Origin of the sequence: Sphaerisporangium corydalis (assembly GCF_025506355.1) — a bacterium.
GTDB classification, from domain to species: Bacteria; Actinomycetota; Actinomycetes; order Streptosporangiales; family Streptosporangiaceae; genus Sphaerisporangium; species Sphaerisporangium corydalis.
Window position 1 is genome coordinate 1 of the sequence record NZ_JANZYP010000018.1, and the last position, 115,343, is coordinate 115,343.

Annotated in this window: 100 protein-coding genes and 1 other RNA gene (1 of these 101 running past the window's edge); 43 read left to right on the forward strand and 58 right to left on the reverse strand. The window is 71.7% G+C overall.

What is annotated here, in order from left to right; translation table 11 throughout:
• Positions 1-229, reverse strand: a 229-nt coding sequence (locus tag NYZ98_RS15085; RefSeq protein WP_262843395.1) for a hypothetical protein, incomplete at its 3' end; no start/stop codon positions are given.
• 159 nt (positions 230-388) lie between these two features.
• Complete coding sequence (locus NYZ98_RS15090; RefSeq protein ID WP_262843396.1) at positions 389-1,612, reverse strand: helix-turn-helix domain-containing protein; 1,224 nt, start codon at positions 1,610-1,612, stop codon at positions 389-391.
• A gap of 232 nt (positions 1,613-1,844) precedes the next feature.
• Between NYZ98_RS15090 and NYZ98_RS15095 the strand changes: the two genes are divergently transcribed.
• Both NYZ98_RS15095 and NYZ98_RS15100 read left to right on the forward strand, forming a co-directional pair.
• Positions 1,845-2,054, forward strand: coding sequence for a hypothetical protein (locus tag NYZ98_RS15095; protein WP_262843397.1), 210 nt, complete (start codon positions 1,845-1,847; stop codon positions 2,052-2,054).
• A 341-nt stretch (positions 2,055-2,395) separates the two neighbouring features.
• Positions 2,396-3,559 (forward strand): pentapeptide repeat-containing protein, encoded by a 1,164-nt coding sequence (locus tag NYZ98_RS15100; protein ID WP_262843398.1) that lies wholly within the window; start codon positions 2,396-2,398, stop codon positions 3,557-3,559.
• A gap of 71 nt (positions 3,560-3,630) precedes the next feature.
• Here the strand turns inward: NYZ98_RS15100 and NYZ98_RS15105 are convergent, their stop codons facing one another.
• Both NYZ98_RS15105 and NYZ98_RS15110 read right to left on the reverse strand, forming a co-directional pair.
• Positions 3,631-4,896 (reverse strand): class I SAM-dependent RNA methyltransferase, encoded by a 1,266-nt coding sequence (locus tag NYZ98_RS15105; protein WP_262843399.1) that lies wholly within the window; start codon positions 4,894-4,896, stop codon positions 3,631-3,633.
• On the reverse strand, positions 4,893-6,821 hold the full coding sequence (locus NYZ98_RS15110; protein ID WP_456115251.1) for an APC family permease: 1,929 nt from the start codon (positions 6,819-6,821) through the stop codon (positions 4,893-4,895). Before NYZ98_RS15110 ends, NYZ98_RS15105 begins: the two co-directional genes overlap by 4 nt.
• A 225-nt stretch (positions 6,822-7,046) precedes the next feature.
• On the opposite strand from NYZ98_RS15110, the gene NYZ98_RS15115 reads away from it, so the two are divergent.
• Both NYZ98_RS15115 and NYZ98_RS15120 read left to right on the forward strand, forming a co-directional pair.
• On the forward strand, positions 7,047-7,715 hold the full coding sequence (locus tag NYZ98_RS15115) for a potassium channel family protein (RefSeq protein WP_262843401.1): 669 nt from the start codon (positions 7,047-7,049) through the stop codon (positions 7,713-7,715).
• Positions 7,715-8,374: a potassium channel family protein gene (locus NYZ98_RS15120; protein ID WP_262843402.1), complete on the forward strand. Its 660-nt coding sequence runs from the start codon at positions 7,715-7,717 to the stop codon at positions 8,372-8,374. The genes NYZ98_RS15115 and NYZ98_RS15120 overlap by 1 nt, the downstream gene beginning before the upstream one ends.
• 101 nt (positions 8,375-8,475) lie before the next feature.
• Here NYZ98_RS15120 and NYZ98_RS15125 read toward each other — a convergent pair whose 3' ends face one another.
• The 6 genes from NYZ98_RS15125 to valS all read right to left on the reverse strand — a co-directional run bounded on the left by NYZ98_RS15125 (position 8,476) and on the right by valS (position 14,884).
• A complete protein-coding gene (locus tag NYZ98_RS15125; protein ID WP_262843403.1) occupies positions 8,476-9,153 on the reverse strand; it encodes a DUF3159 domain-containing protein in 678 nt (225 codons plus the stop codon).
• 113 nt (positions 9,154-9,266) lie between these two features.
• On the reverse strand, positions 9,267-9,656 hold the full coding sequence (locus NYZ98_RS15130) for an OB-fold nucleic acid binding domain-containing protein (RefSeq protein WP_262843404.1): 390 nt from the start codon (positions 9,654-9,656) through the stop codon (positions 9,267-9,269).
• Positions 9,657-9,707: 51 nt separating this feature from the next.
• Positions 9,708-10,388: a DUF3710 domain-containing protein gene (locus NYZ98_RS15135; protein ID WP_262843405.1), complete on the reverse strand. Its 681-nt coding sequence runs from the start codon at positions 10,386-10,388 to the stop codon at positions 9,708-9,710.
• 13 nt (positions 10,389-10,401) lie between these two features.
• Positions 10,402-10,836 carry a dUTP diphosphatase gene (gene dut, locus NYZ98_RS15140; protein ID WP_262843406.1) on the reverse strand — a complete coding sequence of 145 codons (435 nt, stop codon included), beginning with the start codon at positions 10,834-10,836 and terminating at the stop codon, positions 10,402-10,404.
• Positions 10,837-11,027: 191 nt separating this feature from the next.
• Positions 11,028-12,191: an AI-2E family transporter gene (locus tag NYZ98_RS15145; RefSeq protein ID WP_262843407.1), complete on the reverse strand. Its 1,164-nt coding sequence runs from the start codon at positions 12,189-12,191 to the stop codon at positions 11,028-11,030.
• Between the two features lie 113 nt (positions 12,192-12,304).
• Positions 12,305-14,884, reverse strand: a complete 2,580-nt coding sequence (gene valS / locus NYZ98_RS15150) for a valine--tRNA ligase (RefSeq protein ID WP_262843408.1) — start codon at positions 14,882-14,884, stop codon at positions 12,305-12,307.
• A 79-nt stretch (positions 14,885-14,963) separates the two neighbouring features.
• On the opposite strand from valS, the gene NYZ98_RS15155 reads away from it, so the two are divergent.
• Positions 14,964-15,269 (forward strand): DUF4235 domain-containing protein, encoded by a 306-nt coding sequence (locus NYZ98_RS15155; protein WP_262843409.1) that lies wholly within the window; start codon positions 14,964-14,966, stop codon positions 15,267-15,269.
• A gap of 82 nt (positions 15,270-15,351) precedes the next feature.
• Here the strand turns inward: NYZ98_RS15155 and NYZ98_RS15160 are convergent, their stop codons facing one another.
• The 5 genes from NYZ98_RS15160 to NYZ98_RS15180 form a co-directional block, all read right to left on the reverse strand.
• The gene (locus NYZ98_RS15160) at positions 15,352-16,731 is read right to left on the reverse strand and encodes an alpha,alpha-trehalose-phosphate synthase (UDP-forming) (RefSeq protein WP_262843410.1); all 1,380 of its coding nucleotides are present in this window, start codon (positions 16,729-16,731) and stop codon (positions 15,352-15,354) included.
• A 275-nt stretch (positions 16,732-17,006) separates the two neighbouring features.
• Entirely contained in the window at positions 17,007-17,813 is an 807-nt protein-coding gene (locus NYZ98_RS15165) for a hypothetical protein (protein WP_262843411.1), read from the reverse strand.
• Positions 17,814-17,829: 16 nt separating this feature from the next.
• Positions 17,830-18,129: a DUF4193 domain-containing protein gene (locus NYZ98_RS15170; RefSeq protein WP_114029376.1), complete on the reverse strand. Its 300-nt coding sequence runs from the start codon at positions 18,127-18,129 to the stop codon at positions 17,830-17,832.
• Between the two features lie 275 nt (positions 18,130-18,404).
• A complete protein-coding gene (locus NYZ98_RS15175) occupies positions 18,405-19,934 on the reverse strand; it encodes a sensor histidine kinase (protein WP_262843412.1) in 1,530 nt (509 codons plus the stop codon).
• Entirely contained in the window at positions 19,931-20,584 is a 654-nt protein-coding gene (locus NYZ98_RS15180; protein WP_262843413.1) for a response regulator transcription factor, read from the reverse strand. Before NYZ98_RS15180 ends, NYZ98_RS15175 begins: the two co-directional genes overlap by 4 nt.
• A 326-nt stretch (positions 20,585-20,910) precedes the next feature.
• Here NYZ98_RS15180 and NYZ98_RS15185 point away from each other — a divergent pair, with 326 nt between their 5' ends.
• Entirely contained in the window at positions 20,911-21,078 is a 168-nt protein-coding gene (locus tag NYZ98_RS15185) for a hypothetical protein (protein WP_262843414.1), read from the forward strand.
• An 83-nt stretch (positions 21,079-21,161) separates the two neighbouring features.
• On the opposite strand, the gene NYZ98_RS15190 is transcribed toward NYZ98_RS15185, so the two are convergent.
• On the reverse strand, positions 21,162-21,977 hold the full coding sequence (locus tag NYZ98_RS15190) for an inositol monophosphatase family protein (protein ID WP_262843415.1): 816 nt from the start codon (positions 21,975-21,977) through the stop codon (positions 21,162-21,164).
• Positions 21,974-23,953 (reverse strand): S9 family peptidase, encoded by a 1,980-nt coding sequence (locus tag NYZ98_RS15195; RefSeq protein ID WP_262843416.1) that lies wholly within the window; start codon positions 23,951-23,953, stop codon positions 21,974-21,976. Before NYZ98_RS15195 ends, NYZ98_RS15190 begins: the two co-directional genes overlap by 4 nt.
• Positions 23,954-24,025: 72 nt before the next feature.
• Here NYZ98_RS15195 and NYZ98_RS15200 point away from each other — a divergent pair, with 72 nt between their 5' ends.
• The gene (locus tag NYZ98_RS15200; RefSeq protein ID WP_262843417.1) at positions 24,026-24,994 is read left to right on the forward strand and encodes a ferrochelatase; all 969 of its coding nucleotides are present in this window, start codon (positions 24,026-24,028) and stop codon (positions 24,992-24,994) included.
• A gap of 21 nt (positions 24,995-25,015) precedes the next feature.
• Here the strand turns inward: NYZ98_RS15200 and NYZ98_RS15205 are convergent, their stop codons facing one another.
• The gene (locus NYZ98_RS15205; RefSeq protein ID WP_262843418.1) at positions 25,016-26,254 is read right to left on the reverse strand and encodes a lytic transglycosylase domain-containing protein; all 1,239 of its coding nucleotides are present in this window, start codon (positions 26,252-26,254) and stop codon (positions 25,016-25,018) included.
• 135 nt (positions 26,255-26,389) lie between these two features.
• Here NYZ98_RS15205 and NYZ98_RS15210 point away from each other — a divergent pair, with 135 nt between their 5' ends.
• Both NYZ98_RS15210 and NYZ98_RS15215 read left to right on the forward strand, forming a co-directional pair.
• Positions 26,390-27,604 (forward strand): MFS transporter, encoded by a 1,215-nt coding sequence (locus NYZ98_RS15210; protein ID WP_262843419.1) that lies wholly within the window; start codon positions 26,390-26,392, stop codon positions 27,602-27,604.
• Between the two features lie 129 nt (positions 27,605-27,733).
• On the forward strand, positions 27,734-29,014 hold the full coding sequence (locus tag NYZ98_RS15215) for a D-arabinono-1,4-lactone oxidase (RefSeq protein ID WP_262843420.1): 1,281 nt from the start codon (positions 27,734-27,736) through the stop codon (positions 29,012-29,014).
• On the opposite strand, the gene NYZ98_RS15220 is transcribed toward NYZ98_RS15215, so the two are convergent.
• Positions 28,990-29,787, reverse strand: coding sequence for a hypothetical protein (locus NYZ98_RS15220; RefSeq protein ID WP_262843421.1), 798 nt, complete (start codon positions 29,785-29,787; stop codon positions 28,990-28,992). The two genes, NYZ98_RS15215 and NYZ98_RS15220, sit on opposite strands and share 25 nt — an antisense overlap.
• Before the next feature lie 587 nt (positions 29,788-30,374).
• Between NYZ98_RS15220 and sepH the strand changes: the two genes are divergently transcribed.
• Positions 30,375-33,230, forward strand: a complete 2,856-nt coding sequence (sepH, locus tag NYZ98_RS15225; protein WP_262843422.1) for a septation protein SepH — start codon at positions 30,375-30,377, stop codon at positions 33,228-33,230.
• Between the two features lie 108 nt (positions 33,231-33,338).
• Here the strand turns inward: sepH and NYZ98_RS15230 are convergent, their stop codons facing one another.
• Positions 33,339-34,811, reverse strand: a complete 1,473-nt coding sequence (locus tag NYZ98_RS15230) for a PH domain-containing protein (RefSeq protein WP_262843423.1) — start codon at positions 34,809-34,811, stop codon at positions 33,339-33,341.
• 191 nt (positions 34,812-35,002) lie between these two features.
• Positions 35,003-35,518 carry a PH domain-containing protein gene (locus NYZ98_RS15235; protein ID WP_262843424.1) on the reverse strand — a complete coding sequence of 172 codons (516 nt, stop codon included), beginning with the start codon at positions 35,516-35,518 and terminating at the stop codon, positions 35,003-35,005.
• 259 nt (positions 35,519-35,777) lie between these two features.
• Between NYZ98_RS15235 and NYZ98_RS15240 the strand changes: the two genes are divergently transcribed.
• The gene (locus NYZ98_RS15240; RefSeq protein ID WP_262843425.1) at positions 35,778-36,764 is read left to right on the forward strand and encodes an ATP-binding cassette domain-containing protein; all 987 of its coding nucleotides are present in this window, start codon (positions 35,778-35,780) and stop codon (positions 36,762-36,764) included.
• Complete coding sequence (locus NYZ98_RS15245; RefSeq protein WP_262843426.1) at positions 36,761-37,573, forward strand: ABC transporter permease; 813 nt, start codon at positions 36,761-36,763, stop codon at positions 37,571-37,573. Before NYZ98_RS15240 ends, NYZ98_RS15245 begins: the two co-directional genes overlap by 4 nt.
• Positions 37,574-37,601: 28 nt before the next feature.
• Here the strand turns inward: NYZ98_RS15245 and NYZ98_RS15250 are convergent, their stop codons facing one another.
• A complete protein-coding gene (locus NYZ98_RS15250) occupies positions 37,602-41,003 on the reverse strand; it encodes an ATP-binding protein (protein WP_262843427.1) in 3,402 nt (1,133 codons plus the stop codon).
• A gap of 93 nt (positions 41,004-41,096) precedes the next feature.
• Between NYZ98_RS15250 and NYZ98_RS15255 the strand changes: the two genes are divergently transcribed.
• The 4 genes from NYZ98_RS15255 to NYZ98_RS15270 all read left to right on the forward strand — a co-directional run bounded on the left by NYZ98_RS15255 (position 41,097) and on the right by NYZ98_RS15270 (position 47,355).
• Complete coding sequence (locus NYZ98_RS15255; protein WP_262843428.1) at positions 41,097-41,675, forward strand: YbhB/YbcL family Raf kinase inhibitor-like protein; 579 nt, start codon at positions 41,097-41,099, stop codon at positions 41,673-41,675.
• Between the two features lie 183 nt (positions 41,676-41,858).
• Positions 41,859-43,850, forward strand: coding sequence for a hypothetical protein (locus tag NYZ98_RS15260; RefSeq protein ID WP_262843429.1), 1,992 nt, complete (start codon positions 41,859-41,861; stop codon positions 43,848-43,850).
• Positions 43,851-43,982: 132 nt separating this feature from the next.
• The gene (locus NYZ98_RS15265) at positions 43,983-46,223 is read left to right on the forward strand and encodes a bifunctional SulP family inorganic anion transporter/carbonic anhydrase (protein ID WP_262843506.1); all 2,241 of its coding nucleotides are present in this window, start codon (positions 43,983-43,985) and stop codon (positions 46,221-46,223) included.
• 118 nt (positions 46,224-46,341) lie between these two features.
• Complete coding sequence (locus tag NYZ98_RS15270) at positions 46,342-47,355, forward strand: NAD-dependent epimerase/dehydratase family protein (protein WP_262843430.1); 1,014 nt, start codon at positions 46,342-46,344, stop codon at positions 47,353-47,355.
• A gap of 131 nt (positions 47,356-47,486) precedes the next feature.
• Here NYZ98_RS15270 and NYZ98_RS15275 read toward each other — a convergent pair whose 3' ends face one another.
• Positions 47,487-47,630 (reverse strand): hypothetical protein, encoded by a 144-nt coding sequence (locus NYZ98_RS15275; RefSeq protein ID WP_262843431.1) that lies wholly within the window; start codon positions 47,628-47,630, stop codon positions 47,487-47,489.
• Between the two features lie 64 nt (positions 47,631-47,694).
• Between NYZ98_RS15275 and pdxR the strand changes: the two genes are divergently transcribed.
• The gene (gene pdxR / locus NYZ98_RS15280; protein WP_262843432.1) at positions 47,695-49,101 is read left to right on the forward strand and encodes a MocR-like pyridoxine biosynthesis transcription factor PdxR; all 1,407 of its coding nucleotides are present in this window, start codon (positions 47,695-47,697) and stop codon (positions 49,099-49,101) included.
• A gap of 125 nt (positions 49,102-49,226) precedes the next feature.
• Complete coding sequence (locus NYZ98_RS15285) at positions 49,227-49,535, forward strand: cell division protein SepF (RefSeq protein ID WP_262843433.1); 309 nt, start codon at positions 49,227-49,229, stop codon at positions 49,533-49,535.
• Between the two features lie 24 nt (positions 49,536-49,559).
• On the opposite strand, the gene NYZ98_RS15290 is transcribed toward NYZ98_RS15285, so the two are convergent.
• Positions 49,560-50,132, reverse strand: a complete 573-nt coding sequence (locus tag NYZ98_RS15290; protein ID WP_262843434.1) for a hypothetical protein — start codon at positions 50,130-50,132, stop codon at positions 49,560-49,562.
• 196 nt (positions 50,133-50,328) lie between these two features.
• The gene (locus tag NYZ98_RS15295) at positions 50,329-50,832 is read right to left on the reverse strand and encodes a hypothetical protein (protein WP_262843435.1); all 504 of its coding nucleotides are present in this window, start codon (positions 50,830-50,832) and stop codon (positions 50,329-50,331) included.
• Between the two features lie 150 nt (positions 50,833-50,982).
• On the opposite strand from NYZ98_RS15295, the gene NYZ98_RS15300 reads away from it, so the two are divergent.
• Positions 50,983-51,396, forward strand: coding sequence for a CoA-binding protein (locus NYZ98_RS15300; RefSeq protein WP_262843436.1), 414 nt, complete (start codon positions 50,983-50,985; stop codon positions 51,394-51,396).
• A gap of 135 nt (positions 51,397-51,531) precedes the next feature.
• Here NYZ98_RS15300 and NYZ98_RS15305 read toward each other — a convergent pair whose 3' ends face one another.
• From NYZ98_RS15305 to NYZ98_RS15315, 3 genes are read right to left on the reverse strand one after another with little or no spacing between them, the layout of a single operon-like run.
• The gene (locus NYZ98_RS15305; RefSeq protein WP_316249568.1) at positions 51,532-52,137 is read right to left on the reverse strand and encodes a GNAT family N-acetyltransferase; all 606 of its coding nucleotides are present in this window, start codon (positions 52,135-52,137) and stop codon (positions 51,532-51,534) included.
• Between the two features lie 55 nt (positions 52,138-52,192).
• Positions 52,193-53,926, reverse strand: coding sequence for an ABC transporter ATP-binding protein (locus NYZ98_RS15310; RefSeq protein ID WP_262843437.1), 1,734 nt, complete (start codon positions 53,924-53,926; stop codon positions 52,193-52,195).
• Positions 53,923-55,443: an ABC transporter transmembrane domain-containing protein gene (locus tag NYZ98_RS15315; protein ID WP_262843438.1), complete on the reverse strand. Its 1,521-nt coding sequence runs from the start codon at positions 55,441-55,443 to the stop codon at positions 53,923-53,925. Before NYZ98_RS15315 ends, NYZ98_RS15310 begins: the two co-directional genes overlap by 4 nt.
• Positions 55,444-55,689: 246 nt before the next feature.
• Between NYZ98_RS15315 and NYZ98_RS15320 the strand changes: the two genes are divergently transcribed.
• Positions 55,690-56,301: a hypothetical protein gene (locus NYZ98_RS15320; RefSeq protein WP_262843439.1), complete on the forward strand. Its 612-nt coding sequence runs from the start codon at positions 55,690-55,692 to the stop codon at positions 56,299-56,301.
• 130 nt (positions 56,302-56,431) lie between these two features.
• Here NYZ98_RS15320 and rnpB read toward each other — a convergent pair.
• The 4 genes from rnpB to NYZ98_RS15340 form a co-directional block, all read right to left on the reverse strand.
• An RNA gene (gene rnpB, locus NYZ98_RS15325) (RNase P RNA component class A) lies at positions 56,432-56,827 on the reverse strand.
• A gap of 149 nt (positions 56,828-56,976) precedes the next feature.
• On the reverse strand, positions 56,977-58,215 hold the full coding sequence (locus NYZ98_RS15330) for a bifunctional RNase H/acid phosphatase (protein WP_262843440.1): 1,239 nt from the start codon (positions 58,213-58,215) through the stop codon (positions 56,977-56,979).
• Positions 58,212-58,952 carry a zinc ribbon domain-containing protein gene (locus NYZ98_RS15335; RefSeq protein ID WP_262843441.1) on the reverse strand — a complete coding sequence of 247 codons (741 nt, stop codon included), beginning with the start codon at positions 58,950-58,952 and terminating at the stop codon, positions 58,212-58,214. Before NYZ98_RS15335 ends, NYZ98_RS15330 begins: the two co-directional genes overlap by 4 nt.
• The gene (locus NYZ98_RS15340) at positions 58,953-59,792 is read right to left on the reverse strand and encodes a Nif3-like dinuclear metal center hexameric protein (protein ID WP_262843442.1); all 840 of its coding nucleotides are present in this window, start codon (positions 59,790-59,792) and stop codon (positions 58,953-58,955) included. It abuts the gene before it with no gap.
• A 60-nt stretch (positions 59,793-59,852) separates the two neighbouring features.
• On the opposite strand from NYZ98_RS15340, the gene NYZ98_RS15345 reads away from it, so the two are divergent.
• The 5 genes from NYZ98_RS15345 (at position 59,853) to menC (ending at position 65,744) form a co-directional block, all read left to right on the forward strand.
• Positions 59,853-61,295: a flavin-containing monooxygenase gene (locus NYZ98_RS15345; RefSeq protein ID WP_262843443.1), complete on the forward strand. Its 1,443-nt coding sequence runs from the start codon at positions 59,853-59,855 to the stop codon at positions 61,293-61,295.
• Between the two features lie 189 nt (positions 61,296-61,484).
• Positions 61,485-62,591, forward strand: coding sequence for a dipeptidase (locus NYZ98_RS15350; RefSeq protein ID WP_262843444.1), 1,107 nt, complete (start codon positions 61,485-61,487; stop codon positions 62,589-62,591).
• Entirely contained in the window at positions 62,588-63,694 is a 1,107-nt protein-coding gene (locus NYZ98_RS15355; RefSeq protein ID WP_262843445.1) for a M20/M25/M40 family metallo-hydrolase, read from the forward strand. The genes NYZ98_RS15350 and NYZ98_RS15355 overlap by 4 nt, the downstream gene beginning before the upstream one ends.
• Positions 63,691-64,629, forward strand: coding sequence for a GNAT family N-acetyltransferase (locus NYZ98_RS15360; protein ID WP_262843446.1), 939 nt, complete (start codon positions 63,691-63,693; stop codon positions 64,627-64,629). The genes NYZ98_RS15355 and NYZ98_RS15360 overlap by 4 nt, the downstream gene beginning before the upstream one ends.
• Positions 64,626-65,744 (forward strand): o-succinylbenzoate synthase, encoded by a 1,119-nt coding sequence (gene menC / locus NYZ98_RS15365; RefSeq protein ID WP_262843447.1) that lies wholly within the window; start codon positions 64,626-64,628, stop codon positions 65,742-65,744. Before NYZ98_RS15360 ends, menC begins: the two co-directional genes overlap by 4 nt.
• A gap of 12 nt (positions 65,745-65,756) precedes the next feature.
• Here menC and NYZ98_RS15370 read toward each other — a convergent pair whose 3' ends face one another.
• The 3 genes from NYZ98_RS15370 to NYZ98_RS15380 are packed head-to-tail and all read right to left on the reverse strand — an operon-like array spanning position 65,757 to position 69,595.
• A complete protein-coding gene (locus NYZ98_RS15370; protein ID WP_262843448.1) occupies positions 65,757-67,307 on the reverse strand; it encodes an AMP-binding protein in 1,551 nt (516 codons plus the stop codon).
• A 27-nt stretch (positions 67,308-67,334) separates the two neighbouring features.
• Entirely contained in the window at positions 67,335-68,414 is a 1,080-nt protein-coding gene (locus NYZ98_RS15375; RefSeq protein WP_262843449.1) for an acyl-CoA dehydrogenase family protein, read from the reverse strand.
• The gene (locus tag NYZ98_RS15380; RefSeq protein WP_262843450.1) at positions 68,411-69,595 is read right to left on the reverse strand and encodes an acyl-CoA dehydrogenase family protein; all 1,185 of its coding nucleotides are present in this window, start codon (positions 69,593-69,595) and stop codon (positions 68,411-68,413) included. The genes NYZ98_RS15375 and NYZ98_RS15380 overlap by 4 nt, the downstream gene beginning before the upstream one ends.
• Positions 69,596-69,775: 180 nt before the next feature.
• Here NYZ98_RS15380 and NYZ98_RS15385 point away from each other — a divergent pair, with 180 nt between their 5' ends.
• Positions 69,776-70,117, forward strand: coding sequence for a hypothetical protein (locus NYZ98_RS15385; RefSeq protein WP_262843451.1), 342 nt, complete (start codon positions 69,776-69,778; stop codon positions 70,115-70,117).
• A 46-nt stretch (positions 70,118-70,163) separates the two neighbouring features.
• On the opposite strand, the gene NYZ98_RS15390 is transcribed toward NYZ98_RS15385, so the two are convergent.
• Positions 70,164-70,811, reverse strand: coding sequence for an Lrp/AsnC family transcriptional regulator (locus NYZ98_RS15390; RefSeq protein ID WP_262843452.1), 648 nt, complete (start codon positions 70,809-70,811; stop codon positions 70,164-70,166).
• Positions 70,812-70,931: 120 nt separating this feature from the next.
• Between NYZ98_RS15390 and NYZ98_RS15395 the strand changes: the two genes are divergently transcribed.
• From NYZ98_RS15395 to NYZ98_RS15425, 7 genes are all read left to right on the forward strand, one after another.
• Complete coding sequence (locus tag NYZ98_RS15395) at positions 70,932-72,542, forward strand: ABC transporter substrate-binding protein (RefSeq protein WP_262843453.1); 1,611 nt, start codon at positions 70,932-70,934, stop codon at positions 72,540-72,542.
• A complete protein-coding gene (locus NYZ98_RS15400; RefSeq protein WP_262843454.1) occupies positions 72,517-73,635 on the forward strand; it encodes an ABC transporter permease in 1,119 nt (372 codons plus the stop codon). Before NYZ98_RS15395 ends, NYZ98_RS15400 begins: the two co-directional genes overlap by 26 nt.
• A 55-nt stretch (positions 73,636-73,690) precedes the next feature.
• Complete coding sequence (locus tag NYZ98_RS15405; RefSeq protein WP_262843455.1) at positions 73,691-74,542, forward strand: ABC transporter permease; 852 nt, start codon at positions 73,691-73,693, stop codon at positions 74,540-74,542.
• Positions 74,539-75,432 (forward strand): ABC transporter ATP-binding protein, encoded by an 894-nt coding sequence (locus tag NYZ98_RS15410; protein ID WP_262843456.1) that lies wholly within the window; start codon positions 74,539-74,541, stop codon positions 75,430-75,432. Before NYZ98_RS15405 ends, NYZ98_RS15410 begins: the two co-directional genes overlap by 4 nt.
• A complete protein-coding gene (locus tag NYZ98_RS15415) occupies positions 75,429-76,343 on the forward strand; it encodes an oligopeptide/dipeptide ABC transporter ATP-binding protein (protein ID WP_262843457.1) in 915 nt (304 codons plus the stop codon). The genes NYZ98_RS15410 and NYZ98_RS15415 overlap by 4 nt, the downstream gene beginning before the upstream one ends.
• A complete protein-coding gene (locus NYZ98_RS15420) occupies positions 76,340-77,359 on the forward strand; it encodes a M24 family metallopeptidase (protein WP_262843458.1) in 1,020 nt (339 codons plus the stop codon). The genes NYZ98_RS15415 and NYZ98_RS15420 overlap by 4 nt, the downstream gene beginning before the upstream one ends.
• 163 nt (positions 77,360-77,522) lie before the next feature.
• A complete protein-coding gene (locus NYZ98_RS15425) occupies positions 77,523-78,812 on the forward strand; it encodes a sensor histidine kinase (RefSeq protein ID WP_262843459.1) in 1,290 nt (429 codons plus the stop codon).
• On the opposite strand, the gene NYZ98_RS15430 is transcribed toward NYZ98_RS15425, so the two are convergent.
• From NYZ98_RS15430 to NYZ98_RS15480, 11 genes are all read right to left on the reverse strand, one after another.
• On the reverse strand, positions 78,724-81,501 hold the full coding sequence (locus NYZ98_RS15430) for an exo-rhamnogalacturonan lyase family protein (RefSeq protein ID WP_262843460.1): 2,778 nt from the start codon (positions 81,499-81,501) through the stop codon (positions 78,724-78,726). The two genes, NYZ98_RS15425 and NYZ98_RS15430, sit on opposite strands and share 89 nt — an antisense overlap.
• 110 nt (positions 81,502-81,611) lie before the next feature.
• Positions 81,612-82,157 carry a hypothetical protein gene (locus NYZ98_RS15435; RefSeq protein WP_262843461.1) on the reverse strand — a complete coding sequence of 182 codons (546 nt, stop codon included), beginning with the start codon at positions 82,155-82,157 and terminating at the stop codon, positions 81,612-81,614.
• Positions 82,154-82,981: a carbohydrate ABC transporter permease gene (locus tag NYZ98_RS15440; protein ID WP_262843462.1), complete on the reverse strand. Its 828-nt coding sequence runs from the start codon at positions 82,979-82,981 to the stop codon at positions 82,154-82,156. Before NYZ98_RS15440 ends, NYZ98_RS15435 begins: the two co-directional genes overlap by 4 nt.
• 28 nt (positions 82,982-83,009) lie before the next feature.
• Complete coding sequence (locus tag NYZ98_RS15445) at positions 83,010-83,963, reverse strand: carbohydrate ABC transporter permease (protein WP_262843463.1); 954 nt, start codon at positions 83,961-83,963, stop codon at positions 83,010-83,012.
• Between the two features lie 9 nt (positions 83,964-83,972).
• Positions 83,973-85,298, reverse strand: coding sequence for an ABC transporter substrate-binding protein (locus tag NYZ98_RS15450; RefSeq protein WP_262843464.1), 1,326 nt, complete (start codon positions 85,296-85,298; stop codon positions 83,973-83,975).
• Positions 85,299-85,585: 287 nt separating this feature from the next.
• The gene (locus tag NYZ98_RS15455) at positions 85,586-85,996 is read right to left on the reverse strand and encodes a type II toxin-antitoxin system VapC family toxin (protein ID WP_262843465.1); all 411 of its coding nucleotides are present in this window, start codon (positions 85,994-85,996) and stop codon (positions 85,586-85,588) included.
• 4 nt (positions 85,997-86,000) lie between these two features.
• On the reverse strand, positions 86,001-86,252 hold the full coding sequence (locus NYZ98_RS15460) for an AbrB/MazE/SpoVT family DNA-binding domain-containing protein (RefSeq protein ID WP_262843466.1): 252 nt from the start codon (positions 86,250-86,252) through the stop codon (positions 86,001-86,003).
• 174 nt (positions 86,253-86,426) lie between these two features.
• Positions 86,427-87,575 carry a CU044_5270 family protein gene (locus NYZ98_RS15465; protein WP_262843467.1) on the reverse strand — a complete coding sequence of 383 codons (1,149 nt, stop codon included), beginning with the start codon at positions 87,573-87,575 and terminating at the stop codon, positions 86,427-86,429.
• Positions 87,572-88,099: an RNA polymerase sigma factor gene (locus tag NYZ98_RS15470; RefSeq protein WP_262843468.1), complete on the reverse strand. Its 528-nt coding sequence runs from the start codon at positions 88,097-88,099 to the stop codon at positions 87,572-87,574. The genes NYZ98_RS15465 and NYZ98_RS15470 overlap by 4 nt, the downstream gene beginning before the upstream one ends.
• A 268-nt stretch (positions 88,100-88,367) precedes the next feature.
• Positions 88,368-88,574: a DUF397 domain-containing protein gene (locus NYZ98_RS15475; protein ID WP_262843469.1), complete on the reverse strand. Its 207-nt coding sequence runs from the start codon at positions 88,572-88,574 to the stop codon at positions 88,368-88,370.
• Positions 88,575-88,598: 24 nt separating this feature from the next.
• Complete coding sequence (locus NYZ98_RS15480; RefSeq protein ID WP_262843470.1) at positions 88,599-89,459, reverse strand: helix-turn-helix domain-containing protein; 861 nt, start codon at positions 89,457-89,459, stop codon at positions 88,599-88,601.
• Positions 89,460-89,850: 391 nt separating this feature from the next.
• Here NYZ98_RS15480 and NYZ98_RS15485 point away from each other — a divergent pair, with 391 nt between their 5' ends.
• Positions 89,851-90,378 (forward strand): ATP-binding protein, encoded by a 528-nt coding sequence (locus NYZ98_RS15485; RefSeq protein ID WP_262843471.1) that lies wholly within the window; start codon positions 89,851-89,853, stop codon positions 90,376-90,378.
• A gap of 67 nt (positions 90,379-90,445) precedes the next feature.
• Positions 90,446-91,705, forward strand: a complete 1,260-nt coding sequence (locus NYZ98_RS15490; protein ID WP_262843472.1) for an AAA family ATPase — start codon at positions 90,446-90,448, stop codon at positions 91,703-91,705.
• Positions 91,706-91,835: 130 nt separating this feature from the next.
• Here the strand turns inward: NYZ98_RS15490 and NYZ98_RS15495 are convergent, their stop codons facing one another.
• The 9 genes from NYZ98_RS15495 to NYZ98_RS15535 all read right to left on the reverse strand — a co-directional run bounded on the left by NYZ98_RS15495 (position 91,836) and on the right by NYZ98_RS15535 (position 102,869).
• On the reverse strand, positions 91,836-92,156 hold the full coding sequence (locus NYZ98_RS15495; protein WP_262843473.1) for a type II toxin-antitoxin system PemK/MazF family toxin: 321 nt from the start codon (positions 92,154-92,156) through the stop codon (positions 91,836-91,838).
• Positions 92,146-92,370 carry a hypothetical protein gene (locus NYZ98_RS15500; RefSeq protein ID WP_262843474.1) on the reverse strand — a complete coding sequence of 75 codons (225 nt, stop codon included), beginning with the start codon at positions 92,368-92,370 and terminating at the stop codon, positions 92,146-92,148. The genes NYZ98_RS15495 and NYZ98_RS15500 overlap by 11 nt, the downstream gene beginning before the upstream one ends.
• Positions 92,371-92,483: 113 nt before the next feature.
• A complete protein-coding gene (locus tag NYZ98_RS15505) occupies positions 92,484-93,218 on the reverse strand; it encodes a VOC family protein (protein WP_262843475.1) in 735 nt (244 codons plus the stop codon).
• Between the two features lie 296 nt (positions 93,219-93,514).
• Entirely contained in the window at positions 93,515-95,041 is a 1,527-nt protein-coding gene (locus NYZ98_RS15510; RefSeq protein ID WP_262843476.1) for a glycoside hydrolase family 43 protein, read from the reverse strand.
• Positions 95,042-95,129: 88 nt separating this feature from the next.
• Positions 95,130-98,183, reverse strand: coding sequence for an endo-1,4-beta-xylanase (locus NYZ98_RS15515; RefSeq protein ID WP_262843477.1), 3,054 nt, complete (start codon positions 98,181-98,183; stop codon positions 95,130-95,132).
• A gap of 49 nt (positions 98,184-98,232) precedes the next feature.
• A complete protein-coding gene (locus tag NYZ98_RS15520) occupies positions 98,233-99,606 on the reverse strand; it encodes a glycoside hydrolase family 5 protein (protein ID WP_262843478.1) in 1,374 nt (457 codons plus the stop codon).
• A 44-nt stretch (positions 99,607-99,650) separates the two neighbouring features.
• Entirely contained in the window at positions 99,651-100,532 is an 882-nt protein-coding gene (locus NYZ98_RS15525; RefSeq protein WP_262843479.1) for a carbohydrate ABC transporter permease, read from the reverse strand.
• Entirely contained in the window at positions 100,529-101,530 is a 1,002-nt protein-coding gene (locus NYZ98_RS15530) for a carbohydrate ABC transporter permease (protein WP_262843480.1), read from the reverse strand. The genes NYZ98_RS15525 and NYZ98_RS15530 overlap by 4 nt, the downstream gene beginning before the upstream one ends.
• Before the next feature lie 55 nt (positions 101,531-101,585).
• Positions 101,586-102,869 carry an extracellular solute-binding protein gene (locus NYZ98_RS15535; protein ID WP_262843481.1) on the reverse strand — a complete coding sequence of 428 codons (1,284 nt, stop codon included), beginning with the start codon at positions 102,867-102,869 and terminating at the stop codon, positions 101,586-101,588.
• Positions 102,870-103,104: 235 nt separating this feature from the next.
• Between NYZ98_RS15535 and NYZ98_RS15540 the strand changes: the two genes are divergently transcribed.
• The 5 genes from NYZ98_RS15540 (at position 103,105) to NYZ98_RS15560 (ending at position 108,347) form a co-directional block, all read left to right on the forward strand.
• On the forward strand, positions 103,105-104,121 hold the full coding sequence (locus NYZ98_RS15540; protein ID WP_262843482.1) for a LacI family DNA-binding transcriptional regulator: 1,017 nt from the start codon (positions 103,105-103,107) through the stop codon (positions 104,119-104,121).
• A gap of 137 nt (positions 104,122-104,258) precedes the next feature.
• Positions 104,259-105,722 (forward strand): glycoside hydrolase family 30 protein, encoded by a 1,464-nt coding sequence (locus tag NYZ98_RS15545; RefSeq protein ID WP_262843483.1) that lies wholly within the window; start codon positions 104,259-104,261, stop codon positions 105,720-105,722.
• On the forward strand, positions 105,719-106,759 hold the full coding sequence (locus tag NYZ98_RS15550; protein WP_262843484.1) for a Gfo/Idh/MocA family protein: 1,041 nt from the start codon (positions 105,719-105,721) through the stop codon (positions 106,757-106,759). The genes NYZ98_RS15545 and NYZ98_RS15550 overlap by 4 nt, the downstream gene beginning before the upstream one ends.
• Positions 106,756-107,676: a DUF6807 domain-containing protein gene (locus tag NYZ98_RS15555; RefSeq protein WP_262843485.1), complete on the forward strand. Its 921-nt coding sequence runs from the start codon at positions 106,756-106,758 to the stop codon at positions 107,674-107,676. The genes NYZ98_RS15550 and NYZ98_RS15555 overlap by 4 nt, the downstream gene beginning before the upstream one ends.
• Positions 107,673-108,347, forward strand: a complete 675-nt coding sequence (locus NYZ98_RS15560; protein WP_262843486.1) for a cupin domain-containing protein — start codon at positions 107,673-107,675, stop codon at positions 108,345-108,347. The genes NYZ98_RS15555 and NYZ98_RS15560 overlap by 4 nt, the downstream gene beginning before the upstream one ends.
• Positions 108,348-108,557: 210 nt before the next feature.
• On the opposite strand, the gene NYZ98_RS15565 is transcribed toward NYZ98_RS15560, so the two are convergent.
• Positions 108,558-109,844 carry an MFS transporter gene (locus NYZ98_RS15565; RefSeq protein WP_380706502.1) on the reverse strand — a complete coding sequence of 429 codons (1,287 nt, stop codon included), beginning with the start codon at positions 109,842-109,844 and terminating at the stop codon, positions 108,558-108,560.
• Between the two features lie 206 nt (positions 109,845-110,050).
• Here NYZ98_RS15565 and NYZ98_RS15570 point away from each other — a divergent pair, with 206 nt between their 5' ends.
• Entirely contained in the window at positions 110,051-110,590 is a 540-nt protein-coding gene (locus tag NYZ98_RS15570) for a copper resistance CopC family protein (RefSeq protein ID WP_262843487.1), read from the forward strand.
• A complete protein-coding gene (locus NYZ98_RS15575; RefSeq protein WP_262843488.1) occupies positions 110,587-111,663 on the forward strand; it encodes a copper resistance D family protein in 1,077 nt (358 codons plus the stop codon). The genes NYZ98_RS15570 and NYZ98_RS15575 overlap by 4 nt, the downstream gene beginning before the upstream one ends.
• Here the strand turns inward: NYZ98_RS15575 and NYZ98_RS15580 are convergent.
• Positions 111,660-112,811 (reverse strand): hypothetical protein, encoded by a 1,152-nt coding sequence (locus NYZ98_RS15580; RefSeq protein ID WP_262843489.1) that lies wholly within the window; start codon positions 112,809-112,811, stop codon positions 111,660-111,662. The genes NYZ98_RS15575 and NYZ98_RS15580 overlap by 4 nt on opposite strands.
• A gap of 120 nt (positions 112,812-112,931) precedes the next feature.
• On the opposite strand from NYZ98_RS15580, the gene NYZ98_RS15585 reads away from it, so the two are divergent.
• Positions 112,932-115,343: the 5' portion of an alpha/beta fold hydrolase gene (locus tag NYZ98_RS15585; protein WP_262843490.1), read on the forward strand. 210 nt of this gene lie beyond the right edge of the window; only the first 2,412 of its 2,622 coding nucleotides appear in the window; it begins with the start codon at positions 112,932-112,934; its stop codon lies beyond the right edge, outside the window.

A 115,343-nucleotide genomic window follows, 5' to 3' on the forward strand; every position in this document is an offset into this window, starting at 1 on the left:
CACGATCCCCCGCACCCCCACCCCCCAGCGCGGCGGCACTCTCCTGCTCGGCGATGACCCGGCACAGCGCGACCTGATCATCCCCATCGACCGTCCGAGCGGCTCCGGTCCTCTCGGCGGCCGGATCGAACCGCCGCTCCCGAGTCGCCCACCAACGGCCGGCGTCGCTGCGGAAGACCCGCCATCCTGCGGGGATCGTCGCTCCGGGCCATGTCTCGTCGGTCTGCATGGTGTGGGCCCTCCTGTCCGTCCCAGGACCCGAGGAAGCGGACACACCACCTCGCCAGGTCCTTATAAGTGACCTTCCGATCACGTCGAGTGATCAATGCGAGGACCGTAGAGCGGACAGCGAGGAGGGAGGGACACGGTTTCTGCCCCCTAGTTTCGGTCAGACCAGAAGGGTGATTTCGTTTGCGAGTTCCCGTGCGCGTGGCCGGAGGTTCGCCGGGCCGGTCTCTGCGAGTTCCAAGGTCATGCGCCGGGCGTAACCGTTGTACTTGATCGTCTCGGGTGCCGCGTCATGAGCGAGGCGCAGGGTCGCCAGCACGGCCTCGTGCTCACGTTGGAGGTGGTGGGCGCGGGCGATCTCGATGAGGTGCCGCCCCCGGCGGGGTCGTGAGGGGATGGGCGCCAGGAACGCGCGCTCCGCCTGCCGGGCCGACTCCCCTCCCGAGTGCAGCTCGACCGCGACCGTGACCGCATGGGCCCCCATGATGACCCGGGAGAACGACGTCCACGGCTGGTAGTGACCGGCCGGGAGTCGCTCGGCGACCCGCGCGGCCTCCTCCCAGTGTGCCCACGCCGTGCCGGTCTCCCCGAGACGTGCCGAAGTGAAGGCCAGCTCGAAGTACAACGCCCCTCGCATCGCCAGGAGGTCCACGCGATCGGTGTCCGCCTCGGACTCAATGGCCGCCAGCCCTTGCTCGTTGACCAGTCGCGCCGCGTCGAAGTCACCGGCGTCGCGGTGGGCCTGCCCGGCGAACCACACGGCGCAGGCGAGCGCGAGTGGGTCCTCGGACTCCTGGGCCGCGAGCAGCGCCCTTTCGGCCACCCGCCACAGCAGGTCGGACGCCGGCTGGTACGCCAGATACATCTGCGCCAGGCCGTACACCTCGGCCAGGAGTCCCATCGCGCGACGCCGTGGCGCGTCCCGCTGCATGGTGGCGGCGAGCTGGGCGTCACGGATGAGATCGGGCAGGATCGCGCCGAGCGTGGTCCTGTGGTCGGGCGACGCGTGCCGGGCCCGCCACGCGGCGTCCAGCCGCGCGCGCAGGTGGGCGAAGGGCTGGACGGTCCCCTGCGGCGGCAGCGGCATGGCGTTGATCGCCGTGCGTACGGCGTCGAGGGCGGGATGACCGGGACCGGTGAACATCCGCACCGGCATGGACCGGTCACCGGTCAGGTCGGCGAGATCGCGGATGCGCAGGGCCTCGGCGAGCTGGAGGAGAACGGGGAGCCGAGGATCCTGCTGCAGGCGTCCGGTCTCCACCGCCTTGATCCAAGAAACCGACTTCCCGACCTGCCCGGCCAGAACCTCCCTGGTCATCCCGGCGCGTTCGCGATGGAACCTCACCCGCTCGCCGAAACCCATGCCCGCGCCGCCCTCGCCCATAGGCCCTGCCCTCCCGAAGCGTCGACCCCCTCAGATTACGGCGTCGACCTCCACCCCTGTGAGGGTCCGAACCGCACTCCAGCCGCCGGCCGACACGGGCCGAAGGCCCCTGGAGACACAGCCCGAGCCGAAGGCGAGGACCTTAGAGTCGTGAGGAGGTGACCACGCCTGGTGGTCCAACTCATCTGTGGCTCACGCTCTCGCTCCGTCACGCCAGGTCTAGGCTGACCACATGCGTTATCTGGAGGATCGGGTCTCGACGGTCGAGTCCGGCATCGCCGAGATCAGAGACGACGTCAGTGCTGTCAGGGCCGGGCAGGCCGCGATGGAGCTGAAGCTCAACCGCGTCGTCGCGGACGTCGGCGACCTACGTGCGGGCCAGATCGAGATCCGTGACCTCCTCGCACGCGTAGTGGCACGCCTGGAAGGCACCGCCTCCTAGCGGCTCAGGACCCGGTGAGACGCCGCTGACGTGGCTCAGGAGCCGGTGGCGTAGCCGATCTGGTGGGCGATCTCCAGGTACGTACGCGAGGACTCGCCGCCGGCGACCCGATCCGGCACCCCTCCTCGCGGTGGTGCGACCGAAGCCGGCCACCGGATCCGCCGACGCTCGGGCGCGGCCGGCCGAAGGCCCCTGGAAACACAGCCCGAGCCGGAGGCGAGGACCATTGTCCGGTAACGCGTCACATGCCACGCCAGAGGGGATCCGCCGGCCAGGCGGGTCGCCATGTTGAGTAGGGGCTTACTCTCGCCAAGGTCGGCGATCGATCACACAATGCCCGCATGCCACTGTTCCGATTACCACGGCGGGTCCGGGCGACCGCTCCGCTCAGCCGAGCCGAGTTCGACGCGCTCCCGGCCGAGCGGCGCGCCGAGCTGCACAATACGGCGCGCGACAGCAGGCGCCAGTTCGTCGCGACGCTGCTCCAGATCGCCACCACGGTCGGAGTGCTGGCGAGCCTGCTGTTCACCGCGCAGGGTCTCTCCCAGACCGCGCAGTCCCTGGAGGCCGCCCGGGAGGAGCAGAGCATCGCCCGCGATGGGCTCGACGTGGCCCGGAAGGGTCAGATCACCGACCGGTTCGGTAAGGCCGTGGAGCAACTCGGCAACAGGGGCCTCGATGTGCGGCTCGGGGGCATCTACGCTCTCGAAAAGATGATCAAGGATTCGCCGGACTACCACCAGACGGCCATCGACGTCCTGGCCGCCTACGTCCGCGAGCACGCCCCTCGGCCGGACGTGAAGAAGCTGCCCGCACGGCCGGCCGCCGACATCCAGACGGCGATCACGGTCATCGGCCGGAACCGTCCGGCGAAACAGGCCCATGACTGGGAGACCGCCGAGGTCTGGCTCGACTTCGAGGCGGTCCGTATCGAAGGAGTCGATCTGGATGGTGCCGATCTTTCCGGCGCCGACCTGACCTCGGCCGACCTGCGCAACGCACAGATGCACCACACCCGCCTGGTCGGCGCCCAGTTGATCGACAGCGATCTGTCCGGGATCACCGCACCCGGCCTCCTGTTGACCCGCGCCGTCCTCCTCGACGCCGATCTGACCCGGGCCTGGTTGTTCAGGGCCGATCTGGCGGGCGCCAGTTGCCTTGACGCCGACTTCACCAGGGCCCACCTGGCCGAGGCCGACCTGACCGGCACCGAGCTGGGCGGGGCCAAGCTGACTCGCGCCGACCTGACCAAGGCCATCCTGGTGCGCGCCGATCTCTCGGTCGCCGACCTGACCGGCGCGGACCTGAGCAGCGCCGACCTGACCGATGCCAAGCTGTCCAGCGCCGATCTGACCGGTGCCAACCTGAAGGGCGCCGACCTGACCGGTGCAGACCTGGACGGCGCCGACCTGAAGGGCGCCGACCTGACCGATGCCACCGGACTCCCGTCCACCGACCGGCTCAAGGAGCTGGCCGGCTGGAACGCGAAGACGAAATGGCCCTGAGGCCGGCGATCGAGGTGAGCGTGTGTCACTCGTGCGTCATGGTCGTGGAAGCGCCTGCCCCCGGTCAGGGACTAGACCACCTCTTTGACCAGCAGGGCGATCGATTCCACGTGGTGGGTCATGGGGAAGGCGTCGAAAGCGCGGAGGTCGACGGTGGGGTAGCCGCGTTCGGCGAACCAGGACAGGTCGCGGGCCAGGGTGGCGGGGTCGCAGGAGACGTAGACGATGCGGGTGGCGTCCAGGCCGGCGATGCGGTTGACCACCTCGCGGCCGAGACCGGTGCGCGGCGGGTCGGCGACGACCACGTCGGCCCGTTCGACCCCGAGCCGGTCGAGGGCGTCCTCGACGCGGCCACGCTCGACGCGCGCCTGCGGCAGGTCGCGCAGGTTGTGGCGGGCGTCCTGGACGGCCCGCGCCTCGGACTCGATGCCGAGGACGGCGCCCTCAGGCCCGACGCCGTCGGCGAGCCCGGCCGCGAACAGGCCGACGCCGCAGTACAGGTCGAGCGCCCAGTCGCCGGGGCGTACGGCGGCGAACTCCAGCACCGCCTCCAGGAGGGTGGCGGGGGCCCCGGGGTGGACCTGCCAGAACCCGCTACCGGTGACCTGGAACTCCCGGTCGCCGACCCGTTCGTTGAGCGCCGCGCGGCCACGGACGGCACGCGCGTGGCCCCGGCCCTCGTCCACGAGCACGGCCGCCTCGGCCCCGAGGTCGGGCACCGCGACGGTGCGGTGGCTCTTGGGGGACACGACGACCGCCCGCTCCCCCGTGGACGTCGCGATGGCCTCCACGCTCGACCCGCCCCGCCAGTTGCCGCGCTCGACGCCGATGCGCTCGACCTCGGGGCCGGCGATCAGGCAGCCGTCGATCGGCTCGATCTCGTGGGAGCGGTGCCGCCGCAGCCCCGGCACGCCGTCGGGGGTCACGGCGAACTGGACGCGCGAGCGCCAGCCGAGCCCGTTCGGGGCGCCGGGGACCTCCTCGACGTCGACCTTGATCTCGATGCCGGCCAGCCGCTGGAGCTGCTCGGCGACGACCCCGGCCTTGAACCGGCGCTGGGCCGCCAAGCTGGCGTGCTGCCAGTCGCACCCGCCGCACCGGCCCGGCCCGGCGTACGGGCACGGCGGGGTGACGCGGTCGGGTGACGGGTCGAGGATCTCGATCGCGTCGGCCCGCAGGAACCGGGTGGTCTCCTCGGTCACCTCGGCGAGCACACGCTCGCCGGGCAGGGCGTGGCGGACGAAGACCACCCGGCCTTCGTGCCTGGCGACGCACCATCCGCCGTTGGCGACGCGTTCCACGTTCAGTTCTATCGGCACCTCGGTCCCCCCGCTCACGTTTTGACCTGGTCATCCTTACGTGGCACAGCGTACGGCCGGCGTACCGAGCCGGGGGCGAACGACTCCGGCCGGCCCCGGAGCCGGTCGGAGGAGGCCAGCTGCCAGGGCACGCTGGTCACCATCACGCCCGGCTGGAAGAGCAGCCGCCCCTTCAGCCGCAGCGCGCTCTGGTTGTGCAGCAGATGCTCCCACCAGTGGCCGACGACGTACTCGGGGATGAAGACGGTGACGACGTCGCGCGGCGAGCGCCGGCGCAGGCTCTTGACGTATTCGAGCACCGGCCGGGTGATCTCGCGGTAGGGCGAGTCGAGGATCTTGAGCGGGACGGGGATGCCCCGTTCCTCCCAGTCCCGCTGGAGCTGGCGGGCCTCGTCGGTGTCGACCCCGACGGAGATGGCCTCCAGCGTCGAGGGCCGGGTGGCCCTGGCGTACGCGAGGGCGCGCAAAGTGGGTTTGTGGATCTTGGAGAGCAGCACGATCGCGTGGTTCCTGGCGGGCAGCATCGACTCGTCGACCTGCGCGTCCTCCGGCACCACCAGCTCGGCGGCCACGTTGTCGTAGTGGCGCCTGATGCCGCGCATCATCACGAACAGGCCGGCCATCGCGGCGCAGGCGATCCACGCCCCGTGGGTGAACTTGGTGATCAGCACGACGATCAGCACCAGGCCGGTCACCGTGCCGCCGAAGGCGTTGATCACCCGCGAGCGCCCCATCTGCGCGCGCTTCTTGGCGTCGGTCTCGGTGCGGAGCAGCCGGTTCCAGTGCCGGACCATGCCCGTCTGGCTGATCGTGAACGACACGAACACGCCCACGATGTAGAGCTGCACCAGGCGGGTCGTCTCGGCGTGGAACGCGTAGATCAGCAGCCCGGCCATGGTCGCCAGGATGACGATGCCGTTGCTGAAGGCCAGCCGGTCGCCCCGGGTGTGGAGCTGGCGCGGCAGGTAGCGGTTCTGCGCCAGCACCGAGGCCAGCACGGGGAAGCCGTTGAAGGCGGTGTTGGCGGCGAGCACCAGGATCAGCGCCGTCATCGCGGTGATGAAATAGAACGCGGGGGTGAAGTTGCTGAAGACGGTGTGCGCGACCTGGGCGATCACCGGTTCGACGTTCGTGACGACATTGCCCTTGCTGTCGGCGAACGTGATGCCGGACGCCGCGTCGGCGAACTTGGCGCCGGTGACGTAAGCCAGGGCGGTGATCCCGGCGAACATCGTCGCGGCCAGCACGCCGAGCGCCAGCAGGGTGTTGGCGGCGTTCTTCCCCTTGGGCTTGCGGAAGGCCGGCACGCCGTTGCTGATGGCCTCCACGCCGGTCAGCGCGGCGCACCCGGAGGAGAACGCGCGCAGCAGCAGGAAGATCAGGGCGAAGCCGCCGAGCCCCGTGCTGTGCCCGATGATCGTCAGGTCGGCGGTGGATGCCTTCAGGTCGGCCCCCAGAGCGAGCCGTACGCCACCCCAGAGCATCAGGCCGAACACGCTGATCATGAAGGCGTAGGTGGGGACGGCGAACGCCACACCGGCCTCCCTGATGCCCCGCAGGTTCAGGACGGTCAGGAGCGCCACGATCGCGACGGCCGTGGCGACCTTGTGCTCGGCCACGAAGGGCACCGCGGCGCCGAGGTTCTCCACGCCCGAGGAGACCGACACGGCCACGGTCAGCACGTAGTCGACCATGAGCGCGCTGGCCACGACCAGGCCGTAGTTGGACCCGAGGTTCTCGGTGGCCACCTCGAAGTCGCCGCCGCCGCTGGTGTAGGCCCGGACGTTCTGCCGGTACGACGCGACGACGGTCAGAAGGATCACCACGACGGCGAGGGCGATCCAGGGAGTGAAGTGGTACGCCGCCAGGCCGGCGATGCCGAGGGTGATCAGGATCTCCTGCGGGGCGTACGCCACCGAGGAGAGCGCGTCACTGGCGAACACCGGAAGCGCGATGCGCTTTGGCAGCAACTGCTCATGTGCCTGCGCACTTCGGAGGGCGCGCCCCACGAGTAGTCGCTTGACCAGATCCGCAACCTTCACCACGAGTGACGATGCTAGCCCTCAGGCGATGCGCCCATCACATGGCGCCGCCAGAACGGGCCATACTTGGCCTCGTAGCTGTATAAGGTCCAGGAGTTGCCGCCTCAAAGCCAACGGCGGGGGAGCATGCATATCGTCATCATGGGATGCGGCCGGGTCGGTTCGACCCTTGCCCACATCCTCGAGGACAGCGGCCACTCGGTCGCGATCATCGACCGGGACCCGCAGGCGTTCCGGCGGCTGCGCGCGGGCTTCCGCGGGCGCCGGGTCACCGGCATCGGCTTCGACCGGGACGTCCTGGAGGAGGCCGGCATCGAGTCGGCCGCCGCGTACGTCGCGGTGAGCAGCGGCGACAACTCGAACATCATCTCCGCGCGCGTCGCGCGCGAGACCTTCGGGGTCGACAACGTCGTGGCCCGCATCTACGACTCCCGGCGCGCCGAGGTCTACCAGCGCCTCGGCATCCCCACCGTGGCGACGGTCAGGTGGACCGCCGACCAGATCCTGCGCCGCGTGCTCCCCGAGGGCGCCGAGCCGCTGTGGCGCGACCCGACGGGCGTGGTGACGCTCGCCGAGGTCGCCTACAACTCCGCCTGGATCGGCACCCGCACCAGCACCCTGGAGGACGCCGCCGGCGCCCGCGTGGCCTTCGTCAACCGCATGGGCGAGGCCGTGCTCCCCAAGCGGGACACGGTGCTCCAGGAGGGCGACATCCTCCACGTGATCGCCGCCGACACCGACATGGACCGGATCAACAAGGTGCTGTCCGCCGCACCCGAGGAGGAGTCCCACTGATGCGCGTCACGATCGCGGGCGCGGGGGCGGTGGGCCGGTCCATCGCCGCGGAGCTGCTGGAGAACGGCCACGAGGTCCTGCTCATCGACATCGACCCCAAGGCCATCAAGATCGACAGCGTGCCGCGGGCCGAGTGGCTCCTCGCGGACGCCTGCGAGATCTCCTCGCTGGACGAGGCCGGGCTGAACAACTGCCACGTGATGATCGCGGCGAGCGGTGACGACAAGGTCAACCTGGTGGTGTCGCTGCTGGCCAAGACCGAGTACGGCGTCCCGCGCGTGGTGGCCCGCATCAACCATCCGAAGAACGAGTGGCTGTTCAACGAGTCCTGGGGCGTCGACGTCGCGGTGTCGACGCCGCGCCTGCTCTCGGCCCTGGTCGAGGAGGCGGTCAGCGTCGGCGACCTGGTCCGGCTGATGACCTTCCGCCAGGGGCAGGCCAACCTGGTGGAGCTGACGCTGCCCGAGGACGCGCCGGTGGTCGGCCAGCGGGCCGGCTCGGTGCCGTGGCCGCAGGACTCGGCGCTGGTCGCGATCCTCCGCGAGGGCCGGGTGCTGGTCCCCTCCAACGACGATCCGCTGGAGGCGGGCGACGAGCTGCTGTTCGTGGCCAGCCAGGAGGTCGAGGAGGAGCTCGCGCAGCTCCTCGCCCCGCACTGAGGCGGGCGGACAGGTCCGGCGGGCGCCCGGCCCGCCGGACGTGACGTCAGGTCCCGTCAAGCCCGCCTCGGCCGCACAAGCCGCCTCAAACGGACGTCACGTCAGGTGGCCGCGGGCGGGGCCGGCGGGCCGATGGGGGTCCTCCCCCGGGCCAGGACCCAGACCATGGCGGCCAGCGCGGCCACCTGGGCCGGCCAGCCGAGCGCGACCTTCGCCACCCCGAGGGCGGCGACCTGGTCCGCGTAGTAGAGCGGCACCTGCACGACCACCCGCAGCAGGCACGGCAGGATCAGCAGCCACGTCAGCCGCGAGCACAGCCGGACGATGCCGGGGTCCTGCCGCCAGCCGGTCGGGTCGCCGGTCACCGAGCCGATGAGGAACCCGACCACCGGCCAGCGGACGATGACCGACAGCACCATCGCGGCGGCGTACCCCGCGTTGTACAGGATGCCGGGCAGGAAGACGTCCTTGGCCTCGCCGGTGCGGCTGGCGAAGAACGCGCCGATGCCGATGCCGATCAGGCTGTTGATCACGAACTGCGGCGTGGAGCGCTGCGCCAGCCGGACGACCAGGAGCAGCACCGACAGGCCGATGCTGATCATCAGCGACGGCTTGAGCTGCTCGGTGACGATCCAGGTGATGGTGAAGGCCACCGTGGGGACGGCGGCCTCGACGATGCCGCGCACCCCGCCGAGCGCCTTGGCGAGCTGGGCCCGGATGGCGCTCTCGACGGTGTCGTGAGCGACCGCCTCCTGCGTCGTGATGCCGGAGGCGCTCACAGGCGCACCTCCCGGGCGGTCGCCGGACGGCGGCGCGCCGCGCTCGCCCCCGGTCTCCTCGCGCCGACTCGCCGCTGCATGATCATTGGTCTCCTCGCCTGGCGGAACCGTGGTCACTGGCCGCTCGATGGGCGCAGCTCGTAGCGGGGGTTGAACATCACCTTACGGCCGTCCTGCACGCTGACGAGCCCTTCGGCGCGCACCACGCGGCCCGGTTCGATGCCGACGATCCTCCGGCGGCCGAGCCAGACCAGGTCGACGACGTCCGACCCGTCGTAGAGCTCGGCCTCCAGGGAGGGCACGCCGCCCCTGGGCCGGAGCGTCACCGTGCGGAGGGTGCCGGCCACGCAGAACCTCCTGCGCTGGCCGCACGAGGCGATGGGCGTCGCGCCGTAACGGTCGAGATCCTCCTGGAGCTCCGCGGCCTCCAGCTCGGCCTGGCTGGTCGTCAGCCGCCGGAAGAAGCCGCGCAGCCCGCGTTTGACGGGCTCTGCCGTACTCATCTCTCGTTCAACTCCTCGGGAGCCCCGGTGCGATCCTGACCGCAGCTTACGTCAGCGAACCTCGGTGATCTCAGGCCCGCGCTCGAACGGATTCAGGCCGGGCCTGCCCTCCTGGGCGGCCTGCTGCTCGACGGCCTGGCGCGCCTCGGCGGGCAGCCGCAGCTCGATGGGCTCCTTGGGCGCCATCGGCTGGTCCCCGCGCACCACGACGATGTCGCGGACGACCTCCTCCAGGGCCTTGGCGGCCTCGGGGTCGGCGATGGCGCGCCCGCTGATCACGGCCCGCAGGAACCAGCGGGGACCGTCCACGCCGAGGAACCTGGCGGGCTGGGCGGCGGCGTCCTGCTTGATCTCGGCGGCCAGCTCGGGGCCGAAGGGACCCTCCCGCTCCTCGCACTTCCCGCCGGCGGCGCTCAGCTCGCGGGCGAGCTCGGCGCGGACCTCGTCCCAGATGCCGCTCCGCTTGGGGGCGGCGAAGGCGTGGACCTGCAGGGCGCTCTCGTTGACCAGCACGACCGCGCCGACGATCTGGTCTCCGTTGACGTTGAGCTGGACCTCGAACCCGGGGCCGATGGGCAGCCGCAGGCCGCCGAGGTCGACCCTCTCGCTGTCGGGGTGGGGCTCGTCGGCGTCCCACGGTCCCGACTCGCGGTCGGTGACCGGCGCCTTACCGGCGGCCGGTGCCGACTCCTTCTCTTCCGCGTTACGGCGGCGTCGGAACACTGCGTTCACTCTCCTTCTGGACTTATCGACCGGTGGAGCCGAACCCGCCGGCGCCGCGCGCCGACCCGGGGAGCCGCTCCACCTCGTAGAAAGCTGCCTTCTCCACCCGCTGGACGACGAGCTGGGCGATGCGGTCACCGCGCCTGAGCCGCACCGCGTCCTTGGTGTCGGTGTTGAGCAACGTCACCCTGATCTCGCCTCGGTAGCCGGCGTCGACCGTGCCGGGCGCGTTGACGAGGGTGACGCCGTGCTCGGCGGCGAGCCCGGAGCGCGGGTGCACGAACGCCGCGAACCCGTCGGGCAGCGCGATCGCCACACCGGTGCCGACCACGGCACGCTCACCGGGCATCAGCTCGACGTCCTCGGCGGCGTGCAGGTCGGCTCCCGCGTCTCCCGGATGGGCGTACGACGGGAGGGGCAGGTCGGGGTCGAGTCGCTGGATCAGCACCTCGATCATGGATCACCTCGTAGTCATGGAGCCGCGCTCGGCCTGCGGTGTGACCCGGCGCGCCGGACCGCGCGCCGCGCACCCGGGCCGTCGCACCGGCGAGCGGCCTTCCGGGCGCGCCGTGGCGGCCCTCAGCCTCAAGGTACGCCCTCGGGCGTGCCGGGGCGGGACGGGTGTGCATGGAGTCACGAACGGAGACCTTACCCGCTGTGCTGCGGCGACATGTCCTCTCCGGCGTCAGGGACGCGGTCCGGGGGCGGCCCGGCCTCCGGCGGGGGCTCGTGGGGCGTCGCGGGAGGCAGTTCCGGCGGGTTCCTGCGGAGCTCGGGGAGGGCGCGGTAGACCACGGCGGCGATCGGCACCGCGATGGCCGCCCCGGCGATGCCGCCGACGATCCCGCCGATGGCCAGCACCAGGATGATCGCCAGCGGGTGGAACTTCACGGCCCTGCCGACGATCAGCGGCTGGAGCACGTGGTTCTCGAGCTGCTGCTCGACGAGCAGGATGCCGACGAACACCAGGGCGAACACCGCCCCCTTGGCGCCGAGCGTCACGAGCGCGGCGAGGCCGCCGGCGAAGAAGATGCCGACGATCGGGATGAAGCTCGCCAGGAAGATCAGCACGGCGAGCGGCGCCCACAGGGGCACGCCCATGCCGAACAGCACGATGCCGATGATCACGCCGTGGATGGCGGCCACGATGACGGTGCCGTGGATGTACTGCGACAGGGTGTGCCAGGCGGCCCGCCCCGCCCGGTCGACCCGGGGCGCCGCCGAGCCGAACCCGCGCAGGAACCACGACCAGATGCGGTCGCCGTCCTTGAGCAGGAAGAACGTGATGAACATCAGCAGGACGAGCGAGGCGAGCACCTCGACGAAGACCGCGGCGGTCGACAGCAGCGTGCTGGTGATGACGCTGCGCTGCGTGTTGATCTGCTTGGCGATCTCCGCCACCATGTCGGTGAGCTGGGCCTCCTTGAGGTGGAGGGGGCCGGTCAGCAGCCAGCCCTGCACGTCGCGGGCGGTCTTCTGGATCTGCTCGACCAGGCCGGGGAACTCGTCGTTGGCGCGGGTGCCGATGATGAAGCCGAGCCCGCCGATGATGGCGAACGCGAACAGGATGGTGATCCACGTCGCCCAGATGGGCCGCAGGCCCGCCCTGCGCAGCCGGTTGGTGAGCGGGAACAGCAGGGCGGTCAGCAGCAGCGCGATGGCCACCGGCAGGGCCACGAAGCTCAGGCGGATGATGATCTGGGCGGAGAAGTAGATCACCACGCCGATGACGATGAGGCGCCAGCTCCAGGCCGCCAGCGCCGACAGCACAGGTGGCACGTTCCGCTCGGCCGTCTCCCGTTCCGCGATCACGCTTCCAGACTGGCACGTCGGGCGGCCGGACGCGCGCAGGTTTCCTTCCGGTGCGGCCGTCCCCGGCGCCCCGCCGACCGGAATGTCCGGCCGGCGGGGGAAATGCCATGAGGCTAGGCGGGCGCCGCCCCGGCCAGGGTGACCTCGACCTGGAGCTCACCGCCGCCGGCCGACAGGACGAGCTCCCCGACCGTGCCGGCCGCGCGCAGGTCGTCCTGCCCGTGGCGCACGAGGTCCACCGAGGCGCCGGCGACGCTCAGCAGCGCCACCTCGGCCCGCATGGACAGCCTGGCCGTGGACTTGGCCCTGCGGACCTCGCGCAGCACCCCCGACACCGCCGCCAGGACCGCCGGGTCGCCCGTGCTCGCGGGCCCGCCGAACTCCGCGGCGACCGGCCAGGCGGCGCGGTGGACCGAGCCCTCGCGCCACCACGACCACACCTCCTCGGTCACGAACGGCAGGAACGGCGCGAACAGCCGCAGCATCACCCCGAGCGCGTGGCGCAGCGCCGCGCGTGCCGACCGCGCGCCCGCGTCCGACCCGTACGCGCGGGTCTTGACCAGCTCCAGGTAGTCGTCGCAGAACTCCCAGAAGAACCTCTCAGCGGCCTCCAGGGCCCGGGTGTAGTCGTAGGCCTCGAAGGCGGCCGTGGCCTCCTCCACGACGGCGGCCAGCCGCGCGAGCATGGAGGTGTCGAGCGCCTCGGTGATCTCGATGGCCCCGGCGTCGGCCTCGCCGTCCGCCTCGCCGAAGCCGAGGACGAACTTGGACGCGTTGAGGATCTTGATGGCGAGGCGGCGGCCGACCTTGATCTGGCCGGTGTCGAAGGTCGTGTCGGTGCCGGGACGCCCGCCGGCCGCCCAGTAGCGGACCGCGTCGGAGCCGTACTCCTGGAGCAGGGCCATGGGGGTCACCACGTTGCCCTTGGACTTGGACATCTTCTTGCGGTCGGGGTCCAGGATCCACCCCGAGATGGCGACGTGCCGCCACGGCGGCACCCCGTTCTCCAGGTGGGCGCGGACGACCGAGGAGAACAGCCAGGTGCGGATGATCTCGTGGGCCTGCGGGCGCAGGTCCATCGGGAAGACCCGCCCGAACAGGTCCGCGTCCCGCTCCCAGCCGCTGACGATCTGCGGGGTGAGCGAGGACGTCGCCCAGGTGTCCATGACGTCGGGGTCGGCGGCGAAGCCGAAGGGCCGGCCCCGCTGCTCCTCGGCGTACCCGGGGGGCACGTCGCTCGACGGGTCGACGGGCAGCGCCTCCTCGCGGGGCACGATGGGCGCGTCGTGGATCGGCTCGCCCTGGGCGTCGAGCGGGTACCACACCGGGATGGGCACGCCGAAGAACCGCTGGCGGGAGATCAGCCAGTCGCCCGCCAGGCCACGCACCCAGTTGTCGTAGCGGACCCGCATGTGCGCCGGGTACCAGCTCAGCTCGCCGCCGCGCTCCAGCAGCTCCTGCCGCAGGGCGGCGTCCCGCCCGCCGTTGCGCACGTACCACTGGCGGGTGGTGACGATCTCCAGCGGCCGGTCGCCCTTCTCGTAGAACTTGACCGGGCGGGAGACCTTCCGCGCCTCGCCCTCCAGCTCCCCGGACGCGCGGAGCATCTCGACGACGCGCTCGCGCGCGCTGTGGGCGGTCTTGCCGGCCAGCTCGGCGTACGGGCCCGCCGGGACGCCCTCCGGGGGGTCGGGCAGCAGGCGCCCGTCCCAGCCGATGACCGGCCGGGTCGGCAGGTCGAGCTCGCGCCACCAGATCACGTCGGTGACGTCGCCGAACGTGCAGATCATGGCGATGCCCGAGCCCTTGTCGCGTTCGGCGAGGCGGTGCGCCAGCACGGGGACCTCGACGCCGAAGATCGGCGTGCGGACGGTGCGGCCGAACAGAGGCTGGTAGCGCTCGTCGTCGGGGTGGGCGACCAGGGCCACGCAGGCCGGGATCAGCTCGGGCCGGGTGGTCTCGATGTGGACGCCCTCGGCGTGGCCGGTGCCGGGGACCCCGCCGAACCTGACGCGGTGGAACGCGCCGGGCCACTCGCGGTCCTCCAGCTCGGCCTGGGCGACCGCCGTGCGGAAGGTGACGTCCCACAGGGTCGGGCCCTCGGCGACGTACGCCTCCCCGCGCGCCAGGTTGCGCAGGAACCCGCGCTGGGAGGCGGCCCTGGAGGTGGTGTCGATGGTGGCGTAGGTGAGCGACCAGTCGACCGAGAGCCCGAGATGGCGCCACAGCTCCTCGAAGGCCTTCTCGTCCTGCTGGGTGAGCCGGTCGCACAGCTCGATGAAGTTACGCCGCGAGACGGGCACCTGGCGCTTGGGGTCGGGCTCGGCGGGCGGTTCGAACGCGGGGTCGTGGGGCAGGGAGGGGTCGCAGCGCACGCCGAAGTGGTTCTGCACGCGGCGCTCGGTCGGCAGGCCGTTGTCGTCCCAGCCCATGGGGTAGAAGACCTCACGCCCGCGCATGCGCTGGTAGCGGGCGATCGTGTCGGTGTGGGTGTAGGAGAAGACGTGGCCGACGTGCAGGGAACCGGAGACGGTCGGCGGGGGCGTGTCGATCGAGTAGATCTCGGCGCGCGTCTTCGACCGGTCGAAACGGTAGGTCCCCGCTACGTCCCAGCGGGGTACCCATACCTGCTCCAGGCCGTCGAGCGCGGGCCTGTCGGGAACGAGGGTGGGAGATGTCCGCTGTTCGGTCATGGCGCCCTATGGTATGGCGTCACGCCGCCTTCCAGTGCGAGGGACTAGGGTTCCTTGTAGATCGACGAGGAGAGAAGTCATGGCCAAATCGAAAGACGCAGAGAAGCCGGACATGGCCTGGCGGCTCATCGGCGCGGTGGTGGCGCTCGGGGTCGGCTACGGCGCGCGCAAGGCCATCGAGTTCGGCTGGCAGAAGACCACGGGCAAGAAGCCCCCGGCCGATCCCAACTCCCTGGAGACGGGCCTCGCCGAGGCGATCGGGTTCGCCGTCGTGCTGGGCGTCGGCATGGAGGTCGCCCGCATCGTGGCGACCCGCACAGCGCACAAGCGTTACCAGTCCTGGAAGACCATTTCCGGCAAGGTGGAGCGGGCCGTGAAGGACTAGACGGGACGTCCCTGTGCCGTGCCGGCCACACTTTCGTGACCGGCACCGGCGGGGAGCCGCAAAGGGCCAGGCGGGCCGGGCGTCAGCGTTCCAGGGCGGCGAGGAACTCCCCCGCCCACCTGTCCACGTCGTAGGTGGCCACGCGGCGGCGCATGGAGCGCATCCGGCGGGACAGCTCGTGCGGGGTGGCGCGCATCGCGGCGACCATCTGCCGCTTGAGCCCCTCCACGTCCCAGGGGTTGACCAGGTAGGCGTGCTTCAGCTCGTCGGCCGCCCCGGCGAACTCGCTGAGCACCAGCGCGCCCCGCAGGTCGTGCCGGCAGGCGACGTACTCCTTGGCGACCAGGTTCATGCCGTCGCGCAGCGGGGTCACCACCATCACGTCGGCCGCGCAGTACAGAGCGGCCAGCTCGTCGCGGTCGTAGGACTGGTGGAAGTAGTTGACCGGCGGGACGCCGAGCACCCCGTGGGTGCCATTGATCCGGCCGACCCGCAGCTCGATCTCGTCGCGCAGGGTGCGGTACTCCTGTACGCGCTCCCTGCTCGGGGTCGCGATCTGGACGAACACCGCCTCACCCGGGCTGATGGTCTTGTCCGCGAGCAGCTCGCCGAAGGCCTTCAGCCGCTGGCCGATGCCCTTGGTGTAGTCGAGCCGGTCCACCCCGAGCATGACGTGCTCGGGCTCGCCCAGCTCGGCGCGGATCTCCTTGGCCCTGGCCAGGATGTGCGGCTCGCGGACCAGGTTGTCCAGCTCGCCGAAGTCGACCGAGATGGGGAACGCCTCCGCGCGGACCGTACGGTCGCCGAAGGAGATCTCCTGGCGCTGGTTCTGCAGGCCGAGCTGGCGGCGGCACAGCCGGATGAAGTTGGAGGCCCCGCCGGGCCGCTGGAAGCCGACGAGGTCGGCGCCCAGCAGGCCCTCGAGGATCTCGCGCCGCCACGGGAGCTGCCAGAACAGCTCGGCCGGCGGAAAGGGGATGTGCAGGAAGAACCCGATCTTCAGGTCGGGGCGCAGCGCGCGGAGCATCGAGGGGACGAGCTGGAGCTGGTAGTCCTGCACCCAGACGACGGCGTTCTCGGCGGCGATGTCGGCCGCGGCGCGGGCGAACCGCTCGTTGACCGCGCGGTAGGCGTCCCACAGGACCCGGGAGTAGATCGGGGTGGCGACCACGTCGTGGTACAGCGGCCACAGCGTCGCGTTGGAGAAGCCCTCGTAGTAGAGCTCGACCTCGCTGGCCGAGAGCGGTACGGGGATGAGGTTCATGCCGTCGTGCTCGAATGGCTTGAGCTCCTCGCCGGGAGCGCCGTGCCAGCCCAGCCACGCGCCGTCGCGGCGCTGCATCACGGGCGCGATCGCCGTGACCAGCCCGCCGGGACTGCGCCGCCAGGACGCGGTGCCGTCCGCGCTGATGGTCCTGTCCACAGGCAACCGGTTCGCGACGATCAGGAATGAGCTGCGCACATGTCCTCCCTCGTGATCGGTTTAGCACCACCTTACGAAACCGGATGCGCCTCTCTGTAAGGGGCCTCCGATGACGGAGTGTGCACATTTCCGACTAGGCATCTCGTTAGCCCACCAAGACGGACAATTAACGCGCGCAGGCGATAAAGATCGAGTCCCGATGGCGAGGGGAGGTCGTGCGGCCGGCTCGCGGGAGGCAGGGCGTGCCGGCGGGAAAGATCGTGGAAGCCGGCTCGCGGGGGCAGGGCGGGCGGGAAGGTCGTGGGGGCCGGCTCTCAGCTCGCGGGAGGCAGGGCGCGCTGGCGGCGCAGGTCGTTGCGCACGGTCTGGGCGAGCCGCCTGGTCGCGGCCCTGTTGAGCGCTCCCCCGGCGACGGCGCCGGTCAGGAACGGCCCAAGGGTGGTCAGATGGCGGCCGAGCGTGCGCAGCAGGCGTTTGCGTAAGCCGGCCTTGGCCGCCGCCCCGAGGGCGAGCTGAACCGTGGCGGGCGACAGGGGGTCCACGCCTCGCTGCCTGGACCAGGCGACCGTGAAGGCCATGGCCCGCTGGCTCCCCGTGCCGGGCACCTGCACCCCGTACACCTCGTGCAGCTCGGCGATGAGCTTGACCTCGATCGCGGCGACCACGAGGGTCTCGGCGACGAGCTGGGCAGGCGCCGACAGCAGCAGCGGCGGCGCGGCGAACTCCGCGGCCGCCAGCGCCCCGCCGATCGCCCCGACCGCCATCGTCGCCTTGCTGGCGGTGCGCACGAGATCGTCGGCGAGCTGGTCGCCGGTCAGGCCGTAATGATGATCCTGGAGCGCCGCGAGATCCCGGATGGGAAGGCGCGGCGCTATGGACGCGAAGACGTCGGCGAGCCAGCGTCCCCGCCCGGCGCCGGACGCGCGCGCCCGTTTGCCGGCGGTGACCAGGGCGACGCTGAGGCGGCCGAGCAGCCTGCGCCGCTCGGCCCCGTCCATGTCACCGGTGTCGGAAAGCCTCCCGACGAGCTCGGCGACCTCGGCGTCGGCCTCGTTCTCCGTCCCGGGCAACTCAGGCCGCCCGGGCCGGTCCTGCGATGATCGATCCGTTCCAGGTGTCACGGACCCTCCCAGAGTCTCAGGCGGCGCATTCGCGGCAGATCTGCTGCCCGCCCTTGTCAGAGGCAAGCTGGCTGCGATGATGCACCAGGAAGCAGCGCGAGCACGTGAACTCGTCCGCCTGCCTGGGAATCACTCGGAGCGAGAGTTCCTCGTTCGACAGGTCCGCACCGGGCAGCTCGAGAGACTCGGCGAGATCGGTCTCGTCGATGTCGATGCTCCCGGAGGACTTGTCGGTCCGCCGTGCCTGGAGCTCCTGGAGGCTGTCCTCACTCAGGTCGTCGTCTGTCTTGCGCGGGCTGTCGTAATCGGTGGCCATTTGCGTATTCATCCCCCTCATCTATTGCTTGCGCGTCACGCGTCGCGCGTCTGTAACGTCTGGGCGGTCCATCTTGTGCCCGCTCCTCTCGGGGAATTCTGCAATCGGTACCCCGTGGGAACGGTCGACGAACCTCCTAACACGTGAGGGCCATGCCGCCTTCGCCGCCCGGTTAGCCAAATATGGCGAAAACCTAAGCATTGGCCACAGGACCCATCGTGTTCGACGGCACATCCAACCACATGTCTGGCGTGAACGAGACGCCCCCCGCCGTATCAGCCGGCCGGAAGTCGCACCGTCATCACGAGCCCCCCGCCTTCCCGTGGGACCGCCTTCACGATCCCCTGATGGGCACGGACCACCGCGCGCACGATGGACAACCCGAGCCCCGCTCCCCGTGCCGACTCGACGCGATCGGAGTTGAGCCGCCGGAACGGCTCGAACAGATCGTCCACCTCGTAGGCGGGCACATGCGGACCAGTGTTGGCCACCTGAACAACGGGAGTGCCGTCCACCATTCCCGTGCGCAGCCAGACCTCACCGGAGTCGGCCTGGTTGTGCTTGATCGCATTCTCCACCAGGTTGGCGACCAGTCGCTCCACCAGCACCGGATCGCCCATCGTGGGCGCCGGACGCAGGTCCGTATGGACCGCGACCTTGTTCTCCTCGGCGAACGACGCGTGCTGCTCCACGACGGTCTGCCCGACGTCCCGAAGATCGACGGGCTTGCGCACGGCCAGCTCGCGCTCGCTGCGGGCCAGCAACAGCAGGCCCTCGATGAGGTGCTCATTCCTGGCGTTGGTGCCGAGCAGCGTACGGCCCAGCACCCGCAGGTCCTCCGAGGCGTGGGGGTCGCCGAGGGCGACCTCCAGGACGGTGCGGTTGATCGCCAGCGGCGTGCGCAGCTCGTGGGAGGCGTTGTCCACGAACCTGCGCTGGGCGTCGAAGGCCCGGTTGAGCCTGGTGAGCATGGCGTCGAAGGTGTCGGCCAGCTCCTTGATCTCGTCGTCGGGGCCGGCCAGGTCGATGCGCTCGTGGGCCAGGGAGGTCTCCGACAGCCGCCGGGCCGTCGTGGTCATCTTCTGGATCGGGCGCAGCGCCCGGTCGGCGACGAAGTAGCCGAAGATCAGGGCCAGGATGCCCACCCCGCCGAGCGCCAGCAGCGACCGGGTCAGCAGGTGGGCGCGGGCGGCGGTGATGGTGTCGGCCCGGAAGCCCGCCCACTTGTCCTGGAGCACGGCCGCCAGGGTCGGCGAGTAGTCGTCCAGCGAGAACGGGAAGGAGGGCCAGGAGTCCCAGATGGCCTTCCCGACGAACGAGTAGATCACGAACAGCAGCAGGGCCCCCGCGGCGAAGAACAGGGCGCCGTAGGTCAGCGTGAGCCGCACGCGGATGCTCATCTGCCCGGAAAGCTGCCTGACCCGCTCGATCAGGTGGCGGGCCATGGGGTTGGGCGCCAGGGGCGGCGGCCCGTCCCACGCCGGCGGCCCGGCCGGCGGCGGTGGCGCCGCCTTGGCGCGGAACGCCTTGCGGGAGCTCTCGATGGTGAGCTGCTCGCTCTTCCACGACTGATCCGGCGCGGCGGAGCCCTTCGGACCGGCCGTGGCGCCCTTGGGACCGGCGGCGGCCTTCGGACTCACCGAGGCCGCTGATGTCGCTGAAGTGACCGAGATCACCGGCGGCGGCCCCTCCGCCGCGACCCGCGCGTCCTCGCCCTCGGCGTCCCCGGTGGGCGGTGGAACGATCATGGGCTGGGGCGAGGAGAAGGTCGGCCGCCCGGTCGCCCGGTCGCGTTCCTCACTCACAGCTTGTATCCCACTCCCGGCACGGTCTCGATCACCGCCGGCTCCCCTAGCTTCTTCCGGAGGGTCATCATGGTCACCCGCACCACGTTGGTGAACGGGTCGATGTTCTCGTCCCACGCCTTGTCCAGCAGGTCCTCCTGGCTGACCACGGCCCCTTCGGCCCGCATCAGCTCCTCAAGGACCGCGAACTCCTTCTTGGTCAGCGCGATCTCTCCGTCGTCCCTGGTCACCAGCCGCTTGCCCGGGTCGAGGCGGATCCCCGCCCGCTCCAGCACCGGCGGCAGGGCCGGGGCCGACCTGCGGCCAAGTGCCCGTACCCGCGCCACCAGCTCCATGAACGCGAAAGGCTTGGCGAGGTAGTCGTCGGCGCCCAGTTCCAGCCCCTCGACCTTGTCGTCCACCTCTCCCAACGCGGTCAGCATCAGGATCCGCGAGGCCGAGCGCCCGGCCACCAGCCGCCGGCACACCTCGTCACCGTGGATCTTCGGCAGGTCGCGGTCCAGCACGATCACGTCGTAGTCGATGTACCCGGTCCGTTCCAGCGCACCCGCGCCGTCGTAGGCCACGTCCACGGCCATCGCCTCGCGGCGCAGCCCTGTCGCGATCGCGTCCGCGAGGACCCGCTCGTCCTCCACCACAAGCACTCGCACGGCCCTGGCACCTCCCGTAGTCGCGTCCACACGCGATCGAACCCTGTCCCCCGCCCGGGACCGCGCCGGTCGCGCCGGCCCGGGGAGTACAGCTCGCAGGCTCATTCTTGCCACATTCGGCTTAAGCGCATGGTAAGCACTCGGCGGCAGTGCGGCGGCCCCGTGACGTAAAGCACACCGGGGACATCCGGCATTCCTGGTTTGAGAGCGACACGAGCGTGGGTAGACCCGCAAGCACCCACTCACACGACCGGGGAAGACTCTGTGCTCTCCCCAGGTTGTAGGTGGCACGACTGCTCCTTCGCCCCCTCGAGAAAGAAGGTGAGATGGGCGAGTTCACCACCACGATCGAACGTCGGCTCGACCAGGCCTACAAGGGTCTCCAGGAGGCGCGCACCAGCGGCGACGACTTCCTCGCCGACACTCTCACCGCGGAGATAGAGGACCTACGCCGGATCGCCGACGACAACGGCGTCTCCATCCAGCACTGCTGAGAACCGGCACCGCCGAGAACCGGCCACCCTGACCGACGACGAAGGGCCCGCCCTGTCCACCAGGGCGGGCCCTTCGCCGCACGCTAGGCGTCCCGCTCAGGGTCCAGGGGGGCCAGCAGGCCGCGCAGGTCCTCGAACAGGCCCGGCGCCGCGCACACGGTCATCGAGGCGGCGGGCGGCCCGCCGCGCAGGCCGCCGACCAGCGCACCGGCCTCGGTGGCGATCAGCCCGCCCGCGGAGAAGTCCCACTCCTCGGGACCGCGCTCGTAGTAGCCGTCCACCCGCCCGGCCGCGACCGAGCACAGGTCGGCGGCGCACGACCCGCCCCTGCGGATGTCGCGGACCTTCGGCAGGACGTGCGCGAGCACCTCCGCCTGGACGGCCCGGCGCCCGGCCTGGTACCCGAAGCCGGTGGCGATCAGGGCCTGCGACAGCGGGACCCCGGTGTTGCACCGCAGCCGCAGGGGCGGCAGCCCGTCCCTGAACAGCTCCGCGCCCGCGCCGCGCGCCGCCGCGAACAGCTCGCCTCGGGGCACCACGTTCACCACGCCGGCGACCACCTCGCCGTCGACCTCGACCGCGATGCTCACCGCCCAGTCCGGCAGGCCGTACATGAAGTTGACGGTCCCGTCGATGGGGTCGACGATCCAGCGGACGCGGCCCTGCTCGGTCTCGGTCCCGCCGGTGTGCCCGCCCTCCTCGCCGAGGATCGCGTCGCCGGGCCTGGCGGCCCTGACGCGGTCCCTGATCAGCTCCTCCGACGCCCGGTCCAGCGCCGTGACCACGTCGGTGCGGCTGGACTTGGTGTCCACCGCCTCCGGGCGGGCCGGGCGCTTGGCGAGCAGCATGTCCCCGGCCTCGCGGGCGATGGCGACCGCGAGGCCCAGGAAGTCGGTCATGCGATCGACTCCGGCCGCTTCCACTCCTCGCCGAGGACGTGCTGGGCCAGGAAGGCCAGGACGGTCTCGTACCAGGCGATCACGTTGCCCGGCTTGAGTATCCAGTGGTTCTCGTCGGGGAAGTACAGGAACTTCGACTCCACCGACGACCTGCGCAGGTCCCACCACAGCCGCAGCGCCTCGCCGATCGGCACGCGGTAGTCCTTGTCGCCGTGGATCACGAGCATCGGCGTGCCGACCTCGTCGAGCCAGTTGTGCGGCGACAGCTTGCGGTAGCGGTCGGCCCCGTGCGGGCCGAACTCCCGCTGCCAGTAGAGCGAGGAGTCGGTGGTCCCGGCGAACTGTTCGAGGTTCCACAGCGACGCGTGCGTGACGATCGCCCGGAACCTGTCGGTGTGCCCGGCGATCCAGTTGGCCATGTAGCCGCCGAACGAGCCGCCCATCATGCCGGTGCGCCCGGCGTCGATGTCCGCCCGCTCCACGCACGCGTCGGTGATCGCCATCAGGTCGGCGTGCGTACGCGGGCCCCAGTCGCCCCAGCCGCGCTGGATCATCGCCTGGCCGTAGCCGGTGGACAGGCACGGGTCCGGCATCAGGACGGCGTACCCGTGCTCGGCCATGATCCATGGGTTCCACCGCCACGACCAGTCGGTCCAGCTCGCGACGGGCCCGCCGTGCACCCACAGCAGCAGCGGCGCCGGGTTGCCCGCCGACGCGCCGGCGGGGAGCACGAGCCAGCCTCTGATCTCCACGCCGTCGTCGGCGACGGCGGAGACCTCCGTGAGCGTCCCGGGGACCTCCACCGAGGGGGCCGGCGACGGCAGTTCCACGACCTCGCCGCTCGCGAGGTCCACGCGCACCGGGGCCGCCGGGCCCGCGACCGAGCTGCGCAGCGCGTACAGGTAGCGGCCGTCGGGCGAGGGGCAGGGCTCGATGTAGGCGTCGTCGCCCGGCGTGAGGCGCACCGGGTCGCCGGTCAGGCCGACCCGGAAGATCGGCCGGCGCCCGCGATCGTCGGCGACGACGTACAGCGACGCGGAGTCGGCCGCCCACACGGTCGCCGAGGGGGCCAGCTCGGCCGTGCGCGCGGTGCCCTCGCCGGTGGTGAGGTCGATGACCCACAGCGCGAACTCGACGGCGCGTTCCTCGGTGGCGTGCCGCTCGCGCCAGCAGGCGACGTACCGCCCGTCGGGCGAGTAGGCGACCGGCTCGGAGAAGTCGTATCCGTCGGCGGTGGCGAGCACGCGCCGCTCGCCCGTCGCCACGTCGATCGCCACCAGGTCGCACCGCGCCTGGCCGCCGGGCAGCGGCACCCACCAGGTGGTGACGGCCGTGGACCCGTCCGGGCTCACCGCGAACGCCGCCTCCACCAGGGCGCCGCCCGGATCGGGGGTCAGGTCGCGCGGCTCGGCGGCGCCGGGCAGGGAGGCGGCGAACAGCCGCGTCCGGCCGGGGCCGAGATCGTGGTCCCAGAAACGGATCGGGTACCCCTCGTGGAGGATCGCGCTGGTCCCGGTGTCCTTCCTGGCCTTGCGCCGGTCGGCCTCGGTGCCCGCGTCCCCGTCGAGCACGTCGGCGGCGAAGACCACCGTGCCGTCCCCGACCTTCAGCGCGCCGATGCCGCCGGGCCGGTCGGCCAGCCTGCGGGCCTCCCCGCCCCTGGCGGGCAGCAGCCACAGCGCCGGGACCTCGTCCTCCGGCTGGTCCTTCACCGAGGGGTCGGGGCGGCGGGAGACGAACAGCAGGTCGCCGTCCGGGGTGAACTCGGCACCGGCCTCGCCCTTGGCCGAGCGGGTCAGCCGGTGCGGCTCGCCATCGGGGCCGGTGGGCACCTCCCAGATCGAGGTGCCGTACGACCTCTCGTCGGGGCCGAGCGACTGCACGACGGAGACCAGCCTTGATCCGTCAGGAGAGAGCCGCAGCGACACGAGGCGCGGCACGCCGACAAATTCACGGATGTCCTTGAAGAGGCTCACTCGCCGAACCTACCCCCACCGGCTCGCCCGCCCCTAGCCGTCACCCCTCCCCGGATGCGGTTGGATGGACGCATGGCCCGTTACGACGCGTTGCTGATCGTCTCGTTCGGCGGCCCCGAGAAGCCCGAGGACGTCATGCCGTTCCTGGAGAACGTCGTCCGTGGCAGAGGGGTGCCGCGCGACCGCCTGCTGGAGGTCGCGACCCACTACCAGGACGTGGGCGGGGTCAGCCCGATCAACCAGCAGTGCCGCGACCTGATCGCGGCGCTGCGGCCGGAGGTGGACCTTCCGATCTACTGGGGCAACCGCAACTGGCACCCCTTCCTGACCGACACGCTGCGCAAGATGGCCGCCGACGGCGTGACGCGGGCGGCGGCCTTCATCACCGCGGCCAACAGCTCCTATTCGAGCTGCCGCCAGTACCTCGACGACATCGCGCGGGCGCAGGCCGAGGTGCCGGGCTCGCCGGAGATCGTCCGGTTGCGCCACTTCTTCGACCACCCGGGTTTCGTCGCCGCCATGACCGACCACACCCGCGAAGCGGTCGCCCGGCTGCCCGAGGAGCACCGCGACGGCGCCCGGCTGGTGTTCACCGCCCACAGCATCCCGGTGTCCATGGCCGCCTCCTCCGGGCCGTCAGGCGGGGCCTACGAGGCCCAGCTCCGCGCCACGGCCGCGCTGGTGGCGGGCGACCGGCCGTGGGACCTGGTGTGGCAGAGCCGCAGCGGGCCGCCGCAGGTGCCGTGGCTGGAGCCCGACGTGTGCGACCACCTGCGTGCCCTGCACGCCTCCGGCACGCGCGCTGCGGTGCTGGTGCCCATCGGGTTCGTCTCCGACCACATGGAGGTCGTCTACGACCTGGACACCGAGGCCGCGGCGGTCGCCGCCGAGCTCGGCATGCCGCTCACGCGCGCGGCCACGGCGGGCGTCCATCCCCGGTTCGTGTCGATGGTCCGCGAGCTGCTGGAGGAGCCGGAGCCCGTGCTGTCCTGCGCGTCGGCCACCTGCTGCCCGGCGCCCCGGGGGCGCCCCGAGTCGTAGGCCTTCCTCAGGCGCAGGCCCTCAGGCGTAGGCGCGTGCGTAGGAGCCGGCGATGCCGAGCACCTTGTTCACGTAGTCCCACGAGTGGTTGTAGCGGAAGACCGCCGAGCGCAGCTTGTTCCCACCGGCCCCGGCGCCGTTGGCGCACAGGTAGCGCGCGGCGGCCGGCACCGCGTCGTACGGGCTCCAGATGTCGGCCTTGCCGTCCCCGTCGCCGTCCACCCCGTACGCCCGCCATGTCGCGGGCATGAACTGCATGGGACCGAGCGCGCCCGCCGAGGAGGGGCCGTTGTTGCGCCCGTGGCCGCTCTCCACCTGGCCGATCGCGGCGAGCACCGTCCACGACAGGCCGGGGCAGATCCGGGCGGACAGTTTGTACAGGTCGAGGTAGCCGGCGGGCCGCCCGACCGTGTACGTGCCGGACCTGGCGACGGCGGGCGGCGGGGTGACGGTCGGGCGGGCGAGCGGCGGCGTCACCGCGCGGTGCGCGCCGATGACCACGATCTGGACGCCCGAGCCGAGTAACCGCTTGATCGCTGGCCCGACGGAGGCCGCCTTGCCCGCCGGGGTGTGGACGAGGACGGCGACGCCGGGGACCAGCCCGAGGGTGCGGCCGACCTCCTTGGTGACCAGCCCGTCGACCCCGGGCAGGCCGAACGGCGCGGACGCGGCGACCCGGAGCCGGGATCCGGCCCCCGTCTCGTACTCGCCGCCGAGTTGGAGGCGGTAGCGGCCGGCGGTGCCCGACTCGGCGATGAACTCGCCGCGCGCCAGGGCGGCCCAGACCTCGGGCTGCTCGGCCATGGCCTTGGGGGCCCACGGGCGGTATTCCGCGGCGTCGACGGCGAGCAGGTTCAAGGTGGCGGCCGAGAAGCGGATCGCTCCCCCGTCGGCCACCGCGACGCCGGTCACGTTCCGCAGGGCGGCGATCCTGCGCAGGGCCGCCTGGCGGACCGTCTTGCGCGCGATCGCGATCAGCCGGGGCGGGGTGAGGGTGGCGGCGGCCGGGGATGGTGTGGAGGGGGACGTCGGCGAGGGCGGCGTGGAGGGGGACGGCCGTGCCGTCAGGGCCGGGAAGGGGGAGACCGGGGCCGAAAGGCCGGTGACGTCCGCCAAGGGGGTGCCGGCCGGGGCGGGCCGGTCGCCGCCGGTGCCCCGGACGACCAGGAAGGCCCCGGCGCCCGCCGCGCCGAGCACGATGAGGAGGGAGAGTCCCGCCACCAGGGCGCGCGCCGGCATCAGCCGAGGACGATGGGACACTTGACCCACGTTAGACCTACAAATCCTGATTCGTGTACGTTGCCGGAAAATCACTTGCCGCGTCCACGAATGGTGCGACAGGGTAAACACAGGATGATTCGACGCGCCCCGGGGGTGCGCGAAAGGGGCGAGATCGTGGTCGGTCCGTATCGAGGGCTCTTCAGCGCGCCCGGGACCAGAGGCTTCGTCATCGCCGGATTCATCGGCCGGATGCCGATGTCCATGCTGGGGATCGGGATCGTCCTGCTCATCTCGGCCCTCACCGGCTCGTACGCCACCGCGGGGGCCATCTCGGCGACGGTCGCCCTGGCCTTCGCCATCGCCGCGCCGCTGTCCGGGCGGCTGGTGGACAGGTTCGGCCAGGCAAGAATACTGGTTCCCTTCGTCCTTCTGCACGGTGCCGCGCTGGTCACGCTGATGCTCTGCGCCGCGTACGGGGCGCCGATCTGGACGCTTTTCGTCACCGGCGTGGTCGTCGGCGGGTCGGCCAACTCCCTCGGGTCGATGGTCCGGGCCCGCTGGTCGCACATCCTCGGCGGCTCGGCCCGGCTGCACACCGCGTTCTCCTTCGAGTCCGTCGCCGACGAGGTGATCTTCGTCGCCGGGCCCGCCCTGGTGACCGGGCTGACCACCCTGGTCAACCTGTACGCCGGGCTGATCCTCACGCTCGTGTGCACCGTCGCCGGGACCCTGGCCTTCGCGCTGCAGCGCGGGACCGAGCCGCCGTCCCGGCCCGGCCCCGCGCAGTCCGGCAGCCCGATCACCATCCCGGGCGTGGCGCTGCTGTCCTGCGTGTTCCTGGCCATGGGCGCGGTGTTCGGCTCGGTCGACCTGATCACCGTCGCGTTCGCCGAGGACAACGGCGCGAAGGCCGCCTCGGGCCTGCTGCTCGGGTCCTTCGCGGGCGGCAGCATGGTGTCCGGGCTCTGGTACGGCTTCCACGCGTGGACGATCTCGCTGCGCCACCGGTTCGTCCGCAGCCTCGCGGTGTTCGCCATCGGGCTGACCCCGATCCTGCTCATCGCGGACACGAAGATCATGGCCGTCGCCCTGTTCTTCGCCGGGCTGGCGATCTCGCCGACGATCATCACGGGGTACGCGCTCATCGAGCGGCTCGTCCCGGCGCACCTGCTGACCGAGGGCATGTCGTGGATCTCCACCGCCGTGGGGTTCGGCGTGGCGATCGGCGCGTGGGCGGGCGGGCGGCTGACCGACTCGTTCGGGGCGTCGAACGCCTATTCGTTCTCGTTCGTGGCGGCGCTGCTGGCGGTGGCGATCGGCGTCGGCGGCAACACCTGGCTGCGGACGCCCGAGATCGGCTCGTCCGAGGTCACCTCGACGGCGACCTGACCCGGCCGCGCTTGACCCGGGCCGCGGTGACCTTCGCGGCGGCCCGCTCCTCGCTCACCCTTGTCCCCGTACATGAGCTTCGCTCATATACCTGGTCATCCGGCCGCTTCGTGATTATCGTGCTCCACCATGAGCGCCGTCTTCCGGAACTGGGCGGGAAACCAGTCCATCACCCCCGCCGAGGTCCGCACCCCCGCCTCCGCCGGAGAGGTGGCCCAGGCCGTACGGGACGCCGCCGCGCGCGGGACGCGGGTCCGCATGGCCGGGACCGGGCACTCCTTCACCGGGGTCGCGCTCACCGACGGCATCATGCTGCGCCCGGATGCGCTGGTGGGCGTCCAGGACGCCGGCGAGGGACGGGTGCGCGTCGCGGCGGGCACCCCGTTGCGCCTGCTGAACAAGGAGCTGGACCGGCGCGGGCTGGCGCTCGCCAACATGGGCGACATCACCGACCAGACCGCGGCCGGCGCCATCCAGACCGGCACCCACGGCACCGGGCGCGAGGTCGGCGGGCTCGCCGACCAGGTCGCCGAGCTGGAGATGGTCCTCGCCGACGGCACGGTGACCACGGTGTCCGATGGCGACCTGTTCGACGCCGCCCGGGTCGGCCTCGGCGCCCTCGGGATCATCACCGCCGTGACCTTCCGGGTCGAGCCCGCGTTCCTGCTGCGCAACGTCAGGCGGCCGATGCCGCTGAGCGAGATCCTCACCTCCCTGGACGAGCTGACCGGGGAGAACGAGCATCTGGACTTCTTCTGGCTCCCGCACACCGACACCTGCCTGACCAAGCGGAACAACCGGGCGGCCGGGCCGGCCGAGCCGCCGGGCGCCTTCCGCCACTGGCTCGACAACGTCTTCATGGAGAACACCCTGTTCGGCGCCCTGTGCGCGACCGGCAGGGCCTTCCCCTCCGCCATCCCCACCCTGAACGGGATCTCCGCGAGCGCGCTCAGCTCGTCCACGTACTCGGACAAGGCGTACAAGGTCTTCACCAGCGTGCGCAACGTGCGTTTCCTGGAGATGGAGTACGCCGTCCCGCGCGAGCGCCTGGGCCAGGCGCTGCGCGAGACGCGCGACCTCGTCGATCTGCGGGACTGGCGGATCACCTTCCCGATCGAGGTGCGGGTCACCCCGCCGAGCGACGCGTGGCTGTCCACGGCCTACGGCAGGGACTCCGCCTACATCGCCTGCCACATGTACCGGCCCACCCCGAACCCGGACTACTTCGAGGGGGTCGAGGAGATCATGACCCGCCTGTCCGGACGCCCGCACTGGGGGAAGCTGCACACGCGCGACGCGGCGTACCTGTCGGGCGTCTACCCCCGGTTCGGGGACTTCGTGGCGCTGCGCGACCGGCTGGACCCGCGGCGCCTGTTCACCAACGACTACCTGGACGTCGTGCTGGGCTGACCGGTCGCGTCGCCCTGGGTGCCCGGGTCACCGCTCGGCGGCACGGTGGTGTCGCCCGTGCTCTCGGTCGACGGCTCGGACGAGGGGGCGGGCGGCTGCCCGGTCTCGGCCGGCGCCTGGGGCTCCTCCGAGGTTCCGGGCGAGGCCTTCGTGGAGGCGCCGGGGGATGCCTTGCCCTCCGAGCTCGACGGCGTCGGGGCCGGCGACTCGGTCTTCTCCTCCACCTGCCCGCCCCAGCTCGTCCCCGATCCGCCCTGGCCGTGCACGGTCGCGGCCAGCGGCCTGCCGCTGAACAGCTCGAACGCCAGGATCCCGCCCATGCTCAGCGCGAAGGTCACGACCGCGGCGACGACCAGGCGCACCCACAGCGGCGCCACGGCCACCCTGCTCAGCAGCGGCGTCTCGGCCGTGCCGAGGTCCTGCGGGGCGGTGTCCCCGGTGGGCGGCGGCAGGTCCGGCGGGCCGTGGTCACGGACCGTGGCGTGGGCGGCCGTCGCCAGCCCGTCCTCACCCGGGCGCGCGACGACCGCCTCCTGCGCCTCCTCGTCCAGGGCCCGCTGCTCCTGCTCGCCGAGGATCAGCCCGTGCGCCTCTTTCAGCCTGACGTGGGTGCGCTTGATGTAGTGCGTGTAGACCGCGTTGCCGACCGTGGTGGCGGCGCTCGCGACGGCGGCCCCCACGACCGTGCCGGTGACACCGAGGAACGACGCCGCCACGGCCGCGGTGACCGCCGCCAGCGCGCTGCCCGCGATCTGCGGAACGCTGAGGTCCAAGCCTTCCTTGCCGCCCATTTCCTGAGATCAGTCCCTTCTCGCAGTCGCGGTGGTACGGCACGTTCAAGGCGTCCCGCCCTCTCCGTACCACCGCTGTGGCAGGCGGATCGGGACGCCGCCGCCTCCCTCCTATCCGGGATGGGGTGACATGAACATCTTTTTCGGTTTCATCCGCCTAGACGCCCGCGGACGGAGACGTGAAGATCGTCTTTGGTGGCCGCCGGCCCTGCGTCCCAGGAGGGCGCTCCATACCTTTTCGATCACCTTTGGCGGACGCGTCCGTACAACGAGGACAAGAGCGGACAAAATCGCAGGTCAGCAGCGTTTCTCCGGCTTCTTCCCCGAAGTCGAAGGCGGCGGCGGGCGCGATTGGCGAGAATCCGTGCAGGACGCCTAACCCGTTTGCTGCATATCGAGCAGGCGGTAGATAGGGTGAAAGCCACATATATAACCGCCTCTCATCGCCTCCCGATCCTCTGCGGAAGGCGATGTTCGGACATGCCGGGTACGGTGCTGGCAGGCAACCGGCTCACGCGAGAGACTCAAGGGTCCGGGGGAAGATTGAGCACGACGACGAAGGGACTCGCATGCAGGAGCTCCGACTCGTCGCGGTGAGCGAGGACGGAACATACCTTGTGCTGGCTACGGCCGGCCGGGGTACACGGTTCACGCTTCCCGTCGACGAACGGCTCCGGGCGGCGGTCCGCGGCAACTTCTCCCGTCTCGGCCAGTACGAGATCGAAGTGGAGAGTCCGTTGCGCCCCAAGGAGATCCAGGCCCGCATTCGTGCGGGGGAAACCGCGGAGGAGATCGCCGCCACCGCGGGTATCCCTGTGGAGCGTGTCCGCTGGTTCGAGGGACCCGTCCTGCAAGAACGCGAGTACACCGCCCAGCAGGCGCAGCGGGTCGCCGTGCGCGTGCCCGGCGAGTCCACTCCGGGGCCGACCCTCGGCGAGCTGGTGACCGACCGGCTGAGCAGGCGCGGCGTCCCCGGCGACGAGATCGACTGGGACTCCTGCAAGCGTGACGACGGCCTCTGGCGCATCAAGCTGGGCTTCGTGTGGAACGGTCACACGCGCAACGCCGAATGGCTGTTCGACCCCCGGCGCCGCCACGTCACGCCCTACGACGACGAGGCGATGCGGCTCTCCGCGACCGAATACGTGGAACCCTCCGAGGACGCCACGGTGACCCCGTTCGTGCCGCGCCTCGCCGCCAAGCTCATCCCCGTCCCGGCGATGCCCAACGAGTCCTCGTCCCGCCACGACGCCGGCGAGCCCGGCTTCCGCCAGGACCAGGCGCCGTCCCGCACGTCCGAGTACCGCCAGGACTTCACCCCTTCCCGCCAGGACTTCTCCACCCCCCGCCAGGACTTCATCCCGTCCCGGCAGGAGCCCACCCGGCAGGACCCCTCCGCGTCGCGCGCGTCCGACTCCGGCACCTATCGACAGGACCCCGCGTCCGACTCCGGCGCCTATCGGCAGGACTCCGCGTCCGATTCCGGCGCCTATCGGCAGGAGCAGGGACGCGCCTCCGAGCCTGCCGCCTACGGCCAGGACCCGCCCGCCTCCCGCCCGCCCCAGCCCATCCCCTACCGGGACTCCAGCCGGCCGCGTACGTCCGAGCCCGCCGCCTACCGGCAGGACAACTCACGCATCTCCGACTCGGCCTACCTCCACGACCCCCGGCCCTCACGCACACCCGAACCCAGCGGCTACCACCAGGACCCGGCGGAACCCACGTACCACCAGGACTCCACCCCGTCCCGCCAGGACCCGGCCCCGTCCCGCCACCAGGACTTGGCGCCGTCCCACCACCAGGACTCGGCGCCGTCCCGCCCGGGAGGGTCCGCCCACCGCCAGGACCAGGCGGCGGCCGACCACTCCGACCGGTCCCGCTCCGACGGCCGTCCCGGCTACGGGCAGGACGAGGCGCGCTACCGCCCGGCCGACGCCGAGTACCGCGACGACGCCGCCTACCGCCAGGACCAGGCACCCGGCCGCGACGACTCCGCCTACGCGCAGGACCCGACGTCATCGCGCACGTCCGAGCCCGCCTACGGCCCGGACTCCGCGTCGCCGCGTCCGGGCGCACCAGCGGGCCGGGGCACGGCCGAGCGCGGCCTCCGGCCCACGTTCGAACCGGCGAAGGCCATGACCACCGAGGCCGCCTCCGCACAGGCGGCCGATTCGGCATCCGGTCAGACGCACACTTCCGGCCACAAGGCCGACGACTCCGCGCCCGGTCGCACGTCCGACGCCTCCGCACCGAACCGCACGGACGACACCTCCGCGCCGCACCGCACAGAGGCCACCGCCGCGCCGCGCCGCGCCGACGACACCTCGGCGCCGCACCACACGGACGAGCACTCCTCACCCGCTCTTACGGACGAGGGCGCCTTCTCCACCCACGCGGACGAGAACTCCGTCTCCGTGCATCCGGACGACGCCGCATCCGCGCGAGCGGACAAGACGGCCGCCGCCCAGACGGGCCAGGCCACATCGACCCGGCCAAGCGCGACCACGCACGCAACCACTGACGCTCCCGCACGATCCAGCTCGGGCGAGGTCGCGTCCGCGAACAGGGCCGCCTCAACCCAGGCAACGAAGACCACGCCCGCCCGCACGGACGGTCCCCCACCCACCCCGGCGGACCAGGCCACTCCCCCTCACACCGGCCAGGCCGCATCCACGCGCCCGGACCAGGCCACTTCAACCCGCACGGACCAGGCGGTCCCAGCTCACACGAACCAGACCTCGTCCGCTCACACGGACCAGGCCGCGTCGGCTCACACGGACCAGGCCTTGTCGGCTCATGCGGACCAGGCCGATTCGGTTCGCACGGATCGGGCCGATTCGGTTCGCACGGACCAGGCCGCGGAAACCCACACGGACCAGGCCGCGTCCGCGCGTCCTGACGAGTCGTCCGAGCGGGCCGAGCCGGAGAACCGTCCGGTACGACCCGCGCCCTCGCCCGCGCCTCAGGCCGCTCCGGCCGCCAAGGCGCCGGCGGCCAAGAGCGCCCCGGCCGCCGACTCCTCGCGAGGGGCCGATTCCCCGCGCGGGAAGTCCGCGCGCCCGGTACCGACCCCACCGGCCGCGCGTCCGGCGGCCGCCGCGTCCTCGGGCAAAAAGGCATCGGCCGCCGCCAAGAGGGCGGAAGAGGCCGAAGAGGCGTCAACGGCCGCCGGCGAGACCCCGGTGGCCGTGCCCGCGGCCCGTACGAGCGGCGAGAAGGCGGGACGCCCCGCCGCCTCGGCCGCCGAGCCGGCGAAGGCGGACCAGGAGCAGCCCGAGAAGGAGCCCAAGGCCGCCGAGCCCGCCCCTCCCGTCCCCGCGCCGGTACCCAAGCCGGCCCCTCGTCCCGCACGCAAGGGCCGGGGCCGCCGCGCCTCGGTCCCCACGTGGGACGAGATCATGTTCGGCGCCCGCCGCCAGGACTGACCACCACCCAGCAACTCTCCCCCCTCCACCCATCGGTGGTCACCAAACGGACGGCGGGATGTGGGTACGGCGAAAACGGCGCCATTTACGGCGGCGATGTGGCCGTGGTCAGGGGTGGTCGAGGAAAGGGGTGATCCATTCGGGGGTCACTTCGGCGGCGAAATGGACGCCCTGGGCCTCGCCCGTGTCGATCGCGGCGTAGCCCCCGCTCCCTGCGCCGACGCCCGCGATCACGGTGAGCACCCCTGAACGCCGCTGGAACCACGTCTGGCGGACGGTCCAGCCGACCACCGCCCGCCGTTCCACCACCGCCTGGGAACGGGGCAGCGACCCCGACCGGACCGACAGCCGCGCCCCGTCGTACGCGTGACCGAGGGAGCGGTACCGGTCGAGCCCCAGCGGCACGCCGAGTGCCGCCGCGCACAGCGCCAGCAGGCCGATCCAGCCCCACCCGAGCAGGAAGGCCACCGCGGCCACGGCGAGCCCCGGGGCGACGGCACGGAAGAGCCGCCGTTGCCGGGCCACGGGCGGATGGGGCCTGAGGGGGGCCTCGAAGGGCCCGATCGCCTCGGCCGCCACCTTCACGGCGAAGGCCCGTGGAACGACGGGCAGCAGCTGTCCCCTGGTCCGCGAGTCACCGAGGCCGGTGACGATCGCCCAGATCCGTACGACCTTCGCGCCGCGCTCCAGGATGCCCTGGGCGATCTCGTACCCCCGGATCCTGCGGTGTTCGAGCGAGACGCTGCGCCGTGTGACGAGCCCACGTTCGGCGACGAGGGAGGAGTCGCGACGGCGGAGGGTGAAGTCCCAGTTGAAGACGGCGTACATGACACCGCCCGCGACCGGCATGGCCAGCACGAGCACGAGCCCCGCGAGGACCAGCAGGACGGGCCGGTGCCACAGCCACTCCCCCACGCTGAAAGCGGCGCGCTCGCTGAGCCCGAACTCGCCGCCCCACTGGAAGGCCAGCCCGATCGCGCCTCCTACCAGGGCGAACGGCGTGAGCAGGAACGCCCCGGACAGCGGCCCGTACAGGAGCCACTGCCAGGGCACCCGCACGTAGACACGTTCCTCGGCGGCGACGGCGGGGGCCGTGTACGAGGTCCCCGCCGGGGTCGCGGCGTCCGCCGGTGCGGCGGCCTGGCCGCGCCGCAGCAGGATCTCCCGCAACCTCCCGGCTTCGGGCAGGGTGACGCCGTCCAGCTCCCCCTCCTGCTTGTCGCCTCCGCTCGCGCCCGTGTCGATGCGTACGACGGCGAGGCCGAAGAGGCGGTGGAGCGGTGGCGTCGTGACGTCCACGCCTCGGATCCGTTCGAGGGGGATCGTCCTGACCGAACGGCTGACCAGTGACCGGGTGAGCTCCAGCCGGTCGCCCGCGATCTGGTAGGTGAAGGTGGCCCACCGCACGGCGGCGTACCCGACGGACCCCACTATGGCGAGCGCCGCCCAGACGAAGGACGACGGCGAGAACCCGCCGACGAACAGCACTCCCACCAGGGGAAGCAGCAGGGAGGGCAGCATGCGCACCGGGTCGATCAGCAGCACGAGAGGGCTGAGCCGCGACGGCGGTACCCGTCCCACCCAGCCACCCCACGCCTCCGGCGCTTGCCCGGCATGGACGTCCGAGACCGGCGGAGCCCCCGGCCCGTACGGCCGGGGCGGCGAGAACGACACCGGCCGCCCGGATGGATCGTCCGAGGAGGGCTGATCCGGGGAGGGGGGCTTCGGCCCGTCGGGGGGTGTGGAGGGATCCGGGCGGTCGGCGGGGTCGGTCACGTCGCGTCGTCTCTGAGTTCGTGGGCGCGGTGGGCCAGATCCTCCGCGAGGCGGGCGGCGACGCCGACGTCCAGGCCCTTGATCGACGACGAGCCCGCGTACGACGCCGTGCGGATCTCCACGGTGGCGAGGCGCAGTATGCGCTCGAACCAGCCCTGTTCCTTGTCGACGGTCTGGATGCGGCTCACGGGGACGAAGACCCACTGGCGGCTGAACCACCCTGAGCGGGCGTAGACGACGTCCCCCGACAGCTCCCACCGATGGACGGCGTACCGCCACAGAGGCTCGATGACCACGAACGGGAGCTCCACCACGGCGAGCGCCACCGGCAGCCACCAGATGTGCTCGGACACCCACGACGGCAGCCACGACCAGCCGGAACCGTCGATCCAGGACGCGACCAGCACCGATCCGCCGACAAGCAGGGCGAAGCCGATCAGCGCCTCCAGCAGCCAGAGTGTGATCGCACGACGCGATACCCGGTGGGCGGGGTCACGCAGGGGAGCAGTCACGCCATCAGCCTAACGAGACCGGCGCCCACCGGCGGCACCCTGCCCATCCCCGCGCCCACAGCCACCCACCACACGAACCCCTTCCTCGCCTGATGTACGGGCCCTGTTCTTCCCCTGCTGTCAGCGGTTTGTCAGCGGCTGAGAGGCTTGCGCGGGGTCGGCTCAGGAAAATGTCAGTGCCGTAGAGCAGACTCTCCATCAGTCACTCGGACCGCGAGCCGAGCATGACCCCCAGCCCCACCACTGAGGAGTTGAAGCGATGCGATATGCGGTCCAGGCGGAAGGTCTGGTAAAGCACTACGGCGAGACACGTGCGCTGGACGGTGTGGATCTCGTCGTCCCCGAGGGGCGGCTGCTGGGAGTGCTCGGGCCGAACGGCGCGGGCAAGACGACCGCCGTGCGGATCCTGGCCACCCTGCTGCGGCCCGACGGGGGCCGGGCCACGGTGGGCGGCTTCGACGTCGCCAAGGACGCACACCGGGTGCGGTCGCTGATCGGCCTCACCGGGCAGTACGCCGCGGTCGACGAGACGCTGACCGGCGTTGAGAACCTCATGATGATCGGGCGGCTGCTGGGCCTTCCCCGTGTGGGAGCCAGGCAGCGGGCCGGTGAGCTGCTGGCCCGTTTCGATCTGACCGACGCCGGCGGCCGGGCCGCCAAGACCTACTCCGGTGGCATGCGCCGCCGGCTGGACCTCGCGGCGAGCCTGGTGGGACGGCCCCAGGTGCTGTTCCTCGACGAGCCCACCACGGGTCTGGACCCGCGCAGCCGCACCGACCTGTGGGACGTCGTGCGCGGCCTGATGGCCGACGGCGTCACGGTGCTGCTCACCACGCAGTACCTCCAGGAGGCCGATGAGCTGGCCGACGACATCGTGGTGTTCGACCACGGGCGGGTCATCGCCTCCGGCACCTCCGACGAGCTGAAGGCGACCACCGGCGCCCAGGTGCTCCAGGTCCGGCCGATGACCGCGGCCCATCTCGACCTCGTGGCCGACGTGATGACCGACGTCATCGGCACCCGGCCCGACCTGACCGGGGGCCAGGCCACGGTCAACATCAAGGACCTCACGATGGTCCCCGCGATCGTGCGGCGCCTCGACGACCTCGGGGTCGTCGCGGCCGAGCTGAGCCTGCGCAAGTCCAGCCTCGACGAGGTGTTCCTCGCCCTGACCGGTCATCGCGCCGAAGACGAGATCCCCGCCGATGAGGCCGAGCAGTCGCAGAAGGAGGAGGTGCCCGCATGACCACGCTCACGGAGTCCGCGCCGGCGATCAACATCCCGGTCCGCATCGGGCCGGCCACCGCCCTGCGCCACACCATGACGCTCGCCTGGCGCAGTCTGGTGCAGATCAAGCACAACCCGATGGAACTGCTCGACCTGTCGGTTCAGCCGATCATGTTCCTGGTGTTGTTCACCTACGTGTTCGGCGGGGCGATCGCCGGATCCACCGGTGACTACCTGCAGTTCTCGCTGCCGGGCCTGGTCGTGCAGAACATGCTGTTCGCCACGCTCACCACCGCGATCGGGCTGAGCACCGATATCACCAAGGGCGTGTTCGACCGGCTGCGCAGCCTGCCGATCGCCCGCTCCGCGCCGCTCGGGGGCCGCATCGTCGCCGACACGGTGAAGCAGGTGTGGGCCTTCGCCCTGTTCGTCGGTCTCGGCACCGTGCTCGGGTTCCGGGTCCACACCGGGGTCGCCGGGGTGGTCGGGGCGCTCGCGCTGCTGCTGGTGTTCGCGCTGGCCATGTCCTGGCTGTCGGTGCTCATCGGCCTGGTCGCCTCCGAGCCGGAGAAGGTGCAGATCATCGCCTTCTCGGTGATGATGCCGCTGACCTTCACCTCCAACGCCTTCGTCCCGACCAAGACGATGCCCGACTGGCTGCAGAAGTGGGTGGACGTCAACCCCGTCACCCACCTGGCCGACGCGGTCCGCGGCCTGCTCAGCGGGGGTCCGGTCGCCAGCCACGCGACGATCTCCCTGATCTGGGCCCTCGGCATCGCGCTGGTCTTCGCACCCCTGTCCCTGCGCGCCTTCCGCTCCCGCGGCTGACCTTCGCGGGGAGGGCGGCGCCGGTGTCCTAGGTGGGGGCCGGGGGGGTGTCCTCGGCCAGGAGGGCGAGGGGGAGGAGTTCGTGGCGGGGGAGGGAGCGGCCGTGCTCGAAGCTCCGGGCGTATTGTTCCGGGCCGAGCGCGGCCACGGTCGCGTCGGTGATGCGCACATGGTCGAACCCGACGACGTCGTCGATCCCCCGGATGTGGGCCGCCGCCCCCAGCAGCTCCGCCGCCTTCACGGCGTCGCCCTCACGGACGGTCAGGCCGGCGAGCGCGATGAGCATGAGCCCGAACGCGGCGCCGTCGTTGGTGTCCCACGCGAGGCTCAGCGCCTGGGTGTGCGCCTCGCGCGCCGCTCGCAGGTCGCCCTCCTGCTCGGCGAGCATCCCCACCGACGAGATCAGCAGGCCGCGGAACAGCCCCGGGGGGACCATCGGGTCCGACGCGAGGCGGATCGCCTCGTCGTAGTGACCTCTGGCGGCGGAGAACTTCCGCTCCTCCCGGGCGAAGTCGCCCAGCACGCTCAGCACCCCCGACTCGCCGAGCCGGTCCCCCGCCGCCCGGCAGATCTCCAGCGCCTGCGTCAGCACCGCGTCCGCGCCGGCGCGGTCTCCGGACGCGCTCATCGCCATGGCCAGGCGGGTGCGCATGTACGGCGTGTCCTCGGTGGTGCCGATCTGGTCGACCAGGGCCAGGGCCTCGTGGATGATCGAGATGGTGAGGGCGTTGTCCCCGCGGAGCGTGCTCAGTTCCGAGAGCGCCGCCATGGCCGTGCCGACGCCCCATCGGTCGCCCACGGATCGGAAGTGGCCGATGGCGGCGCCCACGTCCGCCTCGCCCTCGGCGAGCCGGCCGGCGCTGAAGTAGAAGTGCGCGCGCAGCAGGTGGGCGCTGGCGACCACCCACAGGTCGGGGTGGTCGAAGAGCTCGACCGCGAAGTGGTCCGGGTCGGTCACGCTGTCGAGGAAGAGCGCCAGCACCGGCTCGGCCAGCGAGACGATCGACGGCCAGGGCCGGGGGACGAACTCCCTGGCCAGGCGCACCGCCTTCTGCAACATGACGCGGGCCTCGCGCCACTGGTTGGTGCCGCCCGCCAGGAGGATGCCGCACACCGCGAGGGCGACCGCCGCGCGTTCCGGCTCGTCGTCCCCGATCAGGGCGACCACTTCGGCGGCCCGCTGCGCGCCCTCGGCCCGGCGGCCGGCCAGGAACCAGTACCACCCGAGCGCCCCGGCGAGCCGTGCCGCGATGTCCTGTTCCCGGGAGGCGATGGCCCAGCGCAGCGCGGCGGTCATGTTGTCGTGCTGGCCGGACAGGACCTCCAGCCATTCCACCTGGTCGGCGCGCCGCAGTTCCGGTTCGGCGGTCTCGGCGAGCGCCGTGAAGAACCGCGCGTGCGCGAGCCGTACGGGACGCTCCTCCCGCGACTCGGCCAGCCGTTCGGCGGCGTACGCCCTGATGGTCTCCAGCATCCGGTAACGCTCGTTCTCGCACACGACGAGGGACTTGTCGACGAGCCTGGCGAGCACGTCGAGCACATCCTCCTTCGGCAACCCCCCCTCAAGCCTTACCGGGGGCCGTCCGCCCTCCCCCGCCGACCCGGTACGGCCGCCCTCCTCCGCCGGCCCGGCGCCGCCGCCCTCCCCCGGCGGCCCAGCACTCATCGCCCCGGGCATCTCGGGCGACCCTGCCGGTTCCCGGTACGGGGGGTCGTCGGAGCAGATCGTCTCGACGGCTTCGAGGGTGGCGCCGCCCGCGAAGGCGGCGAGCCGGCGCGTGAGCACCCGCTCCCGGTCGTCCAGCAGGTCCCAGCTCCATTCGACCACCGCACGCAGCGTCTGGTGGCGCGGCAGCGCCGTACGGCTCCCGCCGGTCAGCAACCGGAACCGGTCGTCCAGCCGGTCGGCGATCTGCCCGGCGGACAGCGAGCGCAGCCGAGCGGCGGCCAGCTCGATCGCCAGGGGCATGCCGTCGAGCTCACGGCAGATGCGGGCCACCGCCTGGGCGTCCCCGTCCACGACATAGCCGGGGCGGACGGTGGCGGCGCGGTCGGCGAACAGGTCCTGGGCGTGCTCCTGGTCGAGCGGTTGCACCGGCCACAGCAGCTCACCGGTGAGACCGAGGGGTTCGCGGCTGGTCGCGAGGATGCGTACATCAGGGCATTCCGCCAGGATCCGGTCGACCAGCCGGGCGACGCCGTCGAGCAGGTGCTCGCAGTTGTCGAGGATGATCAGCTGCTGCCGGGACGCGAGCCCTTCCACGAGCCTGGCGGTCAGGTCGATGGCGTCGGTGGGCGGGACATCCGGGGTCCCGGCGCCCCCCGAACCGGGGGTCCGGGCGGTCACGCGCCGGGTGTCGCGCATGCCGAGCGCGGCGAGCACCGCCTGCGGCACGCCCTCGGGATCGCGGATCGGTGCCAGCTCCGCCAGCCAGACGCCGTCGGGCATCCGGTCGGCCAGCGCCTCGCCGGACTCGACGGCCAGCCTCGTCTTCCCCGCGCCGCCGGGGCCGAGCATCGTGACCAGGCGCTGGCTCGCCAGCAGCGTCCCCGCGCGCTCGACGTCCTTCTCCCGGCCGACGAAACTGGTGAACCGGGCGCGCAGGTTCCCCTTCTTCCGCTCCGGCCCCCCCACCACGGCCGCCCCTGACACTCCGCCGTCCCCGGCGTGCGGGGACGTGCCGCGGAGGAGGGAGAGGTGGAGGTCGGCGAGGACGGGTGAGGGGTCGGCGCCGAGAAGGTCGGCGAAGTCCGCACGCGCCGCCTGGTACGCGGCGAGCGCCTCCACCTGCCGCCCCGAACCGTACAGAGCACGCATGAGCTGCCCGCGCAGCCGTTCGCTGAGCGGGTGGGCGGCGATCAGCGGCCCGAGCTCGCCGACGACCTCGGCGTACCGCCCGAGCAGCAGGTCGGCGTCGATCCGGTCCTCGACGGCGGCCAGCCGGAGCCCGTCGAGCCGGGTGATCTCCGCGACGGCGGCGTCGAACGAGCCGAGATCGGCCAGCGCCGGTCCCCGCCACAGCGCCAGCGCCTCACGCAGCAGCCGCGCGGCCTCGTCCGCGTCCCCACGCGCCAGGGCCGTACGCCCATCGTCGGCGAGGCGGGCGAACCGGTGGGCGTCCACTTGATCCGGAGATATAACCAACCGGTAACCTGACGGCTCGGCGGCCACCAGACCGCGCCCCAGAGTGCCCCGGAGACGGGAGACCAGAGCCTGCAACGCGTTGCCGACACCGTTCGGCGGGCCGGCCTCCCAGACCCCCTCGACGAGGGTGCCGAACGGGACCGTGCGCCCCGGGTTGAGCAGCAGTAACGTGAGCAGAGCTCGTAGCCGCCGGCCTCCGACGTCGAGCCGCCTGCCGTCGTGGTGGACCTCCAGCGGGCCGAGCACGCCGAAGCTGACGCGCGTGTCCGACTTCGCCCCGTCCATGCCTTGATTGTGGCCGATACGGGGGCTTCCCGGCGCCGCCCATTCGGGCGATGGGGTCAGCGCACCCTCCAGATCCGCGTAGCATCAGCGGGCATGGGGCAGCCGAGAAAATCCGTGCGCGCTGGGCGCACGGGACTCAGCGGGCGTACGGCCGTGGTCGCGATGATCTTCGCGCTGGGGTCGGCGGGCTGCGGGATCGTGGGAGGCGGATCACCGGCCGACAGGCCGCTGGACGGGCTCAGCGTCTCCAGTCCCCGGTTCCGCGACGAGGCCCCTCTCCCGGCCGACTACACCTGCACGGGTAAGGTCGGGAACCCGCCGCTGCGGTGGTCGGGCGTGCCCCAGAAGGAGACCAAGTCGATCGCCCTCGTGGTCGACGCCAACAACGCGCAGGGAGCGGCGGAGGTGCACTGGGTGCTGTTCAACATCGACCCGCTCACCACCGAACTCGCCCAGAACAGCGTCCCGAGAGGCGCCCTGCAGGGCCTGACGTCGAGCGGCAAGGTGGGCTACACGCCCCCGTGCCGCCCTGATGACACCTATCGTTTCAGTGTCTACGCGCTCGACTCGAAGCTCACCCTCAAGCAAGGCGCCGTCCTGCGCCAGACGCTTGAGGACATCGCCCAGCACACCGTCGCCCGAGGACGTCTCTCGGCGGCTCACATCGAGTGACATGCTGAGCACTGGAGGTAGTTGTGGATACCAGATCTTCTCGTAGGGTGTGACAACGGTCATAGTGGTCGGACAGAATCAGATGCAATCCCGGAGCGCAGGTGGTCAACGGGGGCAGATCGCGTCGATGGCCGCGCGATCTCACCAGCGCCACTGGAAGGCCATGGCCATGAAGGTGGTGCAATGATCGCGGTCATTTTCGGCCTCGTAGCCGTGGTGCTCCTCGTCCTGGTGGTCGTGGCACTCGGCATGCGGTCGATGAACCGCCGGGAGAGCAACCTGCCTCCTGAGCGGCTGCGGAAGATGGCCGAGCAGGCGGACGACCCCAACGCCAAGCGTCCGGGACGTCCCGCCGAAGAAACGTTCTTCGAGAGCTTTCCCGAGGGCTTCGACGCCTTCCAGGAGCCCGAGCGGGCTGTCGCGCGCCTGCGTTCGGGCGCCAACAGGCCGGCGTCCCGTCCCGCGGGGCGGCCCGGCGGCCGTCCGGCCCCCCGTGGCAAACAGGCCGCCTCCTCGCGCGGCCGCCGCGGCGTCGACGAGTGGGGCGACGCCGACGACTACGACGACGACTACTGGAGCCGCGTCCGCGCCGACGACGGCGCCTTCGGGGGCACCATCGCGGCGCGCATGGGCGCGAGCCGCCCGGACGTGGCCTCACCGTCCGCCGCCGCGACCCCCAAGCCCACCCCTCCGAAGGAGCGGGAGGAGTTCGACGCGAACGCCACCACCGTGCAGGCGCCCCTTCCCGCCCGGCCGGCCGGCCTCGCCGACCTGGTGGAACCCGCCCGCAACACCGCCGCGTCCGACCGCACCGTCACCTTCCCCGCCCCCGTCCCGCAGGCGTCCGCCGCCGAGGTCCTCGGCGCGATCGGCGCCACGCAGGCGTCCGCGCGCACCCGCCGAGGCTCGCGGCCCGACCCCGCCGACCCGCTGGGCGTCGCCGACGCCGCACGCGCCAAGGCCGACGCCGCCGCGCGCGCCAAGCCCCGGCGCCGTCCCGACGCGGGCGGCGACCCCGGCCGCACCAACCCCGGACGCGGCGCCGACGCCCGCCGCACCGACGCCCGCCGCACCGCACCCGGCCGCGACGCCGGGCGCCCGGAGCCGGGACGCGCGCCGGGAAGGCCCGAACCGGTCCGCGCCGACTCCGGCCCCACGGGCCCGTTCGCGACCGGCCGCCCCGGCACCGGCCCGCACACCGCCACGGGTCCCTTCCCGGCCGACCCGCTGTCCGGCGGTCCCATGACCACCGGCCCCCTGCCCGGGGGCCCTCTCGCGGGCGGCGGCCTGTCCAGGGGCTCGTTCGCGGCCGATCCGCTGTCCAGCGGCCCGCTCTCCGGTGGCGCCGCCTCCCCCGGCCAGTCCCGTAACCCCGCCGGCGCCTCCCGCCCCGGTGGCCTGTCCGGCGGACCCCGGCCGCCGGAGGCCCCCCGCCCGTCGGGCGGCGGCGCGTTCGACGCGGGCCGTTCCTCGACCGGCTCCTACGAGACCCCCCGCGCGGGCGACCCCCGCGGCGGTTCCTTCCCGGCCGCCCCGACCTACGACCCGATCGGCTCCGGCGCGGCCAACGCGGCGACCGGCGAGTTCCCCTCCGCGGGGTCCTGGCCGTCCCAGCCGGCCTACCAGGCCACCGGCTCCTACGACATCCTCGACGGGCCGGCCGTCCCCGCGGCCTCCGCGTCCAACGAGACGTGGAAGTCGGCGGACTACCAGCTCCCCACCTACGAGCCCGGGTACGCCCCCCGCGAGGGCTACACCCCCGAACCGCCCTACACCCCGGCGCCGTCCGCGCCCTCCTACGAGGTGCGCCCGGGGTGGGCGACGATCGACGACTCCGACGGGGCGACCCCTCCGTCCGGCCGCGCGGTCTCCGCGTTCGAGCCGAACGGCGGGCGCGACCTGCCGCCCCCTCCGGGGAGCGACGACTCGCTGCCCGGGGCCGGCCAGGGCTTCGGCTACGAGGCCGACCGCTACTCCGCGTCCGGCCCCGCCTCGTCGTGGCCGCAGCCGAGGCAGAGCGCCGGCGGGAGCTGGCCGTCGTACGGCGAGCTGTACGGGAACAGCGCGAACGGCGGCCTCGGAGCCGACCAGTCCACCCAGTCGTCGCAGGCGTCGCCGTCGCGCGGCGGCCACCGCCGACCGGCGGAGACCGACTATCCCGACTACTACCGCTGATCGGACAGGCTTCCCCCGGCGTGGGTAAAACGCGGCGGCCAACTCCCCATCAGGACGGCCGCCGCGACATAGGGTCGCCTCATGACAGGGGACACGAAGAGTAGCCGGGACTGGACCCAGCGTATTGCCTTGGTGGCCCGTCACGACCTTCCAGCGTCCCTGGTCGTCTTCCTTGTGGCGATCCCCCTCTCGCTCGGCATCGCCGTGACCTGCGGAGCGCCGCTGATCGCGGGCCTGGTCGCCGCGGTCGTCGGCGGCCTGGTGGCCGGGGCGCTCGGCGGGTCGGCCGTCCAGGTCAGCGGCCCCGCGGCCGGTCTGGCCCTGGTGGTGGCCGAGCTGGTGCGCACCTACGGCTGGCGCGCAACGTGCATGATCACCCTGTTCGCCGGGGTGCTGCAGATCGTGCTCGGCAGGTTCAAGGTGGCGAGGACCGCGCTCGCCGTCTCCCCCGCGGTGGTGCACGGCATGCTCGCGGGCGTCGGCGTGGTGATCGCCCTGTCCCAGCTCCACGTGGTGCTCGGCGGGCAGCCGGAGCGGTCCGCCCTGGAGAACCTCATCCAGCTGCCCGACCAGATCGTGCACAACCACAGCCACGCGGTCGCGGTCGGCGTGCTGACCATCGGGATGCTGCTGCTGTGGCCGCGCCTGCCGCGCGTGAGCGTCGTCCCGGCCCCGCTCGCCGCGCTGACCGTCGCGGCGCTGACGGCGGGCGTCCTGAACTGGGACATCGCGCGGGCCGACCTGTCCAAGGGGTTCGACGAATGGGCCACTCCTGCCATGCCCGTCGGCGACTGGCACGGCATCGCGGGCGCCGTCCTGCTGGTCGCGCTGCTCGCCGGGGTCGAGTCGCTGCTGTGCTCGGTGGCGGCCGACCGGCTGCACGAGGGCCCGCGCGCCGACCTCGACCGCGAGCTGACCGGCCAGGGCGTGGCGAACCTGGTGTCGGGCGCCCTCGGCGGCCTCCCCGTGGCCGGTGTGATCGTCCGTACGACGACCAACGTCAAGGCCGGGGCGCGCAGCCGGTGGTCGGCGATCCTGCACGGCGTGTGGGTGCTGCTGTTCGCCGTCTGCTTCGGCTGGATGGTCACGCTCATCCCCCTTGAGGCGCTGGCCGCCCTGCTGGTCTTCATCGGCGTCCGGATGGTCAACCTCGGCACCGTGCGCGGCCTGCACGGGCACGGCGAGCTTCCGGTGTACGTCCTGACGATGGGCGCCGTCGTCGTGATCGGCCTGGCCGAGGGGGTGCTGATCGGTCTCGGGCTGGCCGCGCTGTCCGCCTTGCGCCGCCTCACGCGAGTGTCGGTCCAGGTACGCCTGGAGCCCGGGGACCGGTGGCACGTGCTGGTGACCGGTTCGCTCACCTTCGTCGGGGTGCCGAAGCTCACCGGCAACCTGCGGGCCATCCCCGAGGGCGCCACGGTCGACCTCGACCTCAACGTCGACTTCATGGACAACGCCGCCTTCGAGGCCCTGCACGGCTGGCGGCTGGAGCACGAACGGGCCGGCGGGACGATCGTCATCGACGAGATCCACGCCGAGTGGTACACCTCGGCCGCGAGCGGCACCCGGGTGTCGTCGGCCAAGACGCCGCCGCAGCTCCCCGAGCGCTGGTGGCTCCCCCGGGCGTACCGGCGGGGGAACCCGCTGTCCACCATCCCGATCCGCCACAAGGGCCGCTGGGTGCCCTCCCGGGCCGAGCCAGGCGACACCGCGGGCCCCACCCCCGGCACGCAGCCGGGGGGCGTACCCGACCTGCTGGCGGGCACGGCCGACTTCCAGCGGCGCACCGCCCCGCTGGTCCGGCCGTTCCTCACCCGCATGGCCCGCAGGCAGGAGACCTCCCACCTGTTCATCACCTGCGCCGACTCGCGGGTGGTGCCCAGCCTGATCACCGCGAGCGGGCCTGGCGACCTGTTCACGGTGCGCAACGTCGGCAACTTCGTGCCGAGGTACGGCGCGTCCCCCGCCGACGACTCGGTGCTCGCGGCCGTCGAGCACGCCATCAGCGTCCTCGGGGTGCGGACCATCACCGTCTGCGGCCACTCCCGGTGCGGGGCGATGGCGGCCGTGCTCAGCGCCGGGGAGAAGACCGCGGGCCTGCCCGGGCTGGGGCGGTGGCTGCGGCACGGCGACCACACGCTCGCGCGCTACATCCGTTCCGAGGACACCGGCGAGGACGAGGGCCCGTTCGACCGGCTGTGCCGGATCAACGTGATGCAGCAGCTCGACAACCTGCGCACGCACCCGCCGGTGGCCCGCCTGGAACGCGCGGGACGGTTGCAACTGGTGGGCATGTACTTCGACATCGGGGCGGCGCGCGTGCACGTCCTCAGCCGCGAGGGCTTCACACCGGTGGCGGGCGTCCGCTCGTAGCGCGCATGGTGGAGGACGCGCTCGTGAATGGGCGCCGACCGCCGGACGTCCGCTCGTAGCGGATTCGCTGACCGTGAAAGCCCGGGCCCGCCCCTGCCCACGGGTCGAGAGTGGGGCCATGAGAATTCTGGTGCTCGGTGGTTCGGTGTTCCTCGGCCGCGCCGTCGTGGAGGAGGCCCTGCGGCAGGGGCACGACGTCACGACGTTCAACCGGGGCAGGTCCGGGGAGGACCTGCCCGGGGTGACGGCCGTCCGCGGTGACCGCGAGGTCCCCGAGGACCTGGCGGCGCTCGCGGCGGGCGGCGAGTGGGACGCCGTCGTCGACCTGTGCGGTTTCACCCCCAAGGTGGTCGCCGCGTCCGCTCGCGCCCTGTCGGGGCGCGCCGCGACGTACGCGTACGTCTCGTCCATCTCGGCCGTCTCCACCTGGCCGGCCGAGCGCGTCGACGAGTCCGCGCCCCTGTGGGAGTGCTCCCCCGACGCGGGCCCGGAGGACGGCGACTACGGGGTGCTGAAGGCCGGCTGCGAGCGGGCCGTCGAGCGGTACTTCGACGGCGAGGCGCTGAACCTGCAGCCGGGGCTGATCCTCGGCCCGTGGGAGAACGTCGGCCGGCTGCCGTCGTGGCTGCGGCGCGTCTCGCGGGGCGGCCGGGTCCTGGCACCCGGCGACCCGGACCGGCCGATGCAGCTCATCGACGCCCGTGACATCGCGGCCTTCACCGTCGACCTGGCGGCCAAGGGGACCGGCGGCCGCTTCCTGCTCACCGGCCCCGCCGGGAACACCACCTTCGGCCGGTGGCTGGCCGACATGATCGAGGTCACCGGCGCCGACACCGAACTGGTGTGGGTGGAGGACCGGTTCCTGCTCGACCGCGACGTCGAGCCGTGGACCGAGCTGCCCCTGTGGGTGCCCTCCGCCCCCGACTCGGAGGGCACCTGGAACGTGTCGGTGGCGAAGGCCGAGGCCGCCGGCCTGCGGTGCCGCCCGGTCGCCGAGACCGTGCGCGACACCTGGGACTGGTACAAGGACCGCGATCACGATGCCCTGGCACGACGCCTGCCCAGCTGGGGGCGGCACGGCATCGCGCCGGACAAGGAGGCGGAGATCCTCGCCGCGTGGGACGCCCGCTGACGGCACCGCGACGCCCGTCACTACCGCCGGACCGGCCCGGCGGCGGAGATCCTCGCCGTTGGGACGCCCGCTGACGCGCCTTCCTGGGCACCCACCTCGCGGAGAAGGCCGGGTGTCACGGAGGCGCCCGGTCAGCGGGCCGCGCGTCTGCGTTCCGCGCGCCTGCGTTCGGGACCGGGCTCCTCGCGGGGGGCGTCGTGCCGGCTTTCCCTGACGGGTTCACCCAGGCCCAGGATGGCGTGGGTGAGCCCGATGGCGATGGCCAGATGTCTCATGTCGATCACTCCTTTTCGCCTCCGACGCTACCGATCGACTGGCATAGACCTATAGTCCACTTGTATGGCAGATGAGTGGTCCAGTTGTGGTCTCGACCTCCTCATGGCGATGGATCCCGGCAAGGGGGTGCGCGCCGGGCTGGAGCACGCCCTTCGTGAGGCCGTGCGGTCGGGGCAGTTGCCGCCCGGCACCCGCCTGCCCTCGACGCGGGTCCTGGCGGCCGACCTCGACGTGGCCAGGGGCTCGGTGAGCCAGGCGTACGACCAGCTCGTGGCCGAGGGCTACCTGATGGCGCGCCCGGGCTCGGGCACCACGGTGGCCCCCCGCCCCGAACGGCCGGCGGCGCCGTCGTCCGACCCGTGGGCGGGCGCCCCGGCCCCCTCGCTCGACCTGCGCCCCGGCCTGCCCGACCTGTCGTCGTTCCCCCGCGCGACCTGGCTGGGCGCGGTGCGGCGGGTCCTGCGGTCCGCGCCGCACACCGACCTCGGGTACGGGGACTGGCGCGGCCACATCCTGCTGAGGCGCGCCCTGGCGGAGTACCTCGGGCGGGCGCGCGGCGTCGTCACCACCCCCGAGCAGATCATGGTCTTCGCGGGCTACTCCCAGGCGCTGGCCATGCTCTGCGGCGCGCTGCGGAGGCTCGGCGGCACGACCGTCGCCTTCGAGGACCCCTCCCATCCGGGCTACCTGGCGAGCGCGCGCGACGCCGGGCTCGCCGTCGGCACCGTCCCGGTGGACGGCGACGGGCTGGACGTGAGCCGGGTGGACCCCGCCGCCGAGACCGTCGTGGTGACCCCCGCCCACCAGTACCCGCTCGGGGTCACGCTGAGCTCCCGCCGGCGCATCGACCTGGTGGGCTGGGCCTGCGACACCGGCGGCACGATCGTCGAGGACGACTACGACGGCGAGTTCCGCTACGACCGCCAGCCCGTCGGCGCGCTCCAGGGCCTGGCCCCCGGGCAGACCGTCTACGCGGGCACGGCGAGCAAGACGCTGGCGCCGGGCCTGCGCATCGCGTGGCTCGCGGGCCCCCCGAACCTCGTCGGCCCGGTCAGCGACACGCGGGCCTGCGAGGACCCGCACGTGTCGGTCCTTGAGCAGCTCGTCCTCGCCGACCTCATCGGCAGCGGGGAGTACGACCGGCACATCCGGCGGAGCCGGGGCCACTACCGCCGCCGCCGCGACAAGCTGGCCGCCGCCCTGGGCACGGTGCCCGGCATCCGCCTGCGCGGCGTCGCGGCCGGGATGCACGTGGTGGCAGAGCTGCCGCCCGGCCGGCACACCGAGGAGGAGGTCGTCGGGCACGTCGAGAGCAGGGGCGTCGCGGTGGAGGGGCTGTCGGGCTACCGGCACGCGGGCGCCGGCCCTCCCGGTCTCATCGTCGGGTACGGTACCCCTCTGGAGCACGCCTTCACGCCCGCGCTCACCACGTTCACCGCCGCGCTGGCGGACATATACGGACGTACCTGAGTAGCCCTGATGCCACTTTCGGACTAGTGCGCCAGAAGGGCGTTAGTCATGGTTACTGGCCCCCTTCGAGGGGTTTTGGACCGTACGCTCCCGACGGGTGATCTCTGGGTGTTAACGTCGGCGGCGTGGCAGACCCCGGGGGCACCAGACGTCCTGAAGAGCACGAGCACACGAGGACCCTGACGGGTCCTCCGCCGGACATGGCGCTGGTGAGGACGCTTCGCCCGCAGGGCTACGACGAGGTGCTCAACGTCGGGCACTTCTTCCGCAAGGGCCAGCCCGTGGTCATGGACCTCACCGGGCTGTCGGACGCGGACGCCAAGCCGCTCGTGGACTTCGCCGCCGGGCTCGTCTTCGGGCGCAGGGGCGGTATGGACCGCATCGCCCACAAGGTCTTCCTGCTCGTCCCGCAGGGTGTGGCCGCCGGCGCCTGACCCGCCCCGCGCGACCCGGCGAGTCTAGAGCGGCGGTGTGACGTCGACGAACGGGGTGCAGTTGGCGGGCCACGCGGTCGCGCCGGTCACCGTGCACCCCGTCTCCTTGACCACCCCGCCGTGCGTCCGCACGGTGACCTGCAGCACGTTCGGGGCGGTCGGCGACACCGACATGGCGACGTCGCTCACCTGCGCGGGGTAGTTCGAGACCGTCGAGATGTCGTGCCATGGCATGGCGCCCGCCGTCAGCGGGTCGCGGATCAGGGTCGTCCCGTTGGCCTGGACGACCGCGATGTACTTCTGGGGACCGAACAGGGTCACGGTCGGCAGGGCGATGGTCGAGCTGAGCCCGTCACCCAGGGCCCGGGGGCGTGGCGGTCCGGGCGGGCAGGTCTCACAGCATTTCCTCTTGCCGTACACCCTGTCGTCGTCGCAGGTCGGCTTGACGTGCGTGGTTGCGGGAAGGCGGCCGGCCCCGTGGGCCGCCTTATGCCCGGAGACATCCGGCCCCTCGACGCCGGCCCAGGCCATCACCGGGGACGTCAGCGCCACCACCCCGCCAGCGATCACCGCCAGCGCCCAAGCGCTTTTACCCATGACCGGGCATATTTCCCGAGAAATCACTCGATTTCCCCATATCGCTTGAATTCCCATGAAACGGCTTACCCAACACGGCCGGTACCGCGCCGTGACCAGGCAATACCCGCTCGACAAGGGGGTGACGCGGTATCAACGTAGGGATACCGAAAAGCGATCGACCCTGAATGACCTCATTCCCGGCACGGGTGGGATATCAACGCGCGCGGGTATGGATCGTGCTCCAATTCAGTTCCCAGGTCGCCCCGCCGTCCCAGGAGAACCGCTGCTCCCACCGGGCGCCGTCGGCGCCCAGGTCGTCCCAGTCCCATTTCACCCGGACGTCGTCACCGTTGATGACCTCGGCCCCGAAGAACTCCCCGTGCGCCCCGCTCCACCGGCCCTCCATGGGGTTGTCGTCGATCAGCCCCGGCTGCCGGGTGGAGATCCACCAGATCCGCCAGTTTCCGGTCCGCGGGTCGAACAGCCGCAGCGTCATGGCGTCGAGCGGCTCCCCGGACGGCGGCATCGCCGGCGCCACGAAGGGTTCGACGTTGCCCAGACCACCGAGGACCGGCTCGCAGTTCAGGCTCGACTCGAACTCCACCCAGGTCGTGCATTTCCGGTCGAGCACGTCGGCCAGCTTGCGATTGCGCGACTTCCAGCGCCCGTGGAAGAAGTCGAAATCATGTCGCCCATCGGCGTTCGCGTTCTCTGTCACGCCACGAACGCTAGGACCTCCCCACTGACACCTCATGTCAGCAGGATCAGTCCAATTCCCGCGTTACGCCCCGGCGTACCGGCCCCGAGGTTCGCCCGGGACGGTCGCGGGATCGGATGAACCAGAGTGGGCGCGGTGTTGTGGAATGGCATGGGAGATCGCTTCGCGGATCCGAACGTCATCACGCGACTGCTGGACGACTCGCGCACGTGGGCGTTCGTCGGGCTGACCGGCAACCCCGGGCGGACCGCCTACGACCAGGCCCGCCGGCTCCAGGGGCGCGGCAAGCGCATCGTGCCGGTGAACCCGGCGGCGTCCGAGGTCCTCGGTGAGCAGGGGTACGCGACCCTGGCCGAGGTCCCGGTCCCGGTGGACGTGGTGGGCGTCTACCGCAGGACGCGGGCGGCGGGGGCCGTGGTGGACGAGGCCGTCGCCGCCGGAGCGAGGGCCGTCTGGCTACCACTCGGCGTCGTCGACGAGGCCGCCGCCCAGCGGGCGCTGGACGCCGGCCTGGACGTGGTCATGAACCGCTGCCCCGCCATCGAATGGTCCCTACGTCACTGACCTACCTCACGCAGGCCCGGAACGGGCACCTCGCCGTCCAGCTTGGAGGTCCAGGGCAGGTGGTGGCCGGGCGGCAAGGCACCATACCTCATCGCGCTCAGCGGGGAGGCATGGGCTCAGTGGGCAGGCATGGGCTCAGTGGGCAGGCAGGGTGGGATGCGGGGATGCCGGGGAGACGCCGGCCATGTCGGCGGTGATGGCCCACCGCTCGTGGTCGCGCCAGGCGCCGTCGATGAACAGCAGGTCGGGCGAGAGCCCCTCCATGCGGAACCCGTACCGCTGGACGAGCTTGATGGAGTCCTTGTTCCCCGGCTGGATCTGCGCGTCCAGCCGGTGGAGCCGCAGCTCCTCGAAGGCGTACTTGATCAACAGTGCCATGGCCTCGGACATGTACCCCTGACCCACGGTGGGGGCGAAGGCCGCGTAGGCGATCGAGGCGTTCTGAAACCGCCCCCGGATGACGCTGTTGAGGTGCACCGCACCGGCGATGGCCCCGGTCTCCCGGACCCGGACCAGCAGGCATTCATCATCAGACCGGTCATACCGCCCGACGAGCGCCCGGAACCCCTCGACCGTGCCGGGCAGCGAGATCCACGGATGATGCAGATCAAGGCTCACCCGCACCAGCCCCAGATACTCCTCCTCATCACGCAAGGAGAGGGACCGCAAACTCACCCGCGAAGACCCCTCAGACGCACCACCAAAATCCACCCCAATCGCCGCCTGTCCACCTTCTTGCACCCCATCGTCCTGATTCACGCACGAAACTGTACCGCGAGCCCACGAGTCAGGATCATCAGGCGCTGGCACCACCCGAACCGTGCCACGACCTCCACAACGCCTCGTACACCCCGCCCGCCGCGACCAGCTCGTCATGGGATCCGACCTCCACCACCCGGCCGTTCTCCATGACCACCACCCGGTCGGCGTCGCGGGCCGTGTGCAGGCGGTGGGCGATCGCGATGACGGTCCGCCCCGCGAGGACGGCGGCGAGCGAGCGTTCGGCGCGCCTGGCCGTACGGGGGTCGAGCATGGCGGTGGCCTCGTCGAGGATGACGGTGTGCGGGTCGGCCAGGATGACCCTGGCCAGGGCCAGCTGCTGGACCCGGTCAGGACCGAGGGTGGCGCCGGACGACCGGGACCCCAGCTCGTCGTCGAGCGAGCCGATCCAGTCGGCGCCGACCGCCGCCAGCGCCTTGCCCAGGCGGTCGTCGCCGGCCGTCGGATCCGCCAGCAGCAGGTTGTCGCGGACGGTGCCGAGGAACAGGTGCTGTTCCTGGGTGACCAGGACGACGTGCTCGCGGAGCCGGGCGGGCGGAAGGTCGGCGACGGGCACCGAGCCGACGGTGACCGTGCCGAGGCGGGGGCGGTCGATGCCGGCCAGCAGCTTGCCCAGGGTGGACTTGCCGGCCCCCGAGGGTCCGACGACGGCCAGCCGCTCGCCGGGCCGTACGGTCAGATCGACGCCGGTCACCACGTCGTCGCCGCCTTCGTAGGCGAAGTGCACGCCGGACGCCTCGATGCGGTCGCCTCGCGGCGCCGCGTCGGCGGCCTCCTCCCGCGCCGGCGCCGCGAGACCCTCGATCCTGGCGAAGGAGGCACCGCTGCTCTGCAGTTGCTCCAGCCAGATCAGGATCGTCTCGATCGGCTGGCCAAGCCGGCGCAGGTACAGCACGCAGGTGACGACCGCGCCCAGCGTGACCTGGCCACGGTCCAGAAGCACCCCGCCGAGCAGCAGGACCAGCGCAGGCGGCAGTAGCGAGGAGACCTCCACCGAGGGCCAGAGCACGCTGCGCAGGAAGAGGGTCCGCAGCTGGGCGGCCCGGTTGCGCCCGACCACCCGTTCCGCCGCCCGCGTGCGCTTGGCCTGCAGGCCCAGGGCCTCGATGGTCCGGGCACCGGCGGCGTTGGCGGCAAGGTGCTCGGCCAGCTCCGAGCGGGCGGCGCCTTCCTCCAGGTAGGCGGGGCGGGCGCGGCGAAGGTACCAGCGGGAGGCGGCCACGATGCCGGCCGGCGCGAGCAGGCCGCAGGCGCCCAGGACCGGGTCGACCAGGAAGACGGCGACGATCAGGAAGAGCGCCTGCATGCTCGAGACGAGGATCGCGGGGGCGGCGTCGCGCAGGGTGCGGCCGACGACGGCCACGTCGATGGTCCCGCGGGCGGACAGGTCGCCGGTGCGGATGTGCTCGACCGTGGCGGCGGGCAGGGCCAGCACGCGGTCCAGGAGTTCGGCCCGGATGTGTTCCTGGACACGCTCGCTGAAGCGCGTGCCGATCTTCTCGGCGTACCTGGACAGGACCAGCTGGGCCAGCGCCGCGCCCACGGCGATCGCGGCGAGCAGGTCGACCGTGCCTCCGGCGCTGACGGAGTCGATGATGCGGCCCAGCAACCACGGGCTGACCAGCGCCGCGGCCGCCGCGAGGCCGTTGAGCAGCAGCGTCGCGATGAAGCCCGGCACGTCGCGCCTGACCAGGCGCAGGGCGGCCCGCCGTACCTGCCGGCGGCCGGCGACGGGCAGGTCGCGGTTCACGCGAGCACTGACCGGTAGGCGGGGGTGGACTCCATCAGCTCGCGGTGGGTGCCGGAGGCGGCCACCCGCCCGTCCTCGATGAACAGCACCTGGTCGGCCTGAGCCAGCAGCAGCGGCGAGGTGGCGGCCACGACCGTCGTACGGGAGGCGCGTGCCGTACGGAGCCGCCTCGCGAGCAGGGACTCGGTGTGCGCGTCCAGCGCGGAGGTGGGCTCCACGGCCAGCAGCACCTCGGGCTCCGCCAGCAGCGCCCGTGCCAGGCGCACGCGCTGACGCTGGCCGCCCGACAGGTTGCGGCCGCCGGGTTCGATCATCGAATCGAGCCCGTTGCGTAGCCCCGCGACCACGTCCTGCGCCGCGGCGGCGTACACGGCCCGGTGGACGGCCTCGTCGTCCGCCTCGCCACCGCCCTGGAGGACCTCGCGCAGCGTGCCCGCGAACAGGGCGGCGTCGTGGTCGGCGATCAGGGACGTGCCGTCGAACCCGCCCAGCCCTTCGAGCAGCGCCACGCTCTCCTCGGGCCGGGCGCTGACCAGCCCCACCAGGCTCCCCGGCGCGACCTCCGGCCCGGCGGGCCGGGGCCGCTCATCGGCGCGCAGCGCGAGGAAGCGGGTGACCTGGCGGGCGGCGACCAAGCCATGGCTGATCTGGAAGCTGCCCTCGATGAAGAACGAGACCGGCACCACCAGCACGGCGATGTACCCGTACACCCCGACCAGCTCGCCCACCGTGATCGCCCCCTCGGCGGCCAGCCGGGCGCCCAGCCAGGTGACGGCGGCCAGGAACAGGGCGGGCAGTCCGGCGCCCAGCGCGCCGATCCAGCTTGTCAGCGCCGCCACCCGGTAGCCCTGCTCGCGCAGGCTCGCCGAGTCGGCGCGGTACCGCTCGGCGTAGGTGCCCTTGCCGCCGAAGGCGTTGAGCACCCGCAGCCCCTCGATCAGGTCGACCAGGCGGGTGGTCAGCCTGCCCTGGCTCTCGCGGTAGCCGTTCTGCACCTTCATCAGCCGCCCGAGCAGCGGGCCGAGCAGGATCGCCAGCAGCGGCACACCCAGCAGCACCACCACGGCCAGCACCACGGAGACCCGCAGCAGCAGCGCCGCCACCACGCCGTAGCCGACCACCGCGCCCACGCCGGGGCCGGTCACCGTCAGCGAGGCGGCGATGGCGATGACGTCACCGATGCCGATCGTCACCACCTCACCCGCCGAGGCGCGCCGGTGCAGGTCGGCACCCAGCTTGTTGATCTGCTCGACCAGGGCACGCACAGTGCGGAAGTTGGCGTCCATCCGGATCTTGGTCATCGTCCGGTGCCGCACCATCGCCACCCAGGCATTGCCCAGACCCGCACCGAGCAGCGCCAGCACCCAGCCCGCCGCCAGATCGTCGTCGACCGCCCTGGACAACAGGTACGGCGGAAGCGTCAGGCCCACCATCCAAAGGGTCCCCATCGCCGCCCCCAACACGACCCGGCCCTTCTGCACCCAGGCCAGCCAGCACAGATACCGAACCGCCTCCATATCGATCACGCTAAAGCACGGCTTTACATCCCCTTTGCCCGCCCTGCAGCAACCGTTCGTATCGGCTGACCCAGGTGCTCGGTCCCACCTTGTAACGCTGCCCGGATGCGCTCGTGACGGCGACGTCATCATGGCCAACGATGACGAGCGCGCCTAGGGCTCCAACCTTCTCGATACTGCGGTCATCTGTGTCGCGGCGGGCGGCGTCCTACGCCGCGTAGGTCTCCCTCGTTTCTAGGAGCGTCAATGCGCATTCCCCGCCTCTTCGTACTGTCCACCGCGCTTCTGGGTGTCGTCCTGGTCGGCTCGCCCGCCTCGGCGGAGCGTGCGGTCACGACCTACTCCGGTGAAGGCGACACCGTACTCAGGGTGACGGCGACGGCCAAGCCCGGCATCGTCAAGATCAGGCACGGGGGCGAGGGGTACTTCTCGGTCTGGACGCTCAAGCCGAACGGCAAGGAAGACGACCTTCTCGCCTCGACGGGCGACCCGTACGCAGGGACGGTCGCGTACAACACGAGCAGCTCCAACCGGACCGCGGCTCTGAAGATCTCCGCAGAGGGAGCATGGAGCGTCCAGCTCCTCCCCCTGAGCAAGGCACGCTACTGGGCGATCACCAGCAAGGGACGCGGAGACGACGTACTCCGACTGACCAAGACCAGCACCGGTTTCCACACACTACGAATCCGGCACACCGGCGACGGCTACTTCTCGGTATGGACACTCACCTCGTCCGGCCGCACACACGACCTCCTCGTCTCCCACGCGGGCCCCTACAAGGGATCGGTCCCCCTGCCGTCAGGCACCCGATACGTGACCATCAAGGCGAACGGGGCCTGGTCCATGGTCCGCAAGTGACCTCGTAAAGTTTCGCGTCAACCGACCCGAGGAGAACCAGGTCGGATCATTGGACACGTCGTGATTTTGTGGACGGCCATACCTCTTGCGTGCCCTGGTCCTGCCGCAGGGCTTCCTCGGTAAATGAGAGCGGGCGAGTCGGCCTGTAGGCCGGGTTTTGTCCTTTGCTGGTGCAAAGGGGCGACCATCCATCTAGGACCGCCGTTGCCGGCGGCCTCAAGCGGTCTACCCGCGCGGCTCGGGCGGGCCACCCTCGAACGCCGCGCGCGGGGTCCTCCTGGGAGGGCCCCTTCTTGACCTTGCTCCGGGTGGGGTTTACCTAGCCGCCCACGTCACCGTGGGCGCTGGTGGTCTCTTACACCACCGTTTCACCCTTACCTCCCCCTATCGGGAAGGCGGTTTGTTTTCTGTGGCACTGTCCCGCAGGTCACCCCGGGTCGGCGTTACCGACCACCCCGCCCTGTGGAGCCCGGACCTTCCTCGGCGGGGCTTCGAGAAGCCCCGACGCGGTCGCCCGGCCGACTCGTCCGCTACCTCCGAGTTTAACGGATCACAACCCGCCTTCAATCCAGCGGCAAGCCCCACCAGGTCGGATAGGAGGCGTACGGCGGTGGCCCGAGTGCCTCCGCGGCCGCCGCCGTGCACCATGGCGATCTCATGGTGAGCTGCTTGGTGTCAGCGGAGGTGGGCGGTGTCGTTCAGGGTCCGGACGAGGGCGGGGCCGTCGGTGTAGTAGTCGACCGTGGAGAGGGACGCCACGTCGAGATGCATGCGGTAGAGCGCCTCCGGGGGTGCCAGGAGGGCGAAGCGCAGGAGCAGTTTGATCGGCGTCACGTGGGAGACGACGAGGACCGTCTTGCCCTGGTGGTCGAGCAGGAGCCGTTCCCTGGCCTCCTCCACCCGCGTAGCGGCCTGCTCGAAGCTCTCGCCGCCGGGCGGGGCCACCGACGGGTCGGCGAGCCAGGCGGTAAGCTCGGCGGGCCAGCGGCGCTGGATCTCGGTGAAGGTGTGTCCTTCCCAGTCACCGAAGTCGACCTCGCGCAGGCCCTCGTCCACGGCGGACTTGAGGCCGGCGCGCTCGGCTACGGCCCCGGCCGTCTGGCGGGCGCGCTGGAGGGGCGAGCTGACGATGACGTCGATCTCGTACGGCTTGCGTGACAGCCGCGCGGCCGCGGCCTCGGCCTGGGCGACGCCCTTGGGGGTGAGCGCGGGGTCACCGATGCCGGAGAACCGGCGGTCGACGGAGAACGGCGTCTCACCGTGGCGGAGCAGGAGCAACGAGGTGGCCGTCCGCGACGGCCCCATCCATCCACTGTCCGGCTTCGCGTCGGACCCGAGACCGGTACCGGCGGAGGCGGTCCGCCGCGTGGTGGACTCTTTGGCCGCAGACCCCTGAGAGGCGGTACCGGCGGAGGCGGTGTTCAGGTCGAAGAGGGTGTTGGCAGGCGTGGGTGGAAGGGTTGGGAGGGGTGGGGGGGTCAGGAGGGGGTTGGGGTGCCATTTGGTGCCTTTGGCGGCGGCGTCCATGGCCTCGTTGGCGAGGCGGTCGGCGTCGCGGTTGCGCTCGCGGGGGATCCACTTCCAGCTGACGTGGAGGCGCCGCGCGAGGCCGGCCGCTTCGAGTGCCAGCGGCCGCAACCCCTCGTTCTTGATCTTCCATCGGCCGGCCATCTGCTCGACGACCAGCTTGGAGTCCATGCGCACCTCGACCGTCGCCCCGTCGCCAGCGAGCGCGAGCACCGCGCGCAGCCCGGCGATCAGCCCCTGGTACTCGGCGACGTTGTTGGTGGCGACCCCGAGCGAGTCGGCGGCCTCGGCGATGATCTGGCCGTCGGCGTCCTTGACGACGGCGCCGTATCCGGCGGGACCCGGGTTGCCCCGGGAGCCGCCGTCGGCCTCGACGACGAGGTTCACAGGCCCGACTCGGGGGTGCGGACCAGGATCCTGCGGCACTCCTCGCAGCGGATCACCTCGTCGCGCGCGGCGGCGCGGATGCGGTTGATGTCGGCGATCGACAGCGTGACCTTGCATCCCTGGCAGCGTCCGCCGTGCAGCATGGCGGCGCCGACGCCGTACTGCCCGCGCAGCTTCTCGTAAAGGGCGAGCAGGTCGGCGGGGATGTCGGCGGTGATGCCGCCGCGCTTGCCCTGGGCCTCTCCGATCTCCTTGTCTAGGCCGCCGAGCGCGATGTCGCGCTTCTCCTCCAGCGTCGTCAGGCCCGAGCCGATCTCGGCGCGCTCGGCCGAGAGCTGGGTGACCCTGGCGTCGGCCGTCTCGCGGCGCTCCATGATCTCAAGGACGACGTCCTCCAGGTCGCCCTGGCGGCGGTGGAGGGAGACGATCTCGGACTGCAGGTTGGAGAGGTCTCTGGGCGAGGAGACCTGGCCCGAGTCGAGACGGCTCTGGTCGCGCTCGGCGCGGACGCGGACGGCGTCCACGTCGGACTCGGCCTTGGTCTGCTCTCTGGCGAGGTCGCCGGCCTCGGTCTCCACTGTGATCACCTCGGTCGCGAGGCGGGCGAGCTTGGCCGACCGCTCGTCGATCTCGGCGAGCTCGGGCAGCGTGCGGCGGCGATGCGCCAGCCGGTCGAGGACGGCGTCGAGCTCGGCCAGTTCGAGCAGACGCTTCTGGGCTTCCGGGGCTGCTTTCACTTAATCCTCGCACTGTGCTGTTGTAGTCCAGGCGTCTGTGACCGTCTGGGAGACGCGCGTCTCCACAGTAATCCCCTTCGCGGCCAACCCGGACGCGAGTAGCCGGGCGGCCTGCGGCAGCCAGGGCCATTCGGTGGCCCAGTGGGCGGCGTCGATGAGGGCCGGGCCGCCCGCGAAGGCGCCCGTCTGCATGAACTCGCTGGCCGGATGGTGCCTGAGGTCGGCGGTGAGGAAGACGTCGGCGGCGCGGGCCGTGCCGAGCAGGGAGTCGCCCGCGCCGCCGCTGACGGCGATGGTGCGGACAAGCCGGGCCGGGTCTCCGGCGACCCGCAGGCCCCAGGCGGTGCGCGGGAGGCCCCGGGCGGCCTGGGCGGCGAAGTCCTGGAGCGTCAGGGGCTCGGCCAGCTCGCCGACGCGGCCGAGGCCGCGGGAGGGGTCGTCGGGGGACGGTCGGAGCGGGCTCAGCGCTCCGGTGAGCCCGACGGCCCTGGCCAGGGCGTCGGAGACGCCGGGGTTGGCCACGTCGGCGTTGGTGTGCGCGGTGTACAGGGCGATGTCGTTCTTGATCAGCCGGTGGATCAGCGCGCCCTTGGCGGTGTCGGCGGCGACGGTGGTCGTCCCGCGAAGGTAGAGGGGGTGGTGGGTGACGATCAGGTCGGCCCCCCAGGCCACCGCCTCGTCGGCGACGCCCGCCACCGGGTCGACCGCGAAAAGGATCTTGCTCACGGGTTCCGCGGGATTTCCGCAGACCAGGCCCACGGCGTCCCAGCTCTCGGCCCATGCGGGGTCATAGGTGGATTCAAGTTCCGCGATGATCACGGACAAGGGCGTTGGGAACACGTGCGCAGACTACCGGCACGATCTAGTGTAAGTACGTCCTGACACCCGGAGGGCTGACGAATGGCACCAACGGTAGCGATCATTGGGGCGGGCTTCGGCGGGCTGTGCATGGCCATCCAGCTCCAGAGGGCCGGGATCACCTCGTACACCGTCTTCGAGAAGGCCGGCGGCGTCGGCGGCACGTGGCGGGACAACACCTACCCGGGGGCGGCGTGCGACGTCCCCTCCAGCCTGTACTCCTACTCGTTCGAGGCGCGCCGCGACTGGACCCGGCGCTACCCGCCGCAGGGCGAGATCCTCGCCTACCTCGAGGAGTGCGCCACCAGGTACGGGGTCCGCCCCCACCTGCGGCTGAACACCGAGGTCACCTCCGCCGCCTACGACGAGGCCGCGGGCCGGTGGCGGGTGACGACGTCGGCCGGGGACGAGGGGCTGTTCGACGTGGTCGTCTCCGGGGTGGGCCAGCTCAACCGGCCTCGCCTGCCCGACATTCCGGGAATGTCGTCCTTCGGGGGCACCGCCTTCCACTCCGCCCGCTGGGACCACGAGCACGACCTCTCCGGCCGCCGCGTCGCGGTGATCGGCAACGGCTCCTCGGCCGCGCAGATCATCCCCCGTGTCGCCCTGGCCGCCGCCCATCTGGACGTCTACCAGCGCACGCCCAACTGGGTGGTCCCCAAGCGGAACGAAATGTACGGGCGGGGCCTGCGGCTGGCCTTCCGGCACCTGCCGCTGCTCCAGGCCGCCGACCGCGAGCGCCTCTACCGGTTCGTCGAGACCCTGGTCTTCCCCGTGCTCGTCGGAGGCTGGAGCAAGGGCCTGGTCACCAAACGGGCCCTCGGCCACCTCAGGCAGCACGTCGAGGACCCCGAGCTGCGCGCGAAGCTCACGCCCGGGTACCCGATCGGCTGCAAGCGCATCGTGATCGACAGCGACTTCTACCCCGCGCTGACCAGGCCCGACGTCGACCTGGTCACCGACCCGATCACCCGCATCGTCCCCGGCGGCGTCGAGACCGCCGGCGGCACGGTCCGCGAGGCCGACACGATCGTCTACGCGACCGGCTTCCAGACGACCGACTTCCTCGCCCCGGTCGAGATCACCGGCCGGGAGGGACGCGGGCTGCACGAGACCTGGAAGGACGGCGCGGAGGCCTACCTGGGCGTCGCCGTGCCGCACTTCCCCAACCTGTTCCTGCTGTACGGCCCGAACACCAACCTCGGCCACAACTCGATCATCCTGATGATCGAGGCGCAGGTCCGCTACATCATGGGGTGCCTGCCGCTGCTGTCCGCGCGCGGCCCGATGGAGGTGCACCCGGCTACGATGGACGCCTGGCGGCGCGCCCTGGACCGGGCCATGGCCCGCACGGTGTGGGAGGCGTCCTGCCAGAGCTGGTACAAGAACGCCGCCGGGAGGGTCACCAACAACTGGCCCGCGTCCACCTCGACGTACCGCAGGATCATGCGCTCGCCGCGCCCGGGCGCGTACACGTACGGCTGACCGGCCACCGGCAATGCCGGATGAGCAGGGCCCGGCCCGGGATTCCGGTCGGCCCGGCCTGCGTATACGGTCGGATGGAATCGGACACCCAGGTGAACCGGGCCCTTCGCCGGCCGGCCGCGTCCCGCGTGGCAGGGGCGGCCTCCGGGAAGGACCGCGAGCGACGCCCCCAGGCGAGAGGAGCCGCACGTGTTCGCAGACCTGCATCGGGACGCGATCGTGGCAGACACCCACAACGACCTCCTGATGGCGGTGTCGGCCAGGCCGCCGGACCAGTGGGCGTCCTTCTTCCGGGAGCGGTGGCTGCCCCAGCTCCGCGACGGCGGCGTGGACGTGCAGGTGCTCCCAGTCTTCATCGACGACCAGTACCGCCCGGAGGGCGCGCTCCGCCAGACCCTGCGGATGATCGAGTGCGCCCACGCGCTGGCCGAGGGCAACCCGGGCGAGGTGAGCCTGTGCCTGGACGGGCAGCAGATCGACGAGGCCCTGGCCCTCGGCAAGATCGCCCTGGTCCTCGCCCTGGAGAGCATGCCCGGCCTGGACGCCAGCGTGGAGCTGCTGCCCACGCTGTTCCGGCTGGGCGTCCGCGTCGCGTCCATCGCCCACTGGGGGCGCACCCCGCTCGCCGACGGCAGCGGCGAGGACGCCACCGGCAGCCGCCTGACCGAGAACGGGGTCGCGGCGCTGCTGGAGATGGAACGGCTCGGCATGATCTTCGATATCTCCCACCTGGGCGCCTCCGGCGTCGCCCACGTGCTGGAGATCGCCACCCGGCCGGTGATCGCGACGCACTCCTCGGCGCGGGCCCTGCGCGACCACCACCGCAACCTCACCGACGGCCAGCTCCGCGCCGTCAGCGCCGGCGGCGGGGTCGTGTGCGTCAACTTCCTGGCGGCGTTCCTGTCGGAGAAGCCCGAGGGGTACACGGTGGAACGGCTGGCCGACCACATCCTGCACATCGCGGACATCGCGGGCGTCGACCACGTCGGCCTCGGCCCCGACTTCATCAAGGAGGTCATGACCGACGTCACGCCCCCGTGCTGCGAGGACGTCAACACCCGCGGGCTCGACGCGCGCGCGTCCGTCCCCGGCCTGGACGGGCCGCGCGGGATGCCCCTGGTCACCGAGCAGCTCCTCAAACGCGGCCTGGACGAGGGCGACATCCGCAAGATCCTCGGCGGCAACGTGACGCGGCTGTTCCGCGACGAGCTCGGCCGTCCGGGGCCGGTGCCCGCCGAGCCGCCGGCCTTCGCGTGGGAGGCTCCCGGGCGGGTCTCGCCGGAGCACGCCGGATGACGCCGGGCGATCTTCCCGCGATGCTGGACGACCTGGAGGAGCTCGTCCTGTGCGAGTCGTTCTCCGCCGACCTGGACGCGGTCGCCGCGAGCGCGGAGGTGGTCGCGGCCCTGGGCGCCCGGCACCTCGGCGCCCGGCCCGAGACGATCGTCGTGGACGGGGTCGCCCACCTGCGCTGGAGCTTCGGCGCGCCGCGCGTGCTCCTGCTCGGCCACCACGACACGGTGTGGCCGATCGGGTCGCTGCGCGAGCGCCCGTGGTCGGTGACCGATGGCGTCGCGCGCGGCCCCGGGGTGTTCGACATGAAGGCCGGGCTGGTGCAGATGTTCCACGCCCTGGGCTCGCTCGCGTCGCTGGACGGGGTGTGTGTGCTGGTCAACGGGGACGAGGAGCTGGGCTCCGGCACCTCGCGCGCGCTCATCGAGCAGAACGCGCGGGCGTGCTCGGCGTCGCTGGTGCTGGAGGCGAGCGGAAACGGCGGCGCGCTGAAGACCGCGCGCAAGGGCACCTCGAACTACCGGGTCACCGCGCACGGCGTGGCCGCGCACGCGGGCCTGGAGCCCGAGAAGGGGGCGAACGCCGGGGTCGAGCTGGCCCACCAGATCCTGGCCATCGCCGCCATGACCGACCCCACGGGCCGGGCGACGACGGTGACGCCCACGCTGATCAGCGGCGGGAGCAGCGGGAACACCGTCCCGGCGCTCGCGGCGGTCACCGTCGACGTGCGGGTGACCGACCAGGCGGCGCAGGACACGGTGGACGCCGGGATGCGCGCCCTCACGCCCAGGCTGGCGGGCACGCGCCTTGAGGTGACGGGCGGGCCGAACCGGCCGCCGATGGCCGCCTCCTCGTCGGCCGCGCTGTTCTCGCTGGCCGGGCGGGTGGCGGAGGAGCTGGGGCTGGGTCCGCTGAGCGGGGTGGCCGTGGGCGGCGCCTCGGACGGCAACTTCTCGGCGGGCGCCGGTTGCCCCACCCTGGACGGTCTCGGCGCGGTGGGCGGCGGGGCGCACGCGGCGGACGAGCACCTGATCGTGGACGAGATGCCCCGCCGTGCGGCCCTGCTGGCCGGCCTGGTGGAGGCGCTCCTGAAAGGCCGCACGTGACCACGCCGCTCCCCGGCGACGCGGCCGAACCGGCCGAAGCCGGGCCGGTCGAAATGGCCGGGCCGGTCGAAATGGCCGGGCCGGTCGAGGTGGACGGGCCAGTCGAGGTGGACGGGCCGACCGAAGCGGACGAAACAGCCGAAGCCGCCGCGCGGCGCGCGGGGGTGGAGGTCCGGGCGCTCGGCGGGATCGCCGAGTTCGAGCGGGCCGCCGCCCTGTTCGACGCCATCTGGAAGGCCGACCCCGGGAACGAGCCCGCCTCCGTCGAGCTCATGATCGCCCTGTCGCACACGGGCAACTACGTGTGCGGCGCCTTCCAGGGCACCCGGCTGGTCGCCGCGAGCGTCGCCTTCCTCGCGGCCCCGCCCGGCGTGGCGCTGCACTCCCACGTGACCGGCACCCTGGTCACGGGGCGCGGCGTCGGCTCCGCCGTGAAGCTGCACCAGCGCGCCTGGGCGATGGCGCGCGGCCTGCGGAGGATCACCTGGACCTACGACCCGCTGATGCGCCGCAACGCCTACCTGAACCTCGCCAAGCTCGGCGCCCGCCCCGAGGAGTACCTGCCGTCGTTCTACGGGCGCATGCGGGACGTGATCAACGCCCGTGACGAGTCCGACCGGCTGCTCGCGGTGTGGCACCTGGACGATCCGCGCGTCGTCGCGGCCTGCGCGGGCGCGGCGGTCCCGTACGAGGTCCCCGCAGGGGCCATGGTGGCGCTGGCCTGCGAGGACGACCGCCCGGTCGAGAAGCGGGCGGACGGCCGGGTGCTGCTGGTCGGGACGCCCAGGGACATCGAGGCGCTCCGCAGGGACGACCCGCCTGCCGCCATGGAGTGGCGGCACGCCGTGCGGCGCGTGCTCGGCGGGCTCATCGGCGCCGGTGCCCGGGTGACCGGGTTCACGGCGGACGGCCACTACATCGTGGAGCGAACATGAAGATCACCGGCGTGGAGCTGCGCAAGGTCGCGATGCCGCTGGTGGCACCGTTCCGCACCTCGTTCGGCACCGAGACCGACCGGGAGGCGCTGCTGGTCAGGGTGGTCACGCCCGACGCCGAGGGGTGGGGCGAGTGCGTGGCGATGTCCGGCCCGCTCTACTCCTCCGAGTACGCGGAGGGCGCCGCCGACGTCATGCGGCGCTTCCTGATCCCCGCGCTGACCGCCGTGCCCGACCTCGACGCGTACGCGGTGGGCCGGGCCCTGGAGCCGTTCAGGGGCCACCGGATGGCCAAGGCCGCGCTGGAGGCCGCGGTGCTCGACGCCGGGCTGCGCGCGGCGGGCACGTCGTTCGCGGGGTTCCTCGGCGCCGGGCGCGACCGGGTGCCGTGCGGGGTGTCGGTCGGCATCATGGAGTCGATCCCCCTGCTGCTCGACGCGGTGGCCGGGTACGTGGACGAGGGCTACGTCCGCGTGAAGATCAAGATCGAGCCGGGGTGGGACGTGGCGCCGGTGCGGGCGGTGCGCGAGGCCTTCGGCGACGACCTGCTGCTCCAGGTGGACGCCAACGCCGCGTACACCCTGCTGGACGCCCCGCGCCTGGCCGAGCTGGACGCGTTCGGCCTGCTGCTGATCGAGCAGCCGCTCGCCGAGGACGACCTGGTCCAGCACGCGGCCCTGGCCAGGCGGCTGCGGACGCCCGTGTGCCTGGACGAGTCGATCGAGTCGGCGCGGGACGCCGCCGCCGCGATCTCCCTCGGGTCCTGTTCGATCATCAACATCAAGCCGGGCCGGGTGGGCGGGCTCATCGAGGCCCGGCGCATCCACGACCTGTGCCAGGCGCACGGGATCGCGGTGTGGTGCGGCGGGATGCTGGAGACCGGGCTCGGCCGGGCCGCGAACCTGGCGCTGGCGGCGTTGCCCGGCTTCACGCTGCCGGGCGACACGTCCGCTTCGAGCCGCTACTACGCGACCGACGTCACCGAGCCGTTCGTCATGGAGGACGGCCACCTCGCCGTCCCGTCCGGGCCGGGGCTCGGCGTGGTCCCCCTGCCGGACGCTCTCGGCAAGTTCACGACGTCCACCGAATGGATCCCCACCCGGCGGACGGCCTGAACCGGAGGATCGTCACGCCAGGGGAATGCCGGCCTCGCGCAGGTACGTCTCGCGGACCCGGGAGCGGGACAGCTTGCCGGTCGGGGTACGGGGAAGCTCGTCGCGGTACTCGATCACGCGCGGGTGCTTGAAGCGGGCGATGCGCGGCTCGCAGTGCGCCAGCAGCTCGGCGGTCAGTTCCGGTCCGGCGTGGGCGCCCGGCACCGGCTGGACCAGGGCGACGACCTTGTGCCCCCACTCCTCGTCGGGGACGCCGATCACCGCGACGTCGTCCACCGAGGGGTGCTCCAGCAGGGCGGCCTCGATCTCGGCGGGGTAGATGTTCACCCCACCCGAGATGATCAGGTCGGTGCGGCGGTCGCACAGGAACAGGTAGCCGTCCTCGTCGAGGTAGCCGATGTCGCCCGGGGCGTACCACTCGCCCCGCTTGCTGGCGGCGGTCTTGTCAGGGTCCTTGCGGTACTGGAAGGCGCCCAGGGCCGACTTCACGTACACCATGCCGGGCTCCCCCGCGGGCAGTTCGGCGTCCCCGTCGCCGAGGATCCGCACCTCGAACGTGGGCGCGGGACGGCCGACGGTGCCGGGGCGGGCGAGCCAGTCGTGCGGCTTGACGTAGAAGGCGATCGTCGACTCGGTCGAGCCGTAGTACTCGTAGAGCACCGGCCCCCACCACTCCATGATCCCCTTCTTCACCGCGACGGGGCAGGCCGCGCCGGTGTGGATCACCTGCCGGAGCGAGGACACGTCGTACTTGTCCTTGACGTCGGCGGGGAGCTGGAGCATCCGGTGGAACATCGTGGGCACCATCATCGCGTTGGTGACCTGGTACGTCTGGATCAGTTCGAGGATGTTCACCGGGTCGAACCTCGGCGTGATGACCACGGTGTGCCCGAGGTTGAGCGCCAGCGAGACGTGCGCGCACGGCGAGGAGTGGTACATCGGCGAGGTGACCAGGTGGACCTCGTCCCCGGCCACCAGGTCGCACACCACTCCGACGAAGTAGGCGGTGAGCGGGAAGGTGTCCTCAGGCGCGGTGTCGGGCAGCGACCGCTGCACGCCCTTGGGGAAGCCGGTGGTGCCCGAGGTGTACCACATGACCGATCCGCTGGAGCGGTCCGCCGGGGCGGCCGCCGACCGGCCCTCGGCCAGGCCGGCGGTCCCGGCGAAGACGGCCGTATCCGGGATCCCGGCCGTGGCGCAGGCCTCCCGCACCGTCCCCGCGAGCACGCCGTCGATCTCCCCGTACACGACGATCGCGGCGTCGCAGTCGCCGAAGATGTACGCGATCTCGGCGGAGGTGAGGTGCCAGTTGACGGGCACGTAGTACAGGCCGATCTGCCCGGCGGCCAGCAGCATGACCACCGCGTCGATCCCGTTGGGCAGCACGCCCGCGACCACGCCCCCCTTGGTCAGCCCGCGCGCCCGTAGCCCGTCGGACACCTGGTTGACCCGGGCGAGCAGCTCGCCGTACGAGGTGACCGTCCCGTCGGTGTCGACCACCGCGCGGCGGCCGGGGTCGGCCTCGGCGATCCTGTAGAAACCGGGCAGTTCGCTGATGTCCATCGGGCACTCCTCGATCGCGGGGACGGATCAGATCACGAGGTCGGCGAGGCGGGTGCGGTGTGTCCTGGGCGGGCCGAGGAGGACTTCGTCGCTCTTGGCGCGTTTGTAGTACAGGTGGGCGTCGTGTTCCCAGGTGAACCCGATGCCGCCGTGCAGCAGCAGGTGGTCGCGCGCCACCTCGAAGCAGGCGCGCCCCACGTACGCCTGGGCGAGCGCGGCGGCCTCCGGCAGCTCGCCGGGCGACTCGTCGGCGGCCCACGCGGCGTACCGGACGATCGCGTCGGCCTGCTCCAGTTTGCAGTGCATGTCGGCGAGCTTGTGCTTGACGGCCTGGTAGGAGCCGATCGGCCGGCCGAACGCCATGCGGAGCCCGCTGTAGGCCACGATCGCGTCGAGCGAGGCGCGCAGCACGCCGAGCTGCTCGGCCGCGAGCGCCACCGCGACCAGGTCGAAGGCGCGCGCGAGCCCGGAGGCGGCGGCCTCCCCCTCGGCGACGAGCCGGGCGGGGGTGGCCGCGAAGGTGAGGCGGGCTTGGCGGCGGGTGAGGTCGAGGGTGGTCAGGGGGATGCGCCCGAGCCCCTCGGCGCCCGCCTCCACGGCGTACACGTCGCCTCCGCCGGTGACCACCAGGATCAGGCCGGCGTCGGCGCCGTTGAGCACGGCGGGGATCTCGCCCTCGAGGGTGCCGTCGGCGGTCACCGTGACGCGGCCCCGGTTGCCGGGCAGCGGGCCGACGGTGGCGGCGGTGGTCCCGGCGGCGATGCCGGGGAGCAGCTCCTTGACGGCCATGCCGCCGGCGCCGGCCAGCTCGGAAAGGACGATGGTGGCGAAGACGGTGGCGAGCAGCGGCCCGGGCAGGAGCGCGGCGCCGGTCTCCTCCAGGGCCACCGCCAGGTCGGCGTGGCCGCCGCCCGCGCCGCCGTGCTCCTCGGGGACGACGAGCCCGGCCAGCCCCAGCTCGCCGTTCAGCCGCCGGTAGACCGCGTGGTCGTGGCCGTCGGGACCCTCCATGTCCTGGCGGACCTTCGCCGGCGGCGACACCGTGGCGAGGAAGGAGCGGACGGCGGCGCGCAGCTCGTGCTGCTCGGAGGACAGGACGAGCCTCACGACTGGGTCCCCACTTTCAGGTCCTTGAAGGGCACCTTCTTGTCCACCCTCGGTTCCGGGGGCAGGTTGAGCACCCGGTCGCCGACGATGTTGCGCATGATCTCGTTGGTGCCGCCGCCGAGCGACATGGCCGGGGCGAGCGCGATGGCGCCGGCCAGCCCGCCGCCGTCCTCGTAGGCGACGGCCTCGGGCCCGGCGAGCGAGACGGCGAGGTCGGCGCCGAAGTTGATCAGCTCGGCGAGCAGCAGCTTGGCGGCGCTGCCGCGCGCGCCGGGGAAGATCCCGGCCTTGGTCTCCTGGGAGAGCTTGGCGTTGAACAGCGCGAGCGCGCGGGTCCTGACGTGCAGCTCGACGAGCTCGTCGCGGACCAGGGGGTCCGTGGTGTCGACGATCTTGCGCAGGGACTCGAACGAGGCGGGGTTGTCGCGCTGGCCGCTCATGCCGACCCCGCTGGAGATCGACAGCCGCTCGTGCAGGAGGGTGGTGACCGCGCTGGCCCAGCCGCCGTTGACCTCGCCGACGACGTTCCCCGGCCCGATGTGCACGTCGTCGAAGAAGATCTCGTTGAAGTGGGCGCGCCCGGTCATGTCCCGCAGGGGCCGTACGGTGACGCCGGGGACGCGCATGTCGACGATGAGCATCGTCAGGCCCTTGTGCTTGGGCACGTCCACGTCGGTGCGCGTGAGCAGCAGGCCGAAGTCGGCGTGCTGGGCGACCGAGGTCCACACCTTCTGGCCGTTGACCACCCAGCCGCCGTCCTCGGTGGGGACGGCCCGGGTCTGCAGGCTGGCCACGTCGCTGCCGGCGCCCGGCTCGGAGAAGAGCTGGCACCAGACATCCTCGCCGCGCAGGAGCCTTCTGATGTGCCGGGCCTTCTGCTCGGGTGTGCCGAGGTCGACCAGGGTGGGGCCGCACATGCCGAGCCCGATGGAGAAGATGTACGTCGGGAGCGTGACCTCGGCGGCCTCGGCGGCGAAGGCGCGCTCCTCCGCCTGGGTGAGCCCCTGGCCGCCCCACTCGGCGGGCCAGGTGATGCCGGAGTAGCCGGCGTCGTGCAGCCGGGCCATGAAGTCCTTGGCCACGACGACGCCGTCCTCGGCGGAGGCGCCCTCGGCGCGGGCTCCCGGGGCGTTGGCGGCGAGCCAGGTCCTGGCGCGCCGCTGGTACTCCTCAAGGTCCATGTTCACTCCAGGGCCGGGTCATCAGTGAGCACTTACTCTAACGAGCGGCGAATCGAGCGTACAGATCATTCCTCTGTTCGGCCGCCGCGCGAAGACGGATCACCACGCCATCCAAGCAGTGGTGAGCGAAATGTCCAGCCGAGGTGACGCCCGGAGCGCGAGTGGGCACCATGCGGAGGCGTGAGCGACACGAATCTTCTCAGCGGGCGCCGGTTCATCATGACGAGCTCGACGGCGAGCGAGGTGGGCGACGATCCCACCCGGTTCGACTACGAGGAGGCGGACGGGGTCGTGTGGGGCTCCTACACCGGCGACACCGTCGCCCACGGCCGCTTCGTCGGCACCAGGGACGGCGACCGGATCGAGCTGTCCTACGTGCACGCGCTGAAGGCGGGCGGGCGCGCCGCCGGGCGCAGCACCAGCCGCGTCGAGCCGCTGCCGGACGGGCGGCTGCGCCTGGTCGAGGACTTCGTGTTCGACGGAGAGGACACCCCGCAGACCAGCGTCTGCGAGGAGATCTGAGCGGCCGGGTTCGCGCCTGGAGCTCGCGGTTCTAGGGCTCGCGGTTCTAGGGCTCGCGGTGCATGTCGGCGCGGCCCTCGGCGGCCACCACGAAGCGCATCTTGCCGAGCGGGACGTTCGCCTGGGCCGGCGGGTCGGCGGGCGGGCGCCGCGTCCGCGCGGTGGCGGCCGGGCGCCGGTCGGAGGGCAGGACGTAGGGCCGCTTCAGCACCTCGTCCAGGATGAAGACCGTCTCGGTCGCCTTGACCGCCGGGATGCTCGCCAGCCGCTCGGTCACCAGCGCGTGGATCGCGGCGACGTCGGCCATCCTGATCTGGATCATGGCGTCGTGCTGCCCGGTGGTGATCGCGCAGTACTCCACCTCCGGCATCTGGGCGAGCTGGGCGCGGAACTGCTTCCACATCTGCTGCCGTACCGTGACGAAGACCAGCGCGGTGATGCCGAGACCGGCCCGTACGTGGTCGACGTCGGCGGTGAACCTCTTGATCACCCCGTCGGCGCGCAGGGCCTCGAACCTGGTGTAGGCGCTGGCACGGGAGATCCCCACCCGTTCGGCGAGCGCCGCGACCGAGATCCGGCCGTTCTCGCGCAGGACCTCGAGGATCTTCATGTGGATCGCGTCGAGCTGGAGGCCGATGCCGATCCGTCCAGGGACCCCGGTCCCGGACGATGGCGCGCCTGACATTTCGGTCATACCTTGTTCCTCAGCGTCATATCCGTCTCGGCTTCCCGCCATGAGCTGGACGTTATATCGGACAATCCTGGACGACACACTAACAATCGTCTACATAGCACCAATTCCGGAGGACACAGAATGGCGACCCGTTCGCGGCGCCGTACGGCACAGGCGAGGGCGGCTCTGCTGCCGGTCCTGCTCACCGGCGCGCTCTCCCTCGCCGCCTGCTCCGGTGGCGGCACGTCCACCCCGTCGTCGTCCGGCGGCGCCGCCGGCAAGACCCTGGTGATGGACGCCTCGTTCACCCTCAAGACCGCGGACCCCGGCCGCGACTACGAGCCGACCGGACTGATCATCGGCAAGGCGCTCTACGACACCCTGCTGACCTTCGAGGGCTCCGACGTCACCAAGCCCGTGCCCTCCCTGGCCGAGTCCTTCGAGCAGTCCGAGGACGGCAAGACCCTGACGCTCAAGCTCAGGCAGGGCGCCACCTTCTCCGACGGCTCGCCGGTCACCGCCGACGACGTCGTGTTCTCCCTGGAGCGGGTCCGCGACCTGAAGGGCAACCCGTCCTTCCTGCTGGAAGGCGTCGAGGTCGCCAAGACCGACGAGACGACGGTCACGCTGACCTCGAAGACCGCCAACCCGGCGCTGCCGTTCATCCTGCCGAACCCCGCGCTCGGCATCGTGAACTCCAAGGTCGTCAAGGCGCACGGTGGCACCGCCGACGACACCGACAAGGCCGAGCAGTACCTCAACGGCGCCTCCGCCGGCTCCGGCCCCTACGAGCTGGAGTCCTTCAACGCCCAGTCGCAGGTCGTGCTGAAGGCCAGCCCCAAGTACTGGGGCGCCAAGAAGCCCGTCTACAGCAAGATCGTGCTGCGCAACGTCGAGTCCGCGACCCAGAAGCTGAACGTCCAGCGGGGGGACAGCCAGGTCGCCCTGGACCTGTCAGGCGACCAGATCAAGGGCGTCGCCGGGGGCCTGCAGACCACCAAGACCGCCTCGGCCAACGTGGTGTTCCTGCTCGCCAACCAGGACTCCGGCGTCAGCAAGATCACCAACAACCCCAAGGTCGTCGAGGCCATCCGCAAGGGCGTCGACTACCAGGGGCTGCTGGAGCTCGCGGGCGAGGGCTCGGTGCAGGCGCCGGGCGTGATCCCGACGATGCTGCTGGGCGCCCTGCCCGCCGACCAGGCGGTCAAGCGCGACGTGGAGGGCGCCAAGGCGGCCCTCGCGGCCAGCGGGGTGAGCAACCCGAGCGTCAAGCTGGAGTACCCGAGCGACATCACCCTCCAGGGACTGTCGTTCCAGCCGTTCGCCGAGCGCATCCAGGCCAACCTCAAGGAGGTCGGCATCACCGTCGAGCTGGCGCCCGCGCCGGTGGCGACCGCGCTGGAGAACTACCGCAACGGCAAGGAGGAGCTCGGCCTGTGGTACTGGGGTCCCGACTACCCCGACCCCACCGACTACCTGGCCTTCCTGCCCGGCAAGACCGTCGGCCTGCGGGCCGGCTGGAAGGCCGGCGCCGACAAGGAGCTGGAGGCCGCCGGCGACAAGGCCGCCGCGACCATCGGCGACGACGCGCGCAAGCAGCTGTACACCGACATCCAGACCAGGCTCAACGCGTCGGGCCCGTTCGTCCCGCTGATCCAGCCCAGCCAGAACATCGTGACCGCCGCCTCGGTCACCGGCCTCGCGTTCCACCCCGTGTGGACGGTCGATGTCGCAGCCCTCGGCGCCAAGTGAGGACCCGGGCGGTACGGCGACCCGCCGTACCGCCCGTCCCACCGGTGAGAGCCGGCCGGGGAAGGCCACGCGCAGCCCGCTCGCCAGGTTCCTGGTGCGCAGGATCGCGGCGGCGGTGCTGCTCGGCTTCGGGATCACGCTGGTCACCTTCGTCCTGACCAACCTGGTGCCGGGCGACCCGGTGACCGCCAACCTCGGCCAGAGCGCGCTCGGCGACCCGGCGATCGTCGCGCGGTTCCGCGCCGAGCACGGCCTGGACAAGCCGCTGCCCGCGCAGTACCTGACCTATCTGGGCGGGCTGCTGCACGGCGACCTCGGGATGAGCCAGCAGAGCCACCGCCCGGTGCTGACCGACCTGGCCGAGTTCGTGCCCGCCACGATCGAGCTGGCCGGCGGCGCCATCGCGGTGTCGCTGGTGGCGGGCGTCGCGTTCGGCGTCGTGGCCGCGCTGCGCCGCGACCGGCTGTCGGACCAGGTCCTGCGGGTGGTCAGCCTCGTCGGCATCTCGGTGCCGACGTTCTGGCTCGCGCTGCTGGCGTTCTACGTGTTCTTCTACCGGTTGCAGATCACCCCGGGCAGCGGGCGCGTCGCCCCCGACATGAGCGCTCCCCCGGGCGTCACGGGCCTGTACACGGTCGACGCGGCGCTCGCGGGCCAGTGGGACGTGTTCTCCTCGGCGGTGGGCCACCTGATCACGCCCGCGCTGGTCCTGGCCGCCTACACGATCGGGCTGCTGACCCGGTTCACCCGCTCGGCCGTGCTGGAGGTGCTCGGGCAGGACTACGTGCGCGCCGCGCGGGCCAAGGGGTTGCCGGGCCATGTGATCCTTTTCCGGTACGTGCTGCGCTCGGCGCTCGTGCCGATCATCACGGTCGCGGGCCTGGCGTTCGGCAGCCTGCTGTCGGGCACCGTGCTGGTGGAGTCGGTCTTCGCCCGGCCGGGCATCGGCCAGTACGCCTACAAGAGCGCCACCACCCTCGACCTGCCCGCCGTCATGGGCGTCGGCCTGGTGGTCGGCGCCGTCTACGTCCTGATCAACCTGGTGGTCGACATCCTGTACGGGGTCATCGACCCGAGAGTGAGACTGTCGTGAGTACGCACGCGCCCGAGTGGCCGCGCACCCGCTCCGGCCCGAGGGCGAGGACCGCGTGAGGCTCCTCTCGCGCCTTCCCGAGGCGTGGCGGCAGCCGCTGGCCGTCGTCGGCGGCGTGGTGGCCGTGGCCTGGCTCGTGATCGCCGCGGCGGCCCCGCTGCTGGCGCCGCACGACCCGCTGGCCCAGGACCTGCCCCGGCTGGCCTCCCCCGGCCCCGGGCACTGGTTCGGCACCGACCAGCTCGGCCGCGACATCCTTTCCCGGATCATGTTCGGCGCCCGCGTGTCCATTCCGCTGACGCTGCTGCTGGTGGTGATGTCCCTGCTGATCGGCGGCACCCTCGGCGCCTGCGCCGGATATTTCGGTAGATGGGTGGGCGAGGGGATCATGCGGCTGGCCGACCTGGTCTTCGCGTTCCCCACCGTCATCCTCGCGATGGTCGTCGCCGCCGCTCTCGGCGCCAGCCTGACCAACGCGGTGCTGGCCGTCCTGGTCGTCGCCTGGCCCTCCTACGCCCGGGTGACGCGCGGCCTGGTCCTCGGCATGCGGGAACGCGAGTTCGTGCTCAGCGGCCGGCTGCTCGGCTTCTCCGCCTGGCGGTCCCTGCGCGTGGACGTGCTGCCGAACGTGACCGGCCCCATCCTGGTGCTCGCCACGCTCGACATCGGCACCGCCCTGCTCCTTCTGTCCGGCCTGTCCTTCCTCGGGCTCGGCGCCAAGCCGCCGTCGGCGGAGTGGGGCGCGATGGTCGCCTCCGGCGTGGACGTCTTCGACAGCTGGTGGGTCGCGACGTTCCCCGGCCTCGCCATCCTGACCGTCGTGCTGGCGTTCAACTTCCTCGGCGACACGCTGCGCGACGCGCTGGACCCCCGTACGGCCCGCGCCATCAAGGAGCGGGCGCTGTGAGAGGCGAGCACGTGCCGGCGGTCCTGAGCGTCGAGGGCCTGACCGTGTCGATCGGCGAGCACGAGATCCTGCGCGGCGTGGACATCGCCCTGCGGCCCGGCCGCGTGCACGGCCTGGCGGGCGAGAGCGGCTCGGGCAAGACCATGACCGGCCTCGCCGCGCTCGGCCTGCTCCCGCACGGCGCCCGTACGGGGGGACGCGTCGTCCTCGACGGCCGTGACCTGCTCGGACTGCCCCAGCGCGACCTGAACAAGGTCAGGGGACGCGACATCGCGATGGTGTTCCAGGACCCGGCCACCAGCCTGCACCCGATGCTGTCGGTCGGGCGCCAGATCACCGAGCACATGCGGCACCACCTCGGGCTCGGCAAGGCAGAGGCGCGGGCCAGGGCGGTCGACCTGCTCGGCAAGGTGCGCATCCCCGGCCCGTCGGCGGCGGCCGACCGCTACCCGCACCAGTTCTCCGGCGGGATGCGCCAGCGGATCGCCATCGCCATTGCCCTGGCGTGCGGCCCGAAAGTCCTGATCGCCGACGAGCCGACCACCGCGCTGGACGTCACCGTCCAGGCGGGCATCCTGCGGCTGCTGCGGGGCCTGTGCGACGACCTCGGGCTCGCCGTGCTGCTGGTGACCCACGACCTCGGCGTCATGTCGGCGGTCGCCGACGAGGTCAGCGTGATGAGGGACGGGCTCGTCATGGAGACCGGCGCCCGGTCGCAGGTCCTGCGCGAACCCGCGCATCCCTACACCCGCGCCCTGCTGGACGCCCTGCCGAGACACGACCCCGCCGCGCCCCCGGGACCGGACGGCTCCACGGGCGCACCGCCCGGCACGGACCGCGACGCATCGCCCGGCGCGGGCGGGGACGTACTGCCGATGGAGGGCCAGTGAGCCTGCTGAGCGTGGACGACCTGGTCGTGGACCACCGCACCCCGGGCCGCCCGGCGGTGCGCGCGGTGGCCGGGGCCAGCCTGGACGTGGCCGCCGGCGAGGTCGTCGGCCTGGTCGGCGAGTCGGGATGCGGCAAGTCGACGCTGGCCCGCGCCGTGTGCGGCCTCACCGCCGCCACCGGCGGGGCGATCTCGTTCGAGGGCGGCCAGGTGACCCGCCTCGGCCTGCGCCGCAGGGACCCGGAGCTGACCCGGATCCAGATGGTCTTCCAGGACCCGTACGCCTCGCTCAACCCCCGGCGGCGGATCGGCGCCCAGATCGCCGACGGCCTGCGGACGGCCGGCGACCGCGAGACCACCCCCGGCGGGATGCTCGAACGGGTGGGGCTGCCCGCCGCGATGGCCGGGCGCTACCCGCACGAGTTCTCCGGCGGGCAGCGCCAGCGGATCGCCATCGCCCGCGCCCTGGCAGCGCGCCCGTCGCTGCTCATCGGGGACGAGCCGATCTCCGCCCTGGACGCCTCGGCGCAGGCGCAGGTCGCGACCCTGATGCGCAACCTCGCCGTCGAGTCGGGCGCCGGGCTGCTGTTCATCAGCCACGACCTGTCCGTGGTCCGGCTGATCGCCGACCGGATCGCCGTGATGTACCTCGGGAAGATCGTGGAGACCGGGCCGACGGCGGAGATCTGGGCGGCCCCCCGCCACCCGTACACCCAGGCGCTGCTCCGGGCGATCCCCGAGCCGGACGGGCTGGGCACGCTGCCCGAGGAGCTCCCCGGAGACGTGCCCGACCCGGCGGACCCCCCCTCGGGATGCCGTTTCCACCCGCGCTGCCCGATGGCCATGGACGTCTGCGCGAAGGAGGAGCCCGCTCCCGGGCCGGTGTCCTGCTGGCTGTATCCGCCGGCATGACCGGCGAGGTGGTGGCGGCCGTCCTCGCGCGGATGTCGGAGGCCGGGGTGGACGCGCTGGTGCTGCGTCCCTCCGCCGACCTGCGGTACGTCGCGGGGCGGGCCGCCTCGGGGTTCCTCGTGCTCGGGCCCGGCCTGCCGCCCGGGTTCGCGGCCGACGCCGGCGAGGCGGCGAAGCTGATCCCGGCGTCGGTGTCACGGGTGGGGGTCGACGCCCAGATGCGGGCGCACGAGCTGTTCGCGCTGCGCGTCGACGCCGATCTGGTGCTGGCCTCGGAGGTGCTGGATCCGCTGCGGGCCAGGAAGCGGCCGGAGGAGATCGCGGCGATCGAGCGGGCGGCGGCGATGGCGGACCGGGTGCTGGCCTCGGCGCGCGGCCTGTCGTGGTTCGGCGCCACCGAGCACGACATGGCGGCCCGTCTGGTCGCGGCGGCGGACGCCGGGCCCGTCCCGGCCCTCTACGGCGACCCGGCCGGCCGTGGAGACCTGGTCACGGTCGTGGTCGCCGCGGGTGAGAACACCGCGAAGGCGCGCCACGAGCCGTCCGGGCGGGTCATCAACCCGGGCGACGCCGTCTCGATCCGGGTGACGGCGCGCCACGACGGGTACCACGCGCACGCCGACCGGGGTTTCGTCGTGGCCGAGCCGCCCGAGGACTTCGACGCCCTGTACGCGGTCCTGCTGTCGGCCCGCGACGCCGCCGCCGACGCCGTGCGGCCGGGCGCGACCGCCGCCGAGGTCGACGCCGCCGCCTGGACGGTGCTGGACGACAGCGGGTACGGCGCCTACGTCACGCGCGGGACGGGCCACGGCGTCGGGCTGGACGACCGCGAGGGGCCGTGGCTCACCCCCGGGGACCGCACCGTGCTGGCCCCCGGCATGGCCATCGCGATCGAGCCCGGCGTCCACGTGCCCGACCTGTACGGGGCCTGGGTCGGGGACGTGGTGGAGTGCACGCCGACCGGCGCGCGGCCGATCAGCCAGGTGTCCCGCGCGCTGCATGTCCTTGATCCATAGTTTCTTCCGTCTTGCCCTTGCACTGCCCTGACCTGGGATGCCCCGGACTTATGGTGATCATGGGACGGGCAGGGGGGGCTCGGTGAGGCTCTGGCGCGACTGGTCCGTGCGAACCCGGCTGACATGTGTCGCCGGCATCGTGATGGCCTTGGTGTGTGCGGGCGTGAGCGCGCTCGTGTTCTCCGGTGTGCAGGACCTGGCCATGAGCGAGCGCAGGAGCCAGATCGCCCTCGTCAACATGCACGTGTCCCGCCTGGCCAGGCTGGACATGCTTCCCCCGATCCTGCCGGCGCAGGACGTCGCCGTCGTCCAGGTGGCCGACGAGACCGGGCGCGTGGTCTCCTCGACCAGGGAGATGGCCGGCCGGCCGCTGATCGCGAGTTTCGCCCCCGCCCAGGAGCAGGGCGAGGCCCACGAGCGGGTCTGCTCGATACCCGCGTTCCCCGGCACCTGCATGAGCGTGGTGGTCACGCGGTTCTACCGGGCCACCGGCGACTGGCTCATCTACGGCGCCGACCCGGTGGTCCCCTGGTACGTCAACCTCGGGCTCGTCGCGCTCCTCCTGGGCGGGTCACTGCTCCTGGTCGCGATCACGGCGCTCGGCACCTCCCGCGTGGTCGGCAGGGCCCTGGCCCCCGTCGACAACGTCTGCACGGAGCTGGCCGAGATCACCGCGTCGGACCTCAGCCGCCGCGTCCCGCTGCCCCTGCACCGCGACGAGATCCGCACCCTGGCGGAGACCGTGAACCAGACCCTGGACCGGCTGCAGCAGGCCGTGGAGCGGCAACGCCGTTTCGCCTCCGACGCCGGGCACGACCTGCGCAGCCCCATCACCGCCATGCGCGCGCAGATGGAGGACGCGCTGCGGCACCCCGAGGACACCGACTGGATCAAGACCTCGGAGTCGGTGGTCCTGAGCCTCGACCGGTTGCAGGCCATCGTCGCCGACCTGCTGGTGATCGCGCGGCTGGACTCCGGTCAGAAGCTCTCCCGTGACTACATCAACCTGGCCGAGCTGGTGCGCTCCGAGGCCGGCCGCCGGTTCCGGGGCAAGCGCATCGTGCTCGGCCTGCGCCACGGGGTGGTGGTCGGCGGCGACCGGCTCCAGCTCGTCCGGCTGCTGACCAACCTGCTGGACAACGCCGAACGGCACGCCCTGTCCACGGTGACCATCCTGGTGAGCCAGGAGGACCGGCTGGCCGCGCTGGAGGTGCTCGACGACGGCGAGGGGATCCCGCCCGAGCAGCGGGAGGTCGTCTTCCAGCGGTTCACCCGCCTGCCCTCCGGCCGTGAGAAGGACTCGCAGGGCACCGGGCTCGGGCTGGCCATCGCCCGGGACATCGCCGAGCAGCACGAAGGGACGCTCACCGTGGAGGACTCCCCGAAGGGCGCCCGCTTCGTGCTGCGGATCCCGCTTCTGACCGTGTGGGACTCCATGGAAACGGAGGAGTGATCTTCCCGCCGACCAGGGCGAGGTTCTGGATGGCCGCCAGGCCGTACAGGGCGGTGGTGTTGGTGGACACCCACGCCGCCTCGTCGGTCGGGTTCAGCGTCGTACCGACCTTCTCCGCCCGCCAGGGCAGGTCCGGGGCGTAGCCGTCGCCGGTGTAGAACTCCCGCCACGCCCGCGCGGCCAGGTCGTCGCGCCCGAGCCGGACCGCCGCGTACGCGGTGAGGCGCGAGTGGCCCTGGCGCAGGATCAGGTTGCCGAACGCGGCCCCGGTCTCCGCGGTCTGCTCGGCGGCGGTCCCGTTGAACAACCGGCAGTACTGCAGCCACGCGCGCTCGAACTCCGGCATGTCGACCAGGTCGATGAGCTCGGCGCAGATCTCCACCTCGCCGAACATGGCCGACAGGTGGGAGACCGCGACCTTCTTGGCCGCCGGGGCGAACTCGCCGGTGGTGAGGCTGTAGAGCCCCTCGCCGGTGACGAAGCCGTTGGGCATCGCGGCGATCGTGCGCATGGTCGCCTTGAGCTTCCGCTCGGCGACCGGGTCCCCGCCGCGTTCCCATTCGGTGAGCCAGGCGGCGGCCAGCCCCGACCAGTCGGTGCCGAGGCCGATCGCCAGCGCCTCCGGGTCCGGCGTGTACGGCTCGGTGCGGATCTTGCGCAGCGGGTCGAGCGCCATGAAGGTCCGGTCGGAGTCGACCAGGGCCCGCATGAGGTCGCCGGCCCGCTCGTCGGCGGTGAGGTAGTAGAAGATCCGCCGGTAGGCCGCGGTGGAGATGCGCTGCTGCTTGGCGCTGCACCCCCAGTGCTGCACGTTGTGCCGGGTGCCGAGCCCGGCCCAGGGGCCGAGGTGGTACACGTCCACCTCGCCGGTGTGCCGGGTCATCGCCTCGGCGAAACGGTAGACGTCGGCCCGGCCCGAACGCAGGAAGGCGTACCACAGCCACAGGTCCGGCGACAGCTCGGAGTTGTCCCACGCGTACCCGCCGACGTCGTACCGCCACACGCGGCGGTCGGTGTCGAAGGTGTGCATGATGTCGCCGTGGTTCCAGAACCCGTACCAGTGCCGCTGCTCGACCTGCGCCCTGTAGAAGGAGAACAGGAAGTCCAGGTGGTCCTCGACCGCCGTCGCGGCCGGGCTGGAGCGGTCGACCGGGGAGAACAGGCCGCCGAACACCTTGGCCGCCACCAGGTGCCCGACCGGGTTCACCACCTGGGGCGGTACGCGCACGGCGTCCGCCATCGCGGCCAGCCGGGCGGCGTCGGGGGTCGCCCCGAGCGCCCAGAACGTCAGCTCGCTGGTGCGCGCGACGCCGTACGGGGTACCGAACCCGGGCTCGTAGTCCTCGTAGGTGATCTCCAGCCCTTGGAGCTGCTCGGGGTAGGTGTCCTGGCCCATCCCGTCGTGGTAGAACCGCGTGTCCATCGGACCGGCCTCCGGCGACCACATCCACACGGTCACCTCGGCCTCGTCCGACGCGGCGCCGCGGATGTCGAGCTGGGCGGGGTGGCGCTGCCAGAAGTCGCGCAGCCCGAACGCCAGCCCGCCCGAGACCCCGCCCGCGTACCCGAACCCGGAAGCCTGGCGGCCCTGGTCGACGTCCACCCAGCCGAAGCCCTTCGCGGTCCGCTTCTTGATCGAGAAGCCGCCGGAGGTGAGCTGGCTGAGCGTGTGGTCGCCCCAGGCGGGGATGAGCCCCACCCGGCCGCTCACCCGGGTGTCCCAGGTGGAGATGGCGGGCAGCCGGGTGCCGGCGACCTGCGCGGCCCGCACCGCGGCCCCGGGGTCCCTGCGCAGGCCGGTGATCCCCTTGACCGCCTCGGCCAGCATGCCGTGCCCGTCGCCCACGAACCGCACGTGCCGGTCGTACTGCTCGTCGCGCATGGGGACGGAGAACCGCACGCCGAGCCCGGCGATGAAGTCGTGGCGCCCGTCGCGGTCGAAGACGAACGTGTGCATCATGCGGATGCTGTCGGCGCCCGCGTAGAAGTAGAGCCGCACGGTGAACGGCAGCCAGGTCGCGCCCTTCTTGCTCTGGTGCCGGCCCTCGACGCGGACCACCGCGCGGACCGGGCCCGGCTGTTCGACGGTGACCTTCCTGACGTCGCTCAGGTACCGTTCGCGCCGCGTCGTGCCCTCCTCGTCGTCGTCGATCCTGTCCTGCCGGAGGTTGACGAGCCGCCCGCGGCGCGCGATCTCGGTCTCTCCCCGCCAGACCTGGCCGATCAGGTCGGGGCCGTCCTTGCGGATCCGGGCCCTGATCACGCCGGTGTCCACGTCGACGTGGTTCTTCGCGTCCTTGACGGTGACCGGCGCGGCGGGGGCGGCGGGCGTGCCCGCCCTGAGGGTGTACCCCTCGGCGGGCACGCCGTCGGAGATCGCGTGCGCGGTCCACTTCAGGGAGCCGTCGGGCCAGTAGGCGAGCGGCCAGCTCTGGACGGGGACGGCGGCGCCGTCGGCGGCGGCCAGCGCGAAGGACTGTTCCTTCGGCACCACCCCCTTGGGCCAGGGAGTGCCCCAGGTCGATCCGGTGGGCAGGGCGGGCCGGTCCTCGAGCCACCTCAGCGCCACCTCCGGCACGGGGGCGGCCGGGGCGGCGGAGCGCGGGACCGAGAGGGACAGGGGCAGCGCGGCGCCGGCGCCGGTCGCCACCATCCCCTTCAACACGTCTCGCCGGGCGATTTCAGGCATGGCTGAACTACACCTCCGTGCATGGCTGGTCAGGTCAGTTGTGCGGTGGTGTCGGTCGTTCTGGTCGTTCGGTCGTTCTGGTCGGTCGTTCTGGGCGTACGGTCGCGGTCTCAGGCGTGCGAGGGCGAGCGCCGGGCGTCGACGGCGACGGCGGCGAGGACGAGCTGGCCGAGGGCCAGCGGGGTGACCACGGGAAAGGACGAACTGATGATCACGGCGGTGGCCGAGGCCATCGCCAGCAGTGCCGTGCCGTACAGGTCGGCCCGTACCGCCGCGCGGAGGACCGCCGGCCAGCCGAGCCCCGGGCGCCACGCCGCGGCGCACCGCAGCGCGAGCCCGGCGGCGGCCAGTGCCACGACCGGCACCAGCACCGCGAGCGCCTCGTGCCCGGGCAGCCCGGCCCGCACCGCCACCGCGTCCAGCAGCAGCGCCAGGCCCGCCGCCGCCGGAGCGGCGAACCCGAGCGGACCGGTCCTGGCCACGGCGAGCAGGCGGCGGGCGTAGGGGCGCACGCCGACCGAGGTCCGCTCCTCGTCGCGCAGCAACGCGCACCCGGCGGTCAGCGCGGCGAACGCGGTGACCAGCGGCAGCGAGGCGAGGAACACCAGCACCCCCAGCAGGAGCGACTCCGAAAGGAGCGTCAGGCGGCGGCTCATCCCTTGAGTCCCGAGGTGGCAAGGCCCTGGACCAGGAAGCGCTGGAAGGCGGCGAAGAACAGCAGGATCGGCAGGAGGGAGAGCACCGACAGGGCGAACATCGGCCCGAAGGAGGAGGCGCTCTCCTGCAGGTCGACGAACATGCGCAACGCGAGGGGCAGCGTGAGCTTGTCCGGCGAGGACAGGTAGATCAACTGGGTGAAGAAGTCGTTCCAGGTCCAGATGAACGTGAAGATCGCCGTCGTGATCATCGCAGGCTTGATCAGCGGCAGCGTGATGTGGGCGAAGATCCTGATCGGGCCGCAGCCGTCGATCCTGGCGGCCTCGTCCAGATCGCGCGGGAGCTGCCGGATGAACTGGACCATGAGGAAGACGAAGAACGCGTCGGTGGCCAGGAACTTCGGCAGCACCAGCGGCCAGAACGAGTCGACCATGCCGAGCCGCTGGAAGATCGTGTACTGCGGGATCAGCACCACGTGCTGCGGGAGCATGATCGTGGCGAGCATGAACCCGAACAGCGGCGCGCGCAGCCGGAACCGCAGCCGCGCGAACGCGTAGGCCGCCAGCGAGCAGGTCACCACGTTCCCGATCACCGCGCCGCCCGCGACGATCGTGGAGTTGACGAAGTACCGCCAGACCGGGATCTCGGCGGGCCCGAGCACCGAAGCGTAGTTGTCCAGCGTCAGCGACCCGGCCCACAGCCCGACGCTGGAGGCGATGCTGGCGCCCGGCTTGAACGAGCCGGCGACCAGCCACAGGATCGGGTACAGCATGACGGCCAGCACGGCCAGGACGACCACGTGCCAGACGACGCGGCGGATCACCTCTCCTCACCTCCGTGGACGCGGCGGATCACCGTTCGTCACCTCCGTAGTGGACCCAGGACCGGGCCGATCTGAAGATCAGCGTGGTGACCAGGGCGATGCCGAGCAGCAGCAGCCACGCCATCGCCGACGCGTAGCCCATCTTGAAGTCGACGAAGCCCTTCTGCCACAGGTAGAGCGTGTAGAACAGGGTGGAGTCCCCCGGGCCGCCGGTGCCGTTGCTGACGATGAACGCCGCGTTGAACACCTGGAAGGCCCTGATGGTGTCGAGCACCAGGTTGAACAAGATCACCGGCGAGAGCATGGGCACGGTGATCGACCGCAGTTGCCGCCACCACCCCGCGCCGTCCACCGCCGCCGCGTCGTACAGCTCCGGCGGGATCTGCTTCAGCCCGGCCAGGAAGATCACCATCGGGGCGCCGAACTGCCAGATGCCCAGCAGGACGAGCACCAGCAACGCCAGGCCCGGATCGGTCACCCACCCGCCCGTGCGGACCCCGAAGAGCGACAGCACCTGGTCGGCGGCCCCGTCGGTGGAGAACAGCGCCCGCCACACCAGCGCCACCGCCACGCTCGCGCCGAGCAGGGAGGGGGCGTAGAACGCCGAGCGGTACACGCCCTGCGCGCGGCTCGCGCGGTTCAGCAGCAGGGCCACGGCGAGCGCCGCCACCAGTTGCACCGGTACCGACAGCAGCACGTACTTCACCGTCGCCCAGACCGCGCTCAGGAAGTGGGCGTCCTCCCCGAACAGGCGCGCGTAGTTCGCGAAGCCGACGAACTTCGGCGAGGTGAACAGGTCGTAGTCGGTGAAGGACAGGTACAGGGAGGCGAGCATGGGGCCGAGCGTCAGAAGCACCGCGCCCGCGACCCACGGCGACAGGAACAGGTAGGCCACGCCCGGCCGCTCACCGTAGGACCCCTTGGCCGGCGCCGGAGCGGCCGGGGCCCGCCCCCGCTCCAACGTGGACGCCCGCGCGCTCACCACCCCCGCTCACCCGGCCAGGGTCTGCTGGGCCTCGGCGTAGTACCGCTTGGCGGCGTCGGCCGGGGTCGCCTTGTCGTACATCACGTCCTGGTAGTACTTGTCGAACAGCGTGAACAGCGCGCCCGCGCCCTTCGGCGGCGCCGGCGGCCCGACCTTGATCTTGCCGGCGATCAGCTCCTCGTAGTCGTAGACCTGCTTCCACGACCCGGTCAGCCCCGACGCGACGGCCGTCCGGTTGGTCATGTTGGCGGGCAGGCCGCGCGACATCCCGAGGATCTTGGCGGCCTCGGGGTCGTTCACAATGAAGTCGGTCAGCTTGAGCGCGGCGGCCTGCTGCTCCGACCGGGCGGACACGCTGATCAGCATCGGCGGCTCGCCGTAGATCCCGGACTCGGCGCCGACCTGGGGCGGCGGCGCGAGCTTGTAGTCGTTGTCGTAGGCCTTCCAGGCGTCCGGGGCCACGGTGGAGTCGGGCTGGAACTCCGACGCCGACAGCTTGCGCGGCAGCGGGGTGCCCGCCGGGTTCACCGCCGTGATCTCACCGGGCGTGGTGGCGCCCGCCTTGCGGAACTTGGTGGCCATCTCCCACCAGGTCACGACGTCCTGCTCGGTGTAGCCCAGCTTGCCGTCGGCGGCGTACAGGCCCTTGCCCTGCTGGGAGAGCCACACCTTGAACCACGACTCGATCCCGCCGAAGTCGCTGGCGCCGTAGACCTTGCCGCCGGTCTCGCCGGAGACCTTTTTCGCGGCCTCGAAGTAGTCGTCCCAGGTCCAGCCGAGCGCGGGCTCCTTGGCCCCGGCCTTCTCCCACAGCACCGGGTTGTAGATCATCACCATGGCGGTCTGCCCGAGCGGGAGGCCGAAGAGCCGGTCGCCGAGCGTGCCGAGCCCCATGACCTCCTTCTTGAGGTCGGCGGTGTGGATCTCCTTGCCGACGTGCGACCTCAGGTCGAGCACGACGTTGCGCTCGGCGTAGTCCTGCAGGTGCCGGTCGCTCATCTGCATGACGTCGGGCGCGTTCCCGCCGGCGGTCTCGGTGGCGAGCTTCTGGAAGTACGCGTCGTAGATCGCGGTGCTGGTGACGACCTTGATGCTCGGGTTCTTCCTCATGAAGAGCTGGACGGCCTCGTTGGTGATCTTCGCCCGCTGCTCGCTCCCCCACCAGGCGAACCGGATCGTCACCTTCCCGTCCCCCGCCGCCCCACCGCCCCAGCACCCGCCCAGGGCACCGACCAGCCCGGCCGCCAGGACCACCGCCAGCCCTCGGCGCCACCCCCCTCCCGCCACCCTCCCGACCACGGACGCCCCTGCCGGACCCTTCCGTACGCCCATCTCATCTCCTCTGAAAGCCCTGATGGAAAGCGCTTTCCAAGCATGCTGCCGAAACGCGCGGCACCCTCGTTGTTAGCGCTCACTTTCAACGCGCCCGGCGGGCCCTCGATACCCGCCGACCGCCACCCGCCGCACGAACCTCAGTTTTTACAAAGTCTTTACCGCGCATTAAAACGTTCGCGTCAACGAAGCACAACCCCCCGCGCGACGATCCTCACCCGGCCACCGCCCCTCACCCGGACGCGCCGCGCCGCCCCCTCCCCAGGCCCCGGCCCCGCCCGCCCCGGTCAGGCCGGGCGCAGGAGTTCGACGAGATCGGGCGCGATACCCGGAAACTTACGGTCCGCCGTGAGCAGGACATCGGCTCCCCCTTCGCGAGCGCTCGCGACGATGAGCGCGTCCGGCATGCGGACGGTCAGGTCACGGGCCCTGAGCCGGGCCGCGGCCTCCGCCGTCACCTCGTCCACCGCCAGGATCCGGTCGATGGCGGAGTCGCGGAACTCCGCGAGCGCCTTCTCGGCCCCCGGACCCCGGCGGACCGCGCCCACCCGCAGCTCACTCCAGGTGATCACGGAGATGGCGAAGGAGGCGGCCTCGCCCTCCCAGCGGCGGACCGCGGCAAGGGCGTCCAGGTGGAGCGTGTCATCAGGGTCGAGGAGGCTGGAGATGATGTTGGTGTCGAGCAGCACGGTCGGCACGCGGTCAGCTCCAGCTCTCGCGGCTCGCCTCGGCGTCCACCGCCTCGGTGAAGCCGGGAACGGTGCCGGTGACGCCGTCGAAGCGGCTGCGGTGCCGCCGGATGACGATGTCGCCGTCCTCCTCGGTGATGTCGATCGGATCCCCTGGGCGAAGCCCGAGCTTGCGCAGCACGGCGGCCGGCAGTGTCACCTGGTTCTTGCCGGAGATGCGCGCCGGCCCCGCCCGCCTGACCCGCGTCCTCTTGCCCTGCCCCATAACCTTTACATTAGCCATCACGAGTAAAGGTTAAACGGTGTCACTTCCGTGCGCAGCCGATTCCCGTCCGTGACCACCTTGGCCCGAGGCCACGGCGGAAGCGCTCGGCCCCCGTGCCGTCGGGGCACGGGGGCCGAGCTTGAGGGTGCGTGCAGGTCAGTGCTTGAGTGCAGGTCAGGGCTTGACCGGAGGGGCGTCGGTCCAGGTGGCCTTCTCGGTGGCCTGCCAGAAGACCGGGGTGCCCGGCTCGGCCCAGGCGAAGGACCCCTTCCCCTTGATCGCCACGACCTGGTCGCTCAGCGGGAGGCCGGTCTCCGGGTCGATGATGATCTGCCGCTCGAACCGGCCCGTCGCCCAGTTCTCGGTCCGTGCGACGCCCTGGCCCGTACGGCCCAGCACGTCGGTCACCTCGCCCAGCGCCCGCACGCCGCCCAGCCCGGCGAGCACCTTGTAGGCGGCGGCCCTGACCTCGGGCTTCACCGGACCGTCCAGCAGCCCCGAGGTCACCTGGAAGAGCCAGGAGTCGGCGTCCTGTGGATCGTCCGACTCGGTGCCGTGGCCTTCGTAGCCGCTCAGTAGCCGCTTCTTCAGCCCGGCGGCCGTCGTGGGCAGGTCCTGCAGCTCGGCCATCGAGACGTTCTTGCCCGCGAGGTCACGGATCTTGTCGCCGACGTTGATCGGGTTGCCGAACGGCTTGCCGGGGTCCGAGCTCAGCTTCATGCGGACCTTCGGCACCGTGCCGTTCGCCTTGGGGGTGGACACCTCCAGCGACCACCGCGTCGGCGAACCGTCGCGCTCCCACGCCTCCTCCGCGCCCTCGGCGGGCTTGGTGCCGAGGTTCTGGCTCGTCCACCAGCTCTCCTTGCGCGGCGACCTGGCGAACCAGAACCGCGCCTTGGAGGTCGTGTGGACGGTGTAGCGCTCCTTGGTGCCCACCTGGTCGGCGCTTCCGCCCGTGCTCTCCACGTACCAGTAGGCGCCGCTCGCCACCGGGGCCTTGAGCGCCGAACCGGCCGCCGCCAGCAGGATCTGCTTCGCGGAGAGCCGCACGGACGGCTCCGCCGAGCCGGTGCTCGGGGCCGCCTGCGTACCCCCCGCCACCGGGGGTGCCGTGCCGCCGGTCCCGGAGACCGCGACGGCCACGGCCGTCGCCGTGGCCACACCCGCCAGGCCCAGCCCCCATACGGGCCTGGAGATCCTGCGGGACCGCCGGGGCCTGGCCTGGGCCATGGCGTACGAGAGCTCCGCGGCCCTGGTGGCCGGGTCCGGCGCGGTGTCGAGGTGGGCGGGACGTGCCGCTCGCAGCTGGTCCAGCGAATTCATGACCACTCCTTCGTGAGGTTGCCCACCCGGGACGGGACGTGCGTGGCCGACGGTTCGCCCATCGCCTGCTCCAGCCGTTTCCGCGCACGGTGCAACCGCACGCGGAAGGCCGCCGACGAGCATCCGACGACACGGGCGGCGTCACGCGGGGCCAGGCCCTGCCAGGCGACCAGGATCAGGACCTCCCGGTCGTCCTCGGACAGCGAGGCCAGCGCCTTGACGACGGCCATCCGTTCGGCCACCCGTTCGGCGTGATCCTCTTCGACCCAGGCGCGCATCTCGTTGGCGAGGGACTCCCGCCTGATCTCCGCGCGGATGTTGTCGCGCAGCACGTTCCGCGCCACACCGAGCAACCACGGCAGCGCGGGCTCCGGCATGTCGTCGAGCCTCCGCCAGGCGATCGCGAACGTCTCGCTCACCACCTCGTCCGCGATCTGCCTGCCCGCACGGCTGACCACATATGCCCACACCCGCTGCCGGCACTCGTCGTACGTGGTGGTGAAGCGCTGAGAGTCACCCGTCACGCCCGCCCCCTTCGTCCCGGGAAAACGTTCTTCCGACACGAGGAAGTGGTCCCAACCCCACCAACGTTACAGATCCACTGAATTTCTCCCAAAAATCCCACAGCCGACCACGCTCTGACCAGCGACGGGAGGGTCCCTATGCCCCACGGTGACCATCGGCCTGTCCGTGTGAGCGCACCGAAGCGGCGGGCGAACGAGCCGGCACGCACCTGGTCCGTCGAGCGATCAAGCCTGAAGCGCCATTCGGAGGCCGGGGGAATCCATCCTGCTACGCGAGCCGTCCCTCCTTGACCCCACCGATGAAGGTACGCCACTGGACCGAGGCGACAGCGAGGATGGGACCGGCGAGGTTCTTGCTGTCACGCACGGCGATACGGCCCTCTGCCAGGCCGGCGACTTCGACACAGCTCCCGCCGTTTCCTCCGCTGTAGCTGCTCTTGTACCACTCGACCTGCGAAAGATCGGAACCGGACACCGAAATCGCCTCTCTTTCCTAGGCCTAGGAAATCGCCTCAGCCACCTGCTGTATCAGCGTCAACGAGTCTCTCGGATCGAGCGCTGACGCACGCAAGTGGTCATACATGAGCGTATAACTCCGGACTTCATCAGGCTTTTCCAGATAGAGACTGCCAGTGGCATATTCCAGGTAAGTGACGTCGTCTCCACCGTGATCGGAGAAGGACAGGATGGCGAACGGACCCAGCATCGCGGCGTGTGCGCCCACTCCATACGGCAGAACTTGAAGCGTTACGTTCGGCAGAGTGGCCATATCGGTAAGCCGACGAAGCTGGTTCCGCATGACGTCCCTTCCTCCGACGACCCGACGAACAGACGCCTCGTTGAGCACTGTCCAGAACCGCAGTGGATCCTCGCTCCTGGTAATGATCTCCTGACGAGCCATGCGCAGAGCCACTCGTCGCTCGATCTCTTCGGAGCCGTCGGTCACGCGCGCCGCCTGGTAGACGGCCCGGGCGTAGTCCTCGGTCTGAAAGAGGCCGTGCACCAGCTCGGACTCGTAGTTGCGAAGCGACAGCGCTTCGGCCTCCAGTCCTACGTACACCTGGAACCACTGTGGAATGACATCGTTGTACGCGTGCCACCAGCCCTTCTCACGGGACTGGCGGGCCAGTTGGACGAGCGCCTCATGCTCTGCTCCCGGTTCGACTTTGTAGAGCTGCAGCATCGCGCGCACATCACTCACGGAGATCCGGAGCGTTCCGCCTTCGACCTTGGTCATCCTGGACGACGACCAACCGAGGTGCTCCGCCACATCGTCCTGCTTGAGTCCCGCACCAAGACGCAACCGCCGAAGCTCCTGAAGCAGGCGGCGATGACGGACAGTTGGGGAGAATCTCGCCATTGAGGACTTCCTCCTCGCTCTATGCAGTCGAAACACTACCCATTGTAAAGATCTTTCGCCGAATCGGTTGCAGCTTCAGTAGGTGCAGGTGCAAATTCGCTACGTGACGTGGTCGAGGTCGCCGGCTTATCCCGGCGCACGACCACATGACTGTGCGGCGTGCATCAGGGCACGCGCACCGCAGAGGCCGTGGAGGTCGATGGTGGGGCGAGAGGTCGGGCGGTTGGAGTTGCTGGGCGCGGGGGCGCGGGTGCTTCAGGTTCTGGAACGCGAGGTGTCGCGCATCGACGTACCGGAGTGGGACGGGACACGCGCGCAGTGCGGAGACGCGACAAGCGAGACCATACGGAGCAGCACGGCCGTATCAGACCCCGGAACGGAACCGTCGGGTGTGATCGCCATAGACCCCGCAGGCACCCACGACGAGCATCGGAACGGCACCCCGCCGGGCGCATGGGCCGTCGCCGGGTACCTCACTCTCGCCGGCCACGTCGAACAGGTCGGCACGGCCCGCGCGTTCGTCCGCAGGCTCCTCCTCCCCGAGGACCCGCTCCTGGACTCCGCTCTCCTAGTGGTCTCCGAACTGGTCACCAACAGCGTCCAGCACTCCCGCTCGTCCCTCCCAGGCGGCACCATCACCCTGTACGTCCTGCACGTCGGCGCCCGACTACGGCTCGAAGTCATCGACGACGGCGCCGAAGGCATCCCGCACATGCGCCCGGCCGCCCCAGCAGAACTCCCCGACTGGACTGAAACCCTGGACGAGGTCGACCTCCGAGGCCGAGGCCTACGCCTGGTGAACGCGGTCGCCACAAGCTGGAACTTCACCATCGACCACCACAGCACCACCACTTGGGCAGAACTCACTCCCACTAAAGACCCCGGAACCCCAGAAGCCCGGCGACGCGTCGACGCGTGATCGTCATCGAGTCGGCCCAGCGGGAGCCGGGCGGTTACTCTGACCGTGGAGTGGAGAGGAGGACGGCGTGCTGCTCCGATTCCGTGCCGCGAACGTACGGTCGCTACGCGACGAGCAAGAACTGTCCTTCGTCGTCGCCGAGCCCGAGTCGAGCGCCGCAGTACGCGAAGTAAGCCTCGGCGGAAGCGGCTCCGCAGGTGTCTTCCCTGTCATGGGCATCTTCGGCGCCAACGCCTCCGGCAAATCGAACGTACTCGCCGCTCTGACGGACATGCGTACGGCCGTCCTCGACTCTTATGCCCGCTGGGCCTCACTCGACGGCATTCCACGCGAACCCTTCAGGCTGGGGCACAAAGGGGAGAACGAGTCGAGCTTCTTCGAAGTCGACCTCGTGATCGACAAGGTGCGCTGGACGTACGGGTTCGAGCTGGGCTCGACGCACGTCGCCGCCGAATGGATCCACAGGTACCCCCGCGGCCATCGTCAGGTGTGGCTGGATCGCAACGCTTCGAGGAGCGAGGTGTACGGATGGCCGGGCACCCGGGTCAAGGACCGCGCCCAGCTGGTGAAGCGTACCCGCCCCAACGCTCTGGTGCTTTCCACCGCGGGGACGGACAATCACCCGCAGCTCTCGGCGCTCTTCCATTGGTTCGGCCGTAATCTGCGGATCATCAATCCGGAGGACGAGCGAGAGCAGCGAGAGGGGCTCACCCTGCGGGAGCTCTCCGGCGACCGCGCACGCCGGATCAACGAACTGCTTCGAGTCGCCGATCTGGGGATCACCGGTGCTGAGGTCGTCCGGGAGAGCAGGAACCGCCCGGCGGTGAAGCTGACCCACCAGTCGGCCGCCGGAGAGATCTCCCTGGACTGGCGGAACGAATCCTTCGGCACTCGCTCCTGGTTCGCGCTGCTCGGTCCCCTGCTGCTGACGCTGGACGAAGGCGCCGTGCTGCTCATCGACGAACTGGACGCGAGCCTGCATCCACGATTCGCCGCCGAGGTCGTCAGGCTCTTCCACGATCCGCACGCCAACCCCAAGGATGCGCAGCTCCTCTTCACCTCACACGACCCGTCGCTCCTGGCCACCCCGAGCGGTGAGCGGCTGCTGGAACCGGGCCAGGTGTGGCTGACGGAGAAGGACAAGGACGGCGCCACGGAGCTTTACCCCCTCACCGCCGCCGAACCGGGCGAGGACGAGAACCTGATGAGGTCCTACCTGGCCGGCGCCTTCGGTGGGGTCCCCTCCATCGTGGAAGGACAGATCGTCCGGCGGTTATCCGCAGTGCCCGAGCAGGAACCCGGGAACACGGCAGAGCAGGTCCCTTGACGCGTACAAGGGGAAAGGACTCGCTCGGCCGTCCAGGCAGCGTGGCCGTCGGAGCCGAGCCATCCACGTCTTCAACCGAAGGTGAGCTCACCGAGGCTTCGTACATCGACACCGCAGCCTGCCGGTCAGCTCAAACAAGCAGGCCCAGTATGACGTGAAGCGCTTCGTCGATCTCCTCGATCTCTGCTGGTTCCAGTCGGCCCGCGAAATCACCAAGCCTAGATGTGTCGACGGCCTTGAGCTGATCGACGAGGACCCGGGTGGTCTTGCCGTTTAGCTCGATCTCCGGCCTAAACGTCATCGGACGCGCACTGGTCGATGTCGGGGCGATGATCAGGGTGGACAGCGAGGCGAGCGCATCAGATTGCAGCAGGACGGCAAAGCGCTCACCACGCTGTTCGTGGCCGACCACTTCGCGTGACGTCCGCAAGCGGTAGACGTCACCGCGCACAGTCTTCGCCCAGGTCGTATCGGATGGCGCGGAGCTCCGCCAAGTCCTCTGGGTCGTTGGCGAGCTCCTGAGCTTCCAACCGGGCCACTTCCGTGCGCCTGAGACGGTTGGCGATGAGAAGGGCTTCGCGGACCACGTCCGTGGCGGATCTGCCGTCGGCGGTCAGCTCGGCGAGGGCCTTCTCCGTCTTCGCGTCGATCTGCACGGTGAGCATAGCCATATCCTCACTGTACGACGGCTCCGTCCGCAGGCGTTCGACCGTTTTCAGTGATCTCATCAATACGCAAAGTGATGGCAACCATCTGATGCCCGACGCCACTGCGATCTTCAGGGGAGCCAGTCCCCCAGGTCGGGGAGGTGTCCCAGTTCTGATTCGACGCGGAGTCTGTCTTCGGGAGTGAGGGGTAAGGCGCGGAGGTCGGTGGACCAGGGGGTGGTGGGTTCGTTGAGGATGGTGGCCAGGTCGATCAGGTGGCACAGGGCTATGGCCTGGTCGGCTGCGGAGGCGTCCGCGCTGTGCCTGCGGAATGCGGATTTGAGGGCGCGGAAGGCATGTCGGTCGTCGTTCTTGAACTCGCGCAGGATGCGGGCGTTGTCCAGCGCCTTGGCCAGGCCGGTCAGTTTCTTCGAGCCGCCGTACTCCACCTCTTCCTGTTCCTGCGCGTCACGCTGGATGAAGGTGATCGAGTTGCCAGACGGGTCGAACAATGTGAACCGGGAGGCGCCCGGACGGTATCGGGTGATCCTCGGCAGGCCGGAACTCAGGACCTTCCCGTGCGCCCGGCGCATCGCCGAAGCGAACGCCGCGTGGTACGGCGCCACGGCGTCGACCATGACCAGGCACCCTCCGGACTCCTCCCGGGAGGGATCGAGCCCCTTGGGCGCCGGGCCGAAGTGCAGTTGGAATCCGCTCCACGTCAGCGCCAGGTAGACATACGGCTTTGTCTGTTTGAAGGCGGTCTCGAACCCCAGCGTTTCGTAGAACGCGAGGGTCTCCTCCGCCGACGCGCACGGTAACAACGGCACCGTCGTCTCGTTCTGGCGAACTTCGATCTCACCCATGACATCCCGCCTTCCAGGTCGCCCGACGATGCTTGCATTCTTGGGCAGAGCTCGCGCATGGATCGTTCCCAACTGGGATATCTCGCGACCGGCATGCGGGCGGCGGGAGATGTGGTCCGCAGGCTCCTAGAAAAACGCCCGAGCCGAAGGCGAGGACCATGACCCGGCGGGAGGCGAGGACCAGAAATGGCTACCTGGTGTGAAAGCCGTGGGAGGCGGGCCGCAGGCTCCTGGAAGAACGCCCGAGCCGAAGGCGAGGACCGTATCCCGGCCGGGGCGTTCGTCGATGAGAGGAGTTAGAGGGGGAGGTATTCGAAGTAGGAGAAGTCGGCGGTGGTGGTGGTCGGGTGGCCTTCGCTGGAGAGGTAGAGGCCGATGTAGGCGCCGGTGAAGCCGCCGGCGGTGGTGGAGCTGAGGACGCGGCCGTCGACGGGGTCGCCGAGGGGGCGCCAGGCGCCCGGTTCGGTGGCGTAGGACATCTGGTACTCCTGCCCGTGCGCCTCGACCCCCAGCCAGATGCGCCCCGGCGGCACGTCGGCCTGGGCGAGGACGCGGTCGGTGCCGCCCTCGGTCCTGGTGACGACGAGGCCGTTCGCCGTCAGCACCAGCAGGATGTGATGGTCGTCGTTCTGCACGAGGGCCACGCCGGCGCGCTCGTCGCCGACGGGGGTGAACTCCATCAGGGTGTGCACGGCGAAGTCCGCGTGCCGCTGCCGCCGGGCGACCAGGCTCGGGTTGACGCGCTCGGTCAGCGACTCCGGCCGGCCGCGCAACCGCAGGTGCCCCGGGCGTTCGGTGAGCGTCCAGTACGGTTCACGCGGGGTCCGCAAATGGTTCCAGTCCGGGCCGAGCCGAGGGGACTCGAAGTCGTCGCAGGCGGGCGGGGCCGCCCAGCGGCGTGAGGTGGGGCCGGGGGCCTCGGCGGTGAGCTCGACCGGGCCGGGCACCGGCCAGCCGTCCTCCCAGCGCACCCGGGTCAGGAACGTCTCCCGGCCGAGGTTGTAGTGGTATCCGCCGTACGGGCGCATGGCCAGGAGCACCATCCACCACTCGCCGCCGGGGGTCTGGACCAGGTCGGCGTGGCCGGTGCCCACGATGGGGTGGTCGCGGCCCAGGCCGCGGTGGGTGAGGATCGGGTTGCGGGGGCAGCCGGTGTACGGCCCGGTCACGGTGTCGGCGCGGGCGGCGCTGAGGGCGTGGTCGTGCGCGGTGCCGCCTTCGGAGACCAGCAGGTGGTAGGTGCCGTCGACCTTGTAGATGTGCGGGCCCTCGGCCCAGACGGCGCCCTTGACGGCCCCGTCCCAGAGCACGTGCTCCTCGCCGGCGAGCTTCATGCCGTCGAGGTCCAGCTCGCGGAGCCAGATCTCCATGTGCCCTTCGTACGCCTGCGGCCGCGCGGGCCGGGCGCCGTGCGCCCAGGCGCGGCCGTCGTCGTCGAAGAACAGCGACGGGTCGAAGCCCTCGGACTCGGGGAGCCAGTACGGGTCGCTCCACGGCCCGGCGGGGTCGGTGGCGGTGACCAGGAAGTTGCCCGACTCCATCAGGCCGTCCACCAGCGTGGTGATCATGTAGAAGACGCCGTCGTGGTGCCGGAGGGTGGGCGCGTAGACGCCGCCGCTCGGCCGTACACCGTCCAGCGGAAGCTGGGACGCGCGGTCGAGCACGTGCCCGATCTGCCGCCAGTTCACCAGGTCCTGACTGTGGAAGATCGGCACGCCGGGGAACCACTCGAAGGACGAGGTCACCAGGTAGTAGTCATCGCCCACCCGGCAGATCGACGGATCGGGGTAGAACCCGGGCAGGATCGGGTTACGGAAACGCACCGTGAGCGGCCCTTTCTCGTTGGTCGGTGTGTCACCGGTACGGCTGGGTACCGGCCCCCCGCCCGGCCGATACCCAGCCATGCCGGTCTTATCCGGCCAGTTCCAGCACTCCCCAGCCTGAGGTGCTCAGGTAGGACCGGCCGGAGGTGTCGTTCCAGGTCACGGCCGCGGTGCGTGCCGCGCCGGTCGCGTCGTTGACCTGGAGGTCGAAGCCGAGGAGGACGCCCTTCGCCGGGGTGACGGTGGGCAGCGCGATGGACGCCTCGACGACGTACCCGCCGGGCACGACCTTGGCCGCGCTCGTCAGGTTGTCCTTGACGGCGAACGCGTCGAACGTGCCGCCGACGGTCTCGGTGCCGGAGAACGAGATCCGGTACTGCCCGTCGTCATCGTCGTACCCCGTGGTCTTGCCGTTCCCGGGGTCGACGAAGATCTCCACCGAGTCCTGTTCCCAGGCGTTCGGCGACTCCTCGCTGAGCCGGGGGTCGGTGACCCGGGCCAGCACGTAGAGGTGGCGGGCGTCCCACAGGGCCCGTACCTTCGCCGTCGCGCCGGTGGTGCCCTGGATCCAGGTGGCGGTGCCGATCTCGGGCGCCCTGGACCAGGCGGCGTCCGCGACCCCGTCCACGACGGGCGTGCCCCTGGCGGCGGTCGTGTGCCCGACCGCACGGACGAGGGTCAGCTCGCCCGTCCAGGTGATGTCGCCGCCGCCCTTGGCGTCGTGGGCGACCACCTCCAGGGGAACCTTCCCGCCGAGCGCCGCCTCGGCGGGAAGGAGTGCCTCCACCCGGTATCCGCCGGTGGCGGCCCGGGTGGCGTACCAGGCGGCCCGGCCGTCACGTTTCATGACGTGGCCGGTGCCGGCGAGTCGTACCGTCACCGTGTCGGCCCTGTCGCACGAGGAGTCGCGCACGTCGGCCAGGACGGCGACGCCGCCGGGCGTCCAGCGGGCCTGGAAGGTCGCGGACAGGTCGCCCACCCGTGCGATCGGCGTGCCGGGCAGCAGGTCCCACTGCCGCTCGCGCTCCCCGTCGGCCTTCACGGTGGCCCGTGGCGCGTCGAGGCGGCGGGTGAGCGGCGGCAGCCGGGCGGGGTCGGCGATCCCCCAGTACGCCGGCTTGGCCTGGAGCTCGTCGTCGAACAGCAGCGGCGGGTTGAGCCGGGTGATCGGGAAGGACGACAGCCAGGTGGCGTCGTCGGCGAGGCCCCAGACCGTGACCGAGGACAGGTGGGAGGCCTGGCGGCGCAGGACGTCGAAGATCTCCTTGCAGCGGTACCCCTGGAGGGCCAGGACGCCGGCGGGCACGGTGGTGTACGAGGACACGAAGTCGGTGTAGACGCTGACGTCCAGCTCGGTGACCTGCTGGTCCACGCCGAGCCCGGCGAACAGCTCGATGGTCTTCTCGATCTCGGCGGCCGGGGCCTGCTCGATGTTCACGTGGAGCTGGTGGCCGACGGCGTCCACCGGCACCCCTTCGGCCCGCAGCTTCTTGACCAGGTCGAACACGGCCTTGCGCTTGCGCGGCAGCTCGCTGTTGTAGTCGTTGAGCACGAGCTTGGCGGCGGGGTCGGTCTCGCGGGCGACGCGGAACGCGGTGCGGATGAAGTCGTAGCCGGTGACCACGAACCACGGGCTGCGGCGCATGCCGTCCGGCTGGTTCTCGTCCACCACCTCGTTGACCACGTCCCAGGTCTGGATCCTGCCCTTGTAGCGGCCGACGACGGCCCTGACGTGGTTCTCCAGCCGGCTCAGCAGCAGGGCCTTGTCCGCGGGGGTCGCGGTGAGGTCCCGGTCGCCGTCCTTGAACACCCACGCGGGGGTCTGGCTGTGCCAGGCGAGCGTGTGGCCCCGGAACTTCAGGCCGTGCCCGGTGGCGTAGTCCACCAGGTGGTCGCCTTCGGCGAAGGTGAACTCGCCCTCACGGGGTTCGGTGGCGTCCCATTTCAGGGCGTTGCCGGGGGTGACGCTGTCGAAGTGCTTGGTGAGCAGTTCCCCGTGCTCGCCGAGGGTCTGGGCGCGCGCGACGGCGGCGCCGATGTCGAAGGGCACCTTGTCCTTGACCGCCGGGATGCCGGACTCGATCGGTTTGACCGGCACGTACGCCAGGGCGAAGTCGTCGATGGCGAACGGGAACGTCCCGGCGGAGGACTCCACGTACACGCTGAGGAAGTCCACGTCGTAGGCCAGCGTGTACGTGGCCTTCAGCAGGACCCACTGGCCGGCGGTGATCGCGGTGGGCGCGACCACCTGGTCGTAGCTCGCCGTCCCGGCGAGCCGGCGTTCCACCGACAGGCCGAGGTCGCCGGTATCGGTGCCGGGCCCGAGCCGCACCCACACCGACAGGCCGTACTTCGAGCCCTTGGTCATCTTGCCGAGGACCGGCAGGGACGGCCCGTCCCAGGAGGCCGCCCGGCCGCTGACGTTCAGGCTCGCCGCGCCACCGTGGGCCTCGGGCCCGCCGGCGACCAGGGACGCCGAGGCGCGCGGCGACCATCCCTGCGTGGTGCCGCTCTCGAAGTCGCTGGTCACGCCGGACCGGCCGGGGTCGGTGTCGGCGGTGATCGTGATGTCGTCCAGGTAGTACTCGCCCGTCGCGTCCGAGCTCTCGGCGTAGAGCTGGAGCGCGGTGGAGTCGGCCGTGTACAGGTAGGTACCGGAGATCTCCGTCCAGGCGGCGTCGGTGACCGTGGCCGCGCCGACGCGCTCGTAGGTGTCGGCGCCGCCCGCGGGCGTGCGCTGCACGGTGAGGGCGACGGTGCCGGCCGGTCGCCCGGCCACCAGGCGGGCGTGCGCGGTGACCGTGTACGTCACGCCCTTCTCGAACGGCGGGGTCACGGTGGCGCCGTGCCAGGTCTCGGTCCTGCCGGTGGTCAGCAGCGACGCGCTCCCCGAGTGCGCCGCGTCCGGGGCCACCCTGACCGCGACCCCGGACCCTCGTGGCGCCCAGCCCTGCGTGGTGCCGTCCTCGAAGCCGTACTCCGCGATCCGCACGACCGGCTCCGCGACCGAGGCCGGCTCCGCGACCGAGGCCGGCTCGGCGACCGCCGCCGAGTCGGCGTACGCCCATGCCGGCGGCGCGGTGAGCGCGGTGAGCGGAAGGCAGGACAGGACGGCCGCCACCCAGAAACGGGGTAACCGCATGCCGGTCTCCTCAAAGGTCAGGTGGATGGAGCGGGGCGGCGGCGGCCGTCTAGGTCAGGTTGGCGGTGAGCAGGTCGATCAGCGGGGTCCGGGGGACGCAACCGGCCAGGGCGAAGGAGTCGGCGAGCGCGACGAGCTCGCCGTCGTCGAGGCCGGCGAACAGGGACGCGTACTCGGGCAGCAGCGCCTGGGCGACCAGGATGTGCCGGATCAGGTCGTCGACCTGGTAGCGGGCGCCCCAGGGGTACGGCTCCCAGGTGGGGAACTCCCTTTCCATGAGCCGGTGCAGCGGCGCCAGCTCGTCGCCGGACTCCTCCATCGTCGACCCCCACCGGTCGGCGCCCAGCCGCTTCTTCTTGGCGAGGAAGTCCCCGAACCGCCGCAGGTAGGGCCCGTCCGGGTCGGCGGACACGATCCCCTGGAGGCCCACGTCCTTGTAGGTCCACAGCGACCAGCCGGCCTCGTGCCCGTCGAAGATCTCCAGCTGGTCGGCGAGGATCCGGTAGCGCTGCTCGTCGCGCGCGGGGTCGCCGGTGTAGACCGGGCCGAACTCCCCCACCCACAGCGGGGTGCCGGTCTCCCGCTGGAAGGCGGTCCGCCTCTCGAACGAGAGTTCGAGGCTTTCCCGGTCCACCCACTCGCCACGCGTGTACCCCGGGTAGGGCCCGCCGTGGGCGAACCCGGCGAGCGCGTAGTCGTGGCAGACGAAGACCGTGTTCTCGTACACCTCACGGAAGACGGTGAAGTCGGTGGAGTAGGTGTTGCCGTCCAGGAAGAGCACGTGCGCCGGGTCCACGGCGCGCAGCGCCTTGACCAGCCGGTCGTAGAAGGGCCCGACGACCCGGCCGCCGGCGTCGCCCGGCTCGTTCATCGGGTTGTACCCGGCGACCCAGGGGTCGTCCTTGTAGTGGTCGGCGATGGCCTCCCACAGGTGGACGGCCCGGTCCTGGAAGTGCCGGTGCCGCCAGAAGGACGCCACGTGCGTGGCGTTGTCGGAGTGCCAGTGCTGGTTCTGCGCGCCCGGCAGCGCGTGCAGGTCGATCACGCTGTAGATGCGGTGCTCGGCCAGCAGGGCGACCACCCGGTCGAGGTGGCGGAACCCGTCCTGGATGATCTCGAACGGCCGCTCGTCGGACTCGAAGTGGTGGTAGTTCACCGGGATACGGACGCAGTTGACGCCCATGCCGGCGAGCAGGGCCGCGTCCTCGGGGCCGAAGAACGAGGTCAGCAGCCGGTCGAAGAACAGCTCCTGCCGTTCCTCGCCGAGCACGTCGCGCAGGGCGCCGCGCATGGAGGACTCGTCGGCGGGGTAGCCGGTGATGAAGTTCTCCATGTTCATCCAGCCCCCCAAGCCCACTCCGCGCAGCCGTACGGGGGTCCTGTCGGCCGCGACGAGGCGGGATCCGGACACACGCAGGGTCATTCAGAACTCCTTCGTGAGAGGCCGCACGGGCCGTTCGGGCGTGGTCATCCCTTCGTCGCCCCCGCCGTGAGGCCGCCGATGAGCTGGCGTTCGGCGACGGCGTAGAACGCGAGGGCGGGCACCATCGAGAGCACGACGTAGGCGAGGATGCGCGCCGTGTCCGAGGAGTACTGGCCGTAGAACTGCTGGACGCCGAGCGGGATGGTGGACCAGTTCGGGTCGTTGAAGATGACCAGCGGCAGGAAGAAGTTGTTCCAGCTCGCCACGATCGCCAGCACCGACACGGTGGCCAGCGCGGGCCGGGCCATCGGCAGCAGGATCCGCCAGAAGAAGCCGAGGCTGGTGCAGCCGTCGATGGTGGCGGCCTCCTCCAGCTCACGCGGGATGGTCCTGAAGAACGCGCGCAGCACGATGATCGTCACCGGCAGCCCGAACGCGGCCTGGGGCAGGATCACCCCGAAGGGGTTGTCCAGCAGCCCGATGGTCCGCAGCAGGATGAACAGCGGCAGGATCGCCACCGCGAACGGGAACATCAACCCGATCGTGAACAGGGTGAACAGCGTCTCCCTGCCCCGGAAGGCGAACCGGGCGAACACGAAGGCCGCCATCGCCGAGACGCCGACGACGATGAGCGCCGTCGCCAGCGCGATGAACGTGCTGTTGAACAACTGCCGCCAGTAGGGGCCCGAGGTCAGGACCTCGGTGTAGTTGCCGGGGACCCACGGGGAGGGCAGGCCGAAGGGGTTGGTCGAGAGCTGCGCGGTGTCCTTGAACCCGCCGATCAGCCCGAACAGGAGCGGCACGATGACGAACGCGCCGAGGACGATCACGACCGTGTGCAGCGACATGGTCCTGAGCCACGACAGCCGGCCGCGGGCGACCGGGCGCGCCCGGGAGGTCCTCCTCCCGGTGGTGGCGGCGGTCATCGCTTGCCTCGCATGGACGTGATCGCTCCCTCTGTGTCGCGGCGCAGGACGAACCGCTGGTAGGCCAGCGCGAAGACCAGGCTGATGCCGAACATCACGACGCTGATCGCGCTGGCGTAGCCGATCTGGGTCCGTTTGAAGCCGAACTGGAACATCGTGACGGCCATCGTCTCGGAGGAGTGGATCGGCCCGCCGCTGGTCAGCACCCACACCAGGTCGAAGAGCTGGATGGCCCCGATGACGGACAGGAAGACGCTGATCCTGATCGTCGGCCCGAGCAGCGGCAGGGTCACGTACCGGAACTGGTCCCAGCTCCCGGCCCCGTCGATGGCGGCGGCCTCGCCCAGCTCCCTCGGGATGCCCTGTCGCCCGGCCAGGTAGAGGATCATGTGGAAGCCGAAGTACTTCCACGTCATGACCAGGAACAGCGACATCATGACGGTGGACGGCTCGGCGAGCCACGAGCTCCGCAGGGAGTCCAGGCCGACGGCGCCGAGGATCTGGTTCGCCAGCCCGGTGTCCGGGGAGAGGATCATGGTGAACAGCACACCGGTGATCACCTCCGACAGGACGTACGGGGCGAAGAACAGCAGCCGGTAGAACGCGCGCCCGCGCATCTTCTGGTTGAGGAGCATGGCGATCGCCAGCGACAGCGGGAGCTGGATCAGGATCGACAGGACGATCAGGACCAGGCCGCGCCGCAGGTCGCCGACGAAGACCTCGTCGCCGAACGCGCGGGTGAAGTTGTCCAGCCCGATGAAGTCCGACGGCAGCCCGCCCAGGCCGTTCCACTTGAAGACGCTGGTGTACATCGCGACGGCGATCGGCGCGAGGACCAGCAGGCCGAACAGCACCAGTGCCGGAAGCAGGAACAGCGTGACCGTGACGAGTCCCCTGGCCCGGCGCCCGCGCGCGGACGGCGTCACCGGGGGCCTGCCGCCCCTCGGTGACCGCGTCAGGATCTCCGGTCGTACATCCGTCAGCGCCGGACGTGTCATCTCTCTCCGCTCCGTCAGCGGGCCGGCGATCCGCCGGCCCGCTCGCCGTCTTCCCCTACTCGGACTTGGCGGTCTCGGTGATGGCCTTCGCGACCTGATCGGGGGTCTTGGCCCCCGCGATGAGCGCGGCGACGCTGTCGTTGACCTCCTGGCCCACGGCCGGCGGGTAGGCCTGGTCGAGGTACAGCTGGAACCCGGTCGCGCCCGCGAGGGTCTGGGCGACCACCGCCAGGTTCGGGTCCTTGACCGCTTCCTCCTCGCCCTTGAGCACCGGGAGGAGCGCGCCGGTCTCCACCGCCGCGCGGTGGACGTCCTTCTGGGAGATGTACTTGAGGAAGTCGACCGCCGCCGGCGGCGCGTTGACGCCGACCGCGTACCCGCCGCCGCCGCCGAAGACGTCACCGGTCGAGCCCTTGCCGCCGTCGACCGCAGGGAAGCCGAAGAAGCCGAGGTCCTTGCCGAGGCCCTTGCCGGAGTCCTTCTCCACGACCGGGGCCCACTGGCCCATCAGCTCCATGGCCGCCTTGCCGTTGCCCATGGTCGCGGCCTGCCCGTCGGGGGTGGAGTACCCGGCGCCGAGGAAGCCCTTCTGGAAGGGCTGCAGGTCGACGAGCTCCTTGAGGTGCGTCCCCGCGGCCACGAAGTCGGGTTTGGTGAAGTCGTCGTCGATCGCGGCCTGCTTGAGCGCGTCGAGCCCGGCGACGCGCATGGCGAGATAGGCCCAGTAGTAGTGGCCGGGCCACTTCTCCTTGCCGGCCAGCGCGATCGGGGTGACCCCGGCGTTCTTGAGCTTCGTGACGTCTTCGAGGAACGCGGTCCAGGTGGCGGGCGGCTCGGAGATGCCCGCCTTGGTGAACAGCGACTTGTTGTACCAGAAGCCGACCATGCCGATGTCGGTCGGGATCGCGTAGGTCTTGCGGTCGAACTGGTAGGCCTGCAGCGCGGCCGGGGTGAAATCGGCGATCCAGGTGGCCGCCTCGGAGCTCAGGTCCTTGACCAGGCCGGCGTCGATCTGCTGCTTGAGCACGCCGCCGCCCCACGTGGAGTACAGGTCGGGCGTCTTGCCCGATTGGGCGACGGTCGAGAGTTTGGCCTTGAACGCTTCATTCTCGATGGGTACGTTCTTGATGGTGACGTTGGGGTGCGCCGCCTGGTACTCCTTCACCTTCTGCGCCCAGAACGACTTCAGGGGTTCGGTGGTGGAGATGTTCCACCACTCGACCGTGACCTTCGCGGCGGAGGCCGTGCCGCTCGCCGTACCGCTCGTGCCCCCTTGGCCACCGCACCCTGCGAGAACCAGTGCGGCAGCCGCCAGTAACACCATATTTCGCCGGTTCAACGACATTTCTCGTGATTCCTTCCTCGTCGACCGACCCGCTGCGAGGAGCTTCCTCCGGGAGTCTTGAAAGTTTCTTAAGTCCACCCGAATGTTTCGTGACCCGGAGAGTATGTAAATCGCTCGTAACACGTCAATAGCCGGACAGGTACTTGTCGTGGTGCCAGCGGCGGCGTGGACGCACCCGAGAAGGGCCCCTCGGCGGAAATCCCGAAAGCTTTCGGATACACTCCGTCGCATGTCAGCGAAGAGGCGGGTCACGATCGCTCTGATCGCCGAGGAGGCCGGGGTGTCGGTCCCGACGGTCTCCAAAGTCGTCAACGGGCGCCCGGAGGTCGCGCCCGAGACGCGCCGGCGGGTCGAGCGCCTGCTCCACGAACACGGCTACACGCGGCGCACCGGCCAGGGGGACGGGCCGGTCGGCCTGATCGACCTGGTCTTCGCCGAGATCGAGAGCCCGTGGGCCATGGAGATCATCCGGGGTGCCGAGACCGCCGCCCGCGAGGCCGAGGCGGCCGTCGTCGTGTCGGTCCTGCACACCCATTCGGGCCCGGGGCGCGACTGGCTCGACCGCATAGCGGCCCGCCGCACCGACGGCGTGGTGCTGGTCGCCTCGCGGCTGACCCGCCGCCAGCACGGCCAGCTCCTGGCCCGCTCCATCCCGTTCGTCATCGTCGACCCCGAGGGCGAGCCCGCGCCCGACGTCGCGTCGGTCGGCGCCACGAACTGGCACGGCGGCCTGGCCGCCACCCGCCATCTGCTGGCGCTCGGGCACCAGCGCATCGGCATGATCGGCGGACCGCCCGAGATGCTGTGCAGCCGCGCGCGCATCGACGGCTACCGCGCCGCGCTGGAGACGGCCGGAGTGACCGTCGACCCCGAGCTGATCCGCAACGGCGACTTCCTGGTGGACTCGGGGCACTTCCACGGCAAGGCGTTCCTGGAGCTGCCCGACCCGCCGACCGCGATCTTCGCGGGCAGCGACATGCAGGCCTTCGGGGTGTTCGAGGCCGCGCGGCGGGCGGGGATGCGCGTCCCTGACGACCTGAGCGTGGTCGGGTTCGACGACCTGCCGCTCGCGCGCTCGGCGTGGCCGCCGCTGACGACGGTCCGCCAGCCCCTGGAGGAGATGGCCGCGCTGGCGACGCGCATGGCGCTGGAGATCTCACGCGGGGAGTCCCCCGAGGCCCGCCGGGTCGAGCTGGCCACCGACCTGCTGATCAGGGACAGCACGGCGCCGCCGCGCCCCTCCTAGACCCTCCCGCCCGTCGAAAGATTTCGGGGCCCACACGGCCACTGTGTGGGAGGGTCTTGACGTACGCTTCGTGGCGGCCTAGTTTCAGGGCGCGAAAAGTCTCGTAAATCTTCTGAAACTTTCGGAAGGGATCCGGGTTGCCCAGACGAGCGTACGCCGCCCTCGCCGCCGGGCTGGCCTTGGCCACGCTGGCTACTTCCCCCGCCCAGGCCGCGCCGGAACGCGCTTCGGCGCCGAATGCCGCCACCCGCCCGGAAAGCGCTTCCCCGCAGATCATCGTGGACGGGAGGGAACGCCACCAGCCGATCGACGGATTCGGCTTCTCCCAGGCGTTCCAGCGCGCCGCGGTGCTGCACGGCGCCCAGGGCCTGTCCGCCGAGCACCAGAAGGAGGTGCTCGACCTGCTGCTCAGCCGCACCACGGGCGCGGGGCTGAGCATCCTGCGGCTCGGCATCGGGTCCTCGGTGGACAGGGTCTACGACCACATGCACAGCATCGCGCCCACCGACCCCGGCGGTCCTGACGCTCCCCCGGCGTACGAGTGGGACGGCGACGACGGCGGCCAGGTGTGGCTCGCCCGGCAGGCCAAGGCGTACGGCGTCAAGCGCTTCTACGCCGACGCCTGGAGCGCGCCCGGCTACATGAAGGACAACGGCACCGACGTCAACGGCGGGACGCTGTGCGGGCTGGCCGGGACGAGCTGCGCGAGCGGCGACTGGCGCCGCGCCTACGCCGACTACCTGGTCAAGTACGCCAAGTTCTACGCCCAGGAGGGCATCAGGATCACCGACATCGGGTTCACCAACGAGCCCGACCTGACCGTCTCCTACGCCTCCATGCGCTTCACCCCCGAGCAGGCGGCGGAGTTCGTGAAGGTGCTCGGCCCGGTGGCGGCGCGGGCGGGGCTCAAGGTCGCCTGCTGCGACGGCGCCGGGTGGACCGTGCAGGAGGGGTACACCAACGCGATCGAGGCCGACCCCGCCGCCGCCCGCTGGGTGAGCACCCACACCGGGCACAACTACGTGAACCCCACCGACCACCCGCTGCCCACCCGGCGCCCCACCTGGATGTCGGAGTGGTCGCCCAACGGCACCACCTGGAACGAGAACTGGGACGACGGCAGCGGCTATGACGGGTTCGCCGTCGCCTCCGCCATCCACCAGTCGCTGACCACCGCCGGCGTCAGCGGCTACGTGTACTGGTTCGGCACCTCGCAGGGCGCCACACGCGGGCTCATCCAGCTCGACGGCGACGCCTACCACGTGTCCAAGCGCCTGTGGGCGCTCGCCGCCTACGGCCGCTTCATCCGGCCCGGCGCCGTACGGATCGGGGCGCGCGCCACCGACGACGGGCTCAAGGTGTCGGCCTTCCGCAACGCCGACGGCTCGGAGATCGTGGAGGTGCTGAACACCGGCACGGCCGCCGTCACGGCGGACCTGCCGACCAGGGCCGGTCCACGCGTCACCGCCTACCTCACCGACTCCGCCCACTCGCTGACCCCGGTGGACGCCGTGCGCGGCCGGGGCCCGCGCCTGCGGGCCGAGCTGGCGCCGCGCTCGCTGACCACGATCGTCATCGGGGCGAAGGGACACCACGGATGATCCGGGTCGCCATTCTCGGGACGGGCGGCATCGCGAGCGCGTGCCACATGCCCGCGCTCGCCGCGGAAGGCCACCGCGCCGAGGTCGTCGCCGCCATGGACGTCGACGCCGGGCGGGTCAAGGCGTTCTGCGCCGAGCACGGCATCCCGGGCGCGTACACCGACCTCGGGGAGATGCTGTCCATCGAGCGGCCCGACCTCGTCCACGTGTGCACGCCGCCCTTCGCCCACGCGCGCCAGGTCGTGGAGTGCCTGCGCGCCGGGGCGTGGGTGTGGTGCGAGAAACCGCTGTGCCTGTCGCTGGCGGAACATGATCTGATCACGGCGGCGGAGCGCGGCACCTTCGCCGCCGTGGTCTTCCAGCACCGCTTCGGCTCGGGCGCCCGCCACCTGCGCCGGCTGACGGAGAGCGGGGAACTCGGCCGCCCGATGGTCGCCCTGTGCGTGACCGCCTGGTACCGCGACCACACGTACTACGCGGTGCCGTGGCGCGGCACCTGGGAGACCGAGGGCGGCGGGCCGACCCTGGGGCACGGCATCCACCAGATGGACCTCATGCTGTCGGTCCTCGGCGACTGGGAGGAGATCCGCGCCATGGCACGGCGGGTGGACCGCCCGGTGGAGACCGAGGACGTGTCCCTGGCGTCGGTCAGGTTCGAGAACGGCGCCATGGCGTCGGTGCTGAACAGCGTGCTGTCCCCGCGCGAGGAGAGCTACCTGCGGTTCGACTACGCCGAGGCGACCGTGGAGCTGCGGCACCTGTACGGGTACCGCAACGCGAACTGGACGAGCACCCCCCCGGACCGGTGGAACCCGCCGGACGACGTGCCGAGCTCGCACGCGGCCCAGCTCTCCGCCCTGCTGGACGCCTACGAGCGGGGCGAACGGCCGCCGCTCAGCGGCGCGGAAGGGCGGCAGACACTGGAGTTCGTCACCGGCCTGTACGCCTCGGCGTTCACCGGGAAGCCCGTGCGGCGGTCGGAGCTCACCCTGGACAACCCCTTCTACCACCGCCTCGACGGAGGGCAGACCCTGTGAACGGCACCGGCCACCCCGCGAACGTGACCGGCCGGGTGGAGCTGGAGGACACCGGCACCGAACTGGTCGCCAGGGACGGCGCCACCGAGCTGATGCGGTACGTCTACCGGCCCGAGTCGTCGGTCTACGAGGGGCCCAAGCCGTACGCCCACCCGCTGCGCACCCTGGCCGGGGACGTCGTCAGCGCCTACCGGCCGAACGACCACCGCTGGCACAAGGGCCTGCAGATGACGGCCTCCCACCTGTCGGGGCAGAACTTCTGGGGCGGCGCCAGCTACGTGCGCGAGCTGGGCGGCTACACCGACCTGCCGAACGTCGGCGCGATGCGGCACGAGGAGTTCACCGGCCCCGGCCGGGAGCGGCTGAGCTGGCACACTCAGGGCGGGGAGCACTGGGTGGACGAGGTGCGCGAGATGGCCGTGGACGTCGAGGACGACCACTGGACGCTCGGCCTGTCCACCTCGATGACCAACGTGCGCGGCGAGCCGCTGCTCTTCGGCAGCCCGACGACCCACGGCAGGCCCATGGCCGGGTACAGCGGGCTGTTCTGGCGGGGCCCGAGGTCCTTCACCGGCGGCCTGGTGATCGCCGAGGGCGGGCAGGGCGGGCCGGAGATGATGGGACGCACCGCCTCGTGGCTCGCCTACGTGGGCGAGCACGACGAGGTGGACCGCTCCTCGACCCTGCTCTTCGTCGCCGCCCCCGGCACCACGTGGTTCGTGCGCACCACCCCCTTCGCGGCGGTGAACCCCTCGCTGGCGTTCCGCCAGGAGGTGGAGCTGCCGCCCGGGGCCACGTGGAGCCACCGCTACCGCGTGGTCGTCGCCGACGGCGCCTGGGACCGCGACCGGATCGAGGACCACGTCCGGTCCCACCCCCTGGACGACGGCGCGGCCCCTGGAGAGGGGCGTTCATGAGCTTCCCCGGCGGGACCGGCGTGTCCGGGCTGCGGGTGTACGACTGGCCCTCGGCCGACGGCGCCTGCGGCGGCAGCCCGCACATGCACCTGCTCTGCTCGGAGGCCTACGTGGTCGTCGAGGGCACCGGGACGGTGCAGACGCTCACCTGGGACGGGTACACCGTGACGCCCCTGGAACCGGGGGCGGTGGTGTGGTTCACCCCGGGCACCATCCACCGGCTGACCAACGACGACGGGCGGCTACGGATCGTGGTCGTCATGCAGAACAGCGGCCTGCCGGAGGCCGGGGACGCCGTCTTCACCTTCCCGCCCGCCGTGCTGGCCGACCCGGCCCTGTACGCCGAGGTGGCCGCGATCGGCGACGCCGAGGGGGCGCGCCGCCGCCGCGACGTGGCGATCGAGGGGTTCACGGAACTGCGCGAGGGCGGGCGGGACGCGCTCGCGCGGTTCCACGACCGGGCCGCCGGCATCGTCTCGGACAAGCTGGAGGACTTCGAGAAGCGGTGGCGGGAGGGGGCGCTCGGGGCCGCCGAGGTCACCGGCGTCCACCTCCACGCGCTGCGCGAGGGGAACACCACCCACCTCAGGGACGCGCGGGTCCTGTCGGCCGCCCCCGAGGCGCGGCTCGGCATGTGCGGCCGGCTGGACACCTACCTCCTCGGGCCCTGACCCCTGGACACCTACCTCCTCGGGCCCTGACCCCTGGACACCTACCTCCTCGGGCCCTGAACCGGGGAACCCCGGGCCGCGACCCGCTCAGTCGCGCCGGGGGCCTCAGGCCGCGACCGGGCACCTCGGGGTCCCGGTCGCGGCCCTGGGGCGGGGTCCCGGTCTCGGCCATGGGGCCCTCGGGGCCCCGGCCGCGGATCTGGGGCGGGGTCAGGGGACCGAGCGGATCTTCCACACCAGGGCGGCGCCCAGCAGGGCCAGCGCCGCCGCGGTGAGGTACAGCACGGGGTAGCCGCCGAGGCCGGCGACGATGGGCCCGGCGATCACCGGGGCGAGCACCTGCGGGCCGGAGTTCGCGATGTTGATGACCCCGAGGTCCTTGGCCCGTCCGGTCGCGGCCGGGAGGACCTGGGTGACCAGGGCGTTGTCCACCGACAGGTACACGCCGAACCCGATGCCCATGATCGCGGCGGCCACCATGACCATCGTCCACTCCGGCCAGAAGGCCAGGATGACGGCGGGCACCGCGCTGACCACCCCCGAGACCGTGACCAGCGTCTTGCGGCGGCCCAGGCGGTCGGAGAGCACGCCGCCGGACACGGCGGTGATCACCACGGCCACGGTGTAGATCAGGATCAGCACCAGCAGGCCGTCCTCGGGCTTCTGACCGGGGAACAACCGCTCGTAGTGGACGGCGTCGGTGAGGAAGTAGAGCAGGTACAGCAGGGCGATCGCGTTCCCGAGCTGCATCAGGAACCGGGTCAGCCAGGCCCAGGCGAAGTCAGGGTGCTCGCGCGGGCTGATCCAGAAGCCGCGCAGGAACCCCGCCAGGTCGAACGGCGGGCGGTGCGCGGCGGGCAGCCGGGGGTCGGGGGTGGTGAGCACGAACGGGAGCGCGCACAGCGGGACCAGCGCGCCGATCAGCAGGTACCCGGACCGGGTGGTCGTGACGACCATCGTCACCAGCACGACGGCCAGCACCACGCCCAGCGTCTGCGGGACGCCGATCCAGCCGGACACCGCGCCGCGCTGCCCCACCGGGACGTGGTCGGGGACGCCCGCCGTGAGCGCGGCCTGCATGGCGTTGAGCCCGGCCTGTGCCAGGCACCAGCCGATCACCACGCCCGCGACCGACCCCTGGAACGCCAGGAAGACCAGACCGAGGCAGCCCGCGACCGCGCCCGCCAGCGTCCAGGGGTGGCGCCGGCCGAAGCGGCCCGCCGTCCGGTCGGACAGGGCGCCGGCCAGCGGGTTGAAGACCATGGCCACCGCCGCGCCGATGCCGGTCACCCACGCCAGGGCGGTCTCCTTGCCCACCGGGCTCGCCGCCGCGACCTGCTGCGGCAGCAGCACCTGCAGGGGGCCGAAGTAGGCCATCCACAGGGCGAGGTTCGCCAGCGAGATGAGCGTGATCCAGCGGGGGCCCACCCGGGTGACCGGTTCGGCGAGCGCGGCCGGGACGTCGTTCGCGGGCATGACGGGGGGAACGGTACTCACCAGCGTGGCTCCCTGTAATGAGGCGTGCTGGGATCGTAGTCGCCTACGCCCCCGGGAGAAAGGCCCCAATCCCCGCCATCTCCCCGGCACCCGACGACCGCGGCCCGGGACCGGCCAGGCATGCCGGGAACTCCCCTGCGCGTTCCGGGTGCGCGTAGTGGCACCATGGCGGGGTCCGGTAAACGCGAACGAGAGGTCATATCCCGGTGAGGCGACTCCTAACGGTCCTGCTGGTGGCCGGCGCTGCGCTGGCCGTGGCCGTCACGCCCGCCCAGGCCCACAACGTGCTGACGGGCAGCGACCCCAGGGACGGCGCCCGGCTCGCCTCGGTGCCGGCCCGCGTGACGCTGACCTTCGACCAGCCGGTCAGGGCCGACTTCGCGCAGGTGGCGCTGACCGTTCCCGGCGGCGCCGTATCTAGGGCCGTGGTGAAGGTCGACGGGGACAAGGTGCTGGCCACGCTCCCTGCCACCACGACGCCCGGTGAGTACGTCGTCGGCTACCAGATCGTCTCCAACGACGGCCACCCCGTCACCGGCAGGATCGGCTTCACCGTCGGCGCGGGCGCCCCGGCCCCGGCCCCCGCCGCCGCGCCCCCCGTCACAGCGCTCACCACCTCCTCGGTGCCCCCGGCGTCCGGTGGCGCGTGGGTGTGGGGGCTGCTGGTGGTCGCGCTGCTGCTGTCGGGGCTCGGCATCCTCGTCGTCGCGCGCCAGGGCCGCCCGGCGAAGGGCCACAGCGCATGAGCACCACCGACGAAACCGACACCGCGCCCGCCACCCCCTCCCCCTCTCATCCGGGCGAGGGCCCGCCCGGTGGTGGACCGGGGTTTCGGGTGCGGTGGGGGCCGGTCGTGGGGTTGGTCGGGGCGGCGTTGCTGGCCGTGGTGGTGGCGAGCTGGTGGACCTCGCCGGGGGCGGTCCCGGGGATCGCGGTCCCGGGGCCGGTCATCGAGTACGGGCTGCCGGTGGTCCGCCTGGTCCTCGACCTGTGCGCGCTGGCGACCGTCGGGCTCAGCCTGCTGCCCCGGTTCCTCGGGTTCGACGACCCCCTGCGCACGGAAACGGTCCTCGCCAGGGCCCGGAGCTGGGCGGTGTTCACGGCGTTCGGCTGGGCGATCGCCGCCCTGGTCGCGATGGTCATGAGCGCCGCCGAGATCACCCCCGGAAGGGCGCCGGACCCGGCGGCGTACGTCAGCGTGATCGGCGCCGGGCAGGGCCTGGTGATCAGCGCGGCGTGCGCGCTCGTCTACACGTTCTTCGGGCTGCTGGCCGTCCGCTTCGGCGAGAAGGTGCCCGCCGAGCTGCGCGTGATCGTGGCCCTGTTCGGCCTGCTGCCGCTGCCGGTCAGCGGGCACGCCTCGAACTGGTACTGGCACGACCTGAGCATGGTCTCCATGGAGCTGCACGTCATCGCCGCGTCGGTGTGGACCGGCGGGCTGGTGGCGCTGGCCGTGCTGCTGACCCGCGACCGCGATCTGCTGGCCCGCGCGCTGCCGAGGTTCTCCCGGCTGGCGACCGTCGCCCTGGTCGTGGTCGGCCTCTCCGGGCTGTTCAACGGCCTGATCGAGCTGGTCCTGTCCCCGACCACCAGCCTGCCAGGGTCGCTGTTCACCACGCGTTACGGGCAGCTCGTCGTCGCCAAGATCGTCTTCGTCTGCGTGGTGGCGGTGCTCGGCGCCAACATCCGCTGGCGCCTGCTGCCGGGCATAGCGCGCCAAAAGACCACCGCGTTCGCCGCCTGGGCCGCGCTGGAGATCAGCGTGATGGGCCTGGCGTACGGCGTCGCGGTCGCCCTGACCCGCGCCCCCGTCGCCTAGGGGGTGACGGGGGCGCCCAGGGTCAGCGAGCCGGGCGACTCGCGCGGGCGCCTGCGGCCGTACCATTCCAGGCCGAACCACGCGGCGCCGAGCAGGACGGCGGACACCGGCGCGGAGGCGAGCAGGTAGGGCGGTGCCTCCAGCAGCCGGTCCTGCACCGCGAGCCCGCCGTACACGGCGGCGGTGACCAGGACGGTCCCGAGCGCGGCGCGGGCGAACGGCATCCGGACCAGGAACGCCACGTCGACGCAGACGGCGGCGCCGATCAGGAAGAACGGGACCGCCGACGGCGGGAAGCCGGCGACGACGAGCAGCGGCCAGATGGCGGCCCGGTAGGCGACGTACACGGCGGCCACCGCCGTGGCGGCCCACCTGCGCCCGATCAGGTTACGCGCCACGACCAGCACGATCACCGCGGCGATGCCGAACCACATGGGGTACACCCATTCGGGGACGGGCAGCGAGAACTTCGCCACCATGACCCGGTCGACCTGGCGGCCCATCTGCTCGGCCGCGAAGTTGATCAGGGTGGGCTCGGCGTACGGCTGCCCCCGGTCCCAGGAGGCGAGCTCCAGCACGCCGTACTCCTGGTGCTCGCTGGGGAAAAGGGTGTTCTCCATGCAGAAGACGAAGAGCGCGCCGAGGACGACCGCGCGCCGGCCGCCCATGGGCGAGCAGACGTACCACCCCCGGATCACCCCGGCGATCATGAACGCCGTGCCGACGTACAGCAGCATGTGGGAGGGGCTCCACGAGGTGATGTCGACCCCGTTCACCCGGTGGTTGATCAGGTCGATCGGGACGGCGATCAGGAAAGCGCCGGTCCCCCACTGGATCAGCCGCAGCGCAATGCGGTCCACGCCGTACCCGGTGTAGCTGTGGGTGATCACCAGGGCGACCACGATGGCCGTGCCGGCGCTGTTGAGCAGGTGAGGCGGCGCGAGATCGTCGCGCAGCCACTTGAAGTGCCAGGAGACGTCCCAGGAGGCGCCGAGCACCTTCAGGACGAACGCGGCGATCCACCCGGCGTACAGGACACGCAGCAGGTCAGGTGGGGTCTCCCGCCCCGCCTCTCCCCTCGTCCAGTAGGGGAGGGCCCACTCGGCGGCACGAGTGGCCTTGACCTTGATACCTGCGCCTGACGTCACGCGTAGAAATGATGCCGGTCCTTGACATGCTCCGCAATCGGGGATTTCCCCGAGATGACTCTCCCCACCTCGGAGGAGGCGTCTCAGCCGTCTCTCAGCAGGGATAAGTAGGCTCGCCGCATGAAGCTTGCGGGGAGGCGGCCGGTGGCGTTGACCGTCGCGGTGCTACTGGCGGTCGGCGCGGCGGTGTGGGCCCTGTGGCCGTCGCCCCCGCCGATGCGAGGGCTCGATCTGCGGATCCCCGTCGTCGACGGGCCCGCAGGCGACCAGCGCGTGACCCTGGACGCCAGCTTCTTCCCGCCCGCCGGGGGCGGGAAGGCGCCCGCCATCCTGCTGGCCCACGGCTTCGGCGGCAGCAAGCGGAGCATGCGCGACCAGGCCGTGCTGCTGGCCCAGGAGGGGTACGCGGTGCTGACCTGGTCGGCCCGGGGTTTCGGCGCCTCCACCGGGCAGATCGCCCTGAACTCCCCCGACTACGAGGTCAAGGACGTCCAGCAGCTCATCGACTGGCTGGCCCGGCGGCCCGAGGTGCTGCTGGACGCCGCGGGCGACCCCCGTCTCGGCGTCGCCGGCGGCTCGTACGGCGGGGCGATCAGCCTGATGTCGGCCGCCTACGACCCGAGGATCGACGCGATCGTCCCGCAGATCACCTGGTACGACCTGGCGGACGCGCTGTTCCCCGACGCCACGGGCGCGGGCCCGGAGCAGGGCGTGTTCAAGCGCATGTGGGCCGGGCTGTTCTTCAGCAGCGCGATCGACTCTCCGCAGTCGGGCGGCCTCGGAGGCCTCGCCGGGGCCACCGGCGGAACCGGCGCGGGAGCGGCGGGGGCGGACGGCGGCGGCTCCGGGCAGCCGGCCGGGCCCGGCGACGGCACCCCGCCGGCCGGCACGGCGAACCCGGCGGCCCAAGCGCAGGACGTCCAGTGCGGGCGCTTCCTCCCGGCGATCTGCGAGATGTACCAGCAGGTCGCGAAGACCGGCCGCGCCACCCCCGAAGCCGTCCAGATGCTGCGCAGGTCGAGCCCGGTGTCGATGCCCGGTAAGATCCGCGTGCCGACCCTGCTGATTCAGGGCAAGCGCGACTCGCTGTTCCCGCTCGGCCAGGCCGACGCCAACGCGCGGGCCATCGCCGCGACCGGCGCCCCCGTCCAGGTCGCCTGGTTCGACGGCGGCCACGACGGCGGCGACGGCGAGGTCGACTGGGTGACCGGGAGCACCCTCGACTGGTTCGGCCGCTGGCTCAAGAAGGACGGCGCGCCGCCCGGAGACGTCTTCACCGTCACCCGCGACGGCGGGCGCGACCCGGGCACCCGCCGCCCGGTCCTGGTCCACGCCGGCACCGGCGCCTACCCCGGCCTGGCGGGCACCACGCAGGCGGCCATCACGATCAGCGGTCCTGACCAGCAGGTGGCCGGCCCGCCCGGCGGCTCGCCCGCCGCGATCTCCACGGTGCCGGGCGTCGGCTCCCTGCTCAACGGCCTCGGCGGGGCCGGGCTGGCGATCGACATGCCGGGGCAGAGCGCCGCGTTCGAGAGCGGGCCGCTGGCCGCGCCGCTGGCGGTGACCGGCTCGCCGACGGTGCGGGTCCGCGTGCACGGCACGGGCGAGGTGACCCTGTTCGCCAAGCTGTACGACGTGGGCGGCCAGCGCCCGGCCCTGCCGCAGGGCCTGGTGGCGCCGGTCCGGGTCACCGCCACCGAGCAGGGCACCACCGCCGCGATCACGCTCCCGGCGATCGACTACCGCTTCGACGCCGGGCACCGGCTGCGGCTCGTGCTGAGCACCACCGACATGGGGTTCGCCTCCCCGGCCGAGCCGTCGGTCCACCGCGTCGGCCTGGCGTCGCAGACGATCACCGTGCCGACGGACGCCGCGCTGACGGCCGCAGGGCCGGGCCTCGCGTGGTGGACCTGGGCGATGCCGCTGGCCGCGCTCGCTGTCGCGACCGCCCTGCTGCTGATCGGCCGCGCCCGCCGGCCCGACGAGCCCGACCCGGAGCTGGCCGGGGTCCCGCTGCAGATCACCGGCCTGACCAAGAGGTACCGCAACGGGGAACTGGCCGTGGACGACCTGTCGTTCCGGGTGGAGCAGGGCCAGGTACTCGGGCTGCTCGGGCCGAACGGCGCGGGCAAGACGACCACCATGCGGATGCTGATGGGCCTGATCCGCCCGGACGCCGGCGAGATCCGGATCTTCGGGCACCGCGTGACGCCCGGCGCCCCGGTGCTGTCGCGGCTCGGGTCGTTCGTCGAGGGGCCGGGCTTCCTGCCCCACCTGTCCGGGCGGGAGAACCTCGACCTGTACTGGCGGGTGACCGGGCGGCCGGGGGACGACGCGCACATGGAGGAGGCGCTGGAGATCGCCGGCCTCGGCGCCGCGCTCGACCGGGCGGTGCGCACGTACTCCCAGGGGATGCGGCAGCGCCTCGCCATCGCCCAGGCCATGCTCGGCCTGCCCGACCTGCTGGTGCTCGACGAGCCCACCAACGGCCTCGACCCGCCGCAGATCGCCGAGATGCGCGGGGTGCTGATC

Bases quoted from the DNA above. Each gene is read 5' to 3' on its own strand.
- NYZ98_RS15120 (WP_262843402.1), top strand. From the start codon at position 7,715: ATGCGCGTCACGATCGCGGGCGCGGGGGCGGTGGGCCGGTCCATCGCC.
- NYZ98_RS15575 (WP_262843488.1), top strand. From the start codon at position 110,587: ATGAGCACCACCGACGAAACCGACACCGCGCCCGCCACCCCCTCCCCC.
- NYZ98_RS15170 (WP_114029376.1), bottom strand. From the start codon at position 18,129: ATGGCCACCGATTACGACAGCCCGCGCAAGACAGACGACGACCTGAGT.
- dut (WP_262843406.1), bottom strand. From the start codon at position 10,836: ATGATCGAGGTGCTGATCCAGCGACTCGACCCCGACCTGCCCCTCCCG.
- NYZ98_RS15395 (WP_262843453.1), top strand. From the start codon at position 70,932: ATGGCGACCCGTTCGCGGCGCCGTACGGCACAGGCGAGGGCGGCTCTG.
- NYZ98_RS15100 (WP_262843398.1), top strand. From the start codon at position 2,396: ATGCCACTGTTCCGATTACCACGGCGGGTCCGGGCGACCGCTCCGCTC.
- valS (WP_262843408.1), bottom strand. From the start codon at position 14,884: ATGACCGAACAGCGGACATCTCCCACCCTCGTTCCCGACAGGCCCGCG.
- NYZ98_RS15520 (WP_262843478.1), bottom strand. From the start codon at position 99,606: ATGACCCTGCGTGTGTCCGGATCCCGCCTCGTCGCGGCCGACAGGACC.
- NYZ98_RS15300 (WP_262843436.1), top strand. From the start codon at position 50,983: ATGGGAGATCGCTTCGCGGATCCGAACGTCATCACGCGACTGCTGGAC.
- NYZ98_RS15450 (WP_262843464.1), bottom strand. From the start codon at position 85,298: ATGGGCGTACGGAAGGGTCCGGCAGGGGCGTCCGTGGTCGGGAGGGTG.
- NYZ98_RS15430 (WP_262843460.1), bottom strand. From the start codon at position 81,501: ATGCCTGAAATCGCCCGGCGAGACGTGTTGAAGGGGATGGTGGCGACC.
- NYZ98_RS15260 (WP_262843429.1), top strand. From the start codon at position 41,859: ATGATCGCGGTCATTTTCGGCCTCGTAGCCGTGGTGCTCCTCGTCCTG.
- NYZ98_RS15215 (WP_262843420.1), top strand. From the start codon at position 27,734: ATGAGCGCCGTCTTCCGGAACTGGGCGGGAAACCAGTCCATCACCCCC.
- NYZ98_RS15400 (WP_262843454.1), top strand. From the start codon at position 72,517: ATGTCGCAGCCCTCGGCGCCAAGTGAGGACCCGGGCGGTACGGCGACC.
- NYZ98_RS15130 (WP_262843404.1), bottom strand. From the start codon at position 9,656: ATGAGTACGGCAGAGCCCGTCAAACGCGGGCTGCGCGGCTTCTTCCGG.
- NYZ98_RS15115 (WP_262843401.1), top strand. From the start codon at position 7,047: ATGCATATCGTCATCATGGGATGCGGCCGGGTCGGTTCGACCCTTGCC.
- NYZ98_RS15550 (WP_262843484.1), top strand. From the start codon at position 105,719: ATGATCCGGGTCGCCATTCTCGGGACGGGCGGCATCGCGAGCGCGTGC.
- NYZ98_RS15460 (WP_262843466.1), bottom strand. From the start codon at position 86,252: ATGGGGCAGGGCAAGAGGACGCGGGTCAGGCGGGCGGGGCCGGCGCGC.
- NYZ98_RS15095 (WP_262843397.1), top strand. From the start codon at position 1,845: ATGCGTTATCTGGAGGATCGGGTCTCGACGGTCGAGTCCGGCATCGCC.
- NYZ98_RS15255 (WP_262843428.1), top strand. From the start codon at position 41,097: ATGGGGCAGCCGAGAAAATCCGTGCGCGCTGGGCGCACGGGACTCAGC.
- NYZ98_RS15200 (WP_262843417.1), top strand. From the start codon at position 24,026: ATGGCCCGTTACGACGCGTTGCTGATCGTCTCGTTCGGCGGCCCCGAG.
- NYZ98_RS15240 (WP_262843425.1), top strand. From the start codon at position 35,778: ATGCGATATGCGGTCCAGGCGGAAGGTCTGGTAAAGCACTACGGCGAG.
- NYZ98_RS15390 (WP_262843452.1), bottom strand. From the start codon at position 70,811: ATGACCGAAATGTCAGGCGCGCCATCGTCCGGGACCGGGGTCCCTGGA.
- NYZ98_RS15185 (WP_262843414.1), top strand. From the start codon at position 20,911: ATGGGCGAGTTCACCACCACGATCGAACGTCGGCTCGACCAGGCCTAC.
- pdxR (WP_262843432.1), top strand. From the start codon at position 47,695: ATGGCAGATGAGTGGTCCAGTTGTGGTCTCGACCTCCTCATGGCGATG.
- NYZ98_RS15420 (WP_262843458.1), top strand. From the start codon at position 76,340: ATGACCGGCGAGGTGGTGGCGGCCGTCCTCGCGCGGATGTCGGAGGCC.
- NYZ98_RS15370 (WP_262843448.1), bottom strand. From the start codon at position 67,307: ATGGACATCAGCGAACTGCCCGGTTTCTACAGGATCGCCGAGGCCGAC.
- NYZ98_RS15355 (WP_262843445.1), top strand. From the start codon at position 62,588: ATGACGCCGGGCGATCTTCCCGCGATGCTGGACGACCTGGAGGAGCTC.
- NYZ98_RS15315 (WP_262843438.1), bottom strand. From the start codon at position 55,443: ATGGAGGCGGTTCGGTATCTGTGCTGGCTGGCCTGGGTGCAGAAGGGC.
- NYZ98_RS15500 (WP_262843474.1), bottom strand. From the start codon at position 92,370: ATGCTCACCGTGCAGATCGACGCGAAGACGGAGAAGGCCCTCGCCGAG.
- NYZ98_RS15515 (WP_262843477.1), bottom strand. From the start codon at position 98,183: ATGCGGTTACCCCGTTTCTGGGTGGCGGCCGTCCTGTCCTGCCTTCCG.
- NYZ98_RS15345 (WP_262843443.1), top strand. From the start codon at position 59,853: ATGGCACCAACGGTAGCGATCATTGGGGCGGGCTTCGGCGGGCTGTGC.
- NYZ98_RS15505 (WP_262843475.1), bottom strand. From the start codon at position 93,218: ATGGGTGAGATCGAAGTTCGCCAGAACGAGACGACGGTGCCGTTGTTA.
- NYZ98_RS15320 (WP_262843439.1), top strand. From the start codon at position 55,690: ATGCGCATTCCCCGCCTCTTCGTACTGTCCACCGCGCTTCTGGGTGTC.
- NYZ98_RS15465 (WP_262843467.1), bottom strand. From the start codon at position 87,575: ATGAATTCGCTGGACCAGCTGCGAGCGGCACGTCCCGCCCACCTCGAC.
- NYZ98_RS15380 (WP_262843450.1), bottom strand. From the start codon at position 69,595: ATGGACCTTGAGGAGTACCAGCGGCGCGCCAGGACCTGGCTCGCCGCC.
- NYZ98_RS15090 (WP_262843396.1), bottom strand. From the start codon at position 1,612: ATGGGCGAGGGCGGCGCGGGCATGGGTTTCGGCGAGCGGGTGAGGTTC.
- NYZ98_RS15530 (WP_262843480.1), bottom strand. From the start codon at position 101,530: ATGACACGTCCGGCGCTGACGGATGTACGACCGGAGATCCTGACGCGG.
- NYZ98_RS15155 (WP_262843409.1), top strand. From the start codon at position 14,964: ATGGCCAAATCGAAAGACGCAGAGAAGCCGGACATGGCCTGGCGGCTC.
- menC (WP_262843447.1), top strand. From the start codon at position 64,626: ATGAAGATCACCGGCGTGGAGCTGCGCAAGGTCGCGATGCCGCTGGTG.
- NYZ98_RS15245 (WP_262843426.1), top strand. From the start codon at position 36,761: ATGACCACGCTCACGGAGTCCGCGCCGGCGATCAACATCCCGGTCCGC.
- NYZ98_RS15190 (WP_262843415.1), bottom strand. From the start codon at position 21,977: ATGACCGACTTCCTGGGCCTCGCGGTCGCCATCGCCCGCGAGGCCGGG.
- NYZ98_RS15480 (WP_262843470.1), bottom strand. From the start codon at position 89,459: ATGGCGAGATTCTCCCCAACTGTCCGTCATCGCCGCCTGCTTCAGGAG.
- sepH (WP_262843422.1), top strand. From the start codon at position 30,375: ATGCAGGAGCTCCGACTCGTCGCGGTGAGCGAGGACGGAACATACCTT.
- NYZ98_RS15250 (WP_262843427.1), bottom strand. From the start codon at position 41,003: ATGGACGGGGCGAAGTCGGACACGCGCGTCAGCTTCGGCGTGCTCGGC.
- NYZ98_RS15275 (WP_262843431.1), bottom strand. From the start codon at position 47,630: ATGAGACATCTGGCCATCGCCATCGGGCTCACCCACGCCATCCTGGGC.
- NYZ98_RS15560 (WP_262843486.1), top strand. From the start codon at position 107,673: ATGAGCTTCCCCGGCGGGACCGGCGTGTCCGGGCTGCGGGTGTACGAC.
- NYZ98_RS15540 (WP_262843482.1), top strand. From the start codon at position 103,105: ATGTCAGCGAAGAGGCGGGTCACGATCGCTCTGATCGCCGAGGAGGCC.
- NYZ98_RS15525 (WP_262843479.1), bottom strand. From the start codon at position 100,532: ATGACCGCCGCCACCACCGGGAGGAGGACCTCCCGGGCGCGCCCGGTC.
- NYZ98_RS15435 (WP_262843461.1), bottom strand. From the start codon at position 82,157: ATGAGCCGCCGCCTGACGCTCCTTTCGGAGTCGCTCCTGCTGGGGGTG.
- NYZ98_RS15270 (WP_262843430.1), top strand. From the start codon at position 46,342: ATGAGAATTCTGGTGCTCGGTGGTTCGGTGTTCCTCGGCCGCGCCGTC.
- NYZ98_RS15290 (WP_262843434.1), bottom strand. From the start codon at position 50,132: ATGGGTAAAAGCGCTTGGGCGCTGGCGGTGATCGCTGGCGGGGTGGTG.